We start from the raw sequence: 114063 nt of genomic DNA, 5'->3' as shown, positions 1-114063 counted from the left end.
CTTCGACCAGGAGGCCCAGGAGCGCTGGACGCCGTACGTCATCGAGCCCGCGGCCGGTGTCGGCCGCACCATGCTGGCCTTCCTGCTCGACGCGTACGTCGAGGACGAGGCGCCCAACGCCAAGGGCAAGATGGAGAAGCGCACGGTGCTCCGCCTGGACCACCGCCTCGCGCCGGTGAAGGTCGCCGTGCTCCCGCTGTCCCGTAACCCGGAGCTGTCGCCGAAGGCCAAGGGTCTCGCCCAGGCGCTGCGTCAGAACTGGAACATCGAGTTCGACGACGCGGGCGCCATCGGCCGCCGCTACCGCCGCCAGGACGAGATTGGCACGCCGTTCTGCGTGACGGTCGACTTCGACACGCTCGAGGACAACGCGGTGACCGTGCGCGAGCGCGACACCATGAAGCAGGAGCGCGTCTCCCTGGACCAGATCGAGGGTTACCTGGCCCAGCGCCTCCTGGGCTGCTGAGGCCCGCGCGGCTCACACCTCACGCCCACTCCCCGGCCGGTCCGCCCGGCGGGGGAGTGGGCGTCGCGCTGTCCGCGGCGGCCCGGGGCTCAACGCCCTTGCAGTGACTTCACGTTGTCGCCGAAGGTCCAGTTCTTCGAGCCGTCCCAGTTGACCGACCAGGTCATCAGGCCCTTGAGCGAGGTGCCGTAGTGGCGCCAGGCCTGTGAGACGAGGGACGGGGCCAGGTAGCCGCCGCCCGCGCCCGGCTGGGCGGGCAGCCCCGGGACCTGCTTGTCGTAGGGCACCCTGATCGTCGTGCCCTGCACCACCAGCCCCTTGTTCAGGCAGTCGGTCTGCGCGGTGAAGCCCGCGACCGTGCCCGCCGCGTAGGAGTCGCCGGAACAGCCGTACATGCTGCCGTTGTAGTACTGCGTGTTCAGCCACCACAGCCGGCCGTTGTCCGCGTACTTCTTGACGACCGGCAGGTAGGCGCCCCAGATCGAGCCGTAGGTGACGCTGCCGCCGGTGACGTACGCGGTCTCCGGGGCCATCGTCAGGCCGAAGCCCGACGGCATGCGGGCGAGCACCCCGTCGATGATGCGGATCAGGTTGGCCTGGGACGTGGAGAGCCGGCCGATGTCCCCGCTGCCCACCAGGCCGGTCTCGATGTCGATGTCGATGCCGTCGAAGTTGTACTTCCGCAGGATCGGCACGATCGTCGCGACGAAGCGGTCGGCGACCGCGCTGGAGGACAGGTCGATGCCGGCGGCCGCGCCCCCGATGGAGAGCAGGATCGTCTGCCCGGAGGCCTTGGCGGCGCACATCTCGGCGGGCGTGGCCACCTTCACGCCGCTGTCCATGCCGTCCTCCCACAGCGCCGTGCCGTCCGAGCGGATGACCGGGAAGGCCGCGTTGAGGACGTTGTAGCCGTGCGCGGCCATGCGGGAGTCGGTGATCGGCGTCCAGCCGAAGGGCGGGTGGACGCCGTTGGCCGAGCCGTCCCAGTTCTCCCAGTAGCCCTGGAGCACCTTGCCGGCGGGCCGCGACTTCACCGCGCAGGTGTCGGCGGCGGAGGCGGCGGGGGCGGTCGCGACGGCGAGCGGTGCGAGGACGGCCGTGGTGAGCGCGGCGGTGAGCAGTCTCAGCGTGCGGCGGAGCATGCGGATCCTCCCGGTGGGGGCGCGGTGAGGTGTCGTAGGCATGACAGTGCTCTGGTCCAGACCTTCCGTCAATAGGTCTGGACCAATTCAGGTCCGGGCGCGTCGATGGCGAGGCGGTCGACCGAGCCGACTGACAAGTATGGACTGACAGATATTGAAATCTGTCAGTCGTCATGGCAGGGTGGAGGCATGACGATGCGAACCCGAAACCTCGGAAACACCGGCCCCCAGGTCTCCGCCCTCGGCCTCGGCTGCATGGGCATGTCCGCGCTGTACGGCGACACCGACCGGGCCGAATCCCTCGCGACCGTCCACGCGGCCCTGGACGCGGGCGTGACCCTGCTGGACACCGGCGACTTCTACGCCATGGGCCACAACGAGCTGCTGCTCGGTGAGGCCCTGCGCACCGCCCCGGCGGCCGCCCGCGACAAGGCCCTGGTCAGCGTGAAGTTCGGCGCCCTGCGCGACCCGGACGGAAACTGGACCGGCGTCGACGGCCGGCCCGCCGCCGTGCGGAACTTCGCCGCCTACTCCCTGCAGCGCCTCGGCGTCGACCACATCGACGTCTACCGGCTCGCCCGCCTCGACCCGGACGTCCCGATCGAGGAGACCGTCGGCGCCATCGCCGAGCTGATCGAGAAGGGGTACGTCCGGCACGTCGGCCTGAGCGAGGTCGGCGCCGAGACCATCCGCCGGGCCGCCGCCACCGCGCCCGTGGCCGACCTCCAGATCGAGTACTCGCTGATCTCACGGGGAATCGAGCGGGACATCCTGCCCACCACCCGTGAACTCGGCATCGGCATCACCGCCTACGGTGTGCTCTCCCGCGGCCTGATCTCCGGGCACTACACCCGCGACCGCCGGCTGCCCGCGGGAGACTTCCGCTCCTTCTCGCCCCGCTTCCAGGGCGACAACCTCCAGCACAACCTGAACCTGGTCGAGGCGCTGCGCAAGACCGCCGAACAGAAGGGCGTCACGGTCGCGCAGATCGCCATCGCCTGGGTGCTCTCGCGCGGCGAGGACATCGTGCCGCTCGTCGGCGCCCGCACCCGCGAGCGGCTCACCGAGTCCCTGGGCGCGCTGGACGTGACCCTGGACGAGACCGACCTCGCAGCGATCGAGGAGGCCGTCCCGGCGGACGCGGCGGCGGGCGACCGCTACCCGAGCGCACAGATGGCACTCCTCGACAGCGAACGCTGATCCCTCCCCCCGGTACGGTCTAAGGCATGGCACCGACCACCGAGACCCTGACCGCCGAGCGCATCCTCGAAGCGACCGAGGAGGTCCTGCGCCGCCACGGCCCCGCCAAGGCCACCGTGGTCGACGTGGCCCGCGCGCTCGGCGTCAGCCACGGCAGCGTCTACCGGCACTTCCGTACCAAGGCGGCGCTGCGCGAGGCGGTGACCAAGCGGTGGCTGGACCGCACCTCGGAGCGGCTGGCCGTCATCGCCGCCGGGACCGGCGCCCCCGAGGGCCGGCTGCGGGACTGGCTGGCGGCCCTGTTCGAGGCCAAGCGGCACAAGGCCGGCGACGACCCGGAACTGTTCGCCACCTACACCGTCCTCACCGGCGAGAACGGCACGGTGGTCGGCGACCACCTCGCCGACCTGACCGGCCAGCTCACCCGCGTCATCGAGGCGGGCATGACCTCGGGCGCCTTCGCCCCCGCCGACCCCACCACCACGGCCCGCGCCGTCTTCCAGGCCACCGGCCGCTTCCACGACCCGTGTTACGCCGGGGAGTGGCAGGAGCCCGGCATCGAGGAGGAGTTCACGGCGGTCGTGGAGCTGCTGATACGAGGGCTGCGGGCGGTCGACGGCCGGGACTGAGTGCCGGCGGTGCGCCCGGCGAGGGCACCGGATCATCACACCCCGAGGTCGTCGATGTCAGGGTCGTGGTCGCCGTAGCCGTCGATGTGGTGGACGTCGGAGCGATCGAAGTCGGCGTTCTCTATGGGGTCGGCCTTGCCCGACTCGAGGTGTGCGGCAGGATCGGGATGCGGAGACTCCCGTAGACCGATGGTCCCTCGATCGACATCTGCGGAATCGCTGAAGGTTTCCTCCAGCCACCGATGGATCTGGGCCCCCCGCGGCTCCTCCTCGGGCCAGGGAAGCCCGTCGGCCGCGTCCGGGTAAAGGTGGTGCAGCTCGTCCAGGGCGTAGTCGGCGCTGAGCAGCGTCCTGTCGTCCAAGAGCTGGGAGACGAACCTCCGCGTTCGTCGTCCTCCCCTCGCGCGAACGATCTGTGCCGCGACCACGGCATCCGGAAGGCCGCCGTGGTGCACCGCCTCGCGCGGTGGGTACAGGCTTCTCAGGACCGCCAGAATCGCGTCGACCTCGCGGACCATGCGGTAGTCGATCTCCAGTTCGTGGTCGCCCGTGATGTGCCGGTACCGAAACCGGACTGCCTCGAGGACGTCTTTCGCCGAGTCGCTTTCGCTACGTCCCCCGGAAAGCGCCACGGACGTCAGGACGAGATCCAGCAGGTCCTCGTCGACCCGGGGCAGCCGCCGGTGGACGGCGGATCGCACGTACTGCCGTTCCATGTCGAGGAGCACCATGCGGGAGTCCTCCGCGAGGTGGGCCAGTCGGCGCTCCCGCAGCAGATCGGTCAGAGCGGCGAGTTGGACCTCTGCCGGAGTCCAGCCCTCCGACAGCACTGCGAGCCGGTCGGGGGCGTTGCCCGGTTCGCGCCCGGTATTCAGCGCGTCCAGACGGTGGGCCAAGGCTTCTCGGGACGCCACGTACAGATCCCGCGTATCCCCCCTTTCCTCGAAAGGGGGGACGGCCATGGGGTGACTCCAGTCCCCAGGGTCGGCCGATCGCTGGAGCAGCAGGACGCGGACCCGGTCTCCGTGCCTGCCCGCCGCGTCGAGCAGTACCCCGACTTCAGCCTCCTCACGGGTCTCCACGCGATCCACGACGAGGAGCAGCTTGTTCTGCGCCGCCGCGAAGATGCGCTCCCATTCCGTCGCATCGGGCAGCTCCCGCCTGAGGAACCCCGCCACCCATACCTCCGGATCGAGTGTCAGGGTCCGGATCAACTCCACGGCGGTACGGGTCTTGCCGACCCCCACGGGCCCGGTCAGAAGCCGCACTCCTGGGGCAGCGGTGCCCCGGCACCACTCCGCCAGCTCGTCGACCAGTTCCCGGGTGCCCTGGAACGGCGTCGCCTCCACCTCGGGATCGAGGAGCTGGGCCGGTGTGCGGGGCCTGGACGGGGGTGCGGTGAACAGATGGCGCATGTCCGCCGGCTCCACGGCTGGAGGCACCGCGGCGTCCTTTTTGATCCAGGCGCGCAGACAGGGGTGGAGCAGCATACGGGCGGCGGGCATGACCTTGAAGCCGGTGCGGTCGAAGGTCTGCACACACCCGACGAAGAACCCGGAGACGAAGACGGCCGCCCCGGACAGGCCCCGCCAGTCGTCGCCGCTGTGTGCCGCCGGCCGGGCGGGCAGAGCGAGGCTGAACCACTGGGTCCAGTGCCCGGTCGCCGGGTCGATCGTCCCCCGCACACCGCATGGGTCGAGATAGCCCTGGTGACGCTGCAGCTCGGGAAAGCCGACGGCGACACCCTCCTGCGGGTCACTCGTGACGAAGCGCCCCCAGCGGACCGGTGCCTGTTTCCGGGCATCGTCCGTCCCCGCGTCGACGCAGAGAAGGGCGAGGTCGAGCGACTTGGCCGCTTCTCGGGCGAGGGGCTCGTGCTCACACTCGCTCTCCGGCAGGAGCGGGTCGCCCTCCCGGCATCCGTACCGGCTGTGCCACAGGACCGTCGCCTTCCACCGCTGCCGTGGCGAGAGCATGAAGGCCACTCGCACCTCGCCGCCCGAGGAAGGGTCCGGGATCCCGTGCCCCGCCGTGAGCACCAGATGCGGGGTGATCCGGTACCCGGATGAGATGCCGGCGGCCGATTCGACGGCGGCGACGCGCCTCCAGTCGGTCACGACGCACCCCCGTCCGCACCGGAGTTGGCGGGCGGCGGAACCGCCAGGCCACGGCCCGGTCGCGGGGAATGGATCAGGTTGCCCTCCGCGACCTGCAGCACGACCTTCAGCCTGTGCGTGCTGCCGGAGGACCGCTCACCACCCGCGTCGGCCCTCACCACCCAGGCCTGTACGCCGGTTCCGCCCCTCGCTGACCGCCTCAGTTCCAGGGTGAACTCGAGCTCCACCTGTTCGACCCGGAACCGCAGGCCTTCCCCCGCACCGGCCCCCGCGGCCGTCTGCAGACCCGCACGGACCGCCTCGATGGCCTCACCCAGTTCGGTTGCCCTGTCGTCCCCGCTCATGCGCCCCCCTTCGCAGGAGGGCAACTGTTCCCCGGACGGGACGAGGGGTGGAAGGCGCGCGTGTGTGGGGACGAAGTGCGCGGGGCGTGTCGGGGGGCGTGCGAGTGCCAGGGGGTCATCAGGCGGGTGACCCGCCACAGGCACCGGCCGTCAGCGTGACGGCTGTCGGGTCCCCGTCGGGTCCACCGTCGCCTGGTGGGCCTCGGCCAGATGCTCCTCCGCCTTCAGCCAGGGCAGGAACTGGGCGCTCCGGGACCAGCCGCAGGTGTCGCATCCGATCGTGCGCTGCACACCGGTGCGCCGCACCCGGACCACGTGCTCCCGGCCGTGCTGGTCCCACCGGCTGACCTTGCTCGTGCTGTTGTCCCGCGGCATGACGCCTCCCCGCGTCCGGCACGTCCGACCGCAAGGAGTGTGCAGCAAGTCCAACATCAACGGGGATTCCCCGGCGGCGAGTTGCCCCGGCCGTGCCCGGCTCAGCCGACCCGGCGGGGCAGCCGCAGGCTCAGCAGGCCGGTCAGGACGATGCCCGCCACCTGCACCAGCAGCGTGATGACCAGCGCGTCCCGCATGCCCAGGTGCGGAACCAGGGTCAGGAACAGGGTGCCGAGCGTGGCCACGCCGAGCGCGAACGCCGACTGCTGGGTGGTGACCATCACACCGCTGCCCACCCCGGCCCGGGTCGGTGGCACCTCGGACATCACGATCCGCAGCACGTTGGGCAGTTGGAGCGCCTGCCCGGCACCGGCGACCGCCGCGCCCGGCAGCAGCGTGCCGAAGCCCAGGTGCGGCCAGTCCCGCCAGGCGGCGAGAGTGATCAGCAGCACGCCCACGCCCTGCAGGACGGAGCCGGCGGTGACCACCCGGGTGCCGTACCGGGCGATCAGGCGCGGACCGGCGAGCGAGACGAACAGGAACGCCACGGCCATCGGCGCGAGCGCGAGCCCCGCCGGTACCGGACCGAGCCCGGCCCCCCGCTGCAGCGCCAGCGCGATGACGAACATGAACCCGCTGAAGCCGATCGAGAACGGCAGCATCAGGGCCAGCCCCCGCCGTAGCGACGCCAGCGCGAACAGGCTCGGCGGCACCAGCGGGGTCCGCCCCCGCCGGTCCGCCCGCCGCTCCACCGCGTAGAACGCGGCCGCGGCGAACGGGAACGCGGCCAGCGACACCCAGGTCCACAGCGGCCACCCCGCCGCACGTCCCTCGGTGAGCGGGGCGAGCAGGGTCAGCAGGGAGACGGCGAGCAGGACGGTGCCGGGTACGTCGACGGGCTCGGGGCGCTGCGAGCGGGTCTCCGGCATGTGCCGTACGGCCAGCACCAGCCCCAGCAGGACGACCGGGACGTTCACGAGGAAGATCGCCCGCCAGCCGCTCCCCGCGATGTCCGCAGCGACCAGCAGGCCCCCCAGGATCTGGCCCGCCACCATGGACAGCCCGGCCGTGGCGCCGTACAGGCTCATCGCCTTGGCCCGGCGGGTGCCGCTGGTGGCGGCCTGGATGGTGGCGAGCACCTGCGGCAGCATCGCGGCGGCCGCGGCGCCCTGCGCGACCCGCGCCGCGACGAGGCTCCAGGCGCCCGGGGCGAGCCCGCAGGCCAGCGAGGTCACCCCGAAGGCCGCCATTCCGACGAGGAACAGCCTGCGCCGCCCGAACAGGTCGCCGAGCCGCCCGCCGAGCACGAGCAGCACGGCGTAGGCGACCCCGTACCCGGCCACGACCAGCTCCAGCACGGCCTCGCCCGCGGCGAGATCGGCGCCGATGGTCGGCAGCGCGACATTCACGATGAAGAAGTCGACCAGCGGCAGCGCCGCGGCCAGCAGAACGGTGAACAGCCCCGGCCCGCTCAGCGCGGGCGGCGCGGCCGCCCGGGTGCGGACGGTGGGAGTGGTGACGGTCTCTGTCATGGCACCGAGCCTGCGCCCCCGCTCAGACTGGTACCAGAGTGTTCTGATCCTGGTAGAGGAAGTACCTGGCAACAGGATCCACGGGACGGCACCCTGGAAGCATGACGACGACTGCACCGGTGACCGCCACCCCGCGGCCCCCGCGCGGCGCGGAGATCCGGCGGCACGAACTGGCCGCCTTCCTGCGCAGCCGCCGCGAGCGCATCGCACCCGAGCAGGTCGGGCTGCCCCGCGGCACCCGGCGCCGTACGCCCGGTCTGCGCCGGGAGGAGGTCGCCCAGCTCTCCGCGGTCGGCATCACCTGGTACACCTGGCTCGAACAGGCCCGTGACATCCAGGTGTCGGTCCAGGTCCTGGACGCCCTGGCCCGCACCCTGCTGCTGGACGCCAGCGAGCGCGCCCACCTCTTCCAGCTCGCGGCGGCCGCCGACCCGACACCGGCCGCGAGCTGCCCGAGCGTCACCCCGGCCCTGCGCGAGACGCTGCGCGCGCTGGAGCCGTTCCCGGCCTGCGTCCAGAACAGCCGGTACGACATCCTGGCCTACAACCGCACCTACGCCCGTCTCATGGGCGACCTGGACGCGGTCCCGCCGGAGGACCGCAACTGCATGCTCCTCGTGTACACCAACAGCGACTGGCGGGCGGCCATCGTGCACCTGGAGGAGACCATGCGCCTGATGGCCGCCCGGCTCCGCGCCTCCATGGCCGGACACCTCGGCGAGCCCGCCTGGAAGATGCTGCTCAAGCGCCTGGAGTGCGAGTCGCCGGAGTTCCGCGAGAACTGGCGGCGCTACGAGGTCGTCGGCAACCGCTCCAAGACCAAGGAGTTCCTCAACCCCTACGTCGGCCATCTGACCCTGGAGCACACCGACCTGTGGCTGGGCCCGCAGGCGGGGCCCCGGCTGGTCACCTACACGCCGAAGAACGAGGAGACGCGGGAGCGCCTGGAGAAACTGCACGAACTGGCGGCCGGCCCGCGGTAACCCTGCGGGTCAATACACCTGGCGGCCGGCCGTGACCCCCACGGCGTCCTTCAGGTCCGCCGACTCCAGCTCCTCGGCGGTCCGCTCGGCGGTGTGCCGGGCCCAGCGGCCACTGGTCACCCAGCCCAGCACCAGCACGGCCAGACCGCACCCGGCGAGGATCCACCACCCGGGCCGGGCCGCCGCGACGAACGTGTCCCGGTACGGCGAGGAGCCCACCCCGGCGGCCAGCACGGCGCCGACCACGGCGACGCCCAGCGTCTGCCCGAGCTGCCTGCTGGTGGAGGCGACGGCGGCGGCGACCCCGGCCTGGGCCCTGGGCATCCCCGACACCGCCGTGTTGGTGATCGGCGCGTTCACGAAGCCGAAGCCGATGCCGAACAGCACGTACCCGGCGAACAGCGTGGTGTTCGACGTCTCCGCCTCGAAGGCCGCGAACAGCACACCGCTCACGGTCATCGCGGCGCCCGCCACCAGCAGCGGCAGCCGCGGCCCCCGGCTGCCCACGAGACGGCCGGACAGCGGCGCGCACAGGAACGTCGGCGCGGCCATCGGCAGCATCCACAGGCCCGCGTGCAGGGCGTCGAGGCCGCGCACGTTCTGCAGGTACAGCGTGGACAGGAACAGGAAGCCGCCCAGCGCGGCGAACGCGCTGATCGCGATCACCGTCGCCCCGCTGAACGGGGCCGAGCGGAAGAAGCGCAGGTCGATCAGGGGTTCCTCGCGCCGGGGCTCGTAGCCGAGCAGGCCGAGCAGGGCCACGAGGGCCACCGCGGCGAAGGGGGCCACCGTGCCGGGGCCGGAGTCCGGCGCCTCGATGATCGCGTACGTCAGCGAGCCGAACAGCGCGATCACCAGGACCTGGCCGACCGGGTCGGGCCGGCGGGCCCGGGGCGCGCGGGACTCGGGGACGAAGCGCAGGGTGAGCAGCAGGGCCGCGAGGCCGACCGGGAGGTTGACCCAGAAGATCGAGCGCCAGCCGACCGACTCCACCAGCAGGCCGCCGACCAGCGGGCCGGCCGCCATGGATATGCCGACCACCGCGCCCCACACGCCGATCGCGCGGGCCCGCTCGCGGGAGTCGGTGAAGGTGTTGGTGATGATCGACATGGCGACCGGGTTGAGCATGGAGCCGCCGACCGCCTGGACCATGCGGAAGACGACCAGCAGTTCCAGGTTCGGCGCGAGGGAGCAGAGCAGGGAGCCGATGGAGAAGAGGACCAGGCCCGTCATGAAGACCCGCTTGCGCCCTATCCGGTCGGCCGTGGAGCCCGCGAGCATCAGCAGCGAGGCCAGGACCAGCGTGTAGGCGTCGATCGACCACTGCAGTCCGGAGGTCGTGGCGTGCAGCTCGCGCTGCATGGACGGCAGCGCGACGTTCAGAGCGGTGTTGTCGAGGCTCACGATCAGCAGACTCATGCAGCAGATCGCGAGCACGAGCAGACGTCGGCGGTGGCTGAGCTCGGGCATGGGGCTCATGGTACGTGATTTCGATAGTGCGGTTAACTAATGACCGTTACATGATCTCCGCGGATACGTGACAATGGGGGAATGTCCACGCCCGAGTCCCCCCTGCAGATCGGCCCGCACACCGTCCGGCCGCCGGTCGTCCTGGCCCCCATGGCCGGAATCACCAACGCTCCCTTCCGCACCCTGTGCCGAGAGTTCAGCGGCGGCAAGGGCCTGTTCGTGAGCGAGATGATCACGACCCGGGCGCTGGTCGAGCGCAACGAGAAGACCATGCAGCTGATCCACTTCGACGCGACCGAGAAGCCGCGCTCGATCCAGCTCTACGGCGTGGACCCGGCGACCGTCGGCAAGGCCGTCCGCATGATCGCGGAGGAGGACCTGGCCGACCACATCGACCTGAACTTCGGCTGCCCGGTGCCGAAGGTGACCCGGAAGGGCGGCGGCTCGGCGCTGCCCTACAAGCGGAACCTGCTGCGGGCCATCCTGCGCGAGGCGGTCTCCGGCGCCGGGGACCTCCCCGTCACGATGAAGATGCGCAAGGGCATCGACGACGACCACATCACCTACCTCGACGCCGGCCGCATCGCCGTCGAGGAGGGCGTCACGGCGATCGCGCTGCACGGCCGCACGGCCGCCCAGCACTACGGCGGCACCGCCGACTGGGAGGCCATCGCCCGCCTGAAGGAGCACGTCCCGGAGATCCCGGTGCTCGGCAACGGCGACATCTGGTCCGCCGAGGACGCGCTGCGCATGGTCCGCGAGACCGGCTGCGACGGAGTCGTCGTGGGCCGCGGCTGCCTGGGCCGGCCGTGGCTCTTCGCCGACCTGGTGGCCGCCTTCGAGGGCCGGACGGACGCCCGTGCCGGAGGCACTGATGGATACGGTGCGCGGCCCTCCCTGCGCGAGGTCGCCGACGTCATGGTCCGGCACGCCACCCTGCTCGGCGAGTGGATCGGCGACGAGTCCAAGGGCGTCGTCGACTTCCGCAAGCACGTCGCCTGGTACCTGAAGGGCTTCGCGGTCGGCTCCGAGATGCGCAAGCGGCTCGCGATCACCTCCTCGCTCCAGGAGCTGCGGTCCGGTCTCGACGAGCTGGACCTCGACCAGCCCTGGCCCACCGGCGCCGACGGGCCCCGCGGCCGTACGTCCGGCAACAACCGTGTGGTGCTGCCGGACGGCTGGCTGAAGGACCCGTACGACTGCGCGGGCGTCGGCGAGGAAGCGGAGCTGGACACCTCCGGCGGCTGATCAGCCCTTCTTCGGGTGCGGGACCGAGCCGTACGCCGTCAGGAAGCGGTCGCGGAAGGAGCTCATCCGCCACACCGGGGCGTCGTGGGCGGGGCGCAGCCCCTCGGTCCAGTGCCAGTCGGCGATCCGGTCCAGCACCTTCGGGTCCTTGGCCACGATCGAGACGGGCACGTCACGGCTGGCGTGGTTGCCGCTGACCCGGGCGATCGGCTGGTGGTCGCCGAGGAAGACGAGCACGGTGTCCTTGGTGCCGTGGCGCTCCAGCCACTCGGTCAGCGCCGTCACCGAGTACTGGATCGACTTGCCGTACTGCTCACGCGACTTGGTGGTGTCGGCGATGATGTCGGCCGGCTTGTTGCCCGCCGCCTCCATGTCCTTGAACGCCGAGCCGTCGCCCAGCTCGTCCCAGTCCACCATCTTCGGAACCGGCGCCCAGGGCTGGTGGCTGGAGGTCAGGATCAGCAGGGACATCCGCGACTTCCCGTCGGCCGGGCGCTTGCTGTGCACCCGCTCCTCGTACTGCTGGAGCGCGTACTGGTCGGGCATGGTCGACCAGCTGAACTTCGGGCCCCGGTAGCCGAGCTGGAAGGCGTTGTAGACCTTGTCGAGGCCGTACCACTTCTGCTCCGGCCAGCCCTTCTGCACGCCCGGCATGACGCCGACGGTGTCGAAGTCGCCGGTCTTCTTGAACGCCTCGGTCAGACTGAGGTGGTCGCTCGCCATGACCGTGCGGTAGCGCTGCTGGTTGCTGACCCACAGGCCCGACATGGTGGTGGAGTGGCCGAGCCAGCTGCTGCCGCCGTAGGTCGCCGAGGTCAGCCAGCCGCTCCTGGCGTGGAACCCGGCCTTGGCGAGGGCCTTGGTACGGGCGTCCAGGGTGGTGTCGACGCCCGGGGCGATGACCGGGTCCTCGATGGCGCTGCGGCCGTAGCTCTCGATGAACGTGAAGACCATGTCCTTGCCGCGCAGGCCGGGGACGAGCTGACTGCCCGGGGTGCCGCCGAACCGGTCCTCGCCGGCCACCTTCCGGAACTGCGCCTCGTCCTTGAGGGTGTCCGACACCCGGCGGGACTCGGTCTTCAGCGCGGTGGTGGTGCGGTCGGAGGCGACCGGCACCCCGGATATCTGCAGGCCGAGGGCGGAGCAGGTGATCCAGACGACGCCCGCGACCATGGTGCCGCGGGTCGCGGTTGCGCTGTGCCGGGCCAGCAGGTTGCCCAGCCGGACGGTGGCCAGGGCCAGCAGGACGGCCAGCAGCAGCACGAGGGCGACGACGCCGGCGGTGGCGGCGAGAGTGGCCGTGCGGCCGAGCGAGTCCTCCAGGTACGACTGGGCGTCGCCGAGCAGGCTCCAGTCCAGGACGGGGTTGAAGGGGCGGCCCAGGTACTGGTTGAACCCCATGTCGAGCAGGTTCAGCACGGTCATGGCGGCCAGCGCGACGCCGGACACCGCGGCCAGCACCACCCGCGGGCGCCGCGGCAGTGCGAGCAGCACCGCGGCCCCGATGACCGCCTCGCCGGGTATGCGGATGAACTTGGCGGGCCCGAGACCGACCACGGTGTTCGGCAGCACCAGCGCGGCGACGACCAGGGCGGCGGCCAGCACGGTGACGGTGACGGACAGCCCCCGGGCGGCCCCCGGATGCGCCTGCCGCCAGCGCCCGGCACGGGCGGACCAGGCGGCCCGGACCCGGCGGACGGGGTTCGCCGCTCCGGCGACGGAGGGCTCGTCGTCGGCCAGGGCCCGCTCGGTCTGCTCGGCTCGGCCGATCTGCTCGCGCTGCTCGGCGTGGCCGTCCTGCTCGCTCTGTTCCGTCTGCTCGGTCTGCTCGGTCGGGTGGGCCCGCTCGCTCTGCCGGGCCCCCACGGTCCGCTGGGCACGCTCGGTCTGTTCGGCCCGCTCGGGCCCCTCCCGTTGTTCCTGTTCGTCGAGGACGGCCTCGTTTCCTCCGGCCGTGTCCGGTGTGTGGCGCGTACTCGTGTGCTGAGGCAACCCGGAGGTCCTTCCCTGCGAGACCCGTGACGGAGGCGGCGGGCCACGCTGGGAGGTTGGGCAGGGCCGAAGCAACCCCGGCCCGCCTGGCCCGCCGCCCATGTCGTACGGGCGGTCGCCCGCCCCTGTTCACGGCCCCGGGCAAACACCGGGCAAACTGCCGCGCCCGGGGTGCTAGGCGCCGCCGACCGCAGTGAGCAGGGCGAGCGGGGCCGCCGCCGAGCGGGATTCGCGGACGCACGCGTGCGGGTAGGGGACCGGCTCCGGGTGGGTGTCGCGGCCGTAGCCCGCCAGCACCTCCGGAAGCCGGTGCCCGGTGGCCGTCGCCGCGTCGACCAGCGCGTGCGCGACCGTACGGGCCTCGTCGTGCAGCCCGTAGCGGGCGAGGCCCAGGGCGATCAGCGCGTTGTCGTGCGGCCAGACCGAGCCGCGGTGGTACGAGAGCGGGTGGTACGCCGGCTGGCCCGAGGCGAGCGTGCGGACGCCCCAGCCGGAGAAGAAGTCCGGTTCCAGCAGCCGACGGCCGACCGCCTCCCCGTACTCCTTGTCCAGCAGCCCCGACCACAGCAAGTGCCCGGCGTCCGAGGCCAGCGCGTCGACCTGGCGGCCCGTGCCGTCCAGCGCGAGCGCCGGGAAGGAGTGCTCGCCCATCCAGAAGTCCCGCTGGAAGCGGTCCCGCAGATCGGCGGCCGCCTGCTCCAGCAGGGCGGCGTACGTCTCGTCGCCCCACACCGCGCGCGCCACCCACGCGGTGCGGCGCAGCGCGTCGTACGCGTAGCCCTGGGCACCCGCCGCCGTCACCGCCCCGGTGGGCCGGGTGCCGTCGGCCCAGCAGATCGCGCCGGGGGAGTCCTTCCAGTTCTGGTTGGCGAGGCCGCCCTCGTCGGCGCGGTACACGAGATAGCCGCGCGAGGTCAGACCGCCGTGGTCCAGCATCCAGCCGATCGCCGCGCGGGCGTGCGGCTCCAGACGCCGGGCCAGGGCGGTGTCGCCGGTCCCCTCGGTGTACGCCCCGAGCAGGACGAGGAACAGCGGGGTGGCGTCGACCGAGCCGTAGTACCGGCCGAACGGCACCTGACCGAAGTGCGCCAGCTCCCCGTGCCGTACCTCGTGCACGATCTTGCCGGGCTGGGCGACCGGGGACGCGCCGGTGCCGGTCGCCTGGGCCGCGGCCAGCGCGAGCAGCGTGGCGGCGGCGGGCCGCGGGTGGTACGGCAGCGTGAACAGTGAGGTGAGCAGGGCGTCCCGGCCGAGCAGGGTGAGGAACCAGGGGGCGCCCGCCGCCGGCACCCGCAGCTCCTCGCCGTCCGGTCCGGTCGCCGGGACCTGCAGCGCGGCCAGGTCGGCGAGACCCCGGGCGCAGGCCGCCGCCAGCTCCGGCCAGCCGGTCGGGAAGGCCACGCCCTCCACGAACCGGCTCTCCGCCGCGGCGAGCTGCTCGTTCACCGAGGCGGGGGAGCGGGGCACGCGCAGGGTCCGCCGGTCGCCGTGCGGGCGGGCCATCACGCGCAGTACCACTTCGGCGGTGCCGTGCGGCTCCAGGTCGAGGGCCCACACCAGCCGGCGGGCGCCGGTGCCGGTCTCCTCGACGGCGTCCGGAGCCGGGTCGGCCGTGATGGTCGTGACCGAGTGCCACTCGGCCCGCCGGTAGGTGAACTCGATGCCGTCGTCCAGCACCTCGCGGGAGCGCACGGCGCCGGCCTTGGCGTAGGTGCGGTGGTCGGCGCGGAGCTCGAACTGGTCGGTGAAGTCGGCGTCTACGGTCAGGGCGAGGCGGACGGTGGTGGGCACCGGGCGGTTGCCGGTCACCCGCAGTGACTCGACGAACGAGCTGTCCCCGACCGCCTGTTCCCGGAACAGGGTGCAGGCGGGCGGTTCCTGCCGGCCGCCGCGCGGCACCAGCACACAGCGGGCCGCGTCGCCGTCCGCCACCGGCGCGAGCACCTCGGGCACCGCGCCGTCCACGGTGAGCTGCCACCGGCTGAGGTGCCGGGCGTCGCGCACGAACAGCCCGTCCGGGGGGCCGCCGCCCCGCACCCCGCTGATGTCACCCCGGTCGCCCACGGCGGCGAACGTCGCCCCGTGCACCAGCAGATGCTGCCGATCCGTCATCCCCGGTCCCCTCCCTCGTCCCTCATGCCGGCCCCGTCCTCGTCCCTCATGCCGCCCCCGCCCCCACTGCCGCCCCCAGGGCCCCGGTGCAGCAGATCCAGGGCGAGTGCGGCCGTCCACGCGAAACCGGTCGCGCCGCAGGCCTCGCCGGTGTGCGGATCGACGTACTCGGCGAAGTCGCCCGCCTGTGCCAGACGCAGCACCGCGGCGCGCAGCGCGTCGGCCCGTCCGGAGTGTCCGTGCGCGCGCAGCCCCCGCTCCAGCAGCCAGCTCGTGTTGAACCAGGCCGGGCCGCGCCAGTACCGGTGCGGGTCGAAGGCCTCGCCGAGGAGGTCGTAGCTCGGGACCAGCTCGGTGCTCGTGCCCAGCCCGAAGTGCGGTCCGCACAGCGTGCCGACGAGCGCGCCGGAGACCTCCCGGGGCAGCCCGGGCAGCACCAGCGGGACGAGACCGGAGACGCTCCGCTCCGGGACCTGGCCCCCGCCCCGCAGGTCCAGGCAGCGGAACAGGCCGCTCGCGGGGTCCCACAGCCGCTCCACCAGGGCCGCCGTCAGCCGCTCGGCACGTGCGTACCGGGCGGTGCCGGCCGCTCCGAGTTCCCCGGCGATCCGCGCCAGCGCCTGCTCGGAGGCGATCAGCAGCGCGTTGAACGCCGGGTCCTCGACCGCGAACTCCCCGCCGCCGTCGGCGTACCCGCCGTCGCGGTAGTCCGCCGCCAGCCGCACGTACCGTCCGTAGTCCAGATCCGTCGGCCTGTCCTCCGCCGCGCCGTGGTCGAGGTCGGCGCGGCGGAAGGAGCGGGCCGGGGCCGGGGTGATCCGGGAGAGCGGGGCGTCCCAGCAGGGGCTGTTGTCCATGCCCTGCTCCCAGGGGTGCACGACGGACACCAGCCCGCCCCCGCCCAGGTCCCGCCGGTGCAGCAGATACCGGTGCCAGGCGGCCAGCCGGGGGTACACCCGGGCCAGGAAGCCGCGCGCCCGCGACAGGCCCGGATCGGCGCGGTGCACCAGCCAGGCCGCCAGCGCGTGCACCGGTGGCTGCACGATGCCGGACGTCTGTACGGTGCGCGGGGCGCCCGCGGCGCGCCCGGCGGTCGAGGAGCGCCAGAAGTCGGGGCTCGGGAAGTACGCGTCCAGAGGTACGGAGGGGTTGAAGACGATGTGCGGCACTCGCCCGTCGCCCCACTGGGCCGCCAGCAGCGTCTCCAGCTCCGTCTGCGCCCGTAACGGCGACAGGTGGCGCAGCCCGATCGCGACGAACGCCGAGTCCCACGACCACTGGTGCGGGTACAGGCTCCGGGAGGGGACCGTCGACGTGCCCGTCCAGTTCTCCGCGAGCACCCGGGCGGCCCCGGCGTGCAGGGACGACGCCGACGCCGGCGGATCGTATGCGAACTCCCGCTCCGGGAGACGGGCAGTGAGCTGGGCAGTGCGATCCACTCGGGGCTCCCCGAAGACGTCCGGCCGACCTGGTTTGGCTGTGGCTACCGCAGGGTTACGTCTATTTAACACGCAAAACTCAATATGTAATGCAAGCTTGGGAAACACAAGGGGGTGCGCATGACCGGACGGCCGGGCAGGACCGGGAAGAGCGGAAGTCAGGCGAGCGCCGGCGATCTGCTCGAACTGGTGCGCAGTGGGCGAGCCGTGACCCGCGGCGCGCTCCAGCAGGCCACCGGGCTGTCCCGCGCCACCGTCGGCCACCGCCTCGACCGGCTGTTCCGGGCCGGCTGGCTGCGCGAGGGCGCCGGCGGCCCGGTCGGCTCACCGCTCGGCGGGCGTCCCTCCATCACGCTGGAGTTCGACGGCTCCCACGCGGTGGTCCTCGCCGCCGACCTGGACACCCGGCACGCCCGGGCCGCCGTCCTCACCCTGACCGGCGAGATCCTCGCCGACCACGCCGGCACCCTGGTGATCGAGGACGGACCCGAGGCCGTGCTCGGTGAACTCGGCCGCTGGTTCGCCGAGACGCTCGCGAAGGCGGGGCGCCGGGCGGCGGAGGTCTGCGGCATCGGGCTCGCGGTGCCGGGGCCGGTGGACCGCGAGAGCGGCCGGGTGGTGCAGCCGCCGATCATGCCCGGCTGGGACGGCTACGACGTGCGGGGCCGGCTCTCCCGGGCCCTCACCGAGCACACCGGCGCCCCGGCGGTCCCGGTCCTGGTGGACAACGACGCCGACCTCATGGCCTACGGCGAGCAGCGCACCGGGTATCCGGACTGCGCGGCCTTCGTGCTGGTGAAGGTGTCCACGGGCATCGGTGCCGGGGTCGTGGTCGACGGCTCGATCTACCGGGGCGTGGACGGCGGCGCGGGCGACATCGGGCACATCCGGGTGGGCGCTGAGGCGCTGTGCCGGTGCGGGTCGTACGGCTGTCTCGCCGCCGTCGCCAGCGGTGGCGCCGTGGCCCGGCGGCTGACGGAGGCCGGGGTGCCGGCCGCCTCCGGCTCGGACGTGCGGGACCTGCTGGCCGCCGGGCACCCCGAGGCGGCCGCGCTGGCCCGGGAGGCGGGGCGCCGGGTGGGCGACGTGCTGGCCACGGTCGTGACCCTGCTCAACCCGGGCGTGCTGATGATCGCCGGCGATCTGGCCGGAACCCCCTTCCTCACCGGCGTGCGCGAGCTGCTCTACCAGCGGGCGCTGCCCCGCTCCACCGCCCACCTGGACGTCGTGACGTCGCGGCTGGGTGAGCGGGCCGCGCTGGTCGGCGCGGGTGCGCTGGTCGTGGAGCACCTCTACGAGCCGCGGCGGGTGGAGGAACGACTCACCGCGCTCGGCGTGTGAACCGGGCGTTTCGACGTCCGCATGGTGAAATCCGGCTCTGTGTGACAGCGTGATTCTCGCCACCCTTGATAAGGGTAGCGCTCAGATGAGCGGATCTTGGGCGACTGCACTTCTCCAAAGGGTGGCACTGGGTGCCACCCTTTGATCGTTCATCGATCGAACTCAGGCGTGTCGGTAGGCGCTCAGATGAGCGATCTGCTACCCCTACGGGCATGAATGCGTTCAAGAAGTGAAAACATAGAGGCGTCTCCACTTGCCAAGCCTTGACTTTCAATCCACTGGCGGACGCGTGGTTACAGGCGCATGACGCACAAGTGGACGTACCCAGGTGCCTTCGATCTGGGTATGTTCCTCGCCGTCAGGGCAGCCACCGCGGCCTCAAGGAGTCGAGACCCGTGTCGGAAAACAAAGAACCCCACGTAGCGAAGTTCGTTTACGACTTCACCGAGGGCAACAAGGACCTCAAGGACCTTCTCGGCGGCAAGGGTGCCAACCTCGCCGAGATGACCAACCTGGGCCTGCCGGTCCCTCCCGGGTTCACCATCACCACCGAGGCCTGCAAGGTCTACCTCGACAGCGGCTCGGAGCCCGTGGCACTGCGTGACGAGGTGAGTGCGCACCTCGACGCCCTCGAGCAGAAGATGGGCAAGAAGCTCGGCCAGGCCGACGACCCCCTGTTGGTCTCCGTCCGCTCCGGCGCCAAGTTCTCCATGCCCGGCATGATGGACACCGTCCTGAACATCGGCCTCTCCGACAAGTCGGTGCAGGGCCTGGCCAAGCAGGCCGGCGACGACCGCTTCGCCTGGGACTCCTACCGCCGCCTCATCCAGATGTTCGGCAAGACCGTCCTCGGCGTCGACGGCGAGCTGTTCGAGGAGGCGCTCGACGCCGCCAAGGCGGCCAAGAAGGTCACGGTCGACACCGACCTCGAGGCGGCCGACCTCAAGAAGCTCGTCGCCAAGTTCAAGAAGATCGTCAAGGCCGAGGCCGGCCGGGACTTCCCGCAGGACCCGCGCGAGCAGATGGACCTCGCCATCAAGGCGGTCTTCGACTCCTGGAACGGCGACCGCGCCAAGCTGTACCGCCGCCAGGAGCGCATCCCGCACGACCTGGGCACCGCCGTCAACGTCTGCTCCATGGTCTTCGGCAACCTCGGCCCCGACTCCGGCACCGGCGTCGCCTTCACCCGTGACCCCGCCTCCGGCCACCAGGGCGTCTACGGCGACTACCTGCAGAACGCCCAGGGCGAGGACGTCGTCGCGGGCATCCGCAACACGGTCCCGCTCGCGGAGCTGGAGAACATCGACAAGAAGTCGTACGACCAGCTCATGCAGATCATGGAGACCCTGGAGAACCACTACAAGGATCTCTGCGACATCGAGTTCACCATCGAGCGCGGCCAGCTCTGGATGCTGCAGACCCGCGTCGGCAAGCGCACCGCCGGTGCCGCCTTCCGGATCGCGACCCAGCTCGTGGACCAGGGCCTGATCGACGAGACCGAGGCGCTGCAGCGCGTCAGCGGCGCCCAGCTGGCGCAGCTGATGTTCCCGCGCTTCGACGAGTCCGCCAAGATCGAGAAGGTCGGCCGGGGCATCGCCGCCTCGCCCGGCGCCGCCGTCGGCAAGGCGGTCTTCGACTCCTACACCGCCGTCAAGTGGTCCCGCTCGGGCGAGAAGGTCATCCTGGTCCGCCGGGAGACCAACCCCGACGACCTGGACGGCATGATCGCCGCCGAGGGCATCCTGACCTCGCGCGGCGGCAAGACCTCCCACGCGGCCGTCGTCGCGCGCGGCATGGGCAAGACCTGTGTCTGCGGCGCCGAGGAGCTGGAGGTCGACACCAAGCGCCGCCGGATGACGGTGCCGGGCGGCCACGTCGTCGAGGAGGGCGACGTCATCTCCATCGACGGCTCCTCCGGCAAGGTCTACCTGGGCGAGGTCCCGGTGGTCCCGTCCCCGGTCGTGGAGTACTTCGAGGGCCGGATGCACCCGGGCGCCGACGACGCCGACGAACTGGTCGAGGCCGTGCACCGCATGATGGCCTTCGCCGACCGCAAGCGCCGGCTGCGGGTGCGCGCCAACGCCGACAACGCCGAGGACGCGCTGCGCGCCCGCCGCTTCGGCGCCCAGGGCATCGGCCTGTGCCGCACCGAGCACATGTTCCTCGGCGACCGCCGGGAACTGGTCGAGCGCCTGATCCTCGCCGACACCGAGGAGGAGCGCGAGGAGTCCCTGAAGCAGCTCCTGCCGCTGCAGAAGAAGGACTTCGTCGAGCTGTTCGAGGCGATGGACGGCCTGCCGGTCACCGTCCGCCTGCTCGACCCGCCGCTGCACGAGTTCCTGCCCGACATCACGGAACTCTCCGTCCGCGTGGCCCTCGCCGAGGCCCGTCAGGAGCCGCACGAGAACCTGCTGCGCCTGCTCCAGGCGGTCCACCGCCTGCACGAGCAGAACCCGATGCTCGGTCTGCGCGGCGTCCGTCTCGGCCTGGTCATCCCCGGCCTGTTCACCATGCAGGTCCGCGCCATCGCCGAGGCCGCGGCCGAGCGCAAGGCGGCCAAGGGCGACCCGCGCGCCGAGATCATGATCCCGCTCGTCGGCACCGTCCAGGAGCTGGAGATCGTCCGCGACGAGGCCGACCAGGTCATCGCGGAGGTGGAGGCGGCGACCGGCACCAAGCTGAAGCTGGCCATCGGCACGATGATCGAGCTGCCGCGCGCCGCGCTGACCGCCGGCCAGATCGCCGAGGCCGCCGAGTTCTTCTCCTTCGGCACCAACGACCTGACGCAGACGGTGTGGGGCTTCTCCCGGGACGACGTGGAGGCGAGCTTCTTCACGGCCTACCTGGAGAAGGGCATCTTCGGCGTCAGCCCGTTCGAGACGATCGACAAGGACGGCGTCGGCTCCCTGGTGAAGGCGGCCGCCCAGGCCGGCCGCGCCACCCGCCCCGACCTCAAGCTCGGCGTCTGCGGCGAGCACGGCGGCGACCCGGAGTCGGTCCACTTCTTCCACGAGGCCGGACTGGACTACGTCTCCTGCTCCCCGTTCCGCATCCCGGTCGCCCGCCTGGAAGCGGGCCGGGCGGCCACTCAGTCCGCGGGCAGCGACCACCGCTGACCCCCACCGGCCCCGGAGCCGTCGTCGGTCCCCGACCCTCAACACCGATCGACGACGGCTCCGGCGCACCAAGAAGGGGCGGCACCCTGTGCGGGGGTGCCGCCCCCACGTGCATCATCCGCGGCGATGATGTCTGTCGGCGCTGGTTGTCCAAGGCCGCGCAGCTACGGGCTGATGCGCCGTCACAGCAGGCCCAACTTCTCATGCGCGTCCTTCACCAGCAATGTCACGCTCATGAACGCACCACCGGCCGAGGCGAGTGACTTGAGGTTGTCACCGCTGAGATGAAGAACCACCTCGAAGGACACCAGGCCCGCGAGAAGCCCGCTCAAGAGCGTGATCACCAGGGCCATGATTTTCACCGTGTTGGTCGGCACTTCCATGCCACCCCTCTTCCCTGTTCAGGCCGTACGCCGTCGATCTCCGGACGACTGCCAAGAGAGTGTTCGATCTCGTACGGTCACTTCCAGAGGGGACCGGCCTCAGGACGCTCCTGACTGGCCGCGCGCCCATCTGTGCAGGTGAGCGGGCTGTGTTGACATAGACCTGAACAGCCTTGGGGTGGTGGTGTACAACATTGGTCGTCGGCCGGCCTTTGGCCTCAGCGGGGTGTCCACGCACGGGGAGGCGACACCGAGATGACGAGCGGGTGGGCCCAGATACTCGACTCCCTAGGTCCAGGCGATTGGATCTCCTACAGATGCGCACTCGCCAAATTCAGGTCATCGGGCCCGTCCTTCGATCAAGTGGCCAAAATGGGCCACGACCTGTGGGGGAAGGTGCCGGGCTTTCACGCCGCCCCCTCGAAGACCACCTGGTCCAATGCGGTGCAGGAGACCAACCGCCCCGCCAAGTGGATTTACACTGAACTGCTGATTCACATCTGGTCGAACTATCACCGCATACCCGGGGAGAAGACGCTGGAGCTGCTGGAGGTGTGGTCCACCGCCTTCAGGGCATGTGGTGGAGATCCGGGACCTAGATTTCCCCCTCGGCATGAACCGCACGGACACCAGGTCGGCGCAGCGAACCCATTTCAGCCGCTGAGTGCCGCCCCGCACGGCGGATACGCAGATCCAAGCCCCGTCACCGGGGACCCCTTGAGTCAGATAGTGGCGGCACAGGAACGCACCATCATGGCCCTGGAGGAGATCAATAGCCTGAAGGACGCTTACAACGTCAGCGAAAAAGCAAGATTCCGAGCGGTGCAGGCCGGCTCGATGGCTCTGGCTCTGCTCGGGGAAGCGCGGGCAGAAGTCGCACAGCTCAATCGTAGAATCGACTCGCTTGAATACGCCTCGGCCTTCCGCCCGTCCGAAGATCAAGATCTGCGGCGACTGCACGACAGACTCAGAAAGGCTGAAGTGCAGGAGAGCGAGCTGCGCAGGCAGCTGGAGCGAGCGGAGCGCGACAGGGACAAGTACCAGCAAATAGCCGATTTCGCGGCCCGCAGGCTCGCCTTTCTCGAAAGCGAGCTGCAGAGCGGCGGCGGCCGCGACTTCTCGGACGACCGTAAGATGTCAGAGGTGGACGCTCTCGACGACTTCAGAACGGATGGTCGGACCCCCAATCAAATCGACAATGCCATCGAAAAGCTCAAAGAGTATCTCGATCAACAGGATCGGGTTGCGGGGGACACGGCAACCTCAATTGGTTGGAGCTCTGCTTTCAAGGCCGAGGGAGGACGCGTGTCCGAGGCCAATGAACCCGAAACGCCCGCGCAGAGTGCATCGGCGGCACGAGTGCTTGCACTCGCGCAGCAGACGTCGGACCAGGCGATCGCTGAAGCCAGAGCCCAGGCCGATCGCATCGTGCAGGATGCGAGAAAACGCGCCGCCGAAATCGAAGGTGCGGGGGGCGGTACCTCCGACGCGTAGATCCAGGCTCACAAACCACGCGGACCCGCGCGGGCTGCTGCATGTACCGCCCTCGCGTCAGGCGTTGCGTGTCCGCGGAGGCTGTCATGTCACGCCTGAAGGCCCTCCGGGGCGGTGTGTGCGATGAGCCAGTCCTGCAGTTCCCGGTGTCGGAACTGGTAGGCCACACCGGAGATGCGCAGCAGGCCGGCGCCGTAGGCCCAGTGAAGGAAGGTACCCAGGCGCCAGGGCAGGCGGCCCCGGGCACAGCAGAGGAAGACCAGGTAGCGGCGTCCGGCCTCCGCGGTCGCGTACAGACCGGGTACGAGCCCGGCCAGAAGCCCGGTCAGGATCCCGTCCACGGGTCCGGCCACAAGCCCTGCGGCGGGCCCGACCATGAACTCGAACACGAGCCCGGCCGTGAGCCCGACCACCATCCAGAGCAGAAGTCCGAAGAGCAGATCGTCTCGTATGGGATAGCGAGGATCTGTCGGCGGTGTATCGCTCAGGGGCGCGGAGAGCCCGGCCACGAGCCCGAGCATGATTCCGGCAACGGGTCCCACCACGAACCCGGCCACGGGCCCGACCACGAACCCGACGAAGGGCCCGACCACGAATCCGAACAGCAGCCCGGCCACGAGCCCGAGCAAGAGCCCGAGACCGAGCCCGGACACGAGCCCGGACATGAGCCACTTGGCGATCACATGACGACCGGCGGGAGTACGCAGGCGGTGGAGCTGGAGGGTCCTGGGGTCCCCCACGACGGGACTGTTGGCCTGCCAGACGCACCAAAGGGCAAGGAATGTGAACGCTGCGGCGCCGGTCAGCTGGCGGGGAGAGAAGCCGATGTGGAACCGCGCCAGAAACAGGGCGCTCAGGGCGAGGGCCAGGAAGACGGCGAGAAGAGTGTCGGCGGTGCGGACGCGGCGGGCGCCGGCCATTGGCCACAGGCGGTGGAGCACCAGGTCGGTGGCGCTTCCGGTGGTTGCCGGAGCAGCGGCGAGGTGGGCGGCGAGCGCCGCGAGCCAGCGATGGGCCTGGTCGGGTCGGTAGCCCCCGGGACGAGTGGGGTGCTGGCTGGTCGCGGCGGACAAGTAGAGGGCGAGGAGTCGATCGCGCACCGCGCCGGGTGAGGGCAGCGTGAGCAGGCCCGCGGGGTCGCGCAGGTACGCGAGCGTGTCAGGGTAGCGTTCCTCGTAGGCGGTGGCGGCCAGATTCAGCCGCCAGGGAGTGCGCAGGGCCGAGGCCAGGGTCCCGCCGGGCGCGGTGGTGAGGGTGTCGAGGACCGGTCTCCAGCGGTCGGGGCGGGTGCTGCGGGCGGTCAGATACGCGGCGGCCTCGGCGGGGGTGACGGGGTTGATCTCGATGCGGGCTGCCTCGCGCATCCGCACGTCGAGGGCGGCCAGTTGCTCGTACTGGATGGTGCGGCAGGTGAGGATGACCGGGGCGCTGCCGGTGGGGTCCTGGTAGGCGTTGAGCTGCTGCAGGGCGCGGGCGGCACGGCGGCGGCCGGCCGGGGTGGCATCGGTGTCCATTTCGTCCAGGCCGTCGAGGACCGGCAGGATCCGGTGCTGCTCGACCAGGACCGCGGCGTCGGCGAGGCTCACTCCGTGGTCGCGGAAGTTCTGGTGGAGCTGGTCCGCCAGCCAGTCGGTCAGGGGGCGATCGGTGTCCCAGCCGGCCAGGGAGAGCCGGATCGGGACGGGGTCGGCCTGGGTGCGGTGGGGATGGCTGAGCAGGCCGAGCAGGAGGTCCAGGGCGAGCAGGGTCTTGCCGGCGCCCGGTTCCCCGGTGATCACGAGTCGGGCCGGGTGCAGGTCCTGGTAGTAGGCGACGATGTCGGTGAGGCGGCCGTGGGGAGCGGCGCCGGTGGCGTTGTTGGCGGGCTCGGTGCGGTGGGCGAAGGTCAGGTCGATCCGGTGGGCGCCGGGACCGATCAGCTGGGCGCGTTGCAGAGTTTCGGCCGCGGCCACCGAGTTGGCCAGTGCCGTGGCCTTCACGTCCGGATCGGCCGCGGCCTCACGGCGGTCGTCGCGGTAGGCGGCCCAGGCCAGGTAGGCGGCCGGCACCGTCGGGACGAGGGCGACGAGTGTGGCGGACAGCTTCGCCACCTGGAACTGTCTGGTCAGCCACAGTGCCAGCGCCGCCGCCGCGACCTGGAGGAGTAGATAGGTGGCGGCTGCCCGGTGGGTCCGCGATCGTCTCATGGCCAGCATGATTGCGTAGCTCACGCGGCCGTGGAGGTCCGATGGCCGCATCGCCGCGGACCGCGACAGGGCGTCAGGCCCGTGCACCCGAGGGCCCCAGAGCGCCGGGTTTCCACCCCTGACATCGCGCACGTGTCGGGCGAGCGCCTGAACCGGCCGAGCCACCGGAACCGGCTTCGCGGCCTGAGGCGCGCCGCCCTCCTCGGCAGATTCGACAGCCTGACCCGAGACGCGCCGCCACGAGGGGCATCCACCTCGGCGCTCCGGTCGCCATGTCGCCGCGGGAACCGTGTTGCCGGCGCCTAGGCTGCAGCCGCCAGTTCCGGGCCGAGCCGTCGGTCCGTGCGCACTGTGCCGTGAGGAGGGACCCGCATGGGCTGGACCGCGCAGGACATGCCCGGCCAGGGCGGACGCACCGCTGTGGTCACCGGTGCCAACAGCGGGCTCGGTTACGTCACCGCGCGCGAGCTGGCCCGCAAGCGGGCACGGGTGGTGCTCGCCTGCCGGGACGAGAGGCGGGGGAGGGACGCCGTCGAGCGGCTGCGGGGCGAGGTGCCGGGCGCCCGAGTGGAGCTCGGCCTGCTGGACCTCGGGGATCTGGCGTCCGTCCGGGAGTTCACGGCCGGACTGCCCTTCGAACGGCTCGACCTGCTCGTGAACAACGCCGGTGTGATGGCGGTGCCGTACGGCACGACCGCCGACGGGTTCGAGCGGCAGTTCGGGACCAACCACCTCGGGCACTTCGCGCTCACCGGACTGCTTCTGCCCGCCCTGCTGGCCACCCCCGGCGCGCGGATCGTCACCGTGTCCAGCTTCATGCACGTCCTCGCCAACATCGACCCGCGCGACCTCAACAGCGAGCGGCACTACCGGCGCTGGACCGCCTACGCCCGCTCCAAGACCGCCAACCTGCTCTTCACGCACGAGCTGTGCCGCCGGCTGGCCGCCCACGGCTCCGGTGTCGTCGCGGCCGCCGCGCACCCGGGGTACGCCGCCACCAACCTCCAGACGGCCGGTCCGCGCGCCGAGGGGCGCCGGGGCGCCGAGCGGATGATGGAGCTGGGCAACCGGATCTTCGCCCAGCCGGCCGAGGCGGGCGCGCTGCCCACGCTGTACGCGGCGACCGCGCCCGGGGTACGGCCCGACTCGTTCTGGGGGCCGTCCTTCGCGATGTGGCGCGGCTCCCCGGCACCCTCCCGCCGCGCGCCCTGGGCCCGGAACGACGAGGCGGCGGCCCTGCTCTGGGCCGCCTCCGAGCGGCTCACGGGCGTACCGTACGACTCCTTGCGGAGCTGACCGGCCGGAACGGCGACGGAACGGTGCCGCCCGGGCTCAGCGATGGCCCGGGCGGCCCCGTCGAGCCCGCCGTCTCAGGCGCGGCGCACCCGGTACGCCGTCACCCGGACCGACTCGTCGTCCAGGCACTGCCCGGTCTCCAGGTCGAAGCGCTGCTTCAGCAGCGGGGAGGCCACGAACGGGCGGCCCTGGTGGGTGCCGGTCAGGCCGCGGGAGAGGACCGCGGCGCCGCCGAACGGGTCGCGGTTGTCGATGCCGTACAGCCGGTCCGCGCGGTCCCGGAACACCGCCACCTGGCGGCCGTCCGGCAGCAGGGCGGCGATGCCGCGGCCGGGCACCAGCCGGTGCAGGTCGCACACGGTGAACCAGCCGTCCTCCAGCCGGAGCTGGACCAGCAGATCGGTCGTCTCGGGTGCCAGGGTCATCGCTGGGCGCTTCCTTCCAGAACGTCGTCGGCCGGTCGCAGGCCGATGGACAGCAGCGGCAGGTCGGGCTTCATCTGGTCGCGTTCGGGTACGAAGGCGACCACCGGGTCCGGGGTGTCCGGGGCGTTCACGAAGGACACGAACCGGGCCAGCTTCTCGGGGTCGGAGATGGTCTCGGACCACTCGTCCCGGTAGTGCGCGACATGGGCTCGCATCAGGGACTCCAGTTCGTCGCAGATGCCGAGCGAGTCGTGCACGACCACGTCCCGCACGTGGTCCAGGCCGCCGGGGATCCGCTCCAGCCAGGTGGAGGTGCGTTCGAGGCGGTCGGCGGTGCGGATGTAGAACATCAGGAACCGGTCGATCAGGCGCACCAGTTCGGCGTCCGACAGGTCCTGCGCGAGCAGGTCGGCGTGGCGCGGGGTGGCGCCGCCGTTGCCGCCGACGTACAGGTTCCAGCCGCTGGACGTGGCGATGACGCCGAAGTCCTTCGACTGGGCCTCCGCGCACTCGCGGGCGCAGCCCGAGACGGCCGACTTGAGCTTGTGCGGCGACCGCAGGCCCCGGTAGCGCAGCTCCAGGTCGATCGCCATCCGGACCGAGTCCTGCACGCCGTAGCGGCACCAGGTCTGCCCCACGCAGGACTTCACCGTGCGCAGCGACTTGCCGTACGCGTGGCCCGACTCGAACCCGGCGTCCACCAGCCGGGCCCAGATCAGCGGGAGCTGCTCCACCCGGGCGCCGAACAGGTCGATCCGCTGACCTCCGGTGATCTTCGTGTAGAGGCCGAAGTCCCGGGCGACCTCGCCGATCACGATCAGCTTCTCGGGTGCGATCTCACCGCCGGGGATGCGCGGCACGACCGAATAGGAGCCGTTCTTCTGCAGGTTGGCGAGGAAGTGGTCGTTGCTGTCCTGCAGGGCGGCCTGCTCGCCGTCCAGTACGTAGCCGCTCGCGCCGATCGCCGGGGCGAGCGAGGCGATGACCGAGGCCACCGCCGGCTTGCACACCTCGCAGCCGTCGCCGCCCCGGGCGTCCTCGCGGCCGTACCGGTCCAGCAGCTCCTGGTAGGAGGTGAGGCGCAGGGCGTGGACGATCTCGTACAGCTCCTCGCGGGTCTGGCCGAAGCAACCGCACAGGCCCTTGTCGATCTCGACACCGGACGCCTCCAGCTCGGCGGTGACGAGCTGTCCGAGCACCTTCACGCAACTGCCGCAGCCGGTACCGGCCTTGGTGCATTTCTTCACCTCGGGCACGGTGGTGCAGTCGTGTTCGGTGACCGCGCCGCGGATGGTGCCCTTGCTGACGTTGTGGCAGGAGCAGATGACCGCCTCGTCCGGCAGGGCCGACGGTCCGAGCTGGGCCCCCGAGTCCGCTCCGGCGGGCAGGACGAGCGACTCGGGGGAGACGGGGGGAACCGATCCGGTCAGCGCGCGCAGGGTGCCGTAGGCCTCGGCGTCGCCGACCAGGATGCCGCCGAGCAGCGTGCCGTCCCGGCCGATGACCAGCTTCTTGTACAGGCCGGCGCGGGAGTCGGAGTAGACGACGTCCAGGCAGTCCTCGGCGGTGCCGTGCGCGTCGCCGAACGAGGCCACGTCCACGCCGAGCAGCTTCAGCTTGGTGGACAGGTCGGCGCCGGTGAAGGAGGCCTCGTTCCCGGCGATGGCCGCCGCCGCCGTCTCCGCCTGCTCGTAGCCGGGGGCCACCAGGCCGTACACCCGGCCGTCCGACGCCTGCGCGCACTCGCCGATCGCGAACACGTGCGGGTCCGAGACGGTACGGCACCGGTCGTCGACGGTGATGCCGCCGCGCTCGCCGACCGCCAGGCCGCAGTCCCGGGCCAGCTGGTCGCGGGGGCGGACACCGGCGGAGAACACCACCAGGTCGGTGGCGAGTTCGGAGCCGTCGGACAGCTTCATGCCGGTGACCGCGCCGTCCTCGCCGACGACGACCTCCTGCGTGCCCACGCCGGTGTGCACGCTCAGGCCCATGTCCTCGATGGTGCGCAGCAGCGCCGCGCCACCGCCCTCGTCCACCTGTACCGGCATCAGGCGCGGCGCGAACTCCACGATGTGGGAGGTGAGTCCGAGGCCCTTGAGCGCGCCGGCCGCCTCCAGGCCGAGCAGACCTCCGCCGACCACCGCGCCGGTGGCCGCCCTGGTCCTCGCGTACTCCTCGATCGCGAGGAGGTCCTCGATGGTCCGGTAGACGAAGCAGCCGACGGCGTCCTTGTTCGGTACCGGCGGCACGAACGGGTAGGAGCCGGTGGCCAGGACGAGGACGTCGTAGCCGACGACCAGACCCGAGCGGGCCGTCACCTTCCGCGCCTGGCGGTCGACCGTCTCCGCCGGGTCGCCGAGGTGCAGCTCGATCCCGTGGTCCTTGATGAACTGCATGTCGGTCATGGACAGTTCCTCGGGCGTGCGGCCCGAGAAGTACGAGGTGAGCTGCACCCGGTCGTACGCCGGACGCGGCTCCTCGCACAGCACGACCACGCGGTGCGTGGCGGTCAGGCCGCGCTCGGCGAGCGCCTCCAGGAAGCGCTGGCCGACCATGCCGTGGCCGACGAGCACGATGGTGGGGGTGGCCCCCGGGGTGGCGGTCATCAGGAGCCTCCGTCGTTGGTGAGCAGGTGAAGCAGGGGACCGTCGCCGGGGAGCGGCTCCGCTCCCTCCCAGGCGCGGGCGAGCGCGCCGACGGTGCCGAGTTCGCCGACCAGGACCCCGCCGACCAGGCGGTCGTCGCGGACGACGACCTTGCGGTAGGTGCCCCGGGTGGCGTCGGCGAGCTGGACCACGTCGTCGCCGGGGCGGGCCTCGGTCTCGCCGAACGCGGCCAGGTCGAAGGGGGAGTCGGGTCCGGTCAGGGTGAGCCGGGTCAGTGAACGGGTTCCGCGGTAGCGGGCGCCGGCGTCGCCGGCGAGCCGGGCGGCCAGCGCCTCGGCCTGTTCCAGGGCCGGGGTGGCGAGGCCGTAGACCGTGCCGTCGTGCTCGGCGCAGTCGCCGAGGGCGTGGATGCGCGGGTCGGAGGTGCGCAGTTCGTCGTCGACGAGGACGCCCTTGCGGACGGCGAGGCCGGCCTGTTCGGCCAGACCGGTGCGCGGGTGGACCCCGCAGGCGAGGACCACGAGATCGGCGTCGAGTGCGTAGCCGTCGGCCATCTCCACCGAGCGCACCGCGCCGGCGACGCACCGCACGTCCCGCACCCGGCACTCGGTGTGCACCTCGACGCCCAGGTCCGTCAGGTGCCGCAGCACCAGCCGGGAGGCGTTCGGGTCGAGCTGGCGCTCCATGAGCCGCTCGGCCTGCTGGGCGAGCACCACCTGCGCGCCGCGCACGGCCAGCGCGCGGGCCGCGGACACCCCGAGCAGGCCGCCGCCGACGACGACCGCCCGCGCGCCCGGCCGTACCGCCTTGGACAGGCCCAGGCAGTCGTCCATCGTGCGGAACGCGTGGACGCCCTCGGGAAGCTGCTGGCCGGCGGTGAACAGGCCGCGCAGCGGCGGCAGCACCGGGTTGGAGCCGGTGGCCAGCACCAGCGTGTCGTATCCGATCAGTGAGCCGTCGGCGCACCGCAGGCGCCGGGCCGCCCGGTCGATGCCGGTGACCCGGGCGCGCCGGAGCGCGCCGGGCACGGGGAGGGAGATCACCTCCGGGGCGTACCGCCCGGCCAGCACCTCGGCGAGCAGCACCCGGTTGTACGGCCGGTGCTCCTCCTCGCCGACGAGCAGCGCGGGCGTGCCCAGCTCACCGAGCCGCCGGGCGAGCCGTACGCCCGCGAGGCCGGCGCCGATCACCACCACACGCGTATTCGAGGTCATGCAACGCAGCGTGCGGCTTGGACGTTACCCGGCCGCATCACCCCTGTTTCCCGCGGGGAACGCTGCCCTCAGCGGTGCCGGGCCGGGGGTGTGAGGGTCCCGCCGGGCGCCGGGGGAGGGCTGTGAGGTGCGCGGATGCCGGGGCGGGCGGACCGCACCGGCCTCGGGGACGGTGGTCAGCGGCTGCCGGTCAGGTGGGCGAAGACCACCACGTTGCCCTGGTACCCGGTGGCCTTCGAGTAGCCGCCGCCGCAGGTGATGACCCGCAGCTCGGGCCGCGCGGCCGCGCCGTACACCTTGTCGTCGGGGAAGGCGCTGGCCGGGTAGACCTCCACCGCGTCCACGGTGAACACGGCCACGCCGCCGTTGCGCCGGTCGATCTCGATGGCGGCTCCGCGCCTGAGGGCGCCCAGATCGTAGAAGACGGCCGGGCCCTCGGCGTTGTCCACATGGCCGGCGACGATGGCGGTGCCCGTCTCGCCGGGGGTGGTGCCGGCCTCGTACCAGCCGGCGAGGTTCTTGTTCCCGGCGGGCGGCGCGTCCAGGCTGCCCGCGGGGGTGAGGCCCAGGCCCGTCAGCGGGGCGTTCACCCGGATCGACGGGATGCGGATGCGGATCGGCGGGGAGGGCGCCAGCGCGGTGGCCCCGAGCCGTTCCTCGCCCGGGTCGGGCCGTCCCTCGGCGGCGGCCGGCTGCGGCGGCGCGTGCGTCGCGCCCGGACCGGCGAGCAGCCACGCGCCCGATCCGAGGGCGACGACGGTGACGGCGGCTATGGCGGTGTCCCCGACTCTGCGCATGAGATCCCCTCTCCCCGGGGCGCACCCCGAACGGGTCCTTCGAGAACGGTGGGGTCCCCCACGGGGCGGACCCCCTCCCCCTCCGGGCCGCGAGGGGCGTCGGACCCGGAGGGGGCGGGATGTGCGGTACCGGCGGACGGACAGCGGAGGGTGTCCGTCAGATCCCGTCGCCTCTCGCCCGGCGATGCAGGAGCCAGGTACCGCCCGCGGCGGCGACGGCCAGAGCCGTCACGCCCGCCGCGGTCTGCACGGGGTCGGTGCCGAGTGCGCCGCCGACCCCCGTCTTCACGCTTCCCCGCGGCCGCACCTGTTCGTGCTCCGCGCCCATGCGCGCCGTGCTGAGCGCCACCACCAGGTCACCCGTGACCTGCCGGTCGCCCGCGGCGCACTTCGCGACGATCTCGTACGTCCCCGGCTGGGCGCCCGGTGGCACCCGGAACTCGCCGGTCGCCGCGCCCTCGTCGGTGCCGGGCGCCAGCATGAAGGTCCCGGCGCCGACCGCGCCCGCGTCGGCGATCGCCGTACCCTTGCCGCCGCACGCCGCGGTGTTCACGGTGACCCGGCCGCCGGGCACCGCGGTGGCCGGGTCCACCTGCAGGCTGCCGGTCCCGGCCTCGGCCGGGGCGCCCAGGCGAGCCGCGGCCGGAGCCGCGTCGCCGTGGGCCGGGGCCGTGGCGAGCCCCGCCGTGGCCACGGCGAGCGCGGTACCGGTCAGCAGACGGGCGGTGCGTCGCATGGTGCTCCCCAGAACTGGTCCGTCTCGTTCCTCCGACTCGTTCAGGGGCGCGCCCCTGCCCTTCCGAGGAAAATCGCAGTCGGGCCGCGGCGCTTGCTGACGCTGGGTCAGGAACGTGCTGAACGGGTGGTGCGCGGGACCCCCACACGGGCTAGCGGAGATAAATCATGGCTGGTCAGAGGCGTGTGAGAGGTTCTCGGGGAAGAGCACACGAATGGCGCGCGGGGCGGGGGTGAACGGGTGACCGGTACCCGTGTGGCGGCGGGCACCCGCCTCGCCGCCGGCCGTCACGGCCGTCACGGCCGACGGAAGCGTCCCGGCCGTGCCGCGCGGCGCACGACGAGGGCGGCCGCCCCGGTACCCACTGGACCGGGACGGCCGCCCAACGCGCGCGCCGGCGTGACCTAGTTGACGTTGACCGCGCTCCAGGCGGCGGCCGTCGCGTTGTACTCCGCGCTGCCCGCGCCGTAGAGGTCCTTGGCGGCGTTCAGGGTGGCCGTGCGGGCGCCCGCGTAGTTCGTGGAGGACGTCATGTAGACCGTCAGCGCCCGGTACCAGATCTTGCCGACCTTGTCCCGGCCGATGCCGGTGACCGTCGAGCCGTTGGACGTCGGCGAGTTGTAGTCGACGCCGTTGATGGTCTTCGCGCCGCTGCCCTCGCTCAGCAGGTAGGCGAAGTGGTTGGCGACGCCCGAGGAGTAGTGGACGTCGAGGTTGCCGACCGACGAGCTCCAGTAGTCCGCGGAGCTGCCGTCCTTGGACGGCTTGTCCATGAAGCGCAGGGCGGCCTTGCCGAAGCCGGGCTTCACGATCTTCTCGCCGATGAGGTAGTCGCCCTGGTCGGAGGAGTTGTTCGCGTACCACTCGACCATCGTGCCGAGGATGTCCGAGGTGGCCTCGTTCAGGCCGCCGGACTCGCCCGAGTAGGTCAGCGCGGCCGTCTTCGACGTCACGCCGTGGCTCATCTCGTGTCCGGCCACGTCCAGTGCCACCAGCGGCCCGAAGGTGGTGCCGTCACCGTCGCCGTATGTCATGCAGAAGCAACTGTCGTCCCAGAAGGCGTTGTTGTAGTTGCTGCCGTAGTGGACGCGGTTGTACGAGCCCTTGCCGTCGCCGGCGATGCCGTTGCGGCCGTGGACGTTCTTGTAGTAGTCCCAGGTCTCGTTGGTGCCGTACTGGGCGTCGACGGCGGCCGAGGCGCGGTCGGCGGTGCTGCCCGTGCCCCAGTGGTTGTCGGCGTCCGTGAACAGGGTCGCGGGGGCCCGGCTGAAGCAGATGCCGAAGAAGCACAGGTCGGTCTTGCCCTCGGCGTCACCGGTGTAGGTGTTGCCTCGCGTCGGGTCCTTGAGTTGGTACGAGGAGCCGGACTGCGTGGTCTCCAGCGGCACGGTGCCGCTGTACAGCGCCTTGCCGTCGCCGGTGGCCGTCTCGATGCTGTCCCAGGCGTCGATCTGGGCGCCGGTGAGGGCGTCGGTCAGCACGGTCCGGGCGACCGGGTTGCCGAGCGAGTCCTGGCCGACGGCGTTGGTGCGCCAGGCGAGCCTCGGGGCGCCGTGCAGGGCGTCCACGATCAGCTCCGGCCTGGCCTTCACCTGCCGCAGCTTCTCGCCGAGGTTGGCGGCCCGCAGGGCGTTCACCGCGAGGTCGGCGGCCCGGGGCGCGGACAGCTTCGGGGTGGTGGAGGGGACCGAGATCCTGGTTCTGGTCGCGCGGTCGGCGCCGCGGTAGGCACCGCTCGGCGCCAGGTGGACGACGAAGTCGCCGCCGAGCACCGGGAGCTGATGGTACGTACGGTCGTAACGGACGTGCTGGGTGCCGTTGCTGTCGACGATCACGTCCCGGACGCTGGTGTCCTGGGCGGAGGTCAGACCGAGGCTCTTCGCCTGTGCCACGAGGGCCGAGGCCGCGTTCTCGACGGCGGTGGCCCGGGTCGGGCGGCCGTCGGCGTGTGCGGCGGGGGAGAGGGCGGCGGCCAGGAGGGCCGCGGTGGTGGCGGCGACGCCGGCGGTGGCGAGACGACGGGAACCCCGGATGTGCTGACGTATCCGACTCATCTGTCTCCTTGGGGGAGGCGCCTTCGAGGCGTGGGGGGCGGGGGCGCTGCGCTGACTGAGATTTAAGGGGCCATGACATGTCATGTCCATAGCGCCTTCATGGAGATGTGTGAGGAGGCGGCGTAGGAGGAGAATCGTTTCCGTGATCACTCCGGACGCCCTGGGCCCGCTGCCGTTCTTCGTCTACGGCACCCTCCGGCCCGGCGAGCGCAACCACGACCTGTTCCTGCGCGGCCGGACGGACCTGGAGGAACCAGGTCGGTTCCAGGGCGCGGCGCTGTACGAAGGCCCCGGCTACCCCTATGCCGTCGAGGAGCCGGGCGGCACGGTCAGCGGCGAACTCGTCACCACGGCACGGAAGTCCTACGCCGGGCTCCTGGCCGAACTCGACCGCCTGGAGGAGTACACCCCGGGCGATCCCCGCAACCTCTACGAACGGGTCGCCCGCCCCGTGGAACGCCCCGACGGCACCACCACCCGCGCCTGGGTCTACCTGGCGGCCCCCGCCGTCGCCACCCGCCTGCGGACCGGGGGGCGGCGGATCACGAGCGGGGACTGGCTGGACCGCCGCTGAACCGGCCCCGGCCGCGGGCCGTCCGGCGTTCTAGGGGGCGCCGCGGACCGGCGAAGATCGGGGAGACGCCCCCTAGGCCGACGGTCCGAGGAGTTCCACCCGTACCGCGCAGCTCTTGAACTCGGGCATCCTCGAGGTGGGGTCCAGGGCCGGGTTGGTGAGGGTGTTGGCCCGGCCCTCGCCCGGCCAGTGGAAGGGCATGAAGACGGTGTCGGGGCGGATCGCGGTGGTGATGCGGGCGGGAGCCACGGCGCGGCCGCGCCGGGAGACGACCGCCAGCGGGTCGCCCTCGGCCGCGCCGAGGCGGGCCGCGAGGCGCGGGTGGAGTTCGACGAACGGGCCGGGCGCGGCCGCGTTCAGCTCGGCCACCCGGCGGGTCTGCGCCCCCGACTGGTACTGGGACACCACCCGGCCGGTCGTCAGCAGCAGCGGGTACTCCTCGTCCGGCTCCTCCGCACCGGCCCGGTGCGCCACGGCCACGAACCGCGCCCGGCCGTCGTCGGTGGCGAATCGGTCGAGGAAGAGCCGGGGGGTGCCGGGGTGGACGCCGGGTGGGGCGGGCGCGGGGCCGGCGTCGGCCGGTCCGGCGCCGCCGGCCGGGGCCGGGACGGCGGTCCCGGGTTCCCGGCGCGGGCCATCGGGGCCGGCGGAGCGCGCGTCGCACTCCGCGGTCCCGTCCCCGGCGCTCCCCGTCGTCCCGCCGGCCGGCTCCGCCGGGCTCTCCGGACACGGCCAGAACACGCCGTTCTCGTCCGCCAGGCGGCGGTAGGTGATGCCCGAGTAGTCGGCGGGCCCGCCCGCGCTGGCGCGGCGGAGTTCCCCGAAGACCTCCTCGGGGTCGGTCGGGAAGCCCTTCTCCACGCCGAGCCGGGCGGCCAGGCCGTGCAGCACGTCCAGGTCGCTGCGGACCCCGGCGGGCGGGGCGACGGCCCGGCGGCGCAGCAGGACCCTGCCCTCCAGGCTGGTCGTCGTGCCCGTCTCCTCGGCCCACTGCGTGACCGGCAGGACGACGTCCGCCAGTTCGGCCGTCTCCGAGAGGACGACGTCGCACACGGCGAGGAAGTCCAGCGAGCGCAGCCGCTCCTCCACATGGGCCGCGCGCGGCGCCGACACCACCGGGTTGGACCCCATCAGCAGCAGAGCCCGGATGTCCGTGCCCAGCGCGTCCAGCAGCTCGTACGCGCTGCGCCCGGGGCCGGGCAGGCTGTCCGGGTCCACGCCCCACACCCCGGCCACGTGCCGCCGCGCCGCCGGGTCGTCCAGCTTGCGGTAGCCGGGCAACTGGTCGGCCTTCTGGCCGTGTTCACGTCCGCCCTGCCCGTTGCCCTGCCCCGTCAGGCAGCCGTACCCGGACAGCGGACGGCCCGCCCGGCCCGTCGCCAGGCACAGGTTGATCCACGCGCCCACCGTGTCCGTCCCCTTGGACTGCTGCTCGGGCCCCCGCGCGGTCAGCACCATCGCGGCCTCCGGCTCGCAGAACATCCGCACCGCCTGCCGCAGTTGGGGAACGGACACCCCCGTGATCCGCTCCACGTACTCCGGCCAGTGCGCCATCGCCGCCGCCCGGGCCTCCTCCCAGCCGGAGGTGCGCTCCCGGATGTACTCCTCGTCCGTCCGTCCCTCGGCCACCACCAGGTGCAGCAGGCCCAGCGCGAGGGCGAGGTCGGTGCCCGGCCGGGGCGCCAGGTGCAGATCGGCCTGCTCCGCCGTCCTCGTGCGGCGCGGATCGACGACGATCAGCGTGCCGCCGTTGGCGCGCAGTTCGCTGAAGAAGCGCAGCGACGGCGGCATCGTCTCGGCGAGGTTGGAGCCGACCAGGACGACGCAGCCGGTGCGCGGGATGTCCTCCAGCGGGAACGGCAGCCCCCGGTCGAGGCCGAACGCCCTCGTGCCGGCGGCCGCCGCCGAGGACATGCAGAACCGGCCGTTGTAGTCGATCTGCGAGGTGCCGAGCACCACCCGCGCGAACTTGCCGAGCCCGTACGCCTTCTCGTTCGTCAGCCCGCCCCCGCCGAATACCCCCACCGCGTCCGGCCCGCTGTGCGCGCGGATCCCCGACAGCGCACCGGCGATCCGGTCCAGCGCCTCGTCCCAGCCCGCCTCCACCAGTCGCCCTCCGGACCGCACCAGCGGCGAGGTCAGCCGGGCCGCCGGTGACAGCACCTGGGCGGCCGTCCGGCCCTTGCCGCACAGTGCCCCCCGGTTCACCGGGAAGTCCGGCCGTTCGGTCACCTCGACGCCCCCCTGGGGCAGGGGCGTGATGTTCATCCCGCACTGCAGGGCGCAGTACGGGCAGTGGGTGGGCGTCGAGGTGGTCTCCATGCCGACCAGCGTGCTTCCGCAGTGTTACGGCCCGCGGCGGCTCCTTGTTACACGGCCGGGAAGCGGACCTCCCCGCGCCCGCCGGCCCGCCGTGAGGCCCCGGTCACCGGCCGGACGCGAGCGCCCGGGCCACGCCGGGCTCCTTCGGACCGAGGAACCGCGGATCCGGCTCGAACACCGCGTCCAGCAGTGCCTTGCCCGCGGCGAACACCTCGCGCGTGCCGCCGTAGTACCAGGTGACGTCGTGCTTGGCGTCGACCCCGAGGCCGTAGGAGTCCACTCCCGCCGCCTCGCACAGCGCCACCGCCCGCCGGATGTGGAAGCCCTGGCTGATCAGCACCGCCCGGTCCACCCCGAAGATCTTCCTGGCCCGCACACACGAGTCCCAGGTGTCGAAGCCCGCGTAGTCGCTGACGATGCGCGCGTCCGGCACCCCGTGCCGGGTCAGATAGGCGCGCATGGCGTCGGGCTCGTCGTAGTCCTCGCGGCTGTTGTCCCCGGTGACGAGGACCGCCTCGATACGCCCCTGCCGGTACAGCCCGGCCGCCGCGTCCAGGCGGTGCGCGAGGTACGGCGACGGCTCCCCGTCCCAGAGCCCGGCCCCGAACACCACCGCGACCTCGGTGCGCGGCACGTCCGCCGCGCTCCGCAGCCGGTCCGCCGTCGACACGTACAGCCAGGTCGCCGGCAGCAGCGCCAGCACGCACCCGGCCATCACTGCCTGCACCAGCCGCCGCCACCCCGTGCGGGTGCGCGGCAGCCGCGGTCGGCGCGTCTTCATGCGGTCCCCCTGTGTGTCGATTCCGACCTGAAGGACGCTGATCACGGAGATCCGGTTCGCCCCGGCGGTGCGGTCCGTCCTCACACCGCGCATCCGAACGGGGTGAAGCCGCGGAAAATACCCGTGACCGGCCGGCAACGGCGGCGCAACGAACCCACGTCAGGATCGTCCCATGACGGCGTCGAACCCCTTCAGCGACGAGTCCACCCTCCACCTCGACAGCGCGGCGCACCTCATGAACAGCATCAGCAGCCGGCTCGCCGACCGGCTCCGGCTCGTGTCGCCGAGCGGACGCGGCCGTCCCGTCCCGGCCCCTGCCCCGCCCGCCCTGGTCCTCGTCGCCCACGGCAGCCGCGACCCGCGCGCGCTGCTGACCGTACGGGCCCTGCGGGACCGGGTGCGCGAGCAGCGCCCCGGTCTCCCCGTCCACCTGGGCCACATCGAACTGAACGAGCCCCTGCTCCCGGACACCCTGGCCGCACTCGGAGCGGCCCCCGCGATCCTCGTACCGCTGCTCCTCGGCCGGGGCTACCACGTGAAACAGGACATCCCCGAGATGGCCGCCGCCTCACCCGCACGCACCCGCGTGGCAGCCCCGCTGGGCCCGCACCCGCTGCTGGTGGACACCCTGCACGCCCGCCTGCTGGAGGCCGGCTGGCCCCCGGCCCAGGACGCCGCCACGCGCCGCACTGGCGCGGTCGTCCTCGCCGCGGCGGGCTCCCGCGACCCCGACTCGGCCGCCGACACCCGCCGCACGGCCCGCCTCCTCGCCGACCGCCTCGGCGTCCCGGTCGTCCCCGCCTACGCCTCGGCGGCGAACCCGACGGTCCCCACGGCACTGCGGGCCTTGGCGGCCCGCGGCCGCGACCGGGTGGCGATCGCCTCCTGCTTCACCGCGCCGGGCCGGTTCGCGACCCAGTGCGCACAGGCGGCGCCGTGGATCGCCGCCGAGCCCCTGGGCGCCCACGAGGCGATGGCCCGCCTGGTCCTGCACCGCTACGACCTGGCGCGGGCACGGACGGCGGCGGATCTGGCGTCGGCCTGAGGCCAGGGGGCGGAACCAGCAACTCGACACGCCCCGGCGGGCGATCGGGCGCCCCGTACCCCCCGATTGTCACCACCGCCCCGTAGTGTCGAGTCATGGAAGGCACCACAGGCGACGGCACCGCACCCACCCCGGCCTACGACCCGACGTCGGTCGAACGCTGGGCACCCGAACCCGACAAACGACCGGGCCGCACCGCCTTCCAGCGCGACCGCGCCCGCGTCCTGCACTCCGCGGCCCTGCGCCGCCTGGCCGGCAAGACCCAGGTGGTCACACCGGGGACCCTCCCCCATTCCCAACTTCGCCCGAGCGGGGGGACCCCCATCCAGGCCTGGGACGCCAGCCCCCGCACCCGCCTGACCCACTCCCTGGAGTGCGCCCAGGTCGGCCGTGAGCTGGGCGCCGCCCTCGGCTGCGACCCCGACCTGGTCGAGGCCGCCTGCCTCTCCCACGACCTCGGCCACCCGCCCTTCGGCCACAACGGCGAACAGGCGCTGAACGAGTTCGCCGACGACTGCGGCGGCTTCGAGGGCAACGCCCAGTCGCTCCGACTGCTCACCCGCATCGAGCCCAAGCGGTTCACCCCCGAGGGCTCCGTCGGCCTCAACCTCACCCGCGCCGCCCTCGACGCCGCCACCAAGTACCCCTGGCCGCGCGGCGCCCACCCCAGCGACCCGGCGTCCGTGAAGTTCGGCGTGTACGAGGACGACCGCCCGGTGTTCGACTGGGTCCGCAAGACCGCCCCCGGCACCCGCACCTGCTTCGAGGCGCAGGTCATGGACTGGTCGGACGACGTGGCCTACTCCGTGCACGACGTCGAGGACGGGCTGCACGCCGGCCACATCGACCCGGACTGCCTGCACGCCGAACCCGAGCGGCAGGCGGTCTTCGCGGTCGCCGTCGGCCGGTACGTCCCGGCGGGCACCGATCCGGCCGAGCTGGCCGAGGCCCTCGACCGGCTCCAGGACCAGGAGTGGTGGCCGCACGGCTACGACGGCACGGCCGTCGCCCAGGCCCGGCTCAAGGACGCCACCAGCCAGCTCATCGGCCGGTTCTGCCTGGCCGCCGAGGGCGCCACCCGGGCCGCGTACGGCGGCGGCCGGCTCACCCGCTACGGCGCCGAACTCGTCGTGCCCCGCGGGACCCGCATGGAGTGCGCGGTGCTCAAGGCGGTCGCCGACCGGTTCGTCATGCAGCGCGCCGAGCAGGAGGTGCTGCGCGCCGACCAGCGGGTGGTCGTGGCCGAGCTGGCCGAGGCGCTCACCGTCCGCGCGCCGGACGGCCTCGACCCCCAGTTCCGGGCCCTGTTCGACGAGGCGCCCGACGACCACGCGCGCAAGCGGGTGATCGTCGACCAGATCGCCTCCCTGACCGACGCCTCCGCCCGCTCGCTGCACGCGAGACTGACGGGGCATATCCAGCGGGAAAGTGCCCCCCCAGTGGCCTGATCGGGGCACTCCCTCTTCCCGCGGCCCGCCCGGTGCGGGACGCTCGCATGTGGCGGCACCCTTACGAGGAGGCATCAAGTGGTCGACGCGGATCAGACATTCGTCATCGTCGGAGGCGGCCTCGCCGGCGCGAAGGCGGCCGAGACGCTCCGTGCGGAGGGCTTCACCGGCCGGGTGATACTGATCTGCGACGAGCGCGACCACCCGTACGAGCGTCCCCCGCTGTCCAAGGGCTACCTGCTCGGCAAGGAGGAGCGGGACAGCGTCTTCGTGCACGAGCCCGCCTGGTACGCGCGCAACGACGTCGAGCTGCACCTCGGCCAGACCGTGGACCGGATCGACCGCGCCGCGAAGACCGTGCGCTTCGGCGACGACGGCACCCTCGTCCACTACGACAAGCTGCTGCTGGCCACCGGCGCGGAACCCCGCCGCCTCGACATCCCCGGCACCGACCTGGCGGGCGTGCACCACCTGCGCCGCCTCGCCCACGCCGAGCGGCTCAAGGGCGTCCTGGCCGCGCTCGGCCGGGACAACGGGCACCTGGTGATCGCGGGCGCCGGCTGGATCGGCCTGGAGGTCGCGGCGGCGGCCCGCGAGTACGGAGCCGAGGTCACCGTGATCGAGCCGGCGGCGACCCCGCTGCACGGCGTCCTCGGACCCGAGCTGGGCAACGTCTTCGCGGAGCTGCACCGCGCCCACGGCGTCCGCTTCCGCTTCGGCGTGCGGCTCACCGAGATCGCCGGCCAGGACGGCGTGGTCCTCGCCGCCCGCACCGACGACGGCGAGGAGCACCCCGCCCACGCGGTGCTCGCGGCGATCGGCGCGGCCCCGCGGACCGCCCTCGCCGAGGCGGCGGGCCTGGAGCTCGCCGACCGGGCGCACGGGGGCGGGATCGTGGTGGACGAACGGCTGCGGACGTCCGACCCGGACATCCACGCGGCCGGTGACGTCGCCTCCTTCCCGCACGCCCTGTTCGACACCCGGCTGCGCGTCGAGCACTGGGCCAACGCCCTGAACGGCGGCCCGGTCGCCGCCCGCGCGATGCTCGGCCAGGACGTCACCTACGACCGCGTGCCCTACTTCTTCACCGACCAGTACGACCTGGGCATGGAGTACAGCGGCTGGGCACCGCCCGGGTCGTACGACGAGGTGGTCATCCGGGGCGACGCGGGCAAGCGGGAGTTCATCGCGTTCTGGGTCCGGGAGGGCCGGGTCCTGGCCGGGATGAACGTGAACGTGTGGGATGTCACAGAGCCGATCCAGAACCTCATCCGTTCCCGGGCCCGGGTGGACACGGACGCGCTCGCCGACCCCCACGTACCCCTCGACGGCCTCGCACCCTGATCTCCGCGGGCGCCGATCCTGTCACCCCGCCCCCGTAGAATCGCAGCGTGGCAGGACGGATCAACGACGAGGACGTGAAGGCGGTACGGGACGCGGTCCCGATCGACGCCGTGGTCTCCGAGTACCTCCAGCTGCGCAACGCCGGTGGCGGCAACCTCAAGGGGCTCTGCCCCTTCCACGACGAGAAGTCGCCGTCCTTCCAGGTCAGCCCGAGCAAGGGACTCTTCCACTGCTTCGGCTGCCAGGAGGGCGGCGACACCATCACCTTCGTCATGAAGGTGGACCACCTCTCCTTCTCGGAGGCGGTGGAGCGGCTCGCCGCCCAGGCCGGCATCACCCTGCGCTACGAGGAGGGCGGGTACAACCCCGCCCACCAGCGCGGCGAGCGCATCCGCCTGGTCGAGGCGCACAAGATCGCCGCCCAGTGGTACGCCGAACAGCTCGCGGGCGGCGCCGAGGCCGAGACCGGCCGGGTGTTCCTCGCCGAGCGAGGCTTCGACCAGGCCGCCGCCGTCCACTTCGGCGTCGGCTACAGCCCCCAGGGCTGGGACCACCTCACCCGGTACCTGCGCGGCAAGGGCTTCACCGACAAGGAACTGATCCTCTCCGGCCTCTCCCAGGAAGGCCGCCGCGGCCCGATCGACCGGTTCCGGGGCCGGCTGATGTGGCCCATCCGGGACATCGGGGGCGAGGTCGTCGGCTTCGGCGCCCGCAAGCTGTACGAGGCGGACAACGGGCCGAAGTACCTGAACACGCCCGACACGGCGATCTACAAGAAGTCCCAGGTCCTGTACGGCATCGACCTGGCCAAGCAGCACATCGCCAAGTCCAGCCGGGCCGTCGTCGTCGAGGGCTACACCGACGTCATGGCCTGCCACCTGGCCGGGGTCACCACGGCCATCGCCACCTGCGGCACGGCGTTCGGCGGCGACCACATCAAGATCCTCCGCCGGCTCCTCATGGACAACGGCTCCGCCCGGGTGATCTTCACCTTCGACGGTGACGCGGCCGGCCAGAAGGCGGCCCTGCGCGCCTTCGAGGACGACCAGAAGTTCGCGGCCGAGACCTACATCGCCATCGCGCCGGACGGCATGGACCCCTGCGAGCTGCGCCTGGCCAAGGGCGACGAGGCGGTCGCCGACCTGGCCGAACCGCGCACCCCGCTCTTCGAGTTCGCGCTGCGCCAGATCGTCGCCCGCTACGACCTGGACACCCCGGCCGGCCGGGCCGCCGCCCTGGACGAGGCCGCCCCGATCGTCGCCCGCATCAAGAACAGCGGCGCCCAGCACGAGGTCGCCGTCGAGCTGGCCGGGATGCTCGGCATCCTCGACACCCAGTTCGTGGTCAAGCGGGTCGCCCAGCTCGCCCGCTGGGCCCGCGAGCGCGGCAAGGGAGGCCCGCAGCAGCAGCCGCGCGGCCCGCAGCAGCAGTGGGAGACCGGACCGCGCACCGCGGCCCCGTCCGGCCCGGCCCTCACCCTGCGCAACCCCGTCTACGCCGCCGAGCGCGAACTGCTCAAGCTCGCCCTCCAGCGCCCCGACCTGGTCTCCCCGGCCTTCGACGCGTACGGCGTGGACGAGTTCACCGCCCCGCCCTACGCCGCCGTACGCCAGACCATCGCGGAGGCGGGCGGCGCCGAGTACGGCGTCGAGGACGGGCAGGGGTACCTGGTCCGGGTCCGGGACGCGGCGCCCGACGACACCGCCCGCGCCATGGTCACCGAGCTGGCCGTCGAGCCGATCCTGCGCCGCACGGTGGACGAGACGTACGCCGGCACGGTGCTGGTGCAGATCCGGCGCCGTGCCGTGGAGCGCCGCATCCGCGACATCCAGTCCCAGCTCACCCGCCTCTCCAGCGGCGGCGACCCGGCCCAACTGGCCGCCGTGCAGAACGAGATGTGGGTCCTCCAGCAGTACGACCAGGCCCTGCGCGAACGGGGCGCCTCCGCCCTGTGAGCGGCCGGCCCCGGCCGCCCCGGGAGCCCCGGCGGCCCGCAGTTGCCGGCCGCATAGTCCGGCCGACCGGATAACCGCCGAGTCACGGACCGGACGCAAAAAGTCACCGCACGACCCTCGTGGCGGCGATGTGTCTTACCCCACACTGGGTGCGGTGCCCGAGTCCCCGGTGCCTGCCCCAGGAGCGCATGCCGTCGACTCTCCGCTCCCGAAGCACCGCTGCCGCAACCCTCCGAGCAGCGATCATCCTGGAGGTCGCCCCCCGTGCAGACCCAGACCCTCACCCAGACCGACAGCAGCGCCGGCGCCACGGCCGACGGGCCCGGCGCGGAGTCCGGAGTCCTCGTGGCCGTCCCCCCGCAGAGCCGCGCCATCGGCCACCCCGAAGCGGGCCAGGAGCAGACCGGTGAGCCGGCGGAGCCACCCGCCGAGGCGCTGGCGGAGGAGCCGGAGGAGGCCGCCGAGCCCGCGGGGCCCGCGGCCGCCGCCCGGGCCGAGACCGGCGGCCCGTCCGCGGACCTGTTCCGCCAGTACCTGCGCGAGATCGGCCGCATCCCGCTGCTCACCGCCGCCGAGGAGGTCGACCTCGCCCGCAAGGTGGAGGCCGGGCTGTTCGCCGAGGAGAAGCTGAGCAGCACCCCCGACCTGGACAGCCGGCTCGCGCACGACCTGGACCGCCTGGTCGTCATGGGCCGGATGGCCAAGCGCCGCCTGATCGAGGCCAACCTGCGGCTGGTGGTGTCCGTGGCGAAGCGCTACGTCGGCCGTGGCCTGACCATGCTCGACCTGGTGCAGGAGGGCAACCTCGGGCTCATCCGGGCCGTGGAGAAGTTCGACTACGCCCGCGGCTACAAGTTCTCCACCTACGCCACCTGGTGGATCCGGCAGGCCATGTCCCGCGCCCTGGCCGACCAGGCCCGCACCATCCGGGTGCCGGTGCACGTGGTGGAACTGATCAACCGGGTCGTCCGCGTACAGCGCCGCATGCTGCAGGAACGCGGCTACGAGCCCGCCCCCGAGGAGGTCGCCGCCCAGCTCGACCTGGCGCCCGAGCGGGTCCGCGAGGTGCTGCGGCTCGCCCAGGAACCGGTGTCCCTGCACGCCCCGGTCGGCGAGGAGGACGAGGTGGCCCTCGGCGACCTCATCGAGGACGGCGACGCCGCGAGCCCCGTGGAGTCGGCCGCGTTCCTGCTGCTCCGGGAGCATCTGGAGGCCGTGCTCTCCACCCTCGGCGAGCGCGAACGGAAGGTCGTCCAGCTCCGCTACGGCCTCGCCGACGGCCGGCCCCGCACCCTGGAGGAGATCGGGCGCCTGTTCGGCGTGACCCGGGAGCGGATACGGCAGATCGAGTCCAAGACCCTCAACAAGCTCCGCGACCACACGTTCGCCGACCAGCTGCGGGGCTACCTGGACTGACCGGGGCCGCTCACCGCGTGAGCGGCCCCCGCCGTGGATCAGTCCACCTCGGCCACGGCCTGGGCGAACTGCGCCTTGTACAGCCGGGCGTAGGCTCCGTCGGCCGCCAGCAGCTCGGCGTGCGCGCCCTGTTCGACGATCGAGCCGTTCTCCATCACCAGGATGGTGTCGGCGTCCCGGATCGTCGACAGCCGGTGCGCGATGACGAACGAGGTCCGCCCGTGCGCGAGTTTGGCCATCGCCTTCTGGATCAGCACCTCGGTACGGGTGTCCACGGAACTCGTGGCCTCGTCCAGCACCAGGATGACCGGGTCGGACAGGAACGCCCGCGCGATGGTGATGAGCTGCTTCTCACCGGCGCTGACCCCGGAGCCCTCGTCGTCGATCACGGTGTCGTACCCGTCGGGCAGGGTGCGGATGAACCGGTCCGCGTGGGCCGCGCGGGCCGCCTCCTCGATCTCGCCCGGGGTGACATCGCGCGAGGCGCCGTAGGCGATGTTCTCCGCGATGGTGCCGCCGAACAGCCAGGTGTCCTGGAGCACCATGCCGATCCCGGACCGCAGTTCGTCCCGGGACATCCGCCGTACGTCCGCCCCGTCCAGCGTGATGCGCCCGCCGGAGACGTCGTAGAACCGCATCAGCAGGTTGACCAGCGTGGTCTTGCCCGCACCGGTCGGGCCGACGATCGCCACCGTCTGCCCGGGCTCCACCGTCAGCGACAGGTCCTCGATGAGCGGCTTCTCCGGGTCGTACCGGAACGACACGTGCTCCAGGCACACCCGTCCGCGCAGTTCCTCGGGCCGCACGCCGGGCACCGGGTCCGCCTCCTGCTCCTCCGCGTCCAGGAGTTCGAAGACCCGCTCCGCCGAGGCGACACCCGACTGCACCAGGTTCGCCATCGACGCGACCTGCGTCAGCGGCATCGAGAACTGCCGCGAGTACTGGATGAAGGCCTGCACATCGCCGATCGACAGCGCGCCCGACGCGACCCTGAGGCCACCGACGACCGCCACCAGCACATAGTTCAGGTTCGACACGAACATCATCAGCGGCTGCATGACACCGCTGTTGAACTGCGCCCGGAACCCGGCCTCGTACAGCGCCTCGTTCTGCTCGGCGAACTGCTTCGCCGACTCCTCCTGCCGTCCGAACACCTTCACCAGCGTGTGCCCGGAGTACATCTCCTCCACGTGGGCGTTGAGTTTGCCGGTGGTGCGCCACTGCTGCACGAAGTGCGGCTGCGACCGCTTGCCGACCCGGGTGGCGACCACGAACGACAGCGGCACGGTCACCAGCGCGACCAGCGCCAGCAGCCAGGAGACGTAGAACATCATCACCAGCACGCCGATGATGGTCAGCACCGCGTTGATGAGCTGGCCCATCGACTGCTGCAGCGTCTGGCCGATGTTGTCGATGTCGTTGGTGGCCCGGGAGAGGACCTCACCACGCTGGCGCTTGTCGAAGTACGACAGCGGCAGCCGCGACAGCTTCGTCTGCACGGACTCGCGCAGCCGGTACATGGTGCGGTTCACGGCCCGGTTGACCAGCCGGGTGGCGACCGCCATCAGCAGGCCGGCGACCAGGAAGGTGCCGAGCGCGAGCAGCAGCACGTGCCCGACGGCCGTGAAGTCGATGCCCTGGCCGGGGGTGAAGTCGGTGCCCTTGAGCATGTCCGCGATCTGGCCCTGGCCGCGCTCGCGCATCGACTGGAGCACCTGCTCCTTGGTGGCCCCGGCCGGCATCTGCCGGCCGACGATGCCGGCGAAGACCAGGTCGGTGGCCCTGCCGAGGATCTTCGGGCCGAGCACGCTCAGGGTCACACTGACGACCACGCACAGCAGCAGGGCGTAGATGGTGACCCGTTCGGGCCTGAACTGGGCGACGAGCCGCTTGCCCGAGCCCTTGAAGTCCATCGAGCGCTGGTCGGGGCCGCCCCCGGCCATCATGCGTCCCATGGGCCCGGCCATCAGGCGGCCTCCGCTTCCGTCAGCTGGGAGAGCACGATCTCCCGGTAGGTCTCGTTGGTCGCCATCAGCTCGTGGTGCCGGCCGGTGCCGACCACCCGGCCCTCGTCCAGCACGATGATCCGGTCCGCGTCCCGGATGGTGGCCACCCGCTGGGCGACGATCACCACGGTCGCCTCGGCGGTCTCGCGGCCGAGCGCGGAGCGCAGCGCCGCGTCGGTGGCGTAGTCCAGCGCGGAGAAGGAGTCGTCGAAGAGGTAGATCTCCGGGCGCTGCACCAGCGTGCGGGCGATGGCGAGCCGCTGCCGCTGACCGCCGGAGACATTGGTGCCGCCCTGCGCGATCGGTGCGTCGAGCCCGCCCTCCAGGTCGCTGACGAACTCCTTGGCCTGCGCCACCTCCAGCGCCTGCCACAGCTCCTCGTCGGTGGCGTCCGGACTGCCGTAGCGCAGATTGGTCGCGACCGTCCCGGCGAACAGGTACGGCTTCTGCGGCACGAGCCCGACGGTGGCGGCGAGCAGCGCGGGGTCGACCTCGCGGACGTCCACGCCGTCCACGAGCACCTCGCCCTCGGTGGCGTCGAACAGCCGCGGGACCAGGCCGAGCAGGGTCGACTTCCCGCTGCCGGTCGAGCCGATCACGGCGGTCGTCTCGCCCGGCCGGGCCACCACGTCGATGGACTTCAGCACCGGCTCCTCGGCACCCGGATAGCGGAAGCCCGCGCCCCGGATCTCCAGATGCCCGTGCCGGCGCAGCTCGGTCACCGCGGCGGCCGGCGGCACCACGCTCGAGTCGGTCCCCAGGACCTCCTCGATGCGCTCGGCGCACACCTCGGCGCGCGGCACCATCATGAACATGAAGGTGGCCATCATCACGGACATGACGATCTGCATCAGATAGGCGAGGAACGCGGTCAGGTCACCGATGGCCATCCCGCCGCTGTCGATGCGGTGGGCGCCGAACCAGACCACCGCGATGGACGACACGTTCACCACCGTCATGACGATCGGGAACATCAGGGCGAGCATCCGGCCGGTGGCCATCTGCATCTCGGTCAGGTCCCCGTTGGCCTTCCCGAACCGGCCCTGCTCGTACTCGTCCCGGACGAAGGCGCGGATCACCCGGTTGCCGGTGATCTGCTCGCGCAGCACCCGGTTCACCGTGTCCAGCCGCGTCTGCATGGACCGGAACAGCGGTCGCAGCCGCCGCACGATCAGCGTCACGGAGATGCCGAGCACCGGCACGACCGCGACGAGCACCGCGGACAGCGGGACGTCGAGACCGAGCGCGAGCACGATTCCGCCGACACACATGATGGGCGCCGACACCATCAGGGTGAACGACATCAGGGCCAGCATCTGGACCTGCTGCACGTCGTTCGTCGTACGGGTGATGAGCGAAGGCGCACCGAAGTGACCCACCTCACGGGCGGAGAAGGACTGGACCCGGTCGAAGACCGCGCCGCGCACGTCCCGGCCGAGCGCGGAAGCGGTCCGGGCGCCGAAGTACACCGCGCCGATGTTGCACACGACCTGGGCCAGCGAGACGCCGATCATCAGGGCGCCGAAGGACAGGATGTAGTCCGTGTCACCCTTCACGACACCGTTGTCGATGATGTCGGCGTTGAGCGTGGGCAGGTAGAGGGTGGCGCAGGTCTGCAGGAACTGCAGCAGCACCAGGAGCGCTATGGGTTTCTTGTAGGGCCTGAGATAGGTCCGCAGAAGTCGTATGAGCACGCTACGTCTCTCGGAGTCGGCGACAGGGGCTGGTCGATGTGCCCTTCGCCCCTATCGTCGGACACTCCACCCGCGTTACCTCAACCGATTAAGCCATCGGCGTGCTCCCGCGCCCCGGAGGTTTCGGGAGGTCACGGACGAAACGCTCCCGGATGGGTCTGCTCCCGCACCGACACGAACTGCTGACGCACCGCCTGCCCCACGGCCAGGTCCTCACCCGGCTCCAGCACCTGCGCCGCGGCGCCGTGCCAGGCCGGCGGGGTGCGCGGGTCGAGCGCCCCCTGCGACACGCCGAGCGCCCAGGCGGCCTGCCGGGCCGCGCCGATCGCCGCGTAGTCCGCGGGCTGCGGCACGACCACCTGCGCGCCGAACAGCGACGGCGCCGCCGCCTGTACGGCGGGCAGCTCGGCGGCCGCGCCGAGCAGGAAGACCCGCCGCACCTCGACACCCCGCCCGCGCAGCACGTCCAGCGCGTCGGCGAGCCCGCACAGCATGCCCTCGAAGGAGGCCCGCGCCAGATGCTCGGCCTTCATGGACTCGCGGCGCAGTCCGGCCAGCGTGCCCGCGGTGTGCGGAAGCTGCGGCGTCCGCTCGCCCTCCAGATACGGCAGCAGCACCAGCCCGTGCGCCCCCGGCGTCGACTTCATCGCCAGATCGGACAGGCTCTCCAGGTCGGGCAGGCCGAGCAGTTCGGCGGTGCCGCGCAGGGTGCGCACCGCGTTCAGGGTGGTCACGACCGGCAGGTGCATGCCGGTGGCGTCGGCCAGGGAGGTGATCATCCCGGACTGGTCGGTGAGCGCCTCGGGGTGCACGGCCATCACGGACCCTGACGCCCCGAGGGAGACGACCGCGTCCCCGAGCCCGATCCCGAGCCCGAAGGCCGCGGCCATCGTCTCCCCGGTGCCGGCGGAGATCAGCAGCCCCTCCGGGGTGGTGCCGGCCGCGTCCGACGGGCCGATCACCTCGGGCAGCATCACCTGGTGGCCCAGCGCCAGCTCGACCAGGTCGGGCCGGTAGCCGCCGCCGGCGGCGGACCAGTACCCGGTGCCGGAGGCGCCACCGCGGTCGGTGGTCCGCCGCACCGGCCGCCCGAGGAGCTGCCAGACGAGCCAGTCGTGGGCCTGCAGCAGCACGGCGGTGCGCTGCGCGTTCTCGGGTTCGTTCTTGGCGAGCCAACGCAGCTTGGTCACCGGCTGCGCGGCCTGCGGCACGGACCCCACGGCCTGGGCCCAGGCCTCCCGGCCGCCCAGTGCGTCGACCAGGTCGGCCGCCGCGACCTGTGCCCGCTTGTCCCCGCCGACCAGCGCCGGCCGCACGGTGTTGCCCTGGGCGTCCAGCGGGACCAGCGCGTTCTGCTGGGTCGAGACCCCGATGGCCTGCACGCCCTCCAGCAGCCCGCCCCCCGCGGCCTCGCCCAGGGAGAGCAGCCAGGCCTGCGGGTCGACGTCGCTGGGGCGGCCGCCGCCGTCCGGCGTTTCGACCGGGTGCGGGGCATACCCCTGCCTCAGCACGGCTCCGGTGTCCGTGTCGCAGACCACGATGCGCGTGAAATCGGGTGAGCTGTCCAAGCCGGCGACTATCCCCATGGCGAAAATTCTGCCGCATCGCGGCGCTTGCTTCGGCCCTGGGCGCAGTGGTGCCGCCGGAGCGTTACGTGTTGCTCGTTCCCCAGTCGTCCTCGGGGGTCCCGTTCACGTTGCGCTCGCGCAGCGAACGCACGCGCTGGGCCACCGACGCGGGGACCCGGTCGCCCACCTTGTCGCTGACCGTGTGGAACGCCTTGCCCGCGTACTGGCGGCCCTGCTGGGCCGCCGTCTCCGCGGTGCTCCGCACGGCGGGATTCTCCGCGATCAGGCGAGCGGACTTCTTCAGCTGCTCGTAGCGCTCGCGTCCGGCCCTCGTGCCCAGCACGTAACCGAGGGCCACTCCGGCGAGGAACGTAAGCCGGTAGCGCATGGCTGCCACCCTTCCCTTTGTCTGAGGTCTCTGGTGCGGCGTCGGCGCCGGGGAGAACCGATTGGCGGAGCACCCCCCTGCTTGCGCTAATGTATGTGTCGCAGCGAGCGCCCGCCCCCTGGCGAATACCCAGGTAGGTGCGTTCGATGCAACGAGGCGATCCTCCGTAGCTCAATTGGCAGAGCAGCCGGCTGTTAACCGGCAGGTTACTGGTTCGAGTCCAGTCGGGGGAGCTTCGGTCCTCCGTAGCTCAATTGGCAGAGCAGCCGGCTGTTAACCGGCAGGTTACTGGTTCGAGTCCAGTCGGGGGAGCGCGTTGAACGAGGACCCTACGGGGTCCTTTTTCATGTCCCTGGGAACCGCCGCCTACCTGGTGAAGTCCTCGAGGTCAGGAAGCAGCGCGGAAGCCGACCATCCGAAGCAGGAGATCGTATGAGCGGCTATGCTGCGGCAGACGGCGCGCACACATGTACGCGACACGCCGCTATGGGGCGGTAGCTCAGCCGGTTAGAGCAGCGGACTCATAATCCGTCGGCCGTGGGTTCGAGTCCCACCCGCCCCACTCAGTACTACTCCCGCAGAAACGTCTCATCATCCGGCGCCGGGCCGGCGACGTCTTCCTTCGCCGCGATGGTCCGCCGTGCGGCCCGCCTTCGGCCGGACAAATGGTTCGGGTTCGTCAAGCGGTTCGGTCAACAGCCCTCGAACGGTCATGACTTGCCGTGATTTTGGCTTGGACATGCCCTGCGCTGGGCACGGACCTCCTACCGGAAGCCGCCGCGGGGGCGGCGCCGGCAGGAGGAGGGCGTCATGGACCGTCGTATCCGGGTACGTGTCATTCGCCGGCCCGCCCCGCGCGAGCAGGAGATCGACCGCAGGACGCCTTCCGGGCGCATCCTCCCGTACTGATCGCCGCGCCCGCCGTCACCGGTCGTCGCGGGCCGGCGGCACATGGCGGGCCACCGCCGCGCGCAGCGCGGCACGCAGGGCCCCGGGCGGCGCGGGACCGCCGGGCGCCGTGGTCGCGACGAGCGCGGCCGCCACCTCGCGCAGCTTGGTGTTGGTGCGCTGGGAGGCCTCCCGCAGGATGTGCCAGGCCTGTTCGGGGGTGCAGGAGTGAGCGGCCATCAGGACGCCGCGCGCCTGGTCGATCACCGGGCGGGATTCGATCGCGTGCCGCAACTGCGCCACCTCGGCCCGCAGCAGCCGCAGTTGCTCGGCCCGCTCACGGGCCATCGCGGAGCCGCTGCGGGCGCGCGAACCGGCGAACGGCGCGGCCGTCAGCGGGTCGGTGCCGTCCAGACCCACCAGTTCCAGCACCCGGCGCGGCTGTCCCTGCCATCCGGTGAGCGCGACCGGCACGCCGCGCCGGCGCCCGTACTCGCCCAGCACGTCCAGGAACCGCAGACCCGAGGTGTCCATGAAGGACACGCCGCTCGTGTCCACTTCGACCCGGGCGACGTCCGCCGGAAGGGCCGCCAGGGCTCTCGCCAGTGTGTCCGCGCAGTCGTGCACCAGTTCCCCACGCGCCTGGAGTAAAGCCCGGTCACGTACCGTCCGACCCTCCACGACCAGAGCCTGCGGCGCTCCGGCGTGCGGGTCTCGTGCCCCTGAGGTCATGTCTCCGCCCTGCTTCGGTCCTCGTGGCTCGCCCCTCGCCTGCCCTGGCGTCCCGGCGCCTACACCCCCGCCCGACGGCACCTGGGCGCCTACAGGGCTCGCCCGGTGCCGTGGTGAGGCGGCGTGAGCGTGCCGGAGCCGGCGGCGGCCCCCGGCGGCCGCCGCCGCACCACCGGCCGCGGTGTGCCGCCCTGCCCCGCCGACGTCATGACCACGGCCCCCGGGACCCTTCGCGCGCCCCGCCCTCGTCCACGCGGGCACCGAGCGGTACCTCACCGGCACCGGCACCGTGCCGTGCGTGCGCGCCCGCCCAGGCCACCGGTGAACCGGTCGCGGTCGCGGCGCCCGGGGAGAAGCCGCGGCCGATCCGGAACGCGCCGGGCGCCGACGCCGACGCCGTGCGCGGCCTGGACCTAGGGGAGGCCGGACGCTGTCCGGGCCGGATCACCCTGGCGTGCGCATCGCCGGCGAGCCGGTGCGGGCGGGCCGCGGCGCCGCCGAGCAGCCCGCCCGTGCCCAGCACCGGGCTCTCATCAACACGGCGTTCCGGGGCCGCGAGGTCCCGTCCTGTGGCTCCACGGCACCGGGGGCCAGGACGAGCGGGCGCGTACACGGTGGGCCTGGACGGGCGCGCGCATTGCTCGCCGGAGCTCCGCACCCGGTCACCGAGCGCGGCCGCCGGCTCGGTCCGACCGGGCTGCGGCCCGCGGACCTCTCCCCGATCACCGCGGAGCCGGCCCACCGACGGCGTGGTCCACGGCGACGACATGGACGCGCTCACGGGTGGGCCGGGGGAGGGTGGCCAGGTGCTGCTGGAGATCCGGGGCCGGGGCCGCCTGGCCGTCCGGCAGCCGACCTGCAGTCCGCGGCCGACCCGCGGGCTGCTTCCGGTCAGAGCGGCTGTCCGGCCTGGTCCGAACGCACGCGGCGGAGTCGGGACGACGGTCCGCGGCTACTTGTCCCGGCAGCCGACCCGCTCAGGCGGCGCGCGGGTTCAGTACGAGGGGTTCGACGTTGCCCTCCAGCATGGCGCCGAGACCCTGGACCGCGCACAGCTCCGGCCGTTCCGCGATGTGCACCGGGATGCCGATCGCCTGACGCAGCATCTGGTCCAGGCCGGGCAGCAGGGCGGAGCCGCCGACCATCACGAGCCCGCGGTCGGCCAGGTCGGCCACCAGGTCGGGCGGGCACTCGCGCAGCACCTTGCCGATGCCGTCCAGGACCGAGGTCAACGGGGTCTGGATGGCGTTGCGGACGGCCGCCGTCTTGACCCGCACACTGCGGGCGAGACCGGTGACCACGTCCCGGCCGTGGATCTCCGTCAGCGTCGGGCCGTCCGGGGTGAGCCCGCTGCCGGACAGCGCGAGCTGCAGCGGCCGTACCGCCTGGCTCGGCAGCAGCAACCGGTGTTCGAGCCGCAGGTGCTGCACGATGGCGTTGTCGACGGCCTCCCCGCCGACCGGAACCCGCTCGGCGGTGACCAGCGAGCCGAGGGAGAGCACGGCGACCTGCGTGGCCGCCGCCCCGCACACCATGATCATGGTCGCTTCGGGCTGCTCCACCGGGAGTCCGCACCCCACCGCGGCCGCGATCAGCGTGTCCACCAGCTCGACCCGGCGCGCCCCCAGCCCGACCAGCGTCTCGATCGTCGCCCGCTGGGCGAGCGGGTCCGCGTCGTGCGGGGTGCAGGCCGCCGCCCGCAGCCGGGGCTTGCGGCGCAGGGCTCGGCGCACCTTCTCGCCGAGCAGTTGCCGCAGCATGCGCTGGGCCATCTCGATGTCGACCACCGTGCCGCCGGAGATGGGCCGCACGACCTTGATGTATCCCGGTGTCCGCCCCGTCATCTGCTCCGCGAACTCGCCCACCGCGATCAGCGCGCCCGTCCGGGTGTTCACGGCCGCGACCGATGGCTGGTCGACGACGATCCCGGCACCCTTCACGTACACCCGGGTACGGGCCGCGCCCAGGTCGACGGCGAAGTGGCAGCGACGCAACTGCTCCAGGCTTACGGTCACGGCGGATCCTCCCGAGTGCGCAGGGCCTTGGAGGCCGGACGGTGGCTTCCTCCCCACTCTCCGGGGGACGCCGACGGCGCGCCTGTGGGAGGGGGCCGGGCGGGGCGCCGCTGAATGGGGGGTTCGACGCGGGGCCACGGTTCAGCGGGTCCGCCCACCGTGCGAGAGGGGGAGGAGCCCGCCCCCACGACGTCCGAGCCGGTCGCCGGGCGGCCGCCCCGGTCCGCACCGGTCCGCACCGGTCCGCACCGCGCGGTTCGCCCATAGCGCGCTCCGCCCCCGGTGCCCTCGCGCCGCGGCCCGCTCCCACGGGGCGGAACACCACCGGCCGTGTCCCCGGTTCCGCCGCCCGCCCCGGCCGCCGCTGGCGGGAAGCCGCCAGGACGCCTTTCCGCCAGGACCGGTCAACACCCTTGTCCCACGCGGCACATGACACTCGTCCCAGCACTCGACGCGCTCGACACGAGAAGAGGCGTGGATGACCAGAGGACCAGTCAGACGCGGGGCGGCCCTGCTGTCGGCGGGGCTTGTGATCGCCCTGTTGCCGAACGGGCCGGCGGTCGCGCAGCAGGCCGTCACCGCGGCACGGCGCACCCCGGACACCGCCACCACCGTCACCCTCGTCACCGGCGACAAGGTGACCGTCACCGACCTGGGACAGGGGAGGAGAACGGTCACCGTGCGGCGGCCCCAGGGGGCCACCGGTGCCGTGCGGACCCAGATGAACGGCGGTGAGATCACCGTCGTGCCGGACGAGGCGCGGCCGTACCTGCGGGCCGGCAGCCTGGACCGGCGGCTGTTCGACGTGAGCGGGCTCATCCGGCAGGGGCTCACCGACGCCAGGGCGGACGCGCTGCCGCTGATCGTGACCTACGGCAAGGGCTCGCGCGCCACCACCCCGGCAGGCGCCGAGCGGACCCGGTCGCTGCCCAGCCTGCGCGGGGCCGCCGTCGAGGCCGCCCGGGGGCGGACCTTCTGGCGGTCCTTCACCCGGCGCGGGAGCGTGGACAAGGTCTGGCTCGACGGCCGCGTCAGGGCCGACATGGCCGAGAGCAACGCCCAGATCGGGACGGCGTCCGCCTGGGACGCGGGCCTCACCGGCAAGGGCGTCACGGTCGCCGTGCTGGACACCGGCGCCGACCTGACCCACCCCGACCTCAAGGACCGGGTCACCGACAGCCGGAGCTTCATCGAGGGCGAGGAGGTCGCCGACCGCAACGGCCACGGCACCCATGTCACCTCCACCGTCGGCGGCAGCGGTGCCGCCTCCGACGGCAAGGAGCGGGGCGTCGCGCCCGGGGCCACACTCGCGGTCGGCAAGGTGCTCGGCGACCAGGGCTCGGGCAGCGAGTCGCAGATCATCGCGGGCATGGAGTGGGCGGCGCGGGACGTGCGCGCCAAGGTCGTGTCCATGAGCCTGAGCTCGACCGAGGTCAGCGACGGCACGGACCCGATGGCGCAGGCCGTGAACACGCTCTCCGCGGAGACCGGCGCCCTGTTCGTCGTCGCGGCCGGCAACGCCGGCGCCCGCTCCTCCATAGGCTCGCCGGGCGCCGCCGACGCCGCCCTCACCGTCGGCGCGGTGGACTCCGGCGACCAGGCGGCCTACTTCACCAGCGCCGGACCCCGGTACGGCGACAACGCCCTCAAGCCGGACCTCTCGGCGCCCGGTGTCGACATCCTCGCCGCCCGCTCCGGGCTCGTGGAGGGCAGCGGGCCGTACACCACGATGAGCGGCACCTCCATGGCGACACCGCACGTCGCCGGGGTGGCCGCCCTGCTCGCCCAGGCCCACCCGGACTGGTCCGGCGCCCGGCTGAAGGACGCGCTGATGTCCAGTTCCACGCGGCTGGACGCGTCCCCGTACACGCTCGGCGCCGGGCGGGTCAGCGTGCCGGACGCCGTCAAGGCCGACGTCACCGCCACCGGCAGCGCCGACCTCGGCTTCTACGGCTGGCCGTACGACGCGAACAAGCCGGTCACCCGCACCCTCACCTACCGCAACTCCTCCGACGCGGACGTACGGCTGACGCTGGCCGTCGAGGGCGGTCCGGAGGGCCTCGCCACCCTCGCCGACTCCGCCCTGACCGTCCCCGCGCACGGCACCGCCTCCACCACCGTCACCGGCGACGGCTCGAAGGCCCCGGTCGGCGAGAGCGGCGGGCAGGTCACGGCCTCCGCGCCGGACGGCACCCCGGTCGCACACACCGTGTTCGGGCTGGTCAAGGAGGAGGAGCGGTACACGCTCACCGTCCACGTCAAGGACCGCGCGGGCGCGGCCACCGCGGCCGACCTCGCCGTGCAGCGGCTCGCCGCGGGCGAGGACGCCCAGCCCGCGCACGTCGGCGACTCCGGCACCCTGAAGCTGCGGCTGAAGCCGGGCACCTACAGCCTGGCCTCCTTCCTCGACGTACGCGGCAGCCACGGCGCCGACTCGCTCGGCCTCGGCTTCCTCGCCGCCCCCGAGATCACCCTCGACCGGGACCAGGACGTCACCCTCGACGGACGGAAACTGCGCGAGCTGAAGGCGGACGTCCGCCGGCGCACCGAGACCCGGCAGCTCCTCATGGAGTACGACCGGAAGGCGAACGGCGCCGACCTGTTCGGCGCGGTCCAGGTGCCGCTCACCTACGACAGCGTCTTCGCGGCACCCACCGCGAAGGTCACCGAGGGCTCCTTCGAGTACCGGACCGTGTGGCGGCTCGCCAAGCCGCTGCTGGAGGTCAGGGGCATCGGCGAGGCCACCGTGCAGGCGGGGGGCTCGCTCACCGAGGGGCGCACGAGGCTGCCGCTGACCGACGTCGGCGACGGGCCGTTCACCGGGGTCGAGGGCAGGGCCGTGCTCGCGCACCTCGCCGACGGCGCCGACCCGGCCGCGCTGGCCCAGGCGGCCCAGGACGCGGGCGCCAAGGCGCTGTTCGTCACGGACGACGCCCCCGGCCGGCTGATGGCCTGGTGGGGCACGGACGACAACGCCGACCGGCCGTTGCAGATCGCCACGGTGAGCGCGGCGGACGCGGCCCGGCTGCGGGCGGCCGGCAAGGTCGACATGACCGGCACCCGCAACTCCCCGTACGTGTACGACCTGTCCGAGGGGCACCCGGGCGCGATCCCGGACCGGGACCTCACCTACGCGCCCTCCGGCCGTCAACTGGCCGCCGTGCACACCCGGTTCCACGCCGCGGAGCCGGTGAGCGGCGGTGAGTTCCGGTACTCGATCACCGGTACCTTCCCCGTGGGCCTCGGCTTCCAGGAGCGCGTCGACCTGCCCGCCGAGCGCACCGACTACGTCTCCACCGGCCCCGGCCAGCTCTGGCACGAGTCCGTCACCGTCCGCGACGGGGCGCTGGAGGAGCGCAGCGGACTGGTGCGCTACGACGGCGGATCACGGCCGGAACAGGACTGGTTCCGGCCGGTGTGGCACCCGTGGCTGGGCACCGGTCTCGGCTGGGGACAGCAACGCGCCGGGAACGTCATCCAGTTGAACACCCCCGGCTGGGGCGACTCCGGCCCCGACCACACCGGCTTCGGCGACGTGTGGAGCGAGGGCAGCGGGATGACCCAGACCACCGCCGTCTACCTGGACGGCACGCTCGTCGCCCGGCGCCCCGGCTCCGGCGCCTATGTGTGGGACGCGCCCGCCGACGAGCACACCTACAAGGTGGTCACCGACACCGCCCTGGACCCCGCCCTCTGGAAGCCCGGCACCGAGGGCCACAGCGAGTGGACGTTCCGGTCGGCGGCCACCCCGGAGGACCGCTGGACCTACCTGCCGCTGATCAACCTCGCCTTCGACGTCGACACCGACCTCGCCGGCACGGTGCCCGCCGGGCACCGCGTACCGGTCGGGATCGCCGCCTCGTACGTGGCGAAGGCCGCCGGAGGCGGAACCCTCGGCGGCGGCCGGCTCGAGGTGTCCTACGACGGCGGCACCACCTGGCGGACGGTCCGGCTCACCGCGGACCGGAACGCCTCCTGGGAGGGCACCCTGAGCGTGCCCCGCGACGCCACCCAGGTCTCGCTGCGGGCCTCGGCCCACGACGACAGGGGCGGCTCGGTCACCCAGGAGATCACCCGGGCGGTGGGGGTGCGGTAGCCGGTGTAGCGGGGGCGGTTCACGGGGCCGCCCCCGCTCCGCGGCCCGGTGCGCGGGCCTCAGGGACCGGGGTGGTACATGATGCCCCGGATCACGCCCAGCTCCACGAGATCCTGGGGGCGGATGCGGAGCTGCCCCGCGGTGGCCTCCACCTCCCCGGGCGGGCGCTTCAGGATGGCCGCCGCCAGTTCCGGGGCGATCACCGAGAAGTAACTGTCCGGGGTGGCCCAGGTGTTGCCGGGCGCGGCCAGCGCGAGCGCACCGCCGGAGCCGCCCTCACCGATGACCAGCGTGGTGATCGGCACCCGGGCGGCCGCCACCGCGCCGAACACCTCGGCGATCGCGGCCCCGGCGCCCTGCCGCTCGGCCTCGGCGTCGTTGGCCGCGCCCGGCGTGTCCACCAGGGTCAGCACCGGGATGTCCAGCCGGTCCGCGAGCCGGATCAGCCGGGCCGCGGTCCGGTACCCGGCGGGCCGGGTCGCCGCACCCGTCTGCGCCGCGTAGGCCACCGTACGGCCGTCCCGCTCGCCGAAGCCGCACAGCACGCCCTCGGGGTCGCTGCCGCCGCAGCGGTCACCGCGCAGGGTGACCCGGCGGGTGAAGTAGGCGTCCAGGTAGGCCGCCGCGCGCGGCCGTTCGGGGGCGCGGGCCCGTACGACGGCCTCCCAGCCGGTGTCCGGCAGGGCGGGCGCGCCCAGGGCGTGCGGCGCCGGTGCCTCCCGTGCCGGGCTGGTGAGCAGCCCGAGCCAGCGGCCGAGCGTCTCCCGCAGCTCCGCCGGCGGCACCACCGCGTCCGCCGAACCCGCGGCCACCTGCGCCTGCGCCGTGTAGGCGGCCGGGTCGGCGTCCGGCGGCCGCACCCGGGAACCGGCGAAGCCCACCTGGGCGTCCGGGAGCGCCAGGATCACGTCGGCCCCGGCGCCCAGGGTGGCCCAGCCGCCGCCGGTCGTGGGGTCCCGCACCACCGCGATCTGCGGCAGCCCCGCGTCCCGGGTGAGCGCCGACTCGCGGGCCACCCGCTGGAGCTGGGTCAGCGCGAGCATGCCCTCCTGCATCCGGCTGCCGCCGGTGGCGACGAGCGGCACGACCGGCAGCCGGTGGGCGCGGGCGTGCCGGTAGGCGGCCTCCAGCCGGTCGCCGGTGCGCTCGCCGAGGGAGCCGCCGAGGAAGCCGAACTCGAACGCGAGCAGCACGGCCCGGGTGCCGCCGACGCTCGCGGTGCCGCACACCACGGACTCCTCCTCGCCGGTGCGCGCGGCGGCGGAGGCGCGCGCGGCGTCGTACCCCTCCCAGGCGAGGGGGCCGTCGGTCCGGTAACTCCTTGTGGCGGAGGAGAGTTCGCGGAAACTCCCCTCGTCCGCGACGAGGGCGAGGAACTCCCGTGCCGACAGCCGCTCAGGCATCGGCCACCAGCGCCCGCTTCATGATCTTCCCCATCTCGTTGCGGGGGAGGACGTCCAGGTGACGGACCACGCGCGGCCGCTTGTGCGGGGCGAGCCGCCGGGCCACGTGGTCGGCCAGCTCCGCGTCGGAGGGCGGCGCCTGCGGGTCCGAGGGGACGATCCACGCCACGATCCGCTCGCCCAGGTCGGCGTCCGGCTCCCCGGTGACCGCCGCCTCCCGCACCCCCGGATGCTCCAGCAGCGCGTTCTCGATCTCACCCGCCCCGATCTTGTAACCGCCGCTCTTGATCAGGTCGGTGGCCTTGCGCCCGACGATGCGGACGTAGCCGTCGGGTTCGCGCACCGCCATGTCGCCGGTGCGGAACCAGCCGTCGGCGGTGAACGCGGCGGCCGTGGCGTCGGGCCGGTGCAGGTATTCGGTGAACAGGTTCGGGCCGCGCACCTGGATCTCGCCGACGCTCTCCCCGTCGTACTCGGTGATCGGCGTCCCGTCCTCCTCCACCAGCCGCAGTTCCACCCCCGGCAGCGGCACCCCGACGGTTCCGGCCCTTGCCTCGCCGTCGGCCCGGACACTGGTGTTCATGAGGGTCTCGGTCATCCCGTACCGCTCGACGACCCGCCGGCCGGTCGCCGCGGCGATCCGCGCGTGGTCGTGCACGGGCAGCGCGGCCGAGCCGGAGACCAGCAGCCGGGCCCCGGCGAGCGCCTTGGCCAGCTCCGGGTCGCCGGGCAGGGCCTCGGCGATGCGGTGGTACATCGTCGGCACCCCGAACAGCATGGTCGCGCCGTCGTTCAGCTCGCGTGCCACGCCCTCGGTGCTGAACCGCCCCAGGTGCCGCACCGAGCCGGCCCGGCGCAGCGGGCCGAGGATGCCCAGCACCAGCCCGTGCACGTGGAACAGGGGCAGCCCGTGCACCAGTACGTCCCGGTCCGTCCACTGCCAGGCGTCGGCGAGCGCGTCCAGCGTCGCTGCCAGGGCCCGGCGCGGGACGACCGCGCCCTTGGGCGGGCCGGTGGTGCCGGAGGTGTAGACGACGAGCGCGGGGTCGCCGTCCCCGGCCCGCTCCGCGGGCGGCGGGGCGGCATCGGCGGCGTCGACGTCCAGCCGTTCCAAGTGGTCCAGGGCGGAGGGGAGTTCCGCGCCGGGTGCGGCCAGGACCAGGCCCGGCGCGCTGTCGGAGACGATGTGCGTCAGCTCCTTGTCGCCCGACTTAGGGTTCAGCGGCACCGCGGCCACCCCGGCGAGCAGCGCGCCGGTGACCGCGACGGCGGTCTCCAGCTCCGGGGTCGCCCACACGGCGACCCGGCCGGCACCGCCCAGACGCGCGGCGACCGCGCCCGCGGCGCCCGCGAGCGCGCCGTACGTCAGCGACCGCTCGCCGAACCGCAGGGCGACCCTCTCCCGGACCTCGTCCGGGGGCACCCCCCTGTCGCTGCGCTTGCCCGGACCGTCCACCAGGGCGGGAAAGAGGGAGGACACGCGGCGCACTCCTAGGACTCGGGGGCTTCGGTCCTCCCTTCCTACACCAGCCGCCGCGTTCCCACGACGGCGCTCAGATCCGCAGCGAGCCGCAGCTCGGCCGAGCGCAGCGCGGGATGCCCGAGCCAGTGCAGCCGCGCCCGGTCCACCACGCCCTCGTGCAGCGGCGGCCAGCCGGTGGCCGGGGTGAAGTCGTCGACGACGACCGTCCCGCCGGGTGCGAGCAGCTCGGCCACGTCGGCCGGTTCGTCCCCGGGCACCTTGCCCTGCCCGCCGCCGTCGAGGACGAGCAGGTCGAACGGGCCGCGCTCCGCGATCCGCCGCCAGTCGCCGGTGAGCACGGTGACCCCGGGCCGGCCGGCGAAGACCCCGGCGGCGAGCCGCGCCCGCTCGGGGTCCCGCTCCACGCTGTACAGCCGCACGCCCGGCCGGGCCCCGGAGGCCAGCCAGGCCAGCCCCACCCCGAGCCCGGTGCCGGTCTCCCCGATCCGGGCCCCGGCCCCGCCCGCCAGCGCGTGCAGCAGGCGGCCCTGCTCGGGCCGGCAGGAGTGGGCAAAGCCGTGGGCGCGGGCGGCGGCCAGGGCGTCCCGCACGAGGGGCGGGAGCCCGGCCGTCTCGCCGTACGCGTCGGTGTCGTCGGTCGCCATACGGCGACTTCTACCCGACGGGGACCGACGGCGCGGCGGAAAGGACGACATCGGCCACGACACAGCTCACGTTGTCGGGGCCGCCCGCCGCGTTGGCCGCGTCGATCAGTGCCCGTACGGCTCGCTCGGAGTCCGGCTCACCGGTGAGCAGCTCCTTGATCCGCGCGTCGGCCACGACCCGCGTCAGACCGTCCGAGCACAGCAGGTACCGGTCGCCCGCCCGGGCCTCCTGCAGCCGCAGATCGGCGGCCACCGCCGGACCGCCGAAACCGAGCGCCTTCAGCAGCAGGGCGCGCTGCGGATGGCTCTCCGCCTCCTCGGGGCTCAGCCGCCCCTCGTCGATCAGCGACTGCACGACGCTGTGGTCGTGGCTGATCCGGAACAGGCCGCCGTCCCGCAGCAGATACGCCCGCGAGTCCCCGATGTGCACGAGCGCCAGCTTCGAGCCCGTCCACAGCAGCGCCGTCAGCGTGCTGCCGACCTCCGGGCTGCCGTCCGCCAGGTCCCGTACGGCCTCGCCGGCGGAACGCACCGCGTCCTCCAGCAGGTTCAGCACGTCGCCGGCGCCCGGTGCCTCCCCCTCGTCCAGGAACCTCAGCGCCTCTATGGCGGCGCTGCTCGCGGGTGCCCCCGCCGGGCCGCATCCGTCGGCGACGGCGAGCAGCCTGCGGCCCGCGTACACGGAGTCCTGGTTGGAGGGGCGGACGTGCCCGCGGTCGGAGTGGGCGGAATAACGCAGTTCCAGCATGGTGGTGTGGTCCCTTCTCGACTCTCCGGTCAGCTGGTCCACGAGGAACGCGGCGAGATCCCGCCGTACGGCCGTCTCCGCCTCGACCCGCGCCCAGTACGCCCGGACCTCGTGTGCGGCCTCGGCCGCGTCCAGGGCGCACACCGCGCGGATCTCGGCCAGCGGCATGCCCAGCCGCCGCAGCCACGCCACGAGCCGGGCCCGCCGGAGCTGCTCCACGGCGTAGTAGCGGTAGCCGGTGTCCGGGTCGACCCGGGCCGGCCGCAGCAACTCCAGCTCGTCGTACAGCCGCAGCGCCTTCGGCGACAGCCGGCTCGCCTTGGCGAAGGCGCCGATCGTCAGCAGCTCCATACGGACCTCAGCTCCACAGGAATCCCGTCGTCAGGAGAACGCCGTCCGGAAGGACGCCGCGTTCCTCGCTTCCGCCACCGATGCTGGGGCTTCCCCGAAGGTGAAGGTCAAATGGGCTGTCCCGGTTCCCGGCGGGGTTGTTAGCCTCGCAGCTGATCGAACCGCCGTACGCCATGGAGCCCGCCGTGCCCCGTATCGCCCTCGCCACCTACGACCCCGGCGACCGGCCCGGCAAGGACCGCGACCTGCCGGTGCTGGTGCGCGCCCTGCGGGAGGCCGGGGCCGACGCGGAGGCCCGGTACTGGGACGACCCGGCGGCCGACTGGGCCGGCTACGACCTCGTCGTCATCCGCTCGACCTGGGACTACAGCTGGCGTGCCGGGGAGTTCGGTGCGTGGGTCGAGCGGGTCGGCGGCCTGACCCGGCTGGCCAACCCGGCCGCCGTGGTCCGCTGGAACTCCGACAAGCGCTACCTCGGTGAGCTGGCGGCGGCCGGCGTGCCGACCGTCGAGACCCGCTACATCGCCCCGGGCGAGCCGGCCGAGCTGCCCGGCGGGCACGAGTACGTGATCAAGCCGACCTCCGGCGCGGGCGCCCGGTTCGCCGCCCGCTACACGCCGGACCGGCACGAGACGGCGGTGCGGCAGCTCGCGCGGATGCACGCGGAGGGCTTCACCGCGATGGTGCAGCCGTATCTGCGGAACATAGACGTCAGCGGGGAACGGGCGCTGCAGTTCTTCGGCGGGCGCCTGCTGCACGCCAGCCGCAAGGGCGCCGTCCTCGCGCCCGGCACCCCGTACGACGCGGAGAAGGTGGCCCACCCGGAGCTGGAGCCCTGGCAGCCCACGGACACCGAACTCGCCGTCGCCGAGAAGGCGCTGGCGTCCGTGCCCGGCTCGCCCGGCCTGCTGTACGCGCGCGTCGACCTCGTCGACGGCGAGGACGGCCTGCCCCGGGTGATGGAGCTCGAACTGGTGGAGCCGAACCTCTTCCTCTTCCTGCACCCCGCCTCCCTGCCGCGGGTCACGGAGGTGATCCTGGCGGCGGCGGGGGTCTAGGGGGCGTCTCCCCGATCTTCGCGGGTCCGCGACGCCCGGCACGGCACCTCGCCGCACGCCCGAATCGCCCACGTACGCCCGGTACGAGGGCGACTCGGCCGCACGCCGTGGCACCGCACCGGACGCCGCGGCCTGATCCACGAAGATCGGGGAGACGCCCCCCAGGGACTTTCGCGGCGCACCGTCAGGACCCCGCGAGCCCGGCCGTGGCCCGGCAGGCCTCGGCGTAGGCCCGGACCAGGGGCCGGTCCCCGTCCTCTCGGCGCCAGGCCAGGGCGTAGCGGCTGGGGCCGACGCCCCGCACCGGCCGGGTGGTGACCCCCTCCCGGGTGATCAGCGGGGCGTTCCCCGCGGCCACCAGGCAGATGCCGAGCCCGGCGACGAGCGCCTCGTACGTCTCCTCGGCCCCGGCGATCTCCGCTCCGACCCGCGGTGCCCGGCCCGCCCGGGCGTCCAGCGCGAGCCAGTAGTCGCGCAGCGGACCGGCGCTCTTCGGCAGGGCGAGGAACGGCTCGTCGAGCAGGTCGGCGAAGTCGATCCCCTCACGGGCGGCGAGCGGATGCGTGTCGGGAAGGGCGACCAGGCGGGGCTCCTCGGCGAGCACCGTCCAGGCGTAGCGCTCCTCGCCGGGCAGCGGGAGCCAGACGAAGGCGACGTCCGCGCTGCCGTCGGCCAGGCCCGCCGTCGGGTCGTCCCAGCTCACCTGCCGCAGCCGGATGCCGGCCCGCGGATGCGCGGCGGTGAAGCGGGAGCGGATGGCCGGCAGCATCCCGCCCCGGCCCGGGCTGGTGCTCATGCCCACCACGAGCGTGCTGCGCTGGGCCGCCTTCGCCGCCTCCACGGCCGCCGCGCCCTCCGCCAGAGCGGCCAGCACCTGCCGGGCATGCGGCAGCAGCGCCTCGCCGGCCGCCGTCAGGGCCACCCCGTGCCGGTCGCGGCGCAGCAGCTCGGCCCCCAACTGCCCCTCCAGGGAACGGATCTGCTTGCTGAGTGCGGGCTGGGACACGTACAGCCGCTCGGCCGCCCGGGTGAAGTGCAGCTCTTCGGCGACCGCGACGAAGTAGCGCAGGTCCCGGGAATGGACGTCCGTCGTCATGACCGTTGGTTATCACCGAAGGTCTTGGACGGGCAACGACATCTCCCGGCAGGCTGTTCCACGTAAGGAAGCGGTACCGGAAAGAACGTGACCTCACGGGGAGTTGCCATGAACAAGGTATGGCTGGTGACCGGCGCGAGCAGCGGCTTCGGGCGGGCCATCACGGAGGCGGCGCTCGCCGCCGGGGACGTGGTGATCGGAGCGGCCCGGCGCCCGGAGGCACTGGCCGGGCTGGTGGCCGCGCATCCCGACCAGGTGGAGGCACTGCGGCTGGACGTCACGGACGGCGCCGCGGTCGAGGAGGCCGTGCGCGACGTGGTGGCGCGGCACGGGCGGATCGACGTGCTGGTCAACAACGCGGGGCGCACCCACGTGGGTGCCGTCGAGGAGACCACGGACCAGGAGCTGCGGGACCTGTTCGAACTGCACTTCTTCGGCCCGGCGGCCCTGGTGCGGGCGGTGCTGCCGCACATGCGGGAGCGGCGCTCGGGCGCGATCGTGCAGATGAGCAGCATGGGCGGGCAGATGTCCTTCGCGGGATTCGGGGCCTACAGCGGGACGAAGTTCGCGCTGGAGGGCATGTCCGAGGCGCTCGCCGACGAGGTGCGCGAGTTCGGGATCAAGGTGCTGATCGTGGAGCCGGGCGGGTTCCGGACCTCGCTGATGGAGGCCGCCCGGGCCGGTGTGAGCGCGGACAGCGGGCTGTACGCCAAGGTGGCCGAGACCCGCGGCCTGGTCGCGAACGGCGACGGCACGCAGCCCGGCGACCCGGCCAAGGCCGCGGCCCTCATCCTGGCCGCGCTGGAGGCGGAGCGGACCCCGCTGCGGCTGCCGCTCGGCGACGACGGGGTGAGCGCCGTGCTGTCCCACCTCGACCAGGTCCGTGAGGACGTCGCCGGCTGGGAGAAGCGGTCCAGGGCCATGGCCTTCGACGACTGAGTCTCAGTCCCGGACCGCCGTCCGCTGGAGCAGCCCCCAGGTGAACTCGGCGGCCACCTCGTGCCGGGCGCCGTCCCGGCCGGGTGCCGTGAAGGCCAGACCCCACCGGGTGGGGGCCGTGCCCTCCAGCGGACGGGCCGGGGCGAAGGCGCGGGCGGCCTCGTCGACCGTGCAGGACCACGGGGTGAGGTCGTCCAGGGTGCGCAGGGCGGGGGCGGGCGCTCCGGGCGCGCGGACCAGCCACTCGTTCCAGACCGCGCCGTCCGGGGAGACCAGCACCTCGAAGCGCAGGTCCGGCCAGAGCGGCAGCAGCCACCGCCTGGCCTCGCAGTCGACGTCCCCGAGGCGGCGCGCGAGCACCGACTCCGGCTCACCGAGGACCGACCGGTAGCGGGCGGCGGCCGACCGGGACCTGGGGGAGCGGACCATCGCCTGCCAGCGCTTGTTGGCCTCCCGCAGCTCCGCGACGGACGCCCCGAGCCGCCGCCGCGCCGCGTCGACCAGGTCCGGGTTGTGGTCGGCCATGCGGCGCAGCAGCACGAGCTGGAAGTCGATACCCATGACACCCATGGTGCCGTGGAGGCGGTCGGGCCCATTGCCCGGGCAACCCCGCATGGCTAGCCTGTGTTCGTCATGCCGATCGCCTGTTGAAATCTCGAACACAGGCGCTTAACCCAAGGGAGGGGGCCGGACGTGGGACGCCTCGTGCCTGCCGTGACCCGGGCTCTCGACATTCTGGAGCTGTTCCTCGACGGTGACGGGACGCTCTCCGCCCCCGACATCGTGCGCAAGCTGCAACTGCCGCGCACCACCGTGCACGAGCTGGTCACCACGCTCGCCGCGCGCGCGTACATCGTGCCCGTGCCGGATCAGCCCGGACGGTACCGGCTCGGGGTGCGCCCCTACCAGCTCGGCAGCCGGTACGCCGAGCAGCTCGACCTCGCGGCCGAGGGCCAGCAGGTGGCCCGCTCGGTGGCGGAGACCTGCGACGAGACGGTCCACGTGGCCATCCTGGAGGGCACCGACGTCATCTACATCGCCAAGGTCGACTCCACGCACGCCGTGCGCATGGTGTCGGCCGCCGGCCGCCGGCTGCCCGCCCACTGCACCTCCGTCGGCAAGATGCTGCTGGCCTCGCTGCCCGAGCCGGAGCTGACCGCGCGGATACCGGACGGCGCGCAACTGGCCGCGATGACGCCCAACAGCATCACCGATGCCGGCGCGCTGCGCGAGGCCCTCGCGGAGATCCGCGAGCGGGGCATCGCGGTGGAGAGCCGCGAGTCCAACCCGGACGTGTCCTGTGTGGCGGCCCCGGTGCGCGACCGCGCCGGAAAGGTGGTCGCCGCGCTGTCCATCTCGGTCCCCATGATCCGCTGGAGCGAGGAGCGCCGCGCCGAACTGGAGCAACTGGCCGCCAAGGGCGCGTCGGAGCTGTCCGAGCGGCTGGGCCACCGGGGGACGGCGTGAGGGCCCGGCGCGGGGCGTCCTACGAGGTCGCCGTGCGGGCCGAGGCGGAGCTGGGCGAGGGCCCGACCTGGGATCCGGCGACGGGCCGCCTCCTCTGGGTCGACGTCCTCGGCATGCGCGTGCACACCTACGACCCCGCCTCCGGGCGCCGCACGGTGCGCACCACCGAGCAGCACGTCGGCGCGGCGAAGCCGAGGGCGGGCGGCGGTCTGGTGCTGAACCTGCGCGACGGCGTCGCGCTGCTGGACCCGGACGGCGCCTTCCGCTGGCTGCACCGCGAGCCGGTACCGGGCCGCCGCGCGAACGACGCCGCGGTGGCCCCGGACGGGTCCCTCTGGGCGGGCACGATGCGCTACGACGAGGCGGCGGGCGGCGGCACGCTGACCCGGCTCACCGGCGACGGCGACGTGCGGACGGTGCTGCCCGAGGTCACCGTCAGCAACGGCCTGGGCTGGAGCCCGGACGGCCGGCTGCTCTACTACGCCGACACCCCGACGCGGCGGGTGGACGTCTTCGACCACGACGCGCAGGGTGCCGTCCGCGGGCGGCGGACGCTGGTGGAGATCGAGGAGGGGGCGGGGTTCCCGGACGGGCTCACGGTCGACGCGGACGGCTGCGTGTGGGTGGCGCTGTGGGGCGGGGGCGCGGTGCGGCGGTACACGCCGGGCGGTGAGCTGGACCTCGTGGTCGAGGTGCCGGCTCCGCTGACGACCGCCTGCGCGTTCGGCGGGGCGGACCTGGGCGACCTGTACGTCACCACCGCCCGGGTCGGACTGCCGGCGCCGCACCCGGTGTCCGGGTCGGTGCTGGTGGTGCCGGGCGCCGGGCGGGGAGTGCCGCAGCCGGCGTTCGCGGGGTGAGGCACCGGAACGGTCACGCGTGCCCGCGTGACCGGGACGGCGTTCCGATCGCCGGGCCGCCAGCCGACCGTCGTCCTCGCGCACCCGCCGGTGCCGGCGGACACCCACCCCGAAAGGCGCCCATGAGCAAGCGCACCGCCCGCTTCACCCTCGACCCCGCCTTCACCGTCGGCGAGGTGAACCCCCGCCTGTTCGGCTCCTTCGTGGAACACCTCGGCCGCTGCGTCTACACGGGCGTCTTCGAGCCGGACCACCCCACGGCCGACGCCGACGGCCTGCGCACCGACGTCCTCGGCCTCGTGCGCGAACTCGGGGTGACGACGATCCGCTACCCCGGCGGCAACTTCGTCTCCGGCTACCGGTGGGAGGACTCCGTCGGCCCCGTCGCGGACCGCCCCCGCCGGCTCGACCTCGCCTGGCACTCCACCGAGACCAACCGGTTCGGCCTCTCCGAGTACATCTCCTTCCTGCGGAAGATCGGCCCCCAGGCCGAGCCCATGATGGCCGTCAACCTCGGCACCAGGGGCGTCGCCGAGGCACTCGAACTCCAGGAGTACGCCAACCACCCCGCCGGCACCGCCCTCGCCGACCTCCGCGCCGCCCACGGCGACGAGGAGCCCTTCGGCATCCGGCTGTGGTGCCTCGGCAACGAGATGGACGGCCCCTGGCAGACCGGCCACAAGACCGCGCGGGAGTACGGCCGGATCGCGGCCGAGACGGCCCGGGCGATGCGTCGGCTCGACCCCGGCGTCGAGCTGGTCGTCTGCGGCTCCTCCAGCCAGGCCATGCCCACCTTCGCCGCCTGGGAGGCGGCGGTCCTCCAGGAGACGTACGAACTCGTCGACCACATCTCCCTGCACGCCTACTACGAGCCCGTCGACGGCGACCTGGACTCCTTCCTCGCCTCCGCGGTCGACATGGAGTCGTTCATCGAGAACGTGGTGGCCACCGCCGACCACGTCGGCGCCCGCCTGAAGTCCAGGAAGCGGATCAACCTCTCCTTCGACGAGTGGAACGTCTGGTACCTCTCCAGGTGGGAGGAGCACGCACGGAGCCTCGGCCCGGGCGACTGGCCCGAGGCCCCCCGGCTGCTGGAGGACGACTACAGCGTCACCGACGCCGTCGTCCTCGGCTCGCTGCTGATCGCGCTGCTCCGGCACGCCGACCGGGTCACCGTGGCCTGCCTCGCCCAGCTCGTCAACGTGATCGCCCCGATCATGACCGAGCCCGGCGGCCCGGCCTGGCGGCAGACCACGTTCTTCCCGTTCGCGCAGGCCTCCCGGTACGGGCGCGGCGAGGTCCTCGACGTCCGCGTGGACTCGCCGACGTACGAGACCCGCAGGTACGGCGAGACCGACCTGCTGCACGCCACCGCCGTGCGCGCGGCGGACGGCACGGTCACCGTCTTCGCCGTCAACCGCGACCGCGGCGGCCCGCTGCCGCTCGAAGTCGCCCTGAACGGCCTCGGCCTGACCGCCGTCACCGAGCACAGCGCCCTCGCGGACGCCGATCCGGACGCCCGCAACACCCTGGACGACCCCGAGCGCGTCACCCCGCACCAGGTGCCCGGCACCGCCCTGACCGACGGCGTGCTCACCGCCGTGCTGGAGCCGCTGTCCTGGAACGTGATCCGGCTGGCACAGCGTCCCGGCTCAGCGGCCGGGTGAGGGCACCGGGTCCACCGGGGTCCCGCCGGCCGCCCTGCCCAGCAGGGTCAGGCCCACCTTGCCCGGACCGGACTCCGTGGTGAACTCCGACAGGACCGCCAGCGCCAGGGTGTTGGTGCCACGGGTGCGCAGGATGCCGTTCGGCAGCACGAAGGTGTGCTGCGGGCCGACGTTGTTGATGTACTGGCCCATGTTCCAGCCGTTGAGGAAGATCTGCGTCCGGTAGGCCCGGTTCGGGTCGTCCTCCAGGGTCAGACCGACCGAGGCGTCGATGTCGCCGGGTACGGACAGCCGGAACGTGGTCCGGTACCAGGTCACGCCCTGCCGCCGCTCGGACCGCGGGAAGCCGACCCGCTTCCAGTCCCGGTCGGGGAAGCCGGGCAGGTGCCAGCCCTCCCGCTCGCCGAACAGGCCGCCGTTGTTCTGCGGCCCGCGCACCGGGTCCGGTGCCGCCTCGCCCTGGATGCGCCACGTCACCTTTGGCGAGGCCCCCTTGAAAAGGGCCGCGGTGAGCCCGCGGGCCACCTTGTGGGTGTCCTGCGCCTTGCCGTCCTGGTCGTGCTGCATGCGCCGGACCAGCACCGAGAGCACGTGCCGGCCGGACCCGCGCAGCCGCTCGGCCACCGGGAACACCGCCGTGGCGTCCCAGCTCCCCTTGCGGATGGTGGTGTTCTTGTCCGGCACCGGCATCCGGTGGGTGCCCAGCGGCTCCCCGTCCAGCCACGCCATCAGCAGGCCCTGGGTGCCGGTGGTGTAGGCGAGCGAGACCTCCTCCAGGCCGGAGGCGTCCGTGAAGGTGCCCCGGTACCAGACGTCCCCGTAGTGGAAGCCGTAGTCGTCCGCGAACAGCACCGGCCCGCCCTTCGGGACGGGCGTCCTGCTGTGCGAGGCGGTCCGGTCGGCGACCCGCCACTTCGAGTCGTCGAAGTTCGGGCCCGCCTCCGGGTTCTCCGTCCGCGTCCGCCAGCCGCCCAGCGCGGGCAGCGTCACCTGCGGCGCGGCGGGCAGCAGCCCGGTCGTCATGAGGCTGCCGGACATGGTGACCCGGGTCGGCACCTTGCGCCCGTTCCACACCAGGCTCGTGATGCCGCGCGGCCCCCACACCTCCACGCTGGTCGTCCCGGTGACGTCACCCGTCAGATGGACCTCGGAGCCGCGCACCTCGGCGTGGCGCAGCAGTGCCGGGCCGTACACCAGCAGCGTCCCGGCCGGGGTGTCGTAGGGGAACATGCGCACCGAGGTGGCGTCGTCGGCGAAGAGCAGCAGCAGCGGGGTGTCGCTCTCGCCCTGCGCGACCGACACCCGGGTCAGGCCGCCCTGTCCGAGGGGCACATTCACGTGTAGCTGGTCGCCCTCGAACGCCCAGGCCGCCTCCGGGTCGAGGCGCATGACGTACGGCTCGACGGGGCACTTCAGCACCAGCTCCGCCATGTCGTCGCGGCGGCCCGTGAACACGGCGATCTCCTGCCGGCCCGCGGTCAGGCACATCATGGGCTGCGCGGTGCTGTACTTCAGCGTCCGGCTGCCGAGGGACAGCCCGGTGGTCAGCATGCGGGCGTCGCGCGCGGGCACGGTGATCCGCAGCCCGCCCTCGTGGGTCGGCAGGTCGGTGGTGACCGGCTCCGAGCCGTCGTTGCGGGCCACGTACACATGGCTGCCGGTGTCCGGGTTGGTCAGGTGGTAGACCTTCAGCCCCTCGGCCTCGACGTCGGCGGCCCGGTCCAGCCGCGCGAAGTCGGGCACGCGCCGCATCAGATGCCCGAGCTGGTGCATCGGGGCCATCTTCTCGGTGACGTTGCGCCCCTCGTCGATGGCCGCCCCGTAGTCGTACGACGTGTAGACGACCGGCGCGGGCAGCCAGCCCCAGGAGGTGCCGCCGAAGGTCATGTAGACGTTGTGCAGGGTGATGCCGTTGGCGAGGTTGGTGAGGTAGAAGCGGCGCTCGTAGGCCGAGTCCCGGGTGCGCCGGGCCTCGGCGTACCCCTTGCCGTCGAACCAGGCGCCGCCCCACGGGTCGAACCAGCCGCCGCCGAACTCGGGCACGAAGCCGGGCGTGTGCGGCGAGGCGGTGGCGCCGCCGGTGAGACCGCCGGGCCCGTAGTGCCCCCAGTCCGGCGGGACCTGGGCCGGCGACGGGTACCCGTCGAACCCGTACAGCCAGCCGCCCTTCTCCCCGCCCGTGTCGAACGAGCCGGGGATCCAGTGGCCGTTGCGGCCCTTGTCGTTGTGGAAGAGCGGGACGTCGATCCCGTCGGAGCGGACCTTCCGGTACAGATGGGACATGTAGTCCCGGCCGGTCGCCTCGTCGACGTGGGAGTCGTACTCGTTCTCGATCTGGTAGAGCAGGACCGTGCCCCTGCCCTGGGTGAACAGGTGCCGGCGGACGATCCGGTTCACCCGCGTCAGCCACTCGTCGACGTGGCGGAGATAGGCCGGGGCGGCGGTGCGGGCCTTGCCCTCGGCCGCCGTCAGCCAGCCCGGGAAGCCGCCGCCGTCGACCTCCGCGTTGATGTACGGGCCGGGCCGCAGCAGGACGTAGAGCCCGGTCTCGGTGGCCATGCGCAGGAACAGGTCCAGGTCCCGCACGCCGGTGAAGTCGTACTCGCCGGGGGCGGGGGAGTGGTAGTTCCACGCCACGTAGATGCTGACGGCGTTGAAGCCGTGCGCCCGCATCTTCTGCAGCACGTCGCGCCACAGGGAGGGGCTGGGCAGCCGGAAGGGGTGCATCTCGCCGGACCACACCACCAGGCGCCTGCCGTCGACCAGGAGCGAGTAGGCGTCGTACCCGATCGTGTGGCGCTCGCCGTCGGCGGCCGGCGGGGCCGGCGCGGGACCGGTGGGCACGCTGCGCGCCGCGAACGCCGAGGGCGCCCCGGGGCCGCCGCTGCCGCCCAGGGCGAAGCCGAGCGCGGCCGAGCCGGCCAGGGCACTGAAGGTACGTCTGCTGAGCGCCAAGGTGGATCCTCCCGGGCGATCTTACGGGGGCGCGGTCCGGCCATTCTCCACGGAGACACGCCCCACAATGGACCCATGAGGATCTCGGCGCGGGCGGATTACGCGGTACGGGCGGTTCTGGAGCTGGCCGTACGGGAGGGTAACGGCCCGGTGAAGGCAGAGGAAATCGCTGTCGAGCAGGACATTCCCCACAAGTTCCTGGAGGGCATCCTGGGTGACCTCAGGCGGGCGGGGGTCGTCGACAGCCGGCGCGGCGGGGGCGGCGGCTACCGGCTGGCCCGGGCCGCGGCCGCCATCACTGTGGCGGACGTCATCCGGGCGGTGGACGGCCCGATCGTCTCCGTGCGCGGCGAGCGCCCGACGGGGCTGGCGTACACGGGCACGGCCGAGCCCCTGCTCCCGTTGTGGATCGCCCTGCGCGCCAATGTGCGCCGCATCCTCGAGGGCGTCACCGTGGCCGACCTCGCGGCCGGCGCCCTGCCCGAACCGGTGCGGGCGCTGGCGGCGGAACCGGCGGCCTGGGAGAACCCCTGAGGGCCGGCGGGGCGCCGGAGTGCGGTGCGTGAAAAGCCTGATGTGAATGGCCGGAGTTCGCCCTGCCGGGCCGGAGCGGGGGTTCCTACGATTCCCCTCGCCTCCCCGTCCTTCACAGGTCCAACACAGTTTCTTCAACGGTGAACGGGCGGGTCGGAGGTCGCACCCCCCACTCGACAACCTGGAGAAACCATGGCTGGTGGACTCCTGCTGAGCGGCGCCGTAGCCGCTCTGCTCACCACCGCGCTTCCCGCCCAGTCCCCCTCGTCCGTCTTCGACGACCCGCCCCCGGACAAGATCGTCATCGACGTCGCCACGGTGAACGGCTCCGGCTGTCCGGCCGGCACGGCCGCCGTCGCCGTCTCCCCGGACAACACCGCCTTCACGGTGACCTACAGCGACTACCTGGCGCAGGCCGGCGGCAACTCCGACCCCACGGCCTTCCGTAAGAACTGCCAGCTCAACCTCGTCGTGCACGTCCCGCAGGGCTTCACCTACGCGGTCGCGAGCGCGGACTACCGGGGCTTCCTCTCCCTCCAGCCCGGCGCCACCGCCACCCAGAAGGCGTCGTACTACTTCCAGGGCTCCTCGAGCACCGCGGCCAAGACGCATCCGTTCAGCGGCGCCTACAACGACGACTGGCAGGCCACCGACCAGACCGACTGGGCCCAGCTGGTCTGGGCGCCCTGCGGGGTGCTGCGCAACTTCAACATCAACACCGAGCTGCGGGTGAGCGCGGGCAGCGCCAACCCGGGCAAGGTCAGCTTCATGACGATGGACTCGACCGACGGCGACATCAGCACGGTGTACCACCTGGCCTGGAAGGAGTGCCCGCACAGCTAGGCGCGTCCGCTAACGGGCCGTGCCGGCGTGGTCGAGGAAGTCGGCCCAGGCGCGAGGGGAGAGGGCGAGCCGGCCGCCCTCCCTGTCCTTGGAGTCACGGACGTGGATGACGGCGGGGGTGGGGGCGACCTCGACGCAGTTGTCGCCGGAGCCGCTGCTGTGGCTCGACTTGTGCCAGGTCAGGGCGACTTCCACGCAATCACCGTCGCCGCTGCTGCTGTAGCTGCTCTTGAACCAGGCAAGTTCGGACGCGCTCATGGGTCTCCTCGCATCTGCCGCAACAGGCTCCGGGAGCCTTCCAGCGTAAGAGCCTGTGAGCGCATCCTGGCATAGCGCCGTTGGAGGATGCTGATTTCCTTCGGGTCGGTGACGAGCAGACCTCCTCGCTGGCCTTCGCAGTAGGCGAACCACTTGTTCTCGGGCGTTTCCAGCAGCTGCATCGGGCCGGCTAGCCCAGCGTGCGACGCCTGCATCGTGGGCATGATCTGGATCTCCACATTACGCAACTCGCCGATGTCCAACACGTGGTGGATGAGTTGGCGAGTGACCTCGGCTCCGCCGATGCTTCGTCGGAACAGGTGCTCCTCCAGGATGAAGCTGAACGCCGTGTTCGGCCGTTGGCTCAACAGTTGTTGCCGATCCGAACGAGCATCCCACTGGGCCTCGATCTGCTCGTCGTCCAGCGGCGGAAGCTGCTCGGTGAACAGAGCGCGCGCGTACGCCTCGGTCTGCAGGAGCCCCGGAATCATCCTGCATTCGTAGGTGTAGAGAGTGATTGCCAGCTTCTCCAGCCCGGCCCATTGCCGGAACCAGGTGGCCAACCCGCGTTGCCGTTCAAGGCACCCCGCCGCCCTGCGCAGCGCCCCCGTGTTTCCCAGTACCCCCTCCGCCGCCTCCACGAAGCCCACGTCTGGCATGCGCCTGCCCAGTTCGACGGAGGCGACCGTGTGCTTGGAGAAGCCCACGTGCCGGCCGAACTCCTCCCGGCTCAGCCGGTGGTGCTCGCGCAGCGCCTGTACCACCGCGCCGAACGTCCGCATGCTGTCCGAGGACTCCGGCTCGCCCAACCGCCCGTCGACCAACGTGGTCACCTCCCGCACCCATGGTCACGGGCGGTCACGAGTACTGTCCAGTCCGTGACCGCGTACGCTCGCGCGGCGTACGCGCGCCGGACCTGGTGAAGTCCGTTCGGCGGCCGCCACATTGGTCGCATGGAAGCACCAGCGACCCCCTCCGCCCCGGTCACCGTACGTACGTTCACTCAGCGCCTGAGTTCGACTCCCCGAGGGGCCCGCCTGGCCCGGCATCTCGCGCTCGCCCAACTCGACGCGTGGGGCATTCCGAGCGGCAGCGGGACATCGGACGCCGTCGCCGTGATCGTCGCGGAGCTGGCCGCCAACGCCGTGACCCACGGCCGCGTACCGGGCCGGGACTTCGAGCTGACGCTCTCCCTCCTGCCCGGGAGCCTGCGGGTCGAAGTGACCGACACCCGCGCCGACCGGCGTCCGCCCGGCCCGACTGACGTGGGCGAGCCCGCGCCGCTCGCGGAGACGGGGCGCGGGCTCGTGCTGGTCGACGCGCTGGCCGACCGGTGGGAGGTGATCGACGGCGACCCGCCGGGCAAGACCGTGCGGGCCGAGGTCGACATGCCGGTGTGGCCGGCGCGGCGGCAGCGGTGAGTCGTCGCCTATCCGAATCGCGTGAGCAGCTCCGTGTAGGCACCCTCCGCCTGCCGGCCGGCGGCTGTGCCGACGGGGGCGAAAGCGAGGAAGGTGTCCGTGCTGCCCGAGTGCAGGATCCGGCCTTCGGCCAGGACCGTGACGTGATCGGCGTCCTCGGCCAGATCGGCGACGTCGTGCGTGGACATGAGGACGCTCACCTCACCGCTGAGGTCACGCAGAAGGTCCCGGAACACCCTGCGCTGCCGGGGATCCATGCCGGCGGTCGGTTCGTCGAGCAGGAGAACCCGCGCACCGTGCACGAGAGCGGCGGCCACACCGACTCGCCGCAACTGTCCGCCCGACAGGTTTCCCGTCTTGTTGTCGCTCTGCTCCGTCAGTTCCACCCGGGCCAGCACGCGGCGCGCCGCCTTCCAGGCGTCACTGCGGCTCATGCCCTTCAGCCAGCCGACGTAGGCGACGTACTCGCGTGCGGTCAGGCCGGGCATGGGAACGATGTCCTGCGGCATCCGCGCGACGGTCCGCAGGAACGCCTTCGACGTACCGGGGATGCCGTCGCAGACGACCCTGCCGCTGTCGGGGCGCACCACCGACGCGGCAAGCTTGAGCAGGGTGGACTTTCCGGCGCCGTTGGGACCCAGCAGAATCGTCAGCCCTGTGGGCAGCCGGTAGTCGAAGTCGCTGAGTACGGTTCTCTTGCGCCGCCTGAGGCCGTGGCTGTAGCCGTAGGTGCAGGAGATCAGCTCGAGAGTCATGAGGGCTTCCTCGCGTATCGGATCTGAACCACGAGTCCGGCGCCGAACATCAGCAGCGCTCCGGCAGCGGCGTGTAGCGCACCGAGAGGTTCAGGAAGGACGGTCCAGGGATAGGCGTCGTTGCCGGGCCGGAAACCACAGAGGCAGACCGTGAGGATCCAGGCCGTGGGCAGCAGCGCGCCGGGCCGGCCGAACAGCGCGCGGGCGATGAGCATCAGCCCGGTCAGGAACAGGGTGTTCCGCCCGACCGTCCCGATCACCGCGTCCCCCAGCGACACAGCCGTCAGCGCACTCGTGATCGTCGCGGTGACGGCGACGGCGGCCACCAGACCTCCATCCAGATACCGGACCGGGCGTATCGCCGTGCTCTCGGCGGCGGGCAGACACGTGTCCAGGCACATCGCCAGGCCGGACACCAGAGGAACCGGAATGAACAGTGCGAGGACCACGTGGGTCGATCCGCCGGTGAGAGAGGGAAGTGCCACCGAATCGCCCTGAAACAGAACCAGAAGCAGCACGTAGAGCACCAGTGCGGCCGGCAGCACGGTGTGGGCGCGCCGAGCCTTCACCCACCACATCATGAGCTCTGCCGACAGCCGGCGGCGAGGCTCTGGCGATACCACTTGCCTTGTTCGCGGGGCTCGGAAGCCAGAATGCGGCGCACGGTCCGGCGGACTTCCTTCTCCCCGGCGAAGGTCCGTCCCCTCTGCTTCATGTGCGCGTTGTAGGTGGACTCCTCGCCCGTGACGGTGGCTGCCCACAGCATCACTTCGTTGCCATGCACAGGGTCGACGCGGAGGCAGGGGAAGCGCACGGCGGCCTGAGTGAGCCGATAGCGCAGTTCACCTTCCCGTGTGCCGCTCGTGATGCCCACCCGCCAGGTGTCCACCGTCGAGGGCGGGGGGTACCGGCCGTCGCCCAGGCGGTCGACTATCAGCTCCGGTGTTCCGGCAAAGCCCGCGGCGTGCAGGTCGGCCAGGACCGATGCCGCCTCTTTCCGTACTGTGCCGACGTGCACCGGACTGGCTTGCGGCACGCACACCTTCGGCGCGTCTCCGGCGCAGTCCATGGGTGCCTGGCCGGTCAGCAGAGGCGGGTTCGCCTCCCATCCCCGCACTTGCTGGACAGCGAGCACCGGGCAGGTGACGGCCACCGCGGCAGCGAGCGCCCCACGGACGAGCCGGGACCGGAGCGGCAGCCACAGCAGGGCGACCGCCACCGCGATTCCCCCGGTGAGCAGCAGATGCGGCAGGAGGGACCCGTAGGTTGCGGCTTCACCGAACATCAGGGTCGTGGGGTACTGACCGGACACGTGCCGCATCCAGAAGGCGTCGGTCGACCAAGAGAAGGCGACGAGCACCCAGACGAGTACGGCCATCAACGGGGCGGCTATGACCGGTGGTGCGACAAGACCTATGCCGAAACCGATCGTGGCGTGCGCCACGCACAGCAGCATCGCCATGACCAACGGGCCCAGGCTGGCCGGAGTGGGCGGAACACCGGCGCTTCCCAGAGCGAGAACGACCGGCAGGACCAGCATGATCCATGCGGATGTCAGGACGGGAACGATGCCGTTCCACGTCACACGGTATCGAGAGCGGACCGATCCCATGGCCCAGATTCCCGCCTTCTTCAGTCGTGCGCTTTCCCATACCGCGAGTGCGGAAGCGAAAGCGTAGGCAGCCGCGTACATGGTGCCCAGGGCGGAAGAAACCAAAGTCGGCGAATATCCGAAGGACTCCCGCGACACCCCGCTTCCGTAGTAGTAGAAAATCGACAGCGCAACGGCGACCGGGCCCGCCCATTTCGCACTACTGCCGAACAGTAGGGTTTTTATACGCACAGGAATCTCTCTGGGGGATGGCAGAGGGGTGTGTCGGCAGACGAAACACCCCTCTCTTGACTTCTTTATCGCATACGACTAATCGGCTTGGGTTGTGTCGATTGCGACCACGCCCACATTGAGAAGGCCGCCATCGGTGTCCTGCAGGCGGAAGTAGTAGCCGTCGAGAGAGAGGCCCGTCCACTCGCCGGCGCTGACGGCCTCGGTACCGTTGAAGCAGTTGGTGAAGGTCTTGGTGCCATGGTTGGTGTCGGGCGAAAGAGCGTTGTCCTCCCAGAGGGCGACCTTCACCCACTTCCCGAAAGCATATTCCTGCGTGCAGTTCTTAAAGCGAACCTCGCTGTAGCTCTCATCCTCCCAGCGGCTCGACGTGAAGCCGGCACCAGCACTCGTGATATGGCTCTGCCAGTTTGCGGCAGCGCTGGGTGCCAGGGCGAGAAGGAGCGCGGAAGCCATGCCTGCAGGAGCGGCAATTTGGCGCATTTTGAACGCGAGGTCCCCTCCGGATGCATCACAAGTTGCACGCGCACTGCGGCGCGAGCGCGCGCGATGATGGCAAGATCGAGTGGAGATTATTTGCCTGATGATCACATGTCAATCACCAACTGTTTACCTTGCTGCGAAAAAGGGAATTTCAGACTTTTAGGCATCCTGGCTGCTATGTGTCAAGGGGCGGCCTCGTCCACGAGGCGGGCGACACCGCCCGAACGCGAAGGCGAGTCCGCAAGGCAACCAGGGCCTCGTGAGACCGCTCTGCCTGGTTGGACTGTCAGGCATCGAGGGGGGACGCGGGGCGTGGACACACCCGCACGGGCACGGCCGTTCGGGCTCACGGCCGCGTCGGCTCTACTGGGCGTGCTCGCCGTGTCCTGCGGCAGCGGCGTTGGCAGCGGTGCGGAGCCGGAGCCGGCCTCGTCCCCTGCAGGCGCCGAGCACGGCTACGCATCGGCGTACGACGCCGGGTGGCGGACCGGTGAACGGCTCTTCGAGGACGGCGGCAAGGGCGCGGCGGTCCGCGAGGTGGTGTGGGGAGGCTGTGTCCGCCGGTCCCTCACGGCCGGGCCGCAGGACGTGGTGGGAAAGGACCGCGGTGCCTGGGTGCTGGGCTGCAAACAGGCCGTGATGTCGGGGACCGGACGTCATCCGCCGGCCCGGCCGGTGACGCGTCGCGAGTCCGACCCCCGCCTTCTGGCCCGGTTCCGGAGCTGGGCCGCCGCGCACGGAGGGGAGCAGCCCGCCCGGCACGTGCGTCGGGTGGTCCTCGTCCACCTCGGCGACCGGGACTACGACGTCGAACTCACCGCGACCTGTACCGGCAGGAACGTCCGGGCCGACGCCAAGCGGCTCGCCGACACGTTCGCGGCCTGGTGGGACGGCGACGACGGGGACGGCGCCATCGCGTGGAACCTCATCCTCCTCGGCCCGAACGGCAAGCGCCTGACCACCCGGAGTCTCTGACGGTCAAGGACACCGGCCCGGCCCGGCCCGGCCGAGGAGCATCCGCTAGCCCGTCTGCCCCATCCCCGCCGCGTTCGGCCAGCTCTGGGCGTTGGGCCAGCCGGTCGCCGGGGCCGGGGTCAGGCCTGCGGCGGGCGCCGGTGTCGCCGGTGCCGTCATGCCGCGCACCTGGGCGGCGGTGAGACCGCCGCGCGCCGGGACACCGGGCGGGGTGGGCCCCACGGCGGCGGGCGCCGGGACGGGTACGGGCACCGGGGCTGGCATCGGTGTCGGTGTCGGTGCCGGAGCGGGCACCGCGACCGGCGGCGGGGCCATGGGGGCCGGGGCCATCGGCGCGGGCGGGGGCATGGGGACCGGCGCCGGGAGGGGGACCGGCGCCGGAGCTTGGGGTGCGGGTGCGGGTGCGGGTGCGGGAGCGGGTGCGGGTGCGGTGGGAGGGGCCTGGGCTGCCGCCGGCATCGGCATCCCGCCGCCCATCGGCGTGGCGGCGGGGAGCGGCACACCGGTGCCGGCGGCCGGGGCGGGGCCGGTGCCGGCGGCCTGTGCCGCCAGTCCCTGCACACCGGCTCCGTTGGTCTCGTTCATCAGCCGGTCCACGGCCGCCGTACCCGAGCTGTAGCTGGTCCCGTTGCCCAGCTCGGGTACGGCGGCTCCCCTCCTGGTCCCGTAGAGCACCTGTTCCAGGCCGGACACCAGGCGACGCACGTCGACCTGGGGGCGCACCACGAGTCTCAGGAAGCGGCTGGACGAACCGATCTTGTTGCCGCATTCGCGGACCAGGATCCGGTGCTCGGTGAGCAGCCGGTCCCGGACCACGGTGCCTTCGGCGCCGACGGGCAGGCGCACGAAGAGGAAGTTGCCCTGGGAGGGGTAGACGGTGAGGCCGGGCAGCGCGGAGAGGTGGCTGGCCATGTCGAGGCGGTCGCGGCGCACCTGGAGCAGGCTCTGCGCGTACTCGGGGCCGTGCTCGCGCAGCATGAACACCACGTGCTCGGCAAAGGAGTTGAGGTTCCACTTCGGCAGCATCGAGCGGACCCGGCCGGCCAGGGCCGGGTTCGCCACGAGGTAGCCGAACCGGATGCCGTGCAGCCCGAAGTTCTTGCCGAGGCTGCGCAGCACGACCACGTTCGGGCGGAGCATGGCCTCCTGCACCACGCTCGGCTCGGCCTCGGCGTCGGCGAACTCCAGGAACGACTCGTCGACCACCACCAGGTCCAGGTCGGCCATCGCGTCCATGAACTGCACGAGCTGCTGCTTGTGCAGGTACCCGCCGTCGGGGTTGTTCGGATTGCAGACGACCGCCACCCGGGTGCCCCGGGCCCGGATGAACTCGGCGTACTGCGCCAGGTCCAGGCCGAAGCCGTTCGCCTCCTGGAGCGGGAACATGTCGACCCGCTTGCCCGTCTCCATCGGCTGGTCGGTCCAGCGGCCGAAGGTGGGCACCGGCACGGCCAGCGACTCCCGGACCAGCAGGTGGTCGATCCAGGTGATCAGCTCCGTGGAGCCGTTGCCCATCGCCACGCACTGCGGCGGGAGCTGGAGCAGGCCGCACAGCTCGGCGGTGATGGTGTCGGCGCTGCTCGGGTAGTACGTGATGATCTCGCGCAGCCGGACCGCCATCTCCTCGAACATGGCGGGGGTGGGGAAGTAGGGGTTGCACGGGATGCAGAAGTCCACCGGGCCCGACCCGTCGCTCTCCCGCGTCAGCGCCGCCATCGAAGGGCTGTGCGCGGCGGTGTTGCGGAACAACGAGGTGACGTTGTCAGGCAAGAGGACCTCCGTCGAAGGGTGGCCCGTGCGGGGGAGCACGGGCCACCCATGGATACGAAGGGGGCGTCAGTGGCGTTCAACTCACGCGTGGTGTGAGCCGGTTCACGCCCCGCCCGCGGTTCACGCCCCGAACGTGTGCACCGTGGCCGTCCGGTAGGTCCGCCCGGGCCGGAGCACGGTCGACGGGAAGGCGGCGTGGTTCGGGGAGTCCGGGAAGTGCTGTGTCTCCAGGCACAGCGCGTCGCCCTGGCGGTAGGTGCGGCCGCCGGTGCCGGTCAGCGTGCCGTCGAGGAAGTTGCCGGAGTAGAACTGCAGGCCCGGCTGGTCGGTGGCGATCCGCAGGGTGCGGCCGGAGCGCGGGTCGCGGAGCGTGGCGACGTGCTCGGGCCGCGCCGTGACGCCTTTGTCCAGTACCCAGTTGTGGTCGTAGCCCTTGGCCAGTACCTGCTGCTCGTGCCCGGCCCGGATGTCCCGGCCGATCGGCTTGGCGCGGCGGAAGTCGAACGGGGTGCCCGCGACCCGTGCCAGCTCACCGGTCGGGATCAGACCCGGGTCGGTGGGGGTGTACCGGGCCGCGGCGATCGTGAGCTCGTGGTCCTCGATCGTGCCGCTGCCCTCGCCGGCCAGGTTCCAGTAGACGTGGCTGGTGAGGTTGACGACGGTGGCCCGGTCGGTGGTGGCCTCGTAGTCGATGCGCCACTCGCCGCGCCGGGTCAGGATGTACGTCACCTTCGACCGCAGCGTGCCCGGATAGCCCATCTCGCCGTCGACGCTCGTGTAGTACAGGCGCAGGCCGACGTCGGAGCCGTCGGCGAACGGCTCCACGTCCCACACCCGTTTGTCGAAGCCCTTGGCGCCGCCGTGCAGGCTGTTCACGCCGTCGTTGACGGAGAGCTGGTAGCTCCTGCCGTCGAGGGTGAACCGCCCCTCGCCGATGCGGTTTCCGTAGCGGCCGATCAGCGCGCCGAAGTACGGGCTCTTCGCCACGTAGTCGTCGATGTCGTCGAAGCCCGCGACCACGTTCGCGTGCCGGCCCCGGGCGTCCGGGACCTCCAGGGTCTGCACGACGCCGCCGTACGAGAGCACCTTCATCCGGATGCCGCCGTTCTCCAGCGACCAGCGGTACACCTTGGTGCCGTCCGCCAGCCGGCCGAAGAGCTCCTTCACCGGCCGGTGGCCGGGGGCCGCCTGCGCGGTGCCGCCGAGGGTGGTGGCGGCGAGGCCCGCCGCCGCTGCTCCTGCAATGACCGTACGTCTGTTCAGTTCCACTTGCGGCTCCCGTGAAAGGAAGGGGCCCCGCCGGTGAACCGGCGGGGCCCGAGCTGACTTACGAACCGGACTTGCGTTTGTTCCAGACGTCGAACCCGACCGCCAGCAGCAGGGCCAGGCCCTTGATGACCTGCTGCCAGTCGGTGCCGACGCTCAGGAGGTTCATGCCGTTGTTCAGCACGCCGAGGACGAGACCGCCGATGATGGCGCCGAGGACGGTGCCGACACCGCCGCTCATGGACGCGCCGCCGATGAACGAGGAGGCGATCGCCTCGAGTTCGAAGTTGACGCCCGCCTTCGGTGAGGCCGCGTTCAGCCGGGCGGCGACCACCAGACCCGCCAGGGCCGCGAGCACGCCCATGTTCAGGAAGACCAGGAAGGTGACCTTCCTGTCCTTCACGCCGGACAGCTTGGCCGCCGGCAGGTTGCCGCCGATCGCGTAGATGTGACGGCCGAACACCGCGTTGCGCATGACGTATCCGTAGCCCACGACCAGCGCGCCGAGGATGATCAGCACGATCGGGGCGCCCTTGTAGCTGGCGAGCAGCAGGGTGAGCACCAGGATCGCGGCGACCAGGGCGGTCAGCTTGAGCAGGAACAGCCGGGTGGGCAGCACCTCCAGCGCGAACTCCTGCTGCCGGCGCCGGTCCCGGACCTCCTGCCACACCACGGCCGCGATCAGCACGAGGCCGAGCAGCAGGGTGAGGTTGTGGTAGTTGGTGTCCGGGCCGGTCTCCGGCAGGAAGCCGTTGCCGAGCTTCTGCAGCCCGTCGGGGAACGGGCCGAGGGTCTGGCCCTTGAGCAGGATCTCCGTCAGACCGCGGAACAGCAGCATCCCGGCGAGGGTGACGATGAAGGACGGTATGCCCAGATAGGCGATGAGATAGCCCTGGACCGAGCCGGCCGCCGCGCCCACCAGCAGGCACAGCACCAGCGCGATCGGCCAGGAGACGCCGTGCTGGACGGTGAGCACCGCCGCGAAGGCGCCGACGAACGCGGTCAGCGAGCCGACCGACAGGTCGATGTGCCCGGCGATGATCACCAGCATCATGCCGATCGCGAGGACCAGGATGTAGCTGTTCTGCAGCACCAGGTTGGAGACGTTGCGGGGCAGCAGCAGGTCCCCGTCCGTCCAGACGGCGAAGAGGACCACGATCAGGCCGAGCGCGATCAGCATGCCGTACTGGCGCATGTTGCGGCGCAGGCCGTCCAGCATCACCTGGAGCAGCCCCTTGCCGGCGGCCGCTCCGCCCCCGCCCGGTGGCGCGGGAGCCGGGCTCTTGGCGGTCACATCCGTGCTCATCGCGTCACCTCTTGGTCCTGCGTGTCTTTCGTCATATGGCGCATCAGAACTTCCTGCGTGGCCTCGGCCCGCGGCACCTCACCGGTCAGCCGCCCGGCGGCCATCGTGTAGATGCGGTCGCACATGCCGAGCAGTTCGGGCAGCTCGGAGGAGATGAAGACCACCGCCTTGCCCTGGGCGGCGAGCTGGTCGATCACCGTGTAGATCTCGTACTTGGCGCCCACGTCGATGCCGCGGGTCGGTTCGTCGAGGATCAGCACATCGGGGCCGGCGAAGATCCACTTGCTGAGGACGACCTTCTGCTGGTTGCCGCCCGACAGCTTGCCCACCGGCTCGAACACGGTCGGCGCCTTGATGTTCATCGTCCTGCGGAAGCCCTCGGAGACCTGCCGCTCCTCGTGCTCGTCGACGATGCCCCGCTTGGCCACCTTGGCCAGGGCGGTCAGCGAGATGTTGCGGTTGATGGTGTCGATGAGGTTCAGGCCGTAGTGCTTGCGGTCCTCGGTGACGTACGCGATCCCGTGCCCGACCGCCTCCGCGACGGACTTGGTGCGGATCTCCTTGCCGTCCTTCAGGACCGTGCCGCCCGCGTACCGGCCGTAGGCGCGCCCGAAGACGCTCATCGCCAGTTCGGTGCGGCCCGCGCCCATCAGGCCCGCGATGCCGACGATCTCCCCGCGGCGCACCTCGAGCGAGACGTCGTCCACGACCTTGCGCTGCTGGTCGATCGGGTGGTGCACGGTCCAGCCGCGGATCTCCAGTGCCGGTGCCGCGCCCTCCTCGGGCTGGTGCGGGGTGCGCTCCGGGAAGCGGTGGTCGAGGTCGCGGCCGACCATGCCCGCGATGATCCGCTCCTCGGTGGTCTCCGGCGCCTTCACGTCCAGGGTCTCGATGGACCGGCCGTCCCGGATGATCGTCACCGAGTCGGCGACCCTGCGGATCTCGTTGAGCTTGTGGGAGATGATGATCGAGGTGATGCCCTGCTTCTTCAACTCCAGTATGAGATCGAGGAGTTTGCCGCTGTCATCGTCGTTCAGCGCGGCGGTCGGCTCGTCCAGGATGAGCAGCTTCACCTGCTTCGACAGCGCCTTGGCGATCTCCACGAGCTGCTGCTTGCCGACGCCGATGTCGACGACGCGGGTCTCCGGGTGCTCGTCCAGGCCCACCCGGCGCAGCAGCTCGGTGGCGTGCCGCAGGGTCTCGTTCCAGTTGATGAGCCCGCGCCTGGCGTGCTCGTTGCCGAGGAAGAGGTTCTCCGCGATGGAGAGGTACGGCACCAGCGCCAGTTCCTGGTGGATGATGACGATGCCGTGCTGCTCGCTCGCCCGGATGTCCTTGAACCGGCAGACCTCCGACTCGAAGAGGACGTCTCCCTCGTAACTTCCGTACGGGTGGACGCCGGAGAGCACCTTCATCAGGGTCGACTTGCCGGCGCCGTTCTCCCCGCAGATGGCGTGGACCTCGCCCTGCCGGACGGCCAGGGTGACGTCCGACAGCGCCTTGACACCGGGAAAGGTCTTGACGATCGAGCGCATTTCCAGGACGGGTCCCGCCATGGTCGTGCCTTCCAATCCGTAGGTAGCGGGCGGGTTACTTCAGCTCGGACTCGGTGTAGTAGCCGCCGTCGACCAGGACCTGCTTGTAGTTGGACTTGTCGACGCTGACCGGCTGGAGCAGGTAGGCGGGCACGACCTTGCTGCCGTTGTCGTAGGTCTTGACGTCGTTGACCTGCGGCTTCTTGCCCTGCAGGACGTCGTCGACCATGGTGGCCGCGACCTTGGCGAGCTGCCGGGTGTCCTTGTAGACGGTCTGCGTCTGCTGGCCGGAGATGATCGACTTCACCGAGGCCAGCTCGGCGTCCTGGCCGGTGATGACGGGCAGCGCCTTGCTGCCGGAGCCGTAGCCGTCCGACTTCAGGGCCGACAGGATGCCGATGGAGATGCCGTCGTAGGGCGAGAGCACCGCGTCGACCCGGCCGCTCTTGTAGGAGGAGGTGAGGATGTCCTCCATGCGCTTCTGCGCGGTCGTGCCGTCCCAGCGCAGGGTGGTGACCTTGTTGAGCGCGGTCTGCCCGGAGCGGACCACCAGCTGCTTCTTGTCGATGTACGGCTGGAGCACGCTCATCGCGCCGCCGAAGAAGTACTTGGTGTTGTTGTCGTCGTTGGAGCCGGCGAACAGTTCGAGGTTGAACGGGCCCTTCTTGCCCTTGCCCAGCCCGAGCCGGTCCACGATGTACTGGCCCTGCAGCTTGCCGACCTTCTCGTTGTCGAACGAGGCGTAGTAGTCGACGTTCTTGGTGCCGAGGATCAGACGGTCGTAGGCGATGACCGGGATGTGGGCGTCCGCGGCCTCCTGGAGCACGTTGTTCAGCGACTTGTTGTCGATCGCCGCGACGATCAGGCCCTTCACGCCCTGCGTGATCAGGTTCTCGATCTGCGAGACCTGGGTGTCCGGGTCGTCCTCGCCGTAGACCAGCTTGGTCTTGTAGCCCTTGGCCTGGAGGTTCTTCTCGACGTTCCTGCCGTCGGCGATCCAGCGCTCGGACGACTTGGTCGGCATCGCGATGCCGATCGTGCCGCCCTTGGCGTCCCCGCCCTTGGGGTCGCTGCCGCCCTCGCTGTCCTGGCCGCAGGCGGTCAGGGTGAGGGCGAGCGAGGCTGCCGTGGCCATCGTGGCGAGTGCGGCTCTGCGGTTGAGCATGATGATCCGTCCTGGTTCTTCTCGTCGTCGGGATGGGGTCACACGGTGCTGGGGAAGCGGTGCAGCGTGCCGGGCAGCCGGGAGCCGAGCGGCGCCATGTCGCCGTCCGCGCCGTGCCGGGCGAGGAGGTCCAGGGCGAGCCGGCCGCGCCGCACCCGCTCCCGGGCGGTGTCCAGGGTCACGTCCCGCAGGTGGGTGCCCCACGGGTAGATGCCGGGAGCCTTGGACAGGCCGAACTTCAGGTAGAGCGGTGCGCCGCGCCGGATCAGCTCGGCGACCTCGTACATCCGCACGTAGCCACCGAGGTCGTCGGGGGCCTCGATGTACATGTCCATGGGGGCGCCGGAGACCCGGCGGATCTCGGTGAGGTGGGCCGGCGTCAGGTCGCTGGGCACGTTGACGGAGTCGGCGCCGAGCCGCTCGTAGACCGCGTACGAGGCCGGGTTGACCGGGCCGATCAGCGCGGAGACCTTCAGGGTGGTGTCGGCCGGGATGATCCCGGCGGTACGTGCCCGGTGCAGCGTCCACAGCACGCCCTCGTCGGCGATCAGCAGGCACTTGACGCCCAGTCCGGTGGCGCGGACGGCGTCCTCGACGCAGCCGGCGACGGCGTCGTGGCCCCGGGCGCGCAGTCCGGCCCCCCGTGAGTCCGAGCGCACCGAGCCGCCGATGTCCCAGGTGCCGCGCGGGCCGGTGAACAGGCACAGCTCGATGTCCCGTTCGGCGGTCGCCTCGACCATCTCGGTGATCTCGGCGTCGGTGAGCATCCACACGCCGCTGCCCTGGCTGATCCGGTGGATCGGCACATCTAGGCGCGAGGCCTCCTTCAGCACGACCGCCAGCGCTTCGGGACCCTCGCAGGAGGGAATCTCGGTGCGCCAGCGGCCGCCGCCCGGGAAGCCGTGGGCGGAGGTGTCGGCGGGGTCGAGGGCGGGCGCGTCCAGGCCGAGTGCGGCGAGCACCTGCTCGCCGGGCCTGCGGGCTGCCGGAGCGGAAGCGTCGGTCACTGGCTGTCCTTCGTGTTCGGTATTTCGGACAAGGTTCGCGGCTCTGGGCACGAAAAAGGCGGTACGCCGGCCGGGGCACCGTCGGGTCACGTCCCGGCCGGCGTACGGTCAGGGGCGGAGCAGCACCTTGCCCACCTTCGGATCACCGGCCCCCACCAGCTCGATGGCCCGGGGGAACTCGGTCAGCGGCAGCTCGTGGGTGACCAGGGGCAGCGGGTCGAGCAGGCCGGCGCCGAAGACCCGCACGGCGTGCGCCCAGGCGTCCGGCGGCGCCCCGAAGACGGTGTGCACCTCCAACTGCCGTACGACCAGGTCGGTCGGGTCGAGCCCGTCCGCGCCCGGCGCCGGGATGCCCGTCAGGACCAGTCGTCCGCCGCGCCTGAGCAGCGCGGCCGCGGTGCCCGCGGCGGACGCGGACCCGGCGGTCTCGATCACGACGTCGAAGTCGGCGGGCAGCGGCTGGTCCTTCAGCCGGAAGTCGCTCGCCCCGAACCGCCGGGACAGTGCCTCCCGGTCGTTCCCGGTGCCCACGACCAGCAGTTCCGCCGGCGAGACGGCCTTGAGGAACTGCACCGCGAACATCCCGAGCGTGCCCGTGCCGACCACCGCGACCCGCTCGCCGGGCAGGGCCCGGGCCTTCAGCGCGGCGGCCGCGACGCAGGCGGCCGGCTCCAGCAGGGCGGCTGCGGTGAGGTCGGCGTCGTCCGGCAGCGGGTGCAGCAGCCGGGCCGGCAGGGTGAGGGTGGCCGCCATGGCGCCCGGCCGGGTGAACCCGGTCTCCTCGTACCCGGCCGTGCACAGCGTCGTCTCGCCCGCGTGGCAGCGGTCGCACACCTGGCAGTTGCGGAAGCCCTCACCGACGACCTTGCGGCCGACCAGGCCGTCCGGCACCCCGGCGCCCACCGACCGCACCGTCCCGGACCACTCGTGGCCGGGCGTGAGCGGGTAACGGACGTACCCTGCGGGCCGGTTGCCCTGGTACACCTCGCGGTCACTGCCGCAGATGCCCACCGCGTGGACGGCGACGAGCGCCTCGCCGGGGCCGGGCCGCCGGGGCGTGTGCTCCTCGACCCGGTGGACGCCCGGTGCCTCGATCAGGACCTGCGCGCCCGCCGCGGTCACTTCGTGTCCTTCGGCCTGCGCTGCTCCCAGCCCTCGGCCCACAGGTCGAACCGGGCCTGCTGCTGCGGGAACTCGGCGGCCGCGTCGGTGTCCAGCTCGACGCCGAGCCCGGGCCGGTCGGAGAGGTGGAAGTAGCCGTCCACGACCTCCGGGGCGCCCTTGACCACCTTCTTGATGTCCGCGTCGGCGAAGTCGTTGAAGTGCTCCAGGATCTTGAAGTTCGGGGAGGTGAAGCCGACCTGGAGCGAGGCGGCGGTCAGCACCGACCCGCCCACGTTGTGCGGGGCGACGAGCATGTAGTGGGTCTCGGCGGTGGCGGCCAGCTTCCGGGTCTCCCAGATGCCGCCGATGTGGCCGACGTCGGGCTGGATGATGTCGACGCACTGGCTGTCGAAGAGCTCGCGGAACTCGATGCGGTCGTGGATGCGCTCACCGGTGGCGACCGGGATGTCCGTCTTGGCGGCCACCTTCTCCAGCGCCTTCAGGTTCTCCGGCGGGCACGGCTCCTCCAGCCAGGCCGGCTCGAAGCGCGCCATCTCCTTCGCCAGCCGGACGGCGGTGGCGGGGGAGAAGCGGCCGTGCATCTCCAGCATCAGCTCGGCGTCCGGTCCGATGGCGTCCCGCACGGCCTCGATGAGGGAGACCGCGTACAGGGTCCGCTCGTGGTCGAGCTCGAAGTGACCGGTGCCGAAGGGATCGATCTTCAGCGCCTGGTAGCCGCGCTCCATGACCCCCTGGGCGGCCTTGTGGTACGCCTCCGGCGTCCGCTCGGTGGTGTACCAGCCGTTGGCGTACGCCTTGACCCGGTCGGTGACCTTGCCGCCCAGCAGCTGCCACACCGGCACGCCGAGCGCCTTGCCCTTGATGTCCCAGCAGGCCATCTCGACTACCGCGATGCCGGACATGACGATCTCGCCGGCCCGCCCGTAGTCGCCGTACTTCATCCGCCGCACCAGGTCCTCGGCGGCGAACGGGTCCGATCCGAGGATGTGGTTGGCCTCCGCCTCGCGCAGATAGCCGATCAGCGCGTCGGTGTGGCCCAGCATCCGGGTCTCGCCGACTCCCGTGATTCCCTCGTCGGTGTGCACCTGGACGTAGGTCAGGTTGCGCCACGGTGTCCCGACCACGTGCGTGCTGATTCCGGTGATGCGCACGGCAGTTGCCCTTCAGCTGTTCGAGATTTCGTCACTCGTTCGAAATGCTGGCGTGACAGTAAGGACGCCGTGGCGGAGGTGTCAATGGGTCGAACAGGTAACAGTTTCGACATGACTTTCGAGAACCTTTTCGGTCCCGCACGAAACCTTCACAGAGGTGCCTGGTTACGTGACCGGCGGGGAATCTAGTCTTCCGGCGTCATGGACTTCTGCCACCCGTGCCAACGGCACCTCAACGGCGCCCTGGCCTGCCCGGGATGTGGCGCACCGGCCCAGCCCTCCGCCCCGCGCGCGGACGCGTTCGTCGCGCCCGGGCACGCGGGCGCGGTGGCGGGCCCGTACGGCCAGGAGGCCCACACCGGTGCCCCGGCGGGGCACGCCTACGCCGGGCAGGGCGGGTATCCCGCGCCCTACGCACCGGGGGACTCCGGCGGTTTCACCCACCCGGGCCCGGCCCAGGACGTGCGCGTACCGCGGCAGTCCGGCGCCACGGCGGTCCCGGACGCGTACACGTACGAGGGCGGGGCCGGGCACCACGCCGGCACCGGCGGGCAGGTGACCGCGGGCGACCACGGCGGGCACGACGATCACGGCGCCCGGGACGACGGGTACGACGCCTACGGGGCCCACGAGGAGCACGCCGGCCGGGACGACCACGGTGACCGGGACGAGGCCCGCGGCCGGGACGAGTACGGCGACCACGAAGACGAGTACGACGACCGCGAGGCCGACGACGAGCCCGTGGGCCGTGCCGCCCGGCGTCAGTCGCGGGGCCGGGGCCGGGGCCGCGGGGGAGCCGTGGCCGGCGAGGCCGCCGGTGGACCCGGCGACGCCAGCCGCCGGGACCGCAAGGCCGCCGCGCACCGGCGCAGGCGGCGCCGTACGGTGCTGGTCGCCACGGGGTTCGTGCTGGCCGCAGGCGCGCTGAGCATCGCCGAACTCGGCACGGACGCCCCCTTCGCCCCGTTCGGCGGCGACACCTCGGCGTCGGCCGGGGACACCTCGGCCGACGGCGGCGCCGCCTCCGCGTCCCCGGACCGCTCGGCGGCTCCCGCCGACGGCACCGCCGCCCCCACGACGGCACCGAGCACCTCGTCCTCCACCGGCCCGTCGGCCTCGGCGTCCGCGTCGAAGTCCCCGAAGGACAAGCCCTCCAAGTCCCCCGCCGCCGACGGCACGGCAGCCCAGTCCGCCACCTCGGGCGCGGGCACGACCACCGCGGCCCCGCCGGCCCAGCCGTCGGCCCAGCCCACCGCCACCCCCACCGCCGGGCCCACGGCCTCGGATCCGACCCCCACCGCCTCCCCGACGAGGTCGTGCAACCGGTTCCTGTGGTGGTGCACCTAGACCGGAGAAACCGGTCCGCGCTCGACCCGGTTGAGTCGAACGGGCACGCCTCGCCGTACCGATCCCGGGAACACCCGGTGACGGAGCGGGTGGTGTGTACCAGAGGGAGCGACGCGCGAGCGGCTCGGCCGAGGAGAGCGGATGACGCAGGGAATCACCGTGCACGGCACGGTCGCCGAGGGCTACGAGGCGGTGCGCGAGGAGTTCGCCGCCTTCGTGGCCGAGGAGCGGGACGACTACGAGGGCCAGTTGTGCGCCCATGTGCACGGCCGGCGGGTCGTCGACCTGTGGGCCGGCGAGGGCGCCGACGGCGACGCGCTGTACGGCGTGTTCTCGTCCACCAAGGGCGCCGCGCACCTCGTCGTGGCCCTGCTGGTGCAGGACGGCACGCTGGAGCTGGACCGCAGGGTCACCTACTACTGGCCGGAGTTCGGGGCCGAGGGCAAGGGCGCGCTGACCCTGCGCGAGCTGCTCGCGCACCGGGCCGGGCTCATCGGCACCGACACCGGCTTCAGCGCGGCCGAGCTGGCCGACGACCGGGCGCTGGCCGAACGCCTCGCCGACCAGCGGCCGTTCTGGCGGCCGGGCACGGCCTTCGGCTACCACGCCCTGGTGATCGGCGCCCTCACCGGCGAGGTCGTCCGCCGCGCCACCGGGCGCACCCTCCAGGAGGTGTACGAGGAGCGCGTGCGGATCCCCTGCGGGCTGGACTTCCACCTGGGGCTGCCGGTCTCCCGCGAGGGCCGCTTCCGCACCACCCTGCCGATGCTGCCCACCCCCGAGCAGCGGGCGGTGCTCGACGCGCTGCCGCGCGGGCCGCACACCCTCGGCTCGATCGCCTACAACCTGCACGCCGCCGAGCCGACCGACCTGGAGTCGCTGCCGAACGAGCGCGCGGTCCGCGCCCGGGGCCCGGCGTCGGTGGGCGGTGTCGCCTCGGCACGCGGTCTGGCCGGGATGTACGCGGCGATGATCAGCGAGGTCGACGGCAAGGCGCCGTTGCTGAAGCCGGACACGGTCGCGGAGTTCGGGCAGCCGCACTCCACCGGGTACGACCTGGTGGCCCGGGCCCACAAGTCGTACGGCCTCGGTTTCCAGGACACGGCCGACACCTGGCACCCCTTCCTGGGCGCGGGCGCGATCGGCCACAGCGGCGCCGCCGGCTCCCAGGCCTTCGCCGATCCCCGCAGCGGCCTCGCCTACGGCTACACCAGGCGCCGGTGCGCGTTCCCGGGCGGCTCGGCCGCGGAGAACGGCCGGCTGGCGGCGGCCGTCCACCGGGCGGCGCTGACGGCCGGATGAGACGGCGTACGACGGACGGCGGCCGCGTCCCACGTCCAAGGACGCGGCCGCCGTCGTGCGCAACGACCGTTACCGGGCCAGCGTCACGGTGACGTCGCCGCGTGTCGCCTTCGAGTAGGGGCACACCTGGTGCGCCTTCTCCAGCAGCGCCCGCGCGGTGGCCTCGTCGGCGTTCGGGATGTCCGCGGAGATCTCCACGACGATCCCGAAGCCGTCCTCGTTCCGGCCGATACCCACCCTGGCGGTGACGGTCGAACCGGAGACGTCGGCGCCCTCCTGCCGGGCGACCACGCCGAGCGCGCCCTGGAAGCAGGCGCTGTACCCGGCGGCGAACAACTGCTCCGGGTTGGTGCCGGCGCCGCTGCCGCCCATCTCCTTCGGCGGGTTCACCACGACGTCGAGCTTCCCGTCGTCGGTGGCGACGCGGCCGTCGCGGCCGTTCTCGGCGGTGGCGACGGCCGTGTACAGGACGTCGGACTGCTGAATGGGCATGCGGTTGTCCTCCTCCTCGGTCCGCCGCGACTCGCGCCCACGATCGACGACGGATTTCGGAATGAAGTTACCGCATGCCGGAAAGTCCGGGCCGGCGTCAGAGCTTGACGATCATCTTCCCGGTGTTGTCGCCGCGCAGGACCCCGAGGAACGCCTCCAGGTTGTTCTCGATGCCCTCGACCACGGTCTCGCGGTACTTCAGCGCGCCCGAGGCGACCCAGGGGCCCACCTCCTGGACGAACTGCGGCTGCAGGTCGTAGTGGTCGCCGACCAGGAAGCCCTCGATGCGGCCGCGGGTCTGGATGAGGCGGGCCAGGTTGCGCGGCCCGGGGGCCGGCTCGGTGTTGTTGTAGACCGAGATCATGCCGCAGACGGCGATCCGGCCGCCCAGGTTCAGCGACCCGATGGCGGCCTCCAGGTGCTCCCCGCCGACGTTGTCGAAGTACACGTCGATGCCGTCGGGAGCGGCCGCGCGGAGCTGCTCGCCCACCGGGCCGTCCTTGTAGTTGAAGGCGGCGTCGAAGCCGTACTCCTCGGTCAGCAGCCGGACCTTCTCGTCGGAGCCCGCCGAGCCGATGACCCGCGAGGCGCCCTTGAGCTTCGCGATCTGCCCGACCTGGCTGCCGACCGCGCCCGCGGCGCCGGACACGAAGACGATGTCGCCCTCCTTGAAGGAGGCGGTGCGCAGCAGGCCCGCGTACGCGGTCAGACCCGTCATGCCGAGCACGCCGAGGTACGTCGACAGCGGGGCGGCCCCGGGGTCGACCTTGACGGCGCTCTTCGCGTCCACGGCCGCGTACTCGCGCCAGCCGCCGAAGTGCAGGACGTGGTCGCCGACCGCGACGCCCTCGGCCTCGGAGGCGACGACCTCGCCGACCGCGCCGCCCTGCATGACCTTGTTCAGCTCGAACGGGGCGGCGTACGACTTGGCCGCCGACATCCTGCCGCGCATGTACGGGTCCACCGAGAGGTACTCGTTCCGCACCAGTACCTGGCCCTCGCCGGGGGTCGGGACGGGCGTCTCGACCAGGGCGAAGTCCTCGGGCTTCGGCCAGCCGACCGGACGGCTGAGAAGGTGCCACTCGCGGTTGATCATGGGGGGTCGCCTTTCATTTACTTCAGTACCTGAAACAACAATGGGCCTGAATATTTCATGATGTCAAGTAACCCGGTATCCTGGACGGCATGGCCACACCACCGAACACCCGCCGCCCCGACGAGCTGACCATGGAGGTCGTCGAGCTGATCGGGGACGTCGTGGCCCGCTTCTACGCGGACTACGAGGAGGCGGCGGCCGCACACGCGCTGACCGGCCCCCAGGCGCGCCTGCTCAGCCTGCTGTCGCTGGAGCCGCTGCCGATGCGCAAGCTCGCCCACAAACTCAAGTGTGAGCCGTCGAACGTGACCGGGATAGTCGACCGGCTGGAGTCCCGTGGGCTGGCGGAGCGCCGCCCCGACCCGGCGGACCGCCGGGTGAAGCTGGCCGCCGCCACCGACGAGGGCCGCCGGGTCGCCCGTGACCTGCGCGAGGGCCTGCGTTTCGCGCGTGAGCCCCTCGCCGGGCTCTCCGACGAGGAGCGCCGGTCCCTGCGGGACCTGCTGCGGCGGATGCTGGGCGCCTGAGACTTAGTAAAGTCTTCGCCATGCGCGATCTCGGGGTGGGTTTCGGTTATCTCGTGGCGGGCCAGCGCTGGGTCGCCCGGCACGGCCGCCAGTACGGCTTCGGCCTGCTGCCGGGCCTGATCACGCTGGTCCTCTACGCGGCGGCGCTGGTCGTGCTCGCCGTGTGGGGCGAGGACGGGGTCGCCTGGGCCACCCCGTTCGCGGACGGCTGGGGGAGCCCCTGGCAGGGCCTGTTCCGGGGCTTCCTGACGGCCGTCCTGTTCGCCCTGGGCCTGCTGCTGGCCGTCCTCACCTTCACGGCCCTGACCCTGCTGATCGGCCAGCCCTTCTACGACAGCCTCTCGGAGAAGGTCGACGAGGACGCCTCGCCCGACGGCACGGCACCGGAGTCGGGCCTGCCGCTCTGGCGCGAGCTGTGGATCTCGGGCCGGGACAGCCTGCGCATCCTGGTCAGGGCGCTGCTGTGGGGCGTGCTGCTCTTCGCCGCCGGCTTCCTGCCCCTCGTCGGCCAGACGGTCGTCCCGGTGATCGGCTTCTTCGTCACCGGCTTCTTCCTCACCGAGGAACTGACCGCCATCGCCCTCCAGCGCCGCGGCGTGGACCTGCGTGCCCGCCTCACCCTGCTCCGCTCCCGCAAGACCCTGGTCTGGGGCTTCGGCACCCCGCTCGGCCTGTCCTTCCTGCTCCCGTTCGTCGCGGTCTTCCTGATGCCGGGCGCGGTGGCCGGCGCCACCCTGCTGGCCCGCGACCTCCTGGGTGAGGAGACCACCGACGGCACCCGCGCCGAGGCGGACGAACCGATCCCCTCCTGAAGCCGCGGCCCCCGCGCCCGCCGGAGCGCCGGGCGCGGCGCCGCCGCGGCACGGCCGGATGTGAAGGGTTCGTACGGGATCGCCGTGCGGAGGGCCGTGGCGGGCCTTCGGGCGGGCGCGGCGATTACCGTCGGACCGGGACGAGTCCCCCCGTGGACAGCCCCGGTCCGGAAACCTGACCTCCGGACCGGGGCTCGTCCCTTTCTCAGCGCGCCGAGAAGCCGTACACCGTCTCGGACCGGAACACCTCGCCCGGCCGCAGCACGGTGCCCGGGAAGTCCGGGCGGTTCGGGGAGTCGGGGAAGTGCTGGGTCTCCAGGGCGACGCCTTCGCCGGGGGCGAAGGGCGCGGCCAGGTGGTCGGCGGTGTAGAACTGGAGCCCGGGCTCGGTCGTGGCCACCGTGAGCACCCGCCCGGACACCGGGTCGTGCAGCTCGGCCACCTCCTCGGCGGCGTCCGTCACCCCCTTGTCCAGTACGAAGTTGTGGTCGTAGCCGGAACCGACCTCGCGCGCCGCGCGGAAGTCGAAGCGGGACCCGGTCACGTCCTGGAGGATCCCGGTGGGGATCAGGTCCGCGTCCACCGGGGTGAACCGGGAGGCGGCGAGCCGCAGTTCGTGACCGCCCGTGGGACCGGAACCGCCCAGGTTCCAGTACGCGTGGTTGGTGAGGTTGAGCACCGTCGGCGCGTCCGCCACGGCCTCGTAGGCGATCCGCAGCGACCCGGCGTCGTCCAGCGTGTACGTCACGGACACCTCCAGCCGGCCAGGGAAGCCCTCCTCGCCGTCCGGGCTCACCCGGTGCAGCCGGACGCCGTCCCCGGCCGGCTCCGCCTCCCACACCCGCTTGTCGAACCCGCGCTTCCCGCCGTGCAGACAGTTCGGCCCGTCGTTCACCGGCAGCGCGTACGTCCGGCCGTCCAGCGCGAAGCGGCCGCCCGCGATCCGGTTGGCGTACCGCCCCACCAGGGCGCCCAGATAGGGCTCCGGATGCTCCAGGTAGCCCTCCACCCCGGGGAAGCCCAGCACCACGTCGGCCGTACGCCCGTCCCGGTCCGGAACCTCGACCGACTGCACGATCCCGCCGTACGACAGCACCCGAACCCGCACCCCGGCCCGCTCCAGCGTCCAGCGGTGCACCGGCGCGCCGTCGGGAAGTGTGCAGAAAAGTTCGCTCATGTGGGAAACCCTAGTCAGGGTCTCCGCGCGGTGACAGTGCGGTACGCGATCTCGGCAAGCCGTGCCTGCCCGTCGCGGCTCGGGTGGAACCAGTCCCAGCGGCTGAGCTGGTCGGTGCCGAAGCGGAAGTCGAACACCGCGTTCCCGTCGAAGCGGCAGCGTCGGTCCTTGGCGCACACGGTCCGCAGCGCCTCGTTGTAGTCCTCCACCCGCCGCTGCACCTTCTCCCGGCGCCGCGTGGCCACGCCGGTCAGGTCGTCGGCCTCGGCCAGCATCGACGGGCAGATGCCCAGCTTCCACACCTGCTTGCCCAGCGGGTTCGTCCGCCCCTGGGACCACAGCCGCAGCAGGTTCGGCACGCTCGCCACGTACACCTGCGTCCTGGGCAGCGCCGTGCGCAGTCTGGCCAGCGAGGCCTCGAAGTCCGCCCGGAAGTCCTCCACCGGGGTCATCGCCGAGACCGACGCGCGGCAGGCGTCGTTCGCGCCGATCATCACCGTCACCAGCTCGGGCCGGCCGGCGATCGCTCCGGCCATCTGCCCCGGCAGGTCCGACATCCGGGCGCCGGTCACCGCGTAGTTGCGGCTGTGCTCCGCCGCCCCGCGCGCCCCCAGCAGCCGCACCGCCAGGCTGTCCACGCCGGCGTCGCTGCCCGTCGCCCACGACACCTCCGGGCAGTCGGAGAGCACGGCGCACGCGTCGAAGCCCCGGGTGATGGAGTCGCCGACCGCGGCGATCGAGGCCGGGCTGCGGTCCCACACCGGCGCCGGCCTGGCCGGTGGCCGGGAGGCGGCCGCACCGGAGTCCTTCTTGCCGCCGGCGCCGCCACCGCCGAAGGCGTCACATCCCGTCAGGGCCAGGACGGCCGCCGCCATGACGGCGACGGCGCCCCGGACCCGGTGGCCTCGCTCGCGCATCCTGGCTGCTCCCCTCGGTCGACGGTGCGGTGCACCCTCCCATGACAACGCGCGAGGGTTCCCGGACCGGGGACCCGGGAACGCCGCACCCCCGTACAAGCGTCCCCCTGGGTGAATGGCACGGGTTTCCTGGCACCGGGACCGACGGTACGTCACACTCCTTGCCCCGCCGCAGGGTAGCCTCGCCATCAACGCGGCCGTCGCGCCTGGCCGCCCCGCCAGTCCGCAAGATGTCCCGCTCTGCCCGGAGGTTCCGGTGACGACACGTGGAGTTCTGTACGTGCACTCCGCGCCGCGCGCGCTGTGCCCACACGTCGAGTGGGCCGTCGCCGGGGTGCTCGGCACGCGCGTCAGCCTCGACTGGATCCGGCAGCCCGCGGCACCCGGCACCTGGCGCTCGGAGTTCTCCTGGCAGGGCCAGGCCGGTACCGCCTCCAAGCTGGCCTCCGCCCTGCGCGGCTGGCACCTGCTGCGCTTCGAGGTCACCGCCGAGCCCTGCGCCACCGCCGAGGGCGAGCGCTACAGCTGCACCCCCGACCTCGGCATCTTCCACGCGGTCACCGGCATCCACGGCGACATCCTCATCCCCGAGGACCGGCTGCGCGCGGCGCTGACGCGTTCCCAGCGCGAGGAGACCGACCTGGAGGCGGAGATCGCCAAGCTCCTCGGGAAGCCCTGGGACGACGAGCTGGAGCCGTTCCGCTACGCGGGCGAGGGAGCACCGGTGCGCTGGCTGCACCAGGTGGTCTGAGCCCTTCCGGACCCGCGCGGACCACGCGGGAGCCCCGGGACACGCCGAAGGACCCGCCAGACACACGAAAGAGCCCCCACCGGCCGGTGGGGGCTCCTCACGTGTGCGCTCAGACGGTCCGGAAGGCCAGGACCACGTTGTGCCCGCCGAAGCCGAACGAGTCGTTCAGCACGGCGATCCGGCCCTCGGGCAGCTCGCGGGCCTCACCGGTCACCACGTCCGCGTTGACCTCGGGGTCGAGGTTCGACACGTTGATGGTCGGCGGAGCCGTACGGTTCACCAGCGCCAGGATCGACGCCACGGTCTCGATACCGCCCGCGCCGCCGAGCAGGTGACCCGTCATCGACTTGGTGGCGGAGATGGCCATGTGGTCGACGTCGTCGCCGAACACCTTGCGCAGCGCCTTGATCTCCGCGACGTCGCCCTGCGGCGTCGAGGTGGCGTGCGCGTTCACGTGCACGATCTCGGCCGGCTTCAGGTCCGTGTTGTCGAGCAGGTTCTGCAGCGCGTGCGCGATGCCGTTGCCGGACGGCTCCGGCTGCGTGATGTGGTGGCTGTCGGCGGAGATGCCCTGGCCGACCGCCTCGACGTAGATCCGGGCGCCGCGGGCCTTCGCGTGCTCCTCGGACTCCAGGATGATCACACCGGCGCCCTCGCCGAGCACGAAGCCGTCGCGGCCCGCGTCGTACGGACGCGACGCGCCCTCGGGGTCGTCGTTGTTCTTGGACATCGCCATCATGTTGCCGAAGGCGGCGATGGGAAGCGGGTGGATGGCGGCCTCGGTACCACCGGCCACGACCACGTCCGCACGGCCGGTGCGGATCATCTCGATCGCGTACCCGATGGCCTCCGCGCCGGAGGCGCAGGCCGACACGGGGGTGTGGACACCGGCGCGGGCACCCAGCTCGATACCGACGTTGGCCGCCGGGGAGTTGGGCATCAGCATCGGCACGGTGTGCGGGGAGACGCGGCGAACGCCCTTCTCCTTGAGCACGTCGTACTGGTCCAGGAGCGTCGTCACGCCACCGATGCCGGAGGCGATGACCGCACCGAGACGGTCGGGGTTGACGGACGCGTCCTCACCGGCCTTGGCGGTGAAACCGGCGTCCTTCCAGGCCTCCTGAGCGGCGATCAGCGCGAACTGCGCGGACCGGTCCAGCTTGCGGGCCTGCGGGCGGGGGATGATCTCGCCGGGCTCGACGGCGATCTGCGCGGCGATGCGGACCGGCAGCTCGGCAGCCCACTCCTGCTCGAGCGGGCCGACACCGGACTTGCCGGCGATCAGGGCCTCCCAGAACGAGGCTGCGTCGCCACCCAGCGGTGTGGTTGCGCCGATACCGGTGACGACCACGGTGCGATTGGTCGGGCTCACGGGAATTCTTTCTCCAACGGAAAACGGGATTCGACGGCGCCACCGCCGGGTGGCGGGGCCTAGCAGCCTGACGGCCTAAGAAAAGACTCAGGCCTGGTGCTTGAGGATGTAGTTGGTGGCGTCACCAACGGTCTTGAGGTTCTTGACGTCCTCGTCCGGGATCTTCACGTCGAAGCGCTCCTCGGCGGCGACGACGACCTCGACCATGGACAGCGAGTCGACGTCCAGGTCGTCGGTGAAGGACTTGTCCAGCTGGACGTCCTCGGTGGGGATCCCGGCGATCTCGTTCACGATCTCGGCGAGACCGGCGACGATCTCTTCCTGAGTGGCGGCCATGTCAGGCGCTCCTTCTTCGATAATCCAGACGGTTTGTGGCAGTTTGCACCGGGCCGGACGCAAGATCCGGCACGGAGTGCCTAGGGGAGGGTAACGACCGTGGCGGCGTAGACGAGACCCGCCCCGAATCCGATGACGAGCGCGGTGTCGCCGCTCTTCGCCTCCCCGGTGGCCAGGAGCCGCTCCATCGCGAGCGGGATCGAGGCGGCCGAGGTGTTGCCGGTGGTACGGATGTCACGGGCGACCGTGACGTGCTCCGGCAGCTTCAGCGTCTTCACCATCGAGTCGATGATCCGCACGTTGGCCTGGTGCGGGATGAAGACGTCCAGGTCGTCCGGGCTGATTCCGGCCGCGTCCAGCGCCTGCTGGGCGACCTTCGCCATCTCGAACACGGCCCAGCGGAACACCGCCTGGCCCTCCTGCGTGATCGCAGGGAACTTGACGTTGCCCTCGCTGTCGAGGGGCAGTTCGGCGAGGTCGCCGACCCGGAAACGGTCCCAGGAGACCGTCTGCTTGATGGTGCCCGCCTTGTCGCCCTCGGAGCCCCACACGGTCGGGCCGATGGCCGGCTCCTGCGAGGGGCCGACGATGACCGCGCCGGCGCCGTCGCCGAACAGGAAGGCCGTGGCCCGGTCCTCCAGGTCGGTGAGGTCGCTCAGCCGCTCCACACCGATGACGAGCACGTACTCGGCGGAACCTTCCACCACCATGCCCTTGGCGAGGGTCAGGCCGTAGCCGAAGCCCGCGCAGCCGGCCGAGATGTCGAAGGCGGCGGCCTTGTTCGTGCCGAGCTTGTCGGCGATCTCGGTGGCGACGGCCGGGGTCTGGCTGAAGTGCGAGACGGTCGAGACGACCACGGCGCCGATCTGCTCGGCGTCGATGCCGGAGTCGGCGATCGCCTTGCCGGCCGCCTCGACGGACATCGCGGCGACCGTCTCCTCGGGGCCCGCCCAGTGCCGGGTCTCGATGCCGGAGCGCGAACGGATCCACTCGTCGGACGAGTCGATCCTCTCCAGGATCACCTCGTTGGGCACCACGCGGGTCGGCCGGTAGCCGCCGACGCCGAGGATGCGCGCGTACGGGGCGCCCTTGCTGGGCTTGATCTTCGACATGGGTCTTGGGCTCCTTGTCAGGCGCTCGCCGCGTCAGCGGCAGGTGTCGCAGTCTCGGCGATGAGCGCGCGGGCCGCGTCGAGGTCGTCGGGGGTCTTCAGGGCGAGCGTGCGCACACCGGGCAGCGCGCGCTTGGCCAGACCGGTCAGCGTGCCGCCGGGGCACACCTCGATGAGCGCGGAGGCGCCCAGCTCCTTGAACGTCTCCATGCACAGGTCCCAGCGCACCGGATTGGCGACCTGGCCGACCAGCCGGTCCAGCACCTCGGCACCGGAGGCGACCTGGCGGCCGTCCTTGTTGGAGACGTAAGGGACCTTCGGGTCGGCGGGCGCCAGCCGCGCCGCGGCCTCGGCCAGCGCGTCGACGGCGGGGGCCATGTGGCGCGTGTGGAAGGCGCCGGCCACCTTCAGCGGGACGACCTTGCGGACACCCTCGGGCTTGTCCTCGGCCAGCGCGGCGAGCTGCTCCAGCGTGCCGGCGGCGACGATCTGGCCCGCGCCGTTGATGTTCGCCGGGGTCAGACCCAGCTTCTCCAGGTGCGCGACGGAGGTCTCGGGGTCACCGCCGAGCAGCGCCGACATGCCGGTCTCGGTGATCGCGGCGGCCTCGGCCATCGCGAGCCCGCGACGGCGGACCAGGCCGAGAGCGGCGGTGTCGTCCAGGACGCCCGCGAAGGCGGCGGCGGTGATCTCGCCCACGCTGTGGCCGGCGACCGCGCCGGGCGCGATCTCCGAGATGTCACCCAGTGCCATGGCGGACAGGATCCCGGCGGCGACCAGCAGCGGCTGGGCCACCGCGGTGTCGCGGATGGCGTCGGCGTCGGCCTGGGTGCCGTAGTGCACCAGGTCGAGGCCGATGGCGTCCGACCACGCGGCGACGCGGTCCGCGGCACCGGGGAGTTCGAGCCAGGGGGTCAGGAAGCCGGGCGTCTGGGCGCCCTGGCCGGGAGCGACGAGTACGAGCACTCTCACACTCTCTCTTGGAGACGGCCGAAGCCGCCCGTGGGGACAGGGACGAAGAACACGGAGGGGTTTTGTGGGCCTCCGACAAAACCCTAGGCCTGGGGTTCACCGTCGGCCAGACGCCCCAGGATCAGCGCGATCCGCAGCGTGAACGCGGATCGTACATCCGAGGGGGACCATCCGGTGACGTCTGTCACACGTCGGAGCCGGTAGCGCACGGTGTTCGGGTGAACGAACAGCATTCTGGCCGCGCCCTCCAGGCTGCTCGCCTGCTCCAGGTAGACACTCAAGGTTTCCAGCAGTGCCGACCCCGCCTCCTCCAGCGGTCTGTAGATCTCCTCCACCAGCTGCTCGCGCGCGCCCGGATCGCCCGCGATGGCCCGCTCCGGCAGAAGATCGTCCGCCAGCACCGGGCGCGGGGCGTCCTGCCAGGCGAAGCACGCCTTGAGACCCGCCGCCGCGGCCTGCGCGGACCGGGTCGCGGCCAGCAGGTCGGGCACGACGGGACCGGCGACGACCGGCCCGGCGGCGTACGGCCCGATCAGCGACTTGGCGACGGCGAGCGGATTGGGGCTGCCGCCGGCGATCACCACCAGCCGGTCCCCGAGCACCCCCGTGAGCACCTGGAGCTTGGCGTGGCGCGCGGCCCGCCGGATGGCCTCGACGGTCAGCTCGCTGTCCCCGTCGGGCGCCGTGCCGAGCACGACGCACACGTGGTCGGGGGAGTTCCAGCCGAGCGCGGCGGCCCGGCTGACGGCCCCCTCGTCGGCCTCCCCGCTGAGCACGGCGTTGACCACCAGCGACTCCAGCCGCGCGTCCCAGGCACCGCGTGCCTCGGCCGCCTGGGCGTACACCTGGGCGGTGGCGAACGCGATCTCCCGGGCGTACACGAGCAGCGCCTCGCGCAGCACCCTCTCGTCTCCGGGGGCCGCCACCTCGTCGATGGCGGACTCCATCACCTCGATGGTGGTCCGCACCATCTCCACCGTCTGCCGCAGCGTGATGGCCCTGGTCAGCTCGCGGGGCGCCGTCCCGAAGACGTCCGTGGAGATGGCCTGCGGCGCGTCGGGGTACCGGAACCACTCGGTGAACGCGGCGATGCCCGCCTGTGCCACGAGCCCGATCCAGGAACGGTTCTCCGGCGGCATGGCCCGGTACCACGGCAGGGTCTCGTCCATGCGCGCGATGGCCTGCGCGGCGAGACTCCCGGAGGACTTCTCGAGCCGCTTCAGGGTCGCGGAGTGCTGGTGGACGGAGCGCGCTGCGGGTTCGCCGCTACGGGATTCGGGTTCGGGCACGGGGACAAGACTGCCTTATCGGGACGGGACCATGCGTCGGCGGGGTGCCGTGCGCGGTCTACGGTGGTGCCTGTGATGGACGTACGGCGCGCCGGTGAGCGCTACCGCGGCGGGGATCCGGAGTCGGGGATCGAATCCCGCCACGCCTTCTCCTTCGGCCCGCACTACGACCCCGGCAACCTCCGCTTCGGCGCGGTGATCGCCTGCAACGAGGAGCGGCTCGCCCCCGGCGCCGGCTTCGACGAGCACCCGCACAGCCACACCGAGATCGTGACGTGGGTGGTCGAGGGCGAACTGACCCACCGTGACTCCACGGGCCACGAGACGAAGGTACGCCCCGGCGACGTCCAGCACCTGGCCGCCGCGGCGGGCGTCCGCCACGTCGAACGCAACGACGCGGACACCCCGCTGACCTTCGTCCAGATGTGGCTGGCCCCGCTGGAGCCGGGCGGCGACCCGTCCTACGAGATCATCCCCGGCATCGCCGACTCCACCCCCTACGCCCTCCCGGCCGCCGGCGCGATGCTGCACGTGCGCCGCCTGACACCGGGGGAGCGGACGGCGGTACCGGACGCGCCCCATGTGTACGTCCACGTGGTCCGGGGCGGGATCACGCTGGCGGGGGAGACCCTGGGCGAGGGCGACTCGGCCCGCGTCACGGACGCCGAGGGGCTGGACGCCGTGGCGGTGACGCCGGCGGAACTGCTGATGTGGGAGATGCTCTAGCCGCTTGACGCGGCGGCACGCCGTTGAACGCGGCGGTACCCCGTTGGACGCCGGGCCGACGGGAACACCGGCCGACCGGCACCGGCGGACCTCAGGCCCGCAACTCCGCCAGCACCGCGTCCGTGAACACCGGCCACGCCTCGACCGCCCAGGGCCCGAACGCCCGATCGGTCAGCGCGACGCCGGCCGCCCCCGCGTCGGGGTCGATCCACAGGAACGTACCGGACTGCCCGAAGTGGCCGAACGTCCGCGGCGACGACGAAGACCCCGTCCAGTGCGGCGACTTGGAGTCCCGGATCTCGAACCCCAGCCCCCAGTCGTTGGGGTTCTGGTGCCCGTATCCCGGCAGCACCCCCTTGACCCCCGGATACTGCACGCTCATCGCCGCGGCCACGGTACGGGGATCGAGCAGCCGCGGGGCCTGGACCTCGGCGGCGAACCGCAGCAGATCCTCCACCGTGGACACCCCGTCCTTCGCCGGGGAGCCGTCCAGGGTCGTCGACGTCATGCCCAGCGGTTCCAGCACCGCCTGCCGCAGATACTCGGCGAACGGGATCTCCGTGGCCTTGGCGACATGGTCGCCGAGCTGCTCGAACCCCGCGTTGGAGTACAGCCGCCGCTCTCCGGGCGGGGCCATCACCCGGTGCTCGTCGAAGGCCAGCCCGGAGGTGTGCGCGAGCAGGTGGCGGACCGTGGCGCCGGGCGGGCCGGCCGGCTCGTCCAGCTCGACCGCGCCCTCCTCGTAGGCGACGAGCACGGCGTAGGCCGCCAGCGGCTTGGTGACCGAGGCGAGGGGGAACCGCCTGCCGGCCGGGCCGTGGGTGCCCACGACCGTGCCGTCCGCGCGGACCACGCCCGCCGCGGCGGTGGGGACCGGCCAGTTCTCGATCGACGCCAGGCTGTTCAACGACATGGGGCCGAGCCTATGCGCTCAGAGCCACAGCTCCAGCAACGGGTCGGGCTTGGGCCGGAAGCCGAGCGAGGCGTACAGCGGCGCGCCCTCCACGGACGTGGTGAGCTGCACCCGGTCGGCGCCGCGCTCACGGAACCAGCCGAGGAGCGCGTCCATGCACGCGCGCGCGTACCCGCGCCGACGGGCGTCGGGGTCGGTGGCGACGCTGAAGACGTAGCCGACGGTGCCGAGGGGGTTGCCCGCCCGGCCGATCCGGTAGTCGAGCGTGCCGGCCACCAGCGCGGCCAGCGCCCCGGGCCGTTCCGGATGGTCCACCACGAAGGCCGTGAAGTCCCCCTCCCGCTCCGCGAGCCTCGCCCGCAGGGTGGGGAGGGACCCGGCGTGCCAGTCGGTGGACCGGTCGGCCCGGGACATCGAGTCGATCATGACCTGGCGCAGCCGCAGCACTTCCGCGGCGTCCTCGGGCTCGGCCCGGCGTACGAGACTCATACCGGGCACGCTAGCCACCGCGCCCCCGGCCCGTCGTGCCGTTTTCCCCACACCGCTTTCTCACCGGAGCCGCTTGCCTGGAGTGCACTCCAAGGCCATAGCGTTGGGGGCATGACGGTGATGCAGACCACGCCAGCGGCCGCCGGGGGAGCGCCCCCCGCCGACATCTGCTCCGCCCCGCCCCGACGCCACCCCCGCCCCGACGGCCAGGACCGCTACACGATCAGCGAGGTCGTCGCCTTCACCGGGCTGACCGCCCACACGCTGCGCTGGTACGAGCGGATCGGCCTGATGCCGCACGTCGACCGCTCGCACACCGGTCAGCGCCGCTACAGCAACCGGGACCTGGACTGGCTGGAGTTCGTGAACAAGCTCCGGCTGACCGGCATGCCGGTGGCCGACATGGTCCGGTACGCGGAGCTGGTGCGGGAGGGCGAGAGCACCTACGCCGAGCGCCAGGAACTGCTCGAGTCGACCCGCCGGAACGTCCTGGCCCGGATCGCCGAACTGCACGACACGCTGGCGGTGCTCGACCGGAAGATCAGCTTCTACGCCACGGAGCGCTGACCCGCCGGCCGCGCGGCGCGGACTGCCGCCGCCGCACGGGCCCGTTACAGCTCGGCCAGCAACTCGGCCTTCTTCGAGGAGAACTCCTCGTCGGTGACCAGGCCCGCCTGGTGCAGTTCCCCGAGATGCCGGATGCGCTCCGCGATGTCGGCCGGGTCCCGCCGGGACGGGACCGGGGCCACCGGTACCGGGCCTCTGGTCCGCAGCGCCGCGAGGACGGCGGCGGCGAACGGCAGGGACTCGTGCACCGGCCCGTAGCCGAGGCCGAAGACGACGGCCGCCGGATCCTGGTCGGGCTGCGCGGGACGCGTGGAGCCGCCGTCGCGGGGTACCAGGCGCAGATGCCCCTCGAAGACCTCCGGCGAGCGCCACTCCACCGCGCTGAGGTCGGCGACCGGCCAACTCTGGTCCCCGGCCTTCCACTTCGCCGAGGACGCACCGGTCCAGGACCAGCGGAACTGCACGGCGGTCCCGTCGAAGGTCGCCTTCCCGTCGTACGCCTTGAACTGCAGCGGCGCCTCGGGGGCGGCCACCAGACAACGCTCGGCGGGCTCCGGCCCGGACTCGGTCAGCAGCGGTTTCAGCTCGTCGGCGTAGTACTCGGCGAGGGTCGCCCGCTCGGCCGGCAGCACCAGCCGGTACGGGTCGGAGCCCTCCCGCAACTGCCCGGCCGCCGCGTCCATCAGCGGATCGGCGCCGGGGCGCGGCCGCAGCCGCAGTACGACGGAGCCGCGTCTGCCGGGAGTGAGGGTCACCTCCTCGACCGCGGCCAGCGGGATGCGCCGCTCGCCCAGCGCCTGGAACAGCCTGGGTGTCCGAATCCCCCGTTCGTAGCGGATGAGCACGGAGTCGGACTCGAACTCCCAGACGGCATGAAAACCCGCCAGTACGTCACCCATGCGGCTCATCGTATGCGGCACGTGCTCCTCCGTCGCCACCCGCGCAGACCGCACTTCCTGCTGTTTCTACGCGCGTCCGACCGTTTTCGTGCGGGGCAGATCCGCCCGGCAGGCATCGTCTTCGTGTGCGCACGTCACCGCGTCGTACTTGCCGACGCCGACGTGCGCGAGGTTGCGCAGGCTGTCCGTGCCCGGCTGGAAGTAGCCGCTGTGCCCCTGCGCGTCATGGGCCGAGAGGACCCGCGCGCCGAACGCCGAGGACACCGGATCGGCGCCGTGGCCCAGCCCGCCGAGCTCCAGGTACGGCACGTCCTGCACCCAGTCGCTGGCGTCCCGCATCGCCCACACCCGGGCCGACGTGCCCAGACGGGAGGCGCTCGCGGCGCGCATGCCGGGGCTCGCGGCCACCGCCAGGTCGGACACCCGGCCCGGCATGCCGTGCGCGGCGACGCCGCAGACCACCGAGCCGTAGCTGTGGCAGAACATCGACACCGGCGCCCGGCCGGGCAGGCCGCGCAGCAGCGCGTTCAGCCGGACGGCGCCCTCCTCGGCGCGCAGTCCGGTGGCCGCGTCCACACCGAGTCCGTCCGGTGCGGTGTAGTCGGCCCAGGCGATCACGGCCGTGCGCGTCGAGGGGCTCTCCGTCCGCTCGGCCGCGTACAGGGCCTTGGCCATCCCGACCGGCGCGCTGTACTTGCGGTACGTCCGCTGGAAGGTGAGCAGGTCGGTGTCGACACCGGGGACGACGACGGAGATCCGGTCGGCCCTGGTGAGGTTGCCGAACACCTCCGCGACCCGGCCCGAGCCCGCGGGGTCGAAGGCGAGGATGTGCCGGCCGGGACGCATCAGCGCCTCGTAGCGCTCCATCCGCTGGCCCGCGTCCTGCTGTCCCGCCCTGCTGATCCGGTTGTCGTGCATGCGCTCGCGCTCGACCGCACGCGCCTGGCCCAGCGCGATGTGGTTGGCGCGGTAGCGCAGCTTGGCGGGGGCGCCGTTCATGTTGCCGACCGCCAGGGGATAGCGGTGGGCCAGCCGGTCGCGCTCGTGCGCGGTGAGCGAGGCGAAGAACCGGGTGAGGCGCGCGGGGGCCGCCTCGGGGTCCGGCAGGGCACGTCCGTGCAGGGTGCCGTGCTCCCACTTGTCGAGTGAGTGCTGCAGCGCGGTCGACTCCCGGTGGGTGTGCAGGGCGGTCCAGCCCGTGGTCGCGAGCATCACGAACACGACGGACAGCGCGAGCATGGCGCGCCAGACGTTGAGCGGCGGGGAGGTGTCGAAGGAAGTCACTGGGAGGACACACTAGGAGAACGGGAGGGTCTCGGGGTAACCGAGTGATGGGTATCACGTTTCGGTAACCGCCGAACGCTCCCGTGACGTCCTCAGCCCGTACGCCAGTTCCCGGTCAGTGCCGAGCCCAACTGGTCCAGGTACGAAGCGGTCAGATGCCGGATCGCCTCCAGGCTGAAGTCGTCACCCGTGCACCACTGCCGTTCGGTGACCCTCATCACCCCGCCGAACACGGCCACGGCGAGGCGCGGACGGGGGTCGGTGTCCACGTCGACGCCCTCCCGTTCGGCGAGCAGCCGCGCGATGGTCTCCTCGGTGGCCACGGAGCGCCGCAGATGCGCGGCGAGCAGCGCGGGCGTCGACTCGATGGTCCGGTACATGCGCAGGTACAGCTCCACCGGAACGGCCGACTCGACCGTCTCCTGTATTGCCTCCCAGCCCTCCAGGACCGCCTGCCGCAGCGCCTCCATAGGCGCCTCGTGCGCGGGTCTCGCCCGTACGGACTCCACGAAGAGCGCCTCCGTCATCTCCTGGACGGCGAAGGCCACCTCCTCCTTGCCGGCGAAGTAGCGGAAGAAGGTGCGCTGCGAGACGTCGACGGCCTCGGCGATCTCGTCGACCGTGGTGTGCTCGTAGCCCTGCGTGGTGAACAGTTCGAGAGCGGCCCGCAGCAGCGCCTCCCGAGTACGCCGCTTCTTGCGGTCGCGCAGCGTCTCCATCGGCCTCTCCCGTGAAATGTCCTTCCAGCTCAGGCTATGCGCTGGTGTCCTGTCAGTTACCGACTTGTGAATTGGTTTGTCAACTGTCAGCGACTGACACTAGCCTCTAAGGTATGACTAGTCAGACCACCATCGACACGACGGGGCCGGGGGACCGGGCATCGGCCGACCCGTCGGGGCCGGCCCCGGCCGCGGGGCTGCGCGGCCACCCATGGCTCACCCTCATCACCGTCGCCGTAGGCGTCATGATGGTGGCCCTCGACGGCACCATCGTGGCCATCGCCAACCCGGCCATCCAGAAGGACCTCGGCGCGAGCTTCGCCGACGTCCAGTGGATCACCAACGGCTACTTCCTCGCTCTCGCGGTCTGTCTGATCACCGCGGGCAAGCTGGGTGACCGCTTCGGCCACCGGCAGACCTTCCTGATCGGTGTGACCGGCTTCGCCGCCGCCTCGGGCGCCATCGGCCTGTCGAACAGCATCGCCGCGGTCGTCACCTTCCGCGTGTTCCAGGGCCTGTTCGGCGCACTGCTGATGCCGGCCGCGCTCGGCCTGCTGCGGGCCACCTTCCCGGCCGAGAAGCTGAACATGGCGATCGGCATCTGGGGCATGGTCATCGGCGCCTCCACCGCGGCCGGCCCGATCCTCGGCGGCGTCCTCGTGGAGCACGTCAACTGGCAGTCGGTGTTCTTCATCAACGTGCCGGTCGGCGTCATCGCCCTGCTGCTGGGCCTGCTGATCCTGCTGGACCACCGCGCCGAGAACGCGCCGCGCTCCTTCGACCTGCCGGGCATCGTGCTGCTGTCGGGCGCGATGTTCTGCCTGGTGTGGGCGCTCATCAAGGCGCCGACCTGGGGCTGGGGAGACGTCAAGACCTGGGGCTTCATCGGTGCCTCGGCGCTGCTGTTCGTCCTGTTCGCGGTCTGGGAGACGAAGGTCGCCGAGCCGCTGATCCCGCTGGGGATGTTCCGCTCGATCCCGCTGTCCGCGGGTGTCGTGCTGATGGTCCTGATGGCGATCGCCTTCATGGGCGGCCTGTTCTTCGTGACGTTCTACCTCCAGAACGTGCACGGCATGAGCCCCATCGACGCGGGCCTGCACCTGCTTCCGCTCACCGGCATGATGATCGTCGGCTCCCCGCTGGCGGGCGCCGCGATCACCAAGCTCGGCCCGCGCATCCCGCTGGCCGGCGGCATGGCGGCCACCGCCGTCGCCATGTACGGCATGTCGACGCTGAAGGCCGACACCGGCAGCGGCCTGATGTCCGTCTGGTTCGCCCTGCTGGGCTTCGGCCTCGCGCCGGTCATGGTCGGCGCCACCGAGGTGATCGTGGGCAACGCGCCCATGGAGCTGTCCGGTGTGGCGGGCGGCCTGCAGCAGGCGGCCATGCAGATCGGCGGCAGCCTCGGCACGGCCGTGCTGGGCGCGGTGATGGCCTCCAGGGTGGACAGCGAGCTGCCGGGCAACTGGGCCGGCGCGGGACTGCCGAAGCTGACCCCGGAACAGCTCGACCAGGCCTCCGAGGCGGTCCAGGTGGGCGTGGCGCCGGTGACCAAGGGCATGCCCGAGGCCCTCGTCGCGAAGATCACCACGGTCGCCCACGACACCTTCATCTCCGGCATGAGCCTCGCCTCCCTCGTCGCGGCGGGCGTGGCGGCGGTCGCGGTGCTGGTCGCGTTCCTCACCAAGCGGGGCGAGAACGCGGAGGCGGGCGCGGGCGTCGGTCACATCTGACGCCCCGTTCCATGCCCGTTCCCGGCGGAGTTCGCTCATCAGGGTGACTCCGCTCAAGATCCCTCGCTCCGGGTGCGCGCCGCAGGTCACAGTGGGTCAGGTCCTCCGCAGGGCATGCGGGGACCGCCGGGCCGCGGCGCGCGCTGCTGGAGGGGGGCAGCGCGCGCAGGTCTGTCCCGGGAAAACCGGGGTACCCGCCCATCGAGGCCGAACTGACCATGACCATGAGGGAGTTGATGATGGCTGGCTTCGGGCACGGAACGCGCGGGTACCCCCGGTCACGCGGCCGTTCGTGGCAGCGGACCGGGCCGGACCGTGCGACGCTCGGCATCATCGGTACCGTCTGCGCGGTCGCCGGATTCTTCGCACTGGGCATCATCCTCGGCCCGGTGGCGATGTTCTGCGGCTGGCAGTCCATGGGCCGCAAGTGGTCCGCAGACCGCAACATCCCGGCCGTGGTCGCCCTGGTCCTGGGTGCGATCGACACTCTGCTGTCCCTCATCGCCCTGGCGGGCGCAGCCACTTGGGGCCACGGCCTCCTCTGAGCCCGTCTCCGGCCAACGCCCGTGGCTCCCGTCGGAGCCGCGGGCGTCGTCGTCCCCGAACTGCGGCAGGCGCGCCGCAGGGGCGGCACGGGTGGGCGATGGGGGTCTCTCCCTCACTCGAGCGAAGCCGAGCGTGGGGAGGCGCCCCGCGAGCGCGGACAGGCGGAACACCGCGACGCCCACCGAGGCACGGACGACAGCGAACCCCGGCTCGGTCCGGCCCCCGCTGACGCACGGACGCGAACCCCGGCTCGGTCGAGCCCCGCGCTCACCGAGGCACGGGCAACCAGCCGACCGGGCTCGGCCGGCCGCCCGGCACCGCGGGCCCGTCCGCCCCGCACCGCACCGCGGCCAAGCCGACCCCGGCCGACCGGCGGAGCCGCCCCTCACCGCCGCTGACCCTCCCGCTCCCCGGTCAGCCGGGCCACCTCCGCCCGCAGCAACCGCACCTCCTCCGCCAGAGCGGCGATCGCCTCCGTCTGCCGCCGCTCCTCCACGTCGTCCTTCTCGAACCGCGAGATGAACCACGCCGCGATGTTCGCCGTCACCACACCGAGCAACGCGATCCCGGACAGCATCAGCCCGACCGCGATCATCCGCCCCAGCCCGGTGGTCGGCGCGTGGTCCCCGTACCCCACCGTCGTCATCGTCGTGAAGGACCACCACACGGCGTCACCCAGCGTCCGGATGTTCCCGTCCGGGGACTCCCGTTCCACCGACAGCACCGCCAGCGACCCGAACATCAGCAGTCCGATCACCGACCCCACGACATACGTCGTCAGCCGGATCTGCGGAGCCATCCGTGCCCGCCGCCCCACCAGCAGCAGCGTCGACACCAGCCGCAGCAGCCTGAGCGGCTGCAGCATCGGCAGGACCACCGCGCACAGATCGGGCCAGTGCCGGCGCACGAACTCCCTGCGCCGGGGCGCGAGCGCCAGCCGCACGAGGTAGTCCACCGCGAAGGCGCCCCACACCACCCACTCGACCCCCGTGCACAGGGCCGTCAGCGAGTGGCCCGCCGAACCGTCCACGATGGGCACGGCGTACGCGACCGCGAAGGCCACGGTCAGTGCCAGCAGGGGCCGTTGGGTGAGCCGCTCCCACCGCGCCTGCGCGGCATTCGTCTCCATGCCCGCATCGTAAAGAAGAGGTAAGGGCGGCGGAGACTCCAACTCCGCCGCCCTCGTGCCCAGCGCCCTGTCACGGGCCGTGCGGTGCTACGCGTCGCCGCCCGCGGCACCCGGATCCGCCGCCGACACGTCCAGCAGCTGGTACCGGTCGATGGCCTGCTTCAGCACGGACCGGTCGACCTTGCCCTCCCGGGCCAGCTCGGTCAGCACCCCGACCACGATCGACTGCGCGTCGATGTGGAAGAACCGCCGCGCCGCGCCCCGGGTGTCGGCGAAGCCGAAGCCGTCCGCGCCGAGGGACTGGTACGTGCCCGGCACCCAGCGGGCGATCTGGTCCGGCACCGACCGCATCCAGTCGGACACGGCCACGAAGGGCCCCTCGGAGCCGCTGAGCTTCCGCGTCACGTACGGCACCCGCTGCTCCTCCTCCGGGTGCAGCAGGTTGTGCCGCTCGCAGTCCACGGCCTCGCGCCGCAGCTC

The 114063-nt window shown here is 72.3% G+C and carries 95 protein-coding genes, 3 tRNA genes and 1 pseudogene (2 of these 99 running past the window's edge); 37 read left to right on the top strand and 62 right to left on the bottom strand.

The annotated features are described in order from the left end of the window. Nucleotides 1-466 carry the final stretch of a glycine--tRNA ligase gene (locus ACWCPN_RS01535; RefSeq protein ID WP_199210452.1) on the top strand. Its footprint begins 917 nt before the window's first position, so only the last 466 of its 1383 coding nucleotides appear in the window; its start codon lies beyond the left edge, outside the window; the stop codon is at nucleotides 464-466. Between the two features lie 89 nt (nucleotides 467-555). Here ACWCPN_RS01535 and ACWCPN_RS01530 read toward each other — a convergent pair whose 3' ends face one another. Beyond that, complete coding sequence (locus tag ACWCPN_RS01530) at nucleotides 556-1608, bottom strand: chitinase (protein ID WP_451201719.1); 1053 nt, start codon at nucleotides 1606-1608, stop codon at nucleotides 556-558. Nucleotides 1609-1797: 189 nt separating this feature from the next. On the opposite strand from ACWCPN_RS01530, the gene ACWCPN_RS01525 reads away from it, so the two are divergent. Continuing rightward, nucleotides 1798-2808: an aldo/keto reductase gene (locus ACWCPN_RS01525; RefSeq protein ID WP_365123551.1), complete on the top strand. Its 1011-nt coding sequence runs from the start codon at nucleotides 1798-1800 to the stop codon at nucleotides 2806-2808. Nucleotides 2809-2834: 26 nt separating this feature from the next. Continuing rightward, the gene (locus ACWCPN_RS01520; protein WP_451201717.1) at nucleotides 2835-3437 is read left to right on the top strand and encodes a TetR family transcriptional regulator; all 603 of its coding nucleotides are present in this window, start codon (nucleotides 2835-2837) and stop codon (nucleotides 3435-3437) included. A 35-nt stretch (nucleotides 3438-3472) separates the two neighbouring features. On the opposite strand, the gene ACWCPN_RS01515 is transcribed toward ACWCPN_RS01520, so the two are convergent. From ACWCPN_RS01515 to ACWCPN_RS01500, 4 genes are all read right to left on the bottom strand, one after another. Continuing rightward, nucleotides 3473-5554, bottom strand: coding sequence for a hypothetical protein (locus ACWCPN_RS01515; protein WP_451201716.1), 2082 nt, complete (start codon nucleotides 5552-5554; stop codon nucleotides 3473-3475). Beyond that, nucleotides 5551-5898, bottom strand: coding sequence for a trypco2 family protein (locus ACWCPN_RS01510; protein ID WP_451201714.1), 348 nt, complete (start codon nucleotides 5896-5898; stop codon nucleotides 5551-5553). The genes ACWCPN_RS01515 and ACWCPN_RS01510 overlap by 4 nt, the downstream gene beginning before the upstream one ends. Nucleotides 5899-6048: 150 nt before the next feature. Continuing rightward, the gene (locus ACWCPN_RS01505) at nucleotides 6049-6273 is read right to left on the bottom strand and encodes a hypothetical protein (RefSeq protein ID WP_199210449.1); all 225 of its coding nucleotides are present in this window, start codon (nucleotides 6271-6273) and stop codon (nucleotides 6049-6051) included. 101 nt (nucleotides 6274-6374) lie between these two features. Then, complete coding sequence (locus ACWCPN_RS01500; protein ID WP_451201713.1) at nucleotides 6375-7805, bottom strand: MFS transporter; 1431 nt, start codon at nucleotides 7803-7805, stop codon at nucleotides 6375-6377. A gap of 101 nt (nucleotides 7806-7906) precedes the next feature. On the opposite strand from ACWCPN_RS01500, the gene ACWCPN_RS01495 reads away from it, so the two are divergent. Further along, nucleotides 7907-8788 carry a helix-turn-helix transcriptional regulator gene (locus ACWCPN_RS01495; protein WP_451201711.1) on the top strand — a complete coding sequence of 294 codons (882 nt, stop codon included), beginning with the start codon at nucleotides 7907-7909 and terminating at the stop codon, nucleotides 8786-8788. 9 nt (nucleotides 8789-8797) lie between these two features. On the opposite strand, the gene ACWCPN_RS01490 is transcribed toward ACWCPN_RS01495, so the two are convergent. Further along, a complete protein-coding gene (locus ACWCPN_RS01490; protein WP_451201710.1) occupies nucleotides 8798-10258 on the bottom strand; it encodes an MFS transporter in 1461 nt (486 codons plus the stop codon). An 81-nt stretch (nucleotides 10259-10339) separates the two neighbouring features. Here ACWCPN_RS01490 and dusB point away from each other — a divergent pair, with 81 nt between their 5' ends. Further along, nucleotides 10340-11506 carry a tRNA dihydrouridine synthase DusB gene (dusB, locus tag ACWCPN_RS01485; RefSeq protein ID WP_392291552.1) on the top strand — a complete coding sequence of 389 codons (1167 nt, stop codon included), beginning with the start codon at nucleotides 10340-10342 and terminating at the stop codon, nucleotides 11504-11506. Here the strand turns inward: dusB and ACWCPN_RS01480 are convergent, their stop codons facing one another. The 3 genes from ACWCPN_RS01480 to ACWCPN_RS01470 all read right to left on the bottom strand — a co-directional run bounded on the left by ACWCPN_RS01480 (nucleotide 11507) and on the right by ACWCPN_RS01470 (nucleotide 17049). Further along, a complete protein-coding gene (locus tag ACWCPN_RS01480) occupies nucleotides 11507-13498 on the bottom strand; it encodes a sulfatase-like hydrolase/transferase (protein WP_451201709.1) in 1992 nt (663 codons plus the stop codon). A gap of 174 nt (nucleotides 13499-13672) precedes the next feature. Next, nucleotides 13673-15610, bottom strand: coding sequence for an amylo-alpha-1,6-glucosidase (locus tag ACWCPN_RS01475; protein WP_451201708.1), 1938 nt, complete (start codon nucleotides 15608-15610; stop codon nucleotides 13673-13675). Further along, nucleotides 15607-17049: an MGH1-like glycoside hydrolase domain-containing protein gene (locus ACWCPN_RS01470; protein ID WP_451201706.1), complete on the bottom strand. Its 1443-nt coding sequence runs from the start codon at nucleotides 17047-17049 to the stop codon at nucleotides 15607-15609. Before ACWCPN_RS01470 ends, ACWCPN_RS01475 begins: the two co-directional genes overlap by 4 nt. 120 nt (nucleotides 17050-17169) lie before the next feature. Between ACWCPN_RS01470 and ACWCPN_RS01465 the strand changes: the two genes are divergently transcribed. Further along, nucleotides 17170-18390, top strand: coding sequence for an ROK family protein (locus tag ACWCPN_RS01465; RefSeq protein ID WP_451201705.1), 1221 nt, complete (start codon nucleotides 17170-17172; stop codon nucleotides 18388-18390). A 395-nt stretch (nucleotides 18391-18785) separates the two neighbouring features. Further along, a complete protein-coding gene (gene ppdK / locus ACWCPN_RS01460) occupies nucleotides 18786-21506 on the top strand; it encodes a pyruvate, phosphate dikinase (RefSeq protein WP_365123521.1) in 2721 nt (906 codons plus the stop codon). Between the two features lie 182 nt (nucleotides 21507-21688). On the opposite strand, the gene ACWCPN_RS01455 is transcribed toward ppdK, so the two are convergent. Beyond that, a complete protein-coding gene (locus ACWCPN_RS01455; protein ID WP_451201704.1) occupies nucleotides 21689-21889 on the bottom strand; it encodes a hypothetical protein in 201 nt (66 codons plus the stop codon). Between the two features lie 372 nt (nucleotides 21890-22261). Here ACWCPN_RS01455 and ACWCPN_RS01450 point away from each other — a divergent pair, with 372 nt between their 5' ends. Further along, nucleotides 22262-23383 (top strand): hypothetical protein, encoded by a 1122-nt coding sequence (locus ACWCPN_RS01450; protein ID WP_451201703.1) that lies wholly within the window; start codon nucleotides 22262-22264, stop codon nucleotides 23381-23383. Between the two features lie 89 nt (nucleotides 23384-23472). Here ACWCPN_RS01450 and ACWCPN_RS01445 read toward each other — a convergent pair whose 3' ends face one another. Then, the gene (locus ACWCPN_RS01445; protein ID WP_451201702.1) at nucleotides 23473-25569 is read right to left on the bottom strand and encodes an NACHT domain-containing protein; all 2097 of its coding nucleotides are present in this window, start codon (nucleotides 25567-25569) and stop codon (nucleotides 23473-23475) included. A 372-nt stretch (nucleotides 25570-25941) separates the two neighbouring features. On the opposite strand from ACWCPN_RS01445, the gene ACWCPN_RS01440 reads away from it, so the two are divergent. Further along, nucleotides 25942-26865 carry an oxidoreductase gene (locus ACWCPN_RS01440; protein WP_451201701.1) on the top strand — a complete coding sequence of 308 codons (924 nt, stop codon included), beginning with the start codon at nucleotides 25942-25944 and terminating at the stop codon, nucleotides 26863-26865. 74 nt (nucleotides 26866-26939) lie between these two features. Here the strand turns inward: ACWCPN_RS01440 and nirD are convergent, their stop codons facing one another. From nirD to ACWCPN_RS01410, 6 genes are all read right to left on the bottom strand, one after another. Continuing rightward, nucleotides 26940-27290, bottom strand: a complete 351-nt coding sequence (gene nirD, locus ACWCPN_RS01435) for a nitrite reductase small subunit NirD (protein WP_451201700.1) — start codon at nucleotides 27288-27290, stop codon at nucleotides 26940-26942. Next, nucleotides 27287-29896: a nitrite reductase large subunit NirB gene (gene nirB / locus ACWCPN_RS01430; RefSeq protein ID WP_451201699.1), complete on the bottom strand. Its 2610-nt coding sequence runs from the start codon at nucleotides 29894-29896 to the stop codon at nucleotides 27287-27289. The genes nirD and nirB overlap by 4 nt, the downstream gene beginning before the upstream one ends. Further along, the gene (locus tag ACWCPN_RS01425; protein WP_451201697.1) at nucleotides 29896-31110 is read right to left on the bottom strand and encodes an NAD(P)/FAD-dependent oxidoreductase; all 1215 of its coding nucleotides are present in this window, start codon (nucleotides 31108-31110) and stop codon (nucleotides 29896-29898) included. Before ACWCPN_RS01425 ends, nirB begins: the two co-directional genes overlap by 1 nt. 176 nt (nucleotides 31111-31286) lie before the next feature. Continuing rightward, complete coding sequence (locus tag ACWCPN_RS01420; RefSeq protein WP_451201696.1) at nucleotides 31287-31907, bottom strand: class F sortase; 621 nt, start codon at nucleotides 31905-31907, stop codon at nucleotides 31287-31289. A gap of 157 nt (nucleotides 31908-32064) precedes the next feature. Continuing rightward, nucleotides 32065-32643 carry a hypothetical protein gene (locus ACWCPN_RS01415; protein WP_451201695.1) on the bottom strand — a complete coding sequence of 193 codons (579 nt, stop codon included), beginning with the start codon at nucleotides 32641-32643 and terminating at the stop codon, nucleotides 32065-32067. Between the two features lie 404 nt (nucleotides 32644-33047). Beyond that, entirely contained in the window at nucleotides 33048-34697 is a 1650-nt protein-coding gene (locus ACWCPN_RS01410) for a M4 family metallopeptidase (RefSeq protein WP_451201694.1), read from the bottom strand. Between the two features lie 142 nt (nucleotides 34698-34839). Between ACWCPN_RS01410 and ACWCPN_RS01405 the strand changes: the two genes are divergently transcribed. After that, nucleotides 34840-35271 (top strand): gamma-glutamylcyclotransferase family protein, encoded by a 432-nt coding sequence (locus tag ACWCPN_RS01405; protein ID WP_451201693.1) that lies wholly within the window; start codon nucleotides 34840-34842, stop codon nucleotides 35269-35271. Between the two features lie 72 nt (nucleotides 35272-35343). Here the strand turns inward: ACWCPN_RS01405 and ACWCPN_RS01400 are convergent, their stop codons facing one another. Both ACWCPN_RS01400 and ACWCPN_RS01395 read right to left on the bottom strand, forming a co-directional pair. Then, entirely contained in the window at nucleotides 35344-37593 is a 2250-nt protein-coding gene (locus ACWCPN_RS01400; protein ID WP_451201691.1) for a molybdopterin oxidoreductase family protein, read from the bottom strand. A gap of 103 nt (nucleotides 37594-37696) precedes the next feature. After that, nucleotides 37697-38374: a SanA/YdcF family protein gene (locus tag ACWCPN_RS01395; protein ID WP_451201690.1), complete on the bottom strand. Its 678-nt coding sequence runs from the start codon at nucleotides 38372-38374 to the stop codon at nucleotides 37697-37699. Between the two features lie 172 nt (nucleotides 38375-38546). Between ACWCPN_RS01395 and ACWCPN_RS01390 the strand changes: the two genes are divergently transcribed. From ACWCPN_RS01390 to ACWCPN_RS01370, 5 genes and pseudogenes are all read left to right on the top strand, one after another. After that, entirely contained in the window at nucleotides 38547-39419 is an 873-nt protein-coding gene (locus ACWCPN_RS01390) for a sirohydrochlorin chelatase (RefSeq protein ID WP_451201688.1), read from the top strand. A gap of 95 nt (nucleotides 39420-39514) precedes the next feature. Next, nucleotides 39515-40867: a deoxyguanosinetriphosphate triphosphohydrolase gene (locus ACWCPN_RS01385; protein WP_451201686.1), complete on the top strand. Its 1353-nt coding sequence runs from the start codon at nucleotides 39515-39517 to the stop codon at nucleotides 40865-40867. A gap of 78 nt (nucleotides 40868-40945) precedes the next feature. Beyond that, on the top strand, nucleotides 40946-42211 hold the full coding sequence (locus ACWCPN_RS01380; RefSeq protein WP_451201685.1) for an NAD(P)/FAD-dependent oxidoreductase: 1266 nt from the start codon (nucleotides 40946-40948) through the stop codon (nucleotides 42209-42211). Nucleotides 42212-42258: 47 nt separating this feature from the next. Continuing rightward, on the top strand, nucleotides 42259-44166 hold the full coding sequence (dnaG, locus tag ACWCPN_RS01375; RefSeq protein WP_451201683.1) for a DNA primase: 1908 nt from the start codon (nucleotides 42259-42261) through the stop codon (nucleotides 44164-44166). Nucleotides 44167-44385: 219 nt separating this feature from the next. Further along, nucleotides 44386-45582: pseudogene (locus ACWCPN_RS01370) on the top strand (RNA polymerase sigma factor). Nucleotides 45583-45620: 38 nt separating this feature from the next. On the opposite strand, the gene ACWCPN_RS01365 reads toward ACWCPN_RS01370, so the two are convergent. The 4 genes from ACWCPN_RS01365 to ACWCPN_RS01350 all read right to left on the bottom strand — a co-directional run bounded on the left by ACWCPN_RS01365 (nucleotide 45621) and on the right by ACWCPN_RS01350 (nucleotide 51238). Continuing rightward, nucleotides 45621-47549 (bottom strand): ABC transporter ATP-binding protein, encoded by a 1929-nt coding sequence (locus tag ACWCPN_RS01365; protein ID WP_451201681.1) that lies wholly within the window; start codon nucleotides 47547-47549, stop codon nucleotides 45621-45623. After that, nucleotides 47549-49282 carry an ABC transporter ATP-binding protein gene (locus ACWCPN_RS01360; RefSeq protein WP_451201680.1) on the bottom strand — a complete coding sequence of 578 codons (1734 nt, stop codon included), beginning with the start codon at nucleotides 49280-49282 and terminating at the stop codon, nucleotides 47549-47551. Before ACWCPN_RS01360 ends, ACWCPN_RS01365 begins: the two co-directional genes overlap by 1 nt. 131 nt (nucleotides 49283-49413) lie before the next feature. After that, complete coding sequence (locus tag ACWCPN_RS01355) at nucleotides 49414-50868, bottom strand: xylulokinase (RefSeq protein WP_199210428.1); 1455 nt, start codon at nucleotides 50866-50868, stop codon at nucleotides 49414-49416. 64 nt (nucleotides 50869-50932) lie between these two features. Beyond that, nucleotides 50933-51238: a YtxH domain-containing protein gene (locus tag ACWCPN_RS01350; protein WP_199210427.1), complete on the bottom strand. Its 306-nt coding sequence runs from the start codon at nucleotides 51236-51238 to the stop codon at nucleotides 50933-50935. 160 nt (nucleotides 51239-51398) lie between these two features. Between ACWCPN_RS01350 and ACWCPN_RS01345 the strand changes: the two genes are divergently transcribed. The 3 genes from ACWCPN_RS01345 to ACWCPN_RS01335 all read left to right on the top strand — a co-directional run bounded on the left by ACWCPN_RS01345 (nucleotide 51399) and on the right by ACWCPN_RS01335 (nucleotide 51800). Then, nucleotides 51399-51471: transfer RNA gene (locus tag ACWCPN_RS01345), tRNA-Asn, on the top strand. A 6-nt stretch (nucleotides 51472-51477) separates the two neighbouring features. Then, a tRNA-Asn gene (locus ACWCPN_RS01340) sits at nucleotides 51478-51550 on the top strand. 176 nt (nucleotides 51551-51726) lie between these two features. Next, nucleotides 51727-51800 (top strand) — tRNA-Ile (locus ACWCPN_RS01335). A 362-nt stretch (nucleotides 51801-52162) separates the two neighbouring features. On the opposite strand, the gene ACWCPN_RS01330 is transcribed toward ACWCPN_RS01335, so the two are convergent. Then, nucleotides 52163-52807 carry an ANTAR domain-containing protein gene (locus ACWCPN_RS01330; protein ID WP_451201678.1) on the bottom strand — a complete coding sequence of 215 codons (645 nt, stop codon included), beginning with the start codon at nucleotides 52805-52807 and terminating at the stop codon, nucleotides 52163-52165. Between the two features lie 1028 nt (nucleotides 52808-53835). Further along, nucleotides 53836-54873 carry a rod shape-determining protein gene (locus ACWCPN_RS01325; protein WP_451201677.1) on the bottom strand — a complete coding sequence of 346 codons (1038 nt, stop codon included), beginning with the start codon at nucleotides 54871-54873 and terminating at the stop codon, nucleotides 53836-53838. 478 nt (nucleotides 54874-55351) lie between these two features. Here ACWCPN_RS01325 and ACWCPN_RS01320 point away from each other — a divergent pair, with 478 nt between their 5' ends. Next, entirely contained in the window at nucleotides 55352-58969 is a 3618-nt protein-coding gene (locus tag ACWCPN_RS01320) for a S8 family serine peptidase (RefSeq protein WP_451201676.1), read from the top strand. Nucleotides 58970-59028: 59 nt separating this feature from the next. Here the strand turns inward: ACWCPN_RS01320 and ACWCPN_RS01315 are convergent, their stop codons facing one another. From ACWCPN_RS01315 to ACWCPN_RS01300, 4 genes are read right to left on the bottom strand one after another with little or no spacing between them, the layout of a single operon-like run. After that, nucleotides 59029-60372, bottom strand: coding sequence for a carboxyl transferase domain-containing protein (locus ACWCPN_RS01315; RefSeq protein ID WP_451201675.1), 1344 nt, complete (start codon nucleotides 60370-60372; stop codon nucleotides 59029-59031). Further along, nucleotides 60365-61852: an acyl-CoA synthetase gene (locus ACWCPN_RS01310; protein ID WP_451201673.1), complete on the bottom strand. Its 1488-nt coding sequence runs from the start codon at nucleotides 61850-61852 to the stop codon at nucleotides 60365-60367. The genes ACWCPN_RS01315 and ACWCPN_RS01310 overlap by 8 nt, the downstream gene beginning before the upstream one ends. A 41-nt stretch (nucleotides 61853-61893) precedes the next feature. Continuing rightward, entirely contained in the window at nucleotides 61894-62499 is a 606-nt protein-coding gene (locus tag ACWCPN_RS01305) for an O-methyltransferase (RefSeq protein ID WP_451201672.1), read from the bottom strand. A 10-nt stretch (nucleotides 62500-62509) separates the two neighbouring features. Next, on the bottom strand, nucleotides 62510-63598 hold the full coding sequence (locus ACWCPN_RS01300) for a MerR family transcriptional regulator (protein ID WP_451201671.1): 1089 nt from the start codon (nucleotides 63596-63598) through the stop codon (nucleotides 62510-62512). A gap of 185 nt (nucleotides 63599-63783) precedes the next feature. On the opposite strand from ACWCPN_RS01300, the gene ACWCPN_RS01295 reads away from it, so the two are divergent. Beyond that, nucleotides 63784-64656, top strand: coding sequence for an ATP-grasp domain-containing protein (locus tag ACWCPN_RS01295; protein WP_451201669.1), 873 nt, complete (start codon nucleotides 63784-63786; stop codon nucleotides 64654-64656). Between the two features lie 184 nt (nucleotides 64657-64840). Here ACWCPN_RS01295 and ACWCPN_RS01290 read toward each other — a convergent pair whose 3' ends face one another. Then, nucleotides 64841-65752, bottom strand: a complete 912-nt coding sequence (locus tag ACWCPN_RS01290; RefSeq protein ID WP_451201668.1) for a LysR family transcriptional regulator — start codon at nucleotides 65750-65752, stop codon at nucleotides 64841-64843. 108 nt (nucleotides 65753-65860) lie between these two features. On the opposite strand from ACWCPN_RS01290, the gene ACWCPN_RS01285 reads away from it, so the two are divergent. Then, complete coding sequence (locus ACWCPN_RS01285; RefSeq protein ID WP_451201667.1) at nucleotides 65861-66691, top strand: oxidoreductase; 831 nt, start codon at nucleotides 65861-65863, stop codon at nucleotides 66689-66691. 3 nt (nucleotides 66692-66694) lie between these two features. On the opposite strand, the gene ACWCPN_RS01280 is transcribed toward ACWCPN_RS01285, so the two are convergent. Further along, nucleotides 66695-67252, bottom strand: a complete 558-nt coding sequence (locus ACWCPN_RS01280) for a hypothetical protein (protein WP_451201666.1) — start codon at nucleotides 67250-67252, stop codon at nucleotides 66695-66697. A 132-nt stretch (nucleotides 67253-67384) separates the two neighbouring features. Between ACWCPN_RS01280 and ACWCPN_RS01275 the strand changes: the two genes are divergently transcribed. From ACWCPN_RS01275 to arfA, 3 genes are all read left to right on the top strand, one after another. Beyond that, a complete protein-coding gene (locus ACWCPN_RS01275; RefSeq protein ID WP_451201665.1) occupies nucleotides 67385-68158 on the top strand; it encodes an IclR family transcriptional regulator in 774 nt (257 codons plus the stop codon). Next, entirely contained in the window at nucleotides 68155-69018 is an 864-nt protein-coding gene (locus ACWCPN_RS01270) for an SMP-30/gluconolactonase/LRE family protein (protein ID WP_451201664.1), read from the top strand. The genes ACWCPN_RS01275 and ACWCPN_RS01270 overlap by 4 nt, the downstream gene beginning before the upstream one ends. A gap of 122 nt (nucleotides 69019-69140) precedes the next feature. After that, on the top strand, nucleotides 69141-70685 hold the full coding sequence (gene arfA, locus ACWCPN_RS01265; protein ID WP_451201663.1) for an arabinosylfuranosidase ArfA: 1545 nt from the start codon (nucleotides 69141-69143) through the stop codon (nucleotides 70683-70685). Here the strand turns inward: arfA and ACWCPN_RS01260 are convergent. Continuing rightward, entirely contained in the window at nucleotides 70671-73640 is a 2970-nt protein-coding gene (locus ACWCPN_RS01260) for a glycoside hydrolase family 35 protein (RefSeq protein WP_451201662.1), read from the bottom strand. The genes arfA and ACWCPN_RS01260 overlap by 15 nt on opposite strands. Before the next feature lie 75 nt (nucleotides 73641-73715). Here ACWCPN_RS01260 and ACWCPN_RS01255 point away from each other — a divergent pair, with 75 nt between their 5' ends. Both ACWCPN_RS01255 and ACWCPN_RS01250 read left to right on the top strand, forming a co-directional pair. Further along, on the top strand, nucleotides 73716-74174 hold the full coding sequence (locus tag ACWCPN_RS01255; RefSeq protein ID WP_199210411.1) for an RrF2 family transcriptional regulator: 459 nt from the start codon (nucleotides 73716-73718) through the stop codon (nucleotides 74172-74174). 192 nt (nucleotides 74175-74366) lie between these two features. Then, on the top strand, nucleotides 74367-75017 hold the full coding sequence (locus tag ACWCPN_RS01250) for a DUF4360 domain-containing protein (protein WP_451201661.1): 651 nt from the start codon (nucleotides 74367-74369) through the stop codon (nucleotides 75015-75017). 9 nt (nucleotides 75018-75026) lie between these two features. On the opposite strand, the gene ACWCPN_RS01245 is transcribed toward ACWCPN_RS01250, so the two are convergent. Then, a complete protein-coding gene (locus ACWCPN_RS01245) occupies nucleotides 75027-75275 on the bottom strand; it encodes a DUF397 domain-containing protein (RefSeq protein WP_451201659.1) in 249 nt (82 codons plus the stop codon). Next, nucleotides 75272-76057 (bottom strand): helix-turn-helix domain-containing protein, encoded by a 786-nt coding sequence (locus tag ACWCPN_RS01240; protein ID WP_451202269.1) that lies wholly within the window; start codon nucleotides 76055-76057, stop codon nucleotides 75272-75274. Before ACWCPN_RS01240 ends, ACWCPN_RS01245 begins: the two co-directional genes overlap by 4 nt. 171 nt (nucleotides 76058-76228) lie before the next feature. Here ACWCPN_RS01240 and ACWCPN_RS01235 point away from each other — a divergent pair, with 171 nt between their 5' ends. Then, entirely contained in the window at nucleotides 76229-76696 is a 468-nt protein-coding gene (locus ACWCPN_RS01235) for an ATP-binding protein (protein ID WP_451201658.1), read from the top strand. Nucleotides 76697-76704: 8 nt separating this feature from the next. Here ACWCPN_RS01235 and ACWCPN_RS01230 read toward each other — a convergent pair whose 3' ends face one another. From ACWCPN_RS01230 to ACWCPN_RS01215, 4 genes are all read right to left on the bottom strand, one after another. After that, entirely contained in the window at nucleotides 76705-77451 is a 747-nt protein-coding gene (locus tag ACWCPN_RS01230; protein WP_451201657.1) for an ATP-binding cassette domain-containing protein, read from the bottom strand. Further along, nucleotides 77448-78029 (bottom strand): hypothetical protein, encoded by a 582-nt coding sequence (locus tag ACWCPN_RS01225; protein ID WP_451202268.1) that lies wholly within the window; start codon nucleotides 78027-78029, stop codon nucleotides 77448-77450. The genes ACWCPN_RS01230 and ACWCPN_RS01225 overlap by 4 nt, the downstream gene beginning before the upstream one ends. Continuing rightward, a complete protein-coding gene (locus tag ACWCPN_RS01220) occupies nucleotides 78029-79294 on the bottom strand; it encodes a DUF7224 domain-containing protein (protein WP_451201656.1) in 1266 nt (421 codons plus the stop codon). Before ACWCPN_RS01220 ends, ACWCPN_RS01225 begins: the two co-directional genes overlap by 1 nt. A gap of 78 nt (nucleotides 79295-79372) precedes the next feature. Continuing rightward, a complete protein-coding gene (locus tag ACWCPN_RS01215; protein WP_451201655.1) occupies nucleotides 79373-79750 on the bottom strand; it encodes a hypothetical protein in 378 nt (125 codons plus the stop codon). Nucleotides 79751-80089: 339 nt separating this feature from the next. On the opposite strand from ACWCPN_RS01215, the gene ACWCPN_RS01210 reads away from it, so the two are divergent. After that, nucleotides 80090-80752 carry a hypothetical protein gene (locus tag ACWCPN_RS01210; RefSeq protein WP_451201653.1) on the top strand — a complete coding sequence of 221 codons (663 nt, stop codon included), beginning with the start codon at nucleotides 80090-80092 and terminating at the stop codon, nucleotides 80750-80752. A 45-nt stretch (nucleotides 80753-80797) separates the two neighbouring features. Here the strand turns inward: ACWCPN_RS01210 and ACWCPN_RS01205 are convergent, their stop codons facing one another. From ACWCPN_RS01205 to ACWCPN_RS01170, 8 genes are all read right to left on the bottom strand, one after another. Then, nucleotides 80798-82522, bottom strand: coding sequence for a pyridoxal phosphate-dependent aminotransferase (locus ACWCPN_RS01205; protein ID WP_451201651.1), 1725 nt, complete (start codon nucleotides 82520-82522; stop codon nucleotides 80798-80800). A gap of 120 nt (nucleotides 82523-82642) precedes the next feature. Then, the gene (locus ACWCPN_RS01200; protein ID WP_451201650.1) at nucleotides 82643-83791 is read right to left on the bottom strand and encodes an aldose epimerase family protein; all 1149 of its coding nucleotides are present in this window, start codon (nucleotides 83789-83791) and stop codon (nucleotides 82643-82645) included. A 58-nt stretch (nucleotides 83792-83849) separates the two neighbouring features. After that, on the bottom strand, nucleotides 83850-85094 hold the full coding sequence (gene mmsB / locus ACWCPN_RS01195) for a multiple monosaccharide ABC transporter permease (RefSeq protein ID WP_451201649.1): 1245 nt from the start codon (nucleotides 85092-85094) through the stop codon (nucleotides 83850-83852). Beyond that, nucleotides 85091-86650 (bottom strand): multiple monosaccharide ABC transporter ATP-binding protein, encoded by a 1560-nt coding sequence (mmsA, locus tag ACWCPN_RS01190; protein WP_451201648.1) that lies wholly within the window; start codon nucleotides 86648-86650, stop codon nucleotides 85091-85093. The genes mmsB and mmsA overlap by 4 nt, the downstream gene beginning before the upstream one ends. A 34-nt stretch (nucleotides 86651-86684) precedes the next feature. Further along, nucleotides 86685-87794, bottom strand: a complete 1110-nt coding sequence (chvE, locus tag ACWCPN_RS01185; protein ID WP_451201647.1) for a multiple monosaccharide ABC transporter substrate-binding protein — start codon at nucleotides 87792-87794, stop codon at nucleotides 86685-86687. Nucleotides 87795-87832: 38 nt separating this feature from the next. Beyond that, a complete protein-coding gene (locus tag ACWCPN_RS01180; RefSeq protein ID WP_451201645.1) occupies nucleotides 87833-88801 on the bottom strand; it encodes a hypothetical protein in 969 nt (322 codons plus the stop codon). A 108-nt stretch (nucleotides 88802-88909) separates the two neighbouring features. After that, nucleotides 88910-89923 (bottom strand): zinc-dependent alcohol dehydrogenase, encoded by a 1014-nt coding sequence (locus ACWCPN_RS01175; RefSeq protein WP_451201643.1) that lies wholly within the window; start codon nucleotides 89921-89923, stop codon nucleotides 88910-88912. Beyond that, nucleotides 89920-91077, bottom strand: a complete 1158-nt coding sequence (locus tag ACWCPN_RS01170; RefSeq protein WP_451201641.1) for a mandelate racemase/muconate lactonizing enzyme family protein — start codon at nucleotides 91075-91077, stop codon at nucleotides 89920-89922. Before ACWCPN_RS01170 ends, ACWCPN_RS01175 begins: the two co-directional genes overlap by 4 nt. A gap of 201 nt (nucleotides 91078-91278) precedes the next feature. On the opposite strand from ACWCPN_RS01170, the gene ACWCPN_RS01165 reads away from it, so the two are divergent. Further along, nucleotides 91279-92424 carry an SCO2400 family protein gene (locus ACWCPN_RS01165; protein ID WP_451201640.1) on the top strand — a complete coding sequence of 382 codons (1146 nt, stop codon included), beginning with the start codon at nucleotides 91279-91281 and terminating at the stop codon, nucleotides 92422-92424. A 141-nt stretch (nucleotides 92425-92565) separates the two neighbouring features. Next, on the top strand, nucleotides 92566-93726 hold the full coding sequence (locus ACWCPN_RS01160) for a serine hydrolase domain-containing protein (RefSeq protein ID WP_451201639.1): 1161 nt from the start codon (nucleotides 92566-92568) through the stop codon (nucleotides 93724-93726). A gap of 69 nt (nucleotides 93727-93795) precedes the next feature. Here the strand turns inward: ACWCPN_RS01160 and ACWCPN_RS01155 are convergent, their stop codons facing one another. After that, the gene (locus ACWCPN_RS01155; protein WP_392291485.1) at nucleotides 93796-94218 is read right to left on the bottom strand and encodes an organic hydroperoxide resistance protein; all 423 of its coding nucleotides are present in this window, start codon (nucleotides 94216-94218) and stop codon (nucleotides 93796-93798) included. A 97-nt stretch (nucleotides 94219-94315) separates the two neighbouring features. Further along, entirely contained in the window at nucleotides 94316-95314 is a 999-nt protein-coding gene (locus ACWCPN_RS01150) for an NADP-dependent oxidoreductase (protein WP_392291484.1), read from the bottom strand. A gap of 89 nt (nucleotides 95315-95403) precedes the next feature. Here ACWCPN_RS01150 and ACWCPN_RS01145 point away from each other — a divergent pair, with 89 nt between their 5' ends. Both ACWCPN_RS01145 and ACWCPN_RS01140 read left to right on the top strand, forming a co-directional pair. Beyond that, nucleotides 95404-95841 carry a MarR family winged helix-turn-helix transcriptional regulator gene (locus ACWCPN_RS01145; protein WP_199210402.1) on the top strand — a complete coding sequence of 146 codons (438 nt, stop codon included), beginning with the start codon at nucleotides 95404-95406 and terminating at the stop codon, nucleotides 95839-95841. 20 nt (nucleotides 95842-95861) lie between these two features. Further along, nucleotides 95862-96653, top strand: a complete 792-nt coding sequence (locus ACWCPN_RS01140; protein WP_451201636.1) for an EI24 domain-containing protein — start codon at nucleotides 95862-95864, stop codon at nucleotides 96651-96653. A 205-nt stretch (nucleotides 96654-96858) separates the two neighbouring features. Here ACWCPN_RS01140 and ACWCPN_RS01135 read toward each other — a convergent pair whose 3' ends face one another. Next, nucleotides 96859-97830, bottom strand: a complete 972-nt coding sequence (locus ACWCPN_RS01135; protein WP_451201635.1) for an aldose epimerase family protein — start codon at nucleotides 97828-97830, stop codon at nucleotides 96859-96861. 14 nt (nucleotides 97831-97844) lie between these two features. Further along, the gene (locus ACWCPN_RS01130; protein ID WP_451201634.1) at nucleotides 97845-98747 is read right to left on the bottom strand and encodes an SGNH/GDSL hydrolase family protein; all 903 of its coding nucleotides are present in this window, start codon (nucleotides 98745-98747) and stop codon (nucleotides 97845-97847) included. A 256-nt stretch (nucleotides 98748-99003) separates the two neighbouring features. Here ACWCPN_RS01130 and ACWCPN_RS01125 point away from each other — a divergent pair, with 256 nt between their 5' ends. After that, entirely contained in the window at nucleotides 99004-99498 is a 495-nt protein-coding gene (locus ACWCPN_RS01125; RefSeq protein ID WP_365123404.1) for a DUF3145 domain-containing protein, read from the top strand. 109 nt (nucleotides 99499-99607) lie between these two features. On the opposite strand, the gene fabF is transcribed toward ACWCPN_RS01125, so the two are convergent. The 5 genes from fabF to ACWCPN_RS01100 all read right to left on the bottom strand — a co-directional run bounded on the left by fabF (nucleotide 99608) and on the right by ACWCPN_RS01100 (nucleotide 104578). Continuing rightward, entirely contained in the window at nucleotides 99608-100870 is a 1263-nt protein-coding gene (fabF, locus tag ACWCPN_RS01120) for a beta-ketoacyl-ACP synthase II (protein WP_451201631.1), read from the bottom strand. Nucleotides 100871-100957: 87 nt separating this feature from the next. Further along, entirely contained in the window at nucleotides 100958-101206 is a 249-nt protein-coding gene (locus tag ACWCPN_RS01115) for an acyl carrier protein (protein WP_133921367.1), read from the bottom strand. Between the two features lie 80 nt (nucleotides 101207-101286). Then, nucleotides 101287-102318, bottom strand: coding sequence for a beta-ketoacyl-ACP synthase 3 (locus ACWCPN_RS01110; RefSeq protein WP_451201629.1), 1032 nt, complete (start codon nucleotides 102316-102318; stop codon nucleotides 101287-101289). Nucleotides 102319-102335: 17 nt separating this feature from the next. Then, nucleotides 102336-103283: an ACP S-malonyltransferase gene (locus ACWCPN_RS01105; RefSeq protein WP_451201627.1), complete on the bottom strand. Its 948-nt coding sequence runs from the start codon at nucleotides 103281-103283 to the stop codon at nucleotides 102336-102338. Between the two features lie 89 nt (nucleotides 103284-103372). Further along, on the bottom strand, nucleotides 103373-104578 hold the full coding sequence (locus ACWCPN_RS01100) for a PucR family transcriptional regulator (RefSeq protein ID WP_451201625.1): 1206 nt from the start codon (nucleotides 104576-104578) through the stop codon (nucleotides 103373-103375). Nucleotides 104579-104653: 75 nt separating this feature from the next. Between ACWCPN_RS01100 and ACWCPN_RS01095 the strand changes: the two genes are divergently transcribed. Further along, a complete protein-coding gene (locus ACWCPN_RS01095; protein WP_451201623.1) occupies nucleotides 104654-105304 on the top strand; it encodes a pirin family protein in 651 nt (216 codons plus the stop codon). Between the two features lie 91 nt (nucleotides 105305-105395). On the opposite strand, the gene ACWCPN_RS01090 is transcribed toward ACWCPN_RS01095, so the two are convergent. Continuing rightward, nucleotides 105396-106217, bottom strand: coding sequence for a serine hydrolase domain-containing protein (locus ACWCPN_RS01090; protein WP_451201621.1), 822 nt, complete (start codon nucleotides 106215-106217; stop codon nucleotides 105396-105398). An 18-nt stretch (nucleotides 106218-106235) separates the two neighbouring features. Then, entirely contained in the window at nucleotides 106236-106706 is a 471-nt protein-coding gene (locus ACWCPN_RS01085; protein ID WP_199210395.1) for a GNAT family N-acetyltransferase, read from the bottom strand. A gap of 111 nt (nucleotides 106707-106817) precedes the next feature. Between ACWCPN_RS01085 and ACWCPN_RS01080 the strand changes: the two genes are divergently transcribed. After that, nucleotides 106818-107273: a MerR family transcriptional regulator gene (locus ACWCPN_RS01080; protein WP_451201618.1), complete on the top strand. Its 456-nt coding sequence runs from the start codon at nucleotides 106818-106820 to the stop codon at nucleotides 107271-107273. A gap of 44 nt (nucleotides 107274-107317) precedes the next feature. Here the strand turns inward: ACWCPN_RS01080 and ACWCPN_RS01075 are convergent, their stop codons facing one another. From ACWCPN_RS01075 to ACWCPN_RS01065, 3 genes are all read right to left on the bottom strand, one after another. Next, nucleotides 107318-108172, bottom strand: coding sequence for a DUF4429 domain-containing protein (locus tag ACWCPN_RS01075; protein WP_451201616.1), 855 nt, complete (start codon nucleotides 108170-108172; stop codon nucleotides 107318-107320). 66 nt (nucleotides 108173-108238) lie between these two features. Beyond that, on the bottom strand, nucleotides 108239-109456 hold the full coding sequence (locus tag ACWCPN_RS01070) for an alpha/beta hydrolase (protein WP_451201614.1): 1218 nt from the start codon (nucleotides 109454-109456) through the stop codon (nucleotides 108239-108241). Between the two features lie 92 nt (nucleotides 109457-109548). Then, nucleotides 109549-110175 carry a TetR family transcriptional regulator gene (locus ACWCPN_RS01065; RefSeq protein ID WP_451201612.1) on the bottom strand — a complete coding sequence of 209 codons (627 nt, stop codon included), beginning with the start codon at nucleotides 110173-110175 and terminating at the stop codon, nucleotides 109549-109551. A gap of 113 nt (nucleotides 110176-110288) precedes the next feature. Here ACWCPN_RS01065 and ACWCPN_RS01060 point away from each other — a divergent pair, with 113 nt between their 5' ends. Both ACWCPN_RS01060 and ACWCPN_RS01055 read left to right on the top strand, forming a co-directional pair. Next, nucleotides 110289-111908 carry an MFS transporter gene (locus ACWCPN_RS01060; protein WP_451201610.1) on the top strand — a complete coding sequence of 540 codons (1620 nt, stop codon included), beginning with the start codon at nucleotides 110289-110291 and terminating at the stop codon, nucleotides 111906-111908. A 236-nt stretch (nucleotides 111909-112144) separates the two neighbouring features. After that, complete coding sequence (locus ACWCPN_RS01055) at nucleotides 112145-112453, top strand: small hydrophobic protein (RefSeq protein ID WP_199210390.1); 309 nt, start codon at nucleotides 112145-112147, stop codon at nucleotides 112451-112453. Nucleotides 112454-112839: 386 nt separating this feature from the next. On the opposite strand, the gene ACWCPN_RS01050 is transcribed toward ACWCPN_RS01055, so the two are convergent. Together ACWCPN_RS01050 and aceE are read right to left on the bottom strand one after the other, a co-directional pair. Further along, the gene (locus tag ACWCPN_RS01050; protein ID WP_451201607.1) at nucleotides 112840-113583 is read right to left on the bottom strand and encodes a potassium channel family protein; all 744 of its coding nucleotides are present in this window, start codon (nucleotides 113581-113583) and stop codon (nucleotides 112840-112842) included. Between the two features lie 87 nt (nucleotides 113584-113670). Next, nucleotides 113671-114063: the 3' end of a pyruvate dehydrogenase (acetyl-transferring), homodimeric type gene (gene aceE, locus ACWCPN_RS01045; RefSeq protein WP_365123381.1), read on the bottom strand. It continues 2355 nt past the right edge of the window; only the last 393 of its 2748 coding nucleotides appear in the window; the start codon falls outside the window, past its right edge — the gene reads right to left on this strand; the stop codon is at nucleotides 113671-113673.

The sequence above is a fragment of the Streptomyces sp. NPDC002386 genome (genome assembly GCF_053593175.1).
This window is presented reverse-complemented; position numbering and strand designations above follow the sequence as displayed.

Excerpts from the sequence above, each read along its gene's own strand:
- ACWCPN_RS01410 (WP_451201694.1), bottom strand. The coding sequence starts at position 34,697 with ATGAGTCGGATACGTCAGCACATCCGGGGTTCCCGTCGTCTCGCCACC.
- ACWCPN_RS01230 (WP_451201657.1), bottom strand. The coding sequence starts at position 77,451 with ATGACTCTCGAGCTGATCTCCTGCACCTACGGCTACAGCCACGGCCTC.
- ACWCPN_RS01450 (WP_451201703.1), top strand. The coding sequence starts at position 22,262 with ATGGGCCACGACCTGTGGGGGAAGGTGCCGGGCTTTCACGCCGCCCCC.
- ACWCPN_RS01250 (WP_451201661.1), top strand. The coding sequence starts at position 74,367 with ATGGCTGGTGGACTCCTGCTGAGCGGCGCCGTAGCCGCTCTGCTCACC.
- arfA (WP_451201663.1), top strand. The coding sequence starts at position 69,141 with ATGAGCAAGCGCACCGCCCGCTTCACCCTCGACCCCGCCTTCACCGTC.
- nirB (WP_451201699.1), bottom strand. The coding sequence starts at position 29,896 with ATGACCGCCACCCCGGGGGCCACCCCCACCATCGTGCTCGTCGGCCAC.
- chvE (WP_451201647.1), bottom strand. The coding sequence starts at position 87,794 with ATGCTCAACCGCAGAGCCGCACTCGCCACGATGGCCACGGCAGCCTCG.
- ACWCPN_RS01090 (WP_451201621.1), bottom strand. The coding sequence starts at position 106,217 with ATGTCGTTGAACAGCCTGGCGTCGATCGAGAACTGGCCGGTCCCCACC.
- ACWCPN_RS01420 (WP_451201696.1), bottom strand. The coding sequence starts at position 31,907 with ATGCGCAGAGTCGGGGACACCGCCATAGCCGCCGTCACCGTCGTCGCC.
- ACWCPN_RS01490 (WP_451201710.1), bottom strand. The coding sequence starts at position 10,258 with ATGCCCGAGCTCAGCCACCGCCGACGTCTGCTCGTGCTCGCGATCTGC.
- ACWCPN_RS01245 (WP_451201659.1), bottom strand. The coding sequence starts at position 75,275 with ATGAGCGCGTCCGAACTTGCCTGGTTCAAGAGCAGCTACAGCAGCAGC.
- ACWCPN_RS01315 (WP_451201675.1), bottom strand. The coding sequence starts at position 60,372 with ATGCCTGAGCGGCTGTCGGCACGGGAGTTCCTCGCCCTCGTCGCGGAC.
- dusB (WP_392291552.1), top strand. The coding sequence starts at position 10,340 with ATGTCCACGCCCGAGTCCCCCCTGCAGATCGGCCCGCACACCGTCCGG.
- ACWCPN_RS01455 (WP_451201704.1), bottom strand. The coding sequence starts at position 21,889 with ATGGAAGTGCCGACCAACACGGTGAAAATCATGGCCCTGGTGATCACG.
- ACWCPN_RS01415 (WP_451201695.1), bottom strand. The coding sequence starts at position 32,643 with ATGCGACGCACCGCCCGTCTGCTGACCGGTACCGCGCTCGCCGTGGCC.
- ACWCPN_RS01305 (WP_451201672.1), bottom strand. The coding sequence starts at position 62,499 with ATGGCGACCGACGACACCGACGCGTACGGCGAGACGGCCGGGCTCCCG.
- mmsB (WP_451201649.1), bottom strand. The coding sequence starts at position 85,094 with ATGAGCACGGATGTGACCGCCAAGAGCCCGGCTCCCGCGCCACCGGGC.
- ACWCPN_RS01520 (WP_451201717.1), top strand. The coding sequence starts at position 2,835 with ATGGCACCGACCACCGAGACCCTGACCGCCGAGCGCATCCTCGAAGCG.
- ACWCPN_RS01505 (WP_199210449.1), bottom strand. The coding sequence starts at position 6,273 with ATGCCGCGGGACAACAGCACGAGCAAGGTCAGCCGGTGGGACCAGCAC.
- ACWCPN_RS01290 (WP_451201668.1), bottom strand. The coding sequence starts at position 65,752 with ATGACGACGGACGTCCATTCCCGGGACCTGCGCTACTTCGTCGCGGTC.
- ACWCPN_RS01050 (WP_451201607.1), bottom strand. The coding sequence starts at position 113,583 with ATGGAGACGAATGCCGCGCAGGCGCGGTGGGAGCGGCTCACCCAACGG.
- ACWCPN_RS01475 (WP_451201708.1), bottom strand. The coding sequence starts at position 15,610 with ATGACGGATCGGCAGCATCTGCTGGTGCACGGGGCGACGTTCGCCGCC.
- ACWCPN_RS01445 (WP_451201702.1), bottom strand. The coding sequence starts at position 25,569 with ATGAGACGATCGCGGACCCACCGGGCAGCCGCCACCTATCTACTCCTC.
- ACWCPN_RS01115 (WP_133921367.1), bottom strand. The coding sequence starts at position 101,206 with ATGGCCGCCACTCAGGAAGAGATCGTCGCCGGTCTCGCCGAGATCGTG.
- ACWCPN_RS01500 (WP_451201713.1), bottom strand. The coding sequence starts at position 7,805 with ATGACAGAGACCGTCACCACTCCCACCGTCCGCACCCGGGCGGCCGCG.
- ACWCPN_RS01255 (WP_199210411.1), top strand. The coding sequence starts at position 73,716 with ATGAGGATCTCGGCGCGGGCGGATTACGCGGTACGGGCGGTTCTGGAG.
- nirD (WP_451201700.1), bottom strand. The coding sequence starts at position 27,290 with ATGACCCTGGCACCCGAGACGACCGATCTGCTGGTCCAGCTCCGGCTG.
- ACWCPN_RS01495 (WP_451201711.1), top strand. The coding sequence starts at position 7,907 with ATGACGACGACTGCACCGGTGACCGCCACCCCGCGGCCCCCGCGCGGC.
- ACWCPN_RS01085 (WP_199210395.1), bottom strand. The coding sequence starts at position 106,706 with ATGAGTCTCGTACGCCGGGCCGAGCCCGAGGACGCCGCGGAAGTGCTG.
- ACWCPN_RS01465 (WP_451201705.1), top strand. The coding sequence starts at position 17,170 with ATGACCGGACGGCCGGGCAGGACCGGGAAGAGCGGAAGTCAGGCGAGC.
- ACWCPN_RS01160 (WP_451201639.1), top strand. The coding sequence starts at position 92,566 with ATGACGCAGGGAATCACCGTGCACGGCACGGTCGCCGAGGGCTACGAG.
- ACWCPN_RS01165 (WP_451201640.1), top strand. The coding sequence starts at position 91,279 with ATGGACTTCTGCCACCCGTGCCAACGGCACCTCAACGGCGCCCTGGCC.
- ACWCPN_RS01130 (WP_451201634.1), bottom strand. The coding sequence starts at position 98,747 with ATGCGCGAGCGAGGCCACCGGGTCCGGGGCGCCGTCGCCGTCATGGCG.
- ACWCPN_RS01385 (WP_451201686.1), top strand. The coding sequence starts at position 39,515 with ATGGAAGGCACCACAGGCGACGGCACCGCACCCACCCCGGCCTACGAC.
- ACWCPN_RS01095 (WP_451201623.1), top strand. The coding sequence starts at position 104,654 with ATGGACGTACGGCGCGCCGGTGAGCGCTACCGCGGCGGGGATCCGGAG.
- ACWCPN_RS01060 (WP_451201610.1), top strand. The coding sequence starts at position 110,289 with ATGACTAGTCAGACCACCATCGACACGACGGGGCCGGGGGACCGGGCA.
- ACWCPN_RS01300 (WP_451201671.1), bottom strand. The coding sequence starts at position 63,598 with ATGGAGCTGCTGACGATCGGCGCCTTCGCCAAGGCGAGCCGGCTGTCG.
- ACWCPN_RS01395 (WP_451201690.1), bottom strand. The coding sequence starts at position 38,374 with ATGAAGACGCGCCGACCGCGGCTGCCGCGCACCCGCACGGGGTGGCGG.
- ACWCPN_RS01135 (WP_451201635.1), bottom strand. The coding sequence starts at position 97,830 with ATGAGCGAACTTTTCTGCACACTTCCCGACGGCGCGCCGGTGCACCGC.
- ACWCPN_RS01365 (WP_451201681.1), bottom strand. The coding sequence starts at position 47,549 with ATGGCCGGGCCCATGGGACGCATGATGGCCGGGGGCGGCCCCGACCAG.
- ACWCPN_RS01350 (WP_199210427.1), bottom strand. The coding sequence starts at position 51,238 with ATGCGCTACCGGCTTACGTTCCTCGCCGGAGTGGCCCTCGGTTACGTG.
- ACWCPN_RS01525 (WP_365123551.1), top strand. The coding sequence starts at position 1,798 with ATGACGATGCGAACCCGAAACCTCGGAAACACCGGCCCCCAGGTCTCC.
- ACWCPN_RS01400 (WP_451201691.1), bottom strand. The coding sequence starts at position 37,593 with ATGGAGACCACCTCGACGCCCACCCACTGCCCGTACTGCGCCCTGCAG.
- ACWCPN_RS01530 (WP_451201719.1), bottom strand. The coding sequence starts at position 1,608 with ATGCTCCGCCGCACGCTGAGACTGCTCACCGCCGCGCTCACCACGGCC.
- ACWCPN_RS01240 (WP_451202269.1), bottom strand. The coding sequence starts at position 76,057 with ATGCGGACGTTCGGCGCGGTGGTACAGGCGCTGCGCGAGCACCACCGG.
- ACWCPN_RS01225 (WP_451202268.1), bottom strand. The coding sequence starts at position 78,029 with ATGTGGTGGGTGAAGGCTCGGCGCGCCCACACCGTGCTGCCGGCCGCA.
- ACWCPN_RS01080 (WP_451201618.1), top strand. The coding sequence starts at position 106,818 with ATGACGGTGATGCAGACCACGCCAGCGGCCGCCGGGGGAGCGCCCCCC.
- ACWCPN_RS01355 (WP_199210428.1), bottom strand. The coding sequence starts at position 50,868 with ATGGGGATAGTCGCCGGCTTGGACAGCTCACCCGATTTCACGCGCATC.
- ACWCPN_RS01065 (WP_451201612.1), bottom strand. The coding sequence starts at position 110,175 with ATGGAGACGCTGCGCGACCGCAAGAAGCGGCGTACTCGGGAGGCGCTG.
- ACWCPN_RS01075 (WP_451201616.1), bottom strand. The coding sequence starts at position 108,172 with ATGGGTGACGTACTGGCGGGTTTTCATGCCGTCTGGGAGTTCGAGTCC.
- ACWCPN_RS01235 (WP_451201658.1), top strand. The coding sequence starts at position 76,229 with ATGGAAGCACCAGCGACCCCCTCCGCCCCGGTCACCGTACGTACGTTC.
- ACWCPN_RS01425 (WP_451201697.1), bottom strand. The coding sequence starts at position 31,110 with ATGACCTCGAATACGCGTGTGGTGGTGATCGGCGCCGGCCTCGCGGGC.
- ACWCPN_RS01320 (WP_451201676.1), top strand. The coding sequence starts at position 55,352 with ATGACCAGAGGACCAGTCAGACGCGGGGCGGCCCTGCTGTCGGCGGGG.
- mmsA (WP_451201648.1), bottom strand. The coding sequence starts at position 86,650 with ATGGCGGGACCCGTCCTGGAAATGCGCTCGATCGTCAAGACCTTTCCC.
- ACWCPN_RS01285 (WP_451201667.1), top strand. The coding sequence starts at position 65,861 with ATGAACAAGGTATGGCTGGTGACCGGCGCGAGCAGCGGCTTCGGGCGG.
- ACWCPN_RS01215 (WP_451201655.1), bottom strand. The coding sequence starts at position 79,750 with ATGGCTTCCGCGCTCCTTCTCGCCCTGGCACCCAGCGCTGCCGCAAAC.
- ACWCPN_RS01390 (WP_451201688.1), top strand. The coding sequence starts at position 38,547 with ATGACGGCGTCGAACCCCTTCAGCGACGAGTCCACCCTCCACCTCGAC.
- ACWCPN_RS01510 (WP_451201714.1), bottom strand. The coding sequence starts at position 5,898 with ATGAGCGGGGACGACAGGGCAACCGAACTGGGTGAGGCCATCGAGGCG.
- ACWCPN_RS01055 (WP_199210390.1), top strand. The coding sequence starts at position 112,145 with ATGATGGCTGGCTTCGGGCACGGAACGCGCGGGTACCCCCGGTCACGC.
- ACWCPN_RS01155 (WP_392291485.1), bottom strand. The coding sequence starts at position 94,218 with ATGCCCATTCAGCAGTCCGACGTCCTGTACACGGCCGTCGCCACCGCC.
- ACWCPN_RS01140 (WP_451201636.1), top strand. The coding sequence starts at position 95,862 with ATGCGCGATCTCGGGGTGGGTTTCGGTTATCTCGTGGCGGGCCAGCGC.
- ACWCPN_RS01440 (WP_451201701.1), top strand. The coding sequence starts at position 25,942 with ATGGGCTGGACCGCGCAGGACATGCCCGGCCAGGGCGGACGCACCGCT.
- ACWCPN_RS01145 (WP_199210402.1), top strand. The coding sequence starts at position 95,404 with ATGGCCACACCACCGAACACCCGCCGCCCCGACGAGCTGACCATGGAG.
- ACWCPN_RS01150 (WP_392291484.1), bottom strand. The coding sequence starts at position 95,314 with ATGATCAACCGCGAGTGGCACCTTCTCAGCCGTCCGGTCGGCTGGCCG.
- ACWCPN_RS01280 (WP_451201666.1), bottom strand. The coding sequence starts at position 67,252 with ATGGGTATCGACTTCCAGCTCGTGCTGCTGCGCCGCATGGCCGACCAC.
- ACWCPN_RS01110 (WP_451201629.1), bottom strand. The coding sequence starts at position 102,318 with ATGTCGAAGATCAAGCCCAGCAAGGGCGCCCCGTACGCGCGCATCCTC.